The organism is Aeromonas sp. Y289-2 (assembly GCF_027705925.1).
GTDB classification, from domain to species: Bacteria; Pseudomonadota; Gammaproteobacteria; order Enterobacterales; family Aeromonadaceae; genus Aeromonas; species Aeromonas veronii.
Genome location: NZ_JAPDCH010000009.1, coordinates 1 through 112,640, shown reverse-complemented (window position 1 = coordinate 112,640; position 112,640 = coordinate 1). Strand labels below are relative to the sequence as shown.

Genomic DNA, 112,640 nt, shown 5'->3' with positions numbered 1-112,640 from the left:
TGCCGCATCAAGGATATCGAGTTCGCCGAGCTCGATACCGGCGTCAACACCCACAAGTGGGTGGTGCTGGCCGCCTACCTCATCTACGTGGTGCTCTGGATCCTGGTTAACCGCTATCTCGAACTCTTCCTGCGTCAGCGGAGCCGCAAATGATCGACCCCGGGCTCTGGGGGATCTTGTTGCCCGCCGCAGTGCTGGCCCTCGGGCTTGGCTGGCTGATCGGGCGGCGTACCGCCACGGCGCAGGCTCAGGAGCTGATGCTGGTGCAGGAGCGTTATCAGGCGCTGCAGGATCGCTTCGACGAGTTGCAGGATGAGCGGATGCAGGGCCAGCAGAAGCTGGATCAGCAGCAGACACTGCTGATCAAGCTCACCGCCCGCCTCAAGGATGCGGAAGCGACCCTGCGCAGCGAACGATTGGCCGCCGCCGAAAAACTGCAACTGCAGCAGGAGGCGGAGCAGCGCCTCAGTCAGCAGTTCGAGAACCTCGCCAACCGGATCTTCGAGCAAAACTCCGGCAACTTCCGCGAATTGAACCAGAACAGCCTCGATCTGCTGCTCACCCCGCTGAAAGAGCAGCTCGAGGGCTTTCGTCGTCAGGTAGGCGAGACTCATGCTCAGGAGACGGCCCAGCGCCACAGCCTCAAGTTCGAGCTGGAGCGTCTCGCCGAGCTCAACGCCCGCATGACCGAAGAGGCGGCGGCGCTGACTCGCGCCCTCAAGGGTGACAGCAAGCAGCAGGGTAACTGGGGCGAGGTGGTGCTGGCGCGGATCCTCAGCGAATGCGGCTTGCGCGAGGGTCACGAGTACCACACCCAGGTCAATATCGAGGTGGAGAAGGGCAAGCGCTACCAGCCCGACGTTATTGTCCACCTGCCGCAGGAGAAGGACATCATCATCGACGCCAAGGTGTCGCTGACCGCCTACGAACGCTGGTACAACGCCGATGACGAGCTGGAGAAGGCGGTGGCGCTCAAGGAGCACGTCGCCTCGGTGCGCAACCATATCCGCGAGCTGGGCCGCAAGGATTACCAGCAGCTGCCCGGGGTGCGTACCCTCGACTATGTGCTGATGTTCGTAGCGGTGGAGCCTGCCTTTTTCACCGCACTGGAAGCCGATCCTTCGCTGGTGCGCTACGGCCTCGACCACAACATCCTGCTGGTGAGTCCCACCAATCTGATGGTGGCGCTGCGCACCATCGAGAACCTGTGGCGCTACGAGCGGCAGAACCAGAATGCCCGCCAGATTGCCGAGCGGGCCGGTCGTCTCTACGAAAAGCTGCGGCTGTTTGTGGAGGAGATGCAACAGATGGGCGGCAGCCTGCACAAGGCGCAGGAGAGCTACGACAAGGCGATGGGACGGCTGGTCAACGGCCGTGGCAACCTGATTGCGCAGGTCGAGCGTTTCCGCGAGCTGGGGGTGGAGGTGACCAAGAGTCTGCCCGAGCCGCTGGTGGAGCGGGCGCTGGAGCGCGACAAGGAGCAGGAGTAGTTTTTACCTGCACCGTCATCAGCAAAGGCCCAAACCCTGTTTGGGCCTTTTACTATCTACCGTCTGCCTAGCGCTTACCCATCTTCAGAACTCCGTAAATAGAAACGGCCCACCGAAGTGGGCCGTTTCTATTTGCAGTGCCGGTGTGGATCAGCGGCTGGCGGCGCGGGCGCTCAGCTCGGCTTTCTCGCTATCGCTCAGGAAGGCCAGGGTCAGGCCGTTCTGCTGGGCGGTGCGGATCTCGCTGGCGGTCATACCAGCAGCCGGAGCGGCCACCTCATATTCGTGCGGCAGGTCGATCCCTTCCACCGCCGGGTCATCGGTGTTGAGGCAGGCCAGCACGCCGGCGGCCAGGAACTGGCGGATCGGGTGTTCGGTCAGGCTCGCTACCGTGGTGGTCTGGACGTTGGAGGTGAGGCAGGATTCGATGCCGATGCGGTGCTCGGCCAGATAGGCCATCAGGGCCGGATCCTGAATCGCTTTGACGCCGTGGCCGATACGCTCGGCGCCCAGCTCGCGAATGGCTTGCCACATGCTCTCGGGGCCAGCGGCTTCACCGGCGTGTACGGTGACGCGCATGCCTGCATCGCGCACCTTGCGGAAGTGGTCGACAAAGAGTTCGCCCGGGAACCCCAGCTCGTCACCAGCCAGATCGATGGCCACCAGCTTGTCGCGGTGGGCCAGACAGGCGGCCAGCTCCTGATTGCACTGCTCGGTGCCGAAGGTGCGGCTCATGATGCCGATCAGGTTGGTCTTGATACCGAAGTCACGGCTGCCTGCGGCCACGCCGTCGATGATAGCTTCTACTACACCCTGCGGGTGCAGCTTGTGGGTCATCGCCATATAGGCAGGGCTGAAGCGTAGCTCGGCATAGTCGATACCGGCGCGCAGCAGATCTTCCACGTTCTCGTAGGCGACCCGGCGGCAGGCATCATAGTCAGCCAGCACGGCCACACCCCAGTCCAGTTTCTTCAGGAAGGCAACCAGACTCGGCTCGTTTTCGACGATCTGTACGTGGGGGCGCAGCGCTTCCAGTTCGAAGGCGGGCAGCTGGATATTGTGTTGGCGACCCAGCTCGAGGATGGTTTGCGGGCGGATGTTGCCGTCCAGATGGCGGTGCAGGTCGGTCAGGGGGAGAGATCTGTCAATCATGGGGGCGCCCTCGTCGAGTCAGGTTTGAAAGCCTGCCATTCTAGGCGGGGCTTTCAAAAAAGATACCCCGTTTATGGTTAAACGGGGTTCTGGCGGGCGGTGATTTGTCAGGGCGTGATGGGAATCGTTTTTCCCAGGGACTCAGGAGAGATCGAGTTCCTTCAGCTTGCGAGTGAGTGTGTTGCGGCCCCAACCGAGCAGGCGCGCCGCCTCCTGCTTGTGGCCGTGGGTGTGCTCCAGCGCGGTTTCCAGCATGATCCGCTCGAACTGGGGCATGGCATCGGCCAGGATGTCTGTCTCTCCCAGCGCCAACTTGCTGGCCACCCACTCTTGCAACTGTTGCTGCCAGCAACCGGGCAACGCCGGTTGGCCCGGTTCGGCGTTGTGGGTGATGGGGGTGAGCAGCTCGGCAGGCAGGTCGCCGACCAGCACTTCTTGCCCCGAGGCCATCACGGTGAGCCAGCGGCAGACGTTCTCCAGCTGGCGCACGTTGCCCGGCCAGGGCAGGCGGCTGATATAGGCCTGGGTATCCGGGTGCAGGCTCTTGGCCTCGACGTTCAGCTCTTTGGCTGCGCGCAGCAGGAAGTGACGGGCCAGCTGGGGGATATCCTCACGGCGCTCCTTGAGGGCGGGGATGTGGATGCGGATGACGTTGAGACGGTGGAACAGGTCTTCCCGAAACTCGCCATCGGCGACCCGTTTCTCCAGATTCTGGTGGGTGGCTGCGATGATCCGTACATCCACCTGCACCGGCTGGTGGCCGCCGACCCGGTAGAACTGGCCATCGGCCAAGACCCGCAGCAGCCGGGTCTGCACATCCAGCGGCATGTCACCGATCTCGTCGAGAAACAGGGTGCCGCCGTCAGCCTGCTCGAAGCGGCCGTGGCGGATGTTGTTGGCGCCGGTGAAAGCCCCCTTCTCGTGACCGAACAGCTCCGATTCGATGAGATCTTTCGGAATGGCAGCCATGTTGAGGGCGATAAAGTTCTTGTGGGCGCGCGGGCTGTGCTTGTGCAGGGCGTGGGCGACCAGCTCCTTGCCGGTACCGCTTTGACCGTTGATCAGCACCGAGATGCTGGAGCGTGACAGGCGGCCGATGGCGCGGAACACCTCCTGCATCGCCGGTGCTTCACCGATGATCTCGGGAGTGGCGGTGGTCTCTTGCTGACGAGACTTGCGCTTGGTGCGCTGCTCCTTGAGGTGATTCTCGGCGCGGCGCACCAGGGTAACCGCTTCGTCGATGTCGAACGGTTTGGGCAGGTACTCGAAGGCGCCTCGCTGGTAGGCGTTGACCGCGCTGTCGAGATCCGAGTGGGCGGTCATGATGATGATGGGCAGATCGGCCTGACGGCGATGGATCTGCTCAAGCAGGCTCAGGCCGTCGATGCCGGGCATCCGGATATCGGAGAGGATCACATCGGGCGAGCGCAGCTCAAGGGCGTGCAGCAGGGCTTCGCCATCGGCAAAGCTCTCGCAGTTGAAGCCTTCGCTGCCGAGAGTGCGCTCCAGCACCCAGCGGATAGAACTGTCGTCATCGACGATCCACACTTTGGCGGTCATGGGGTTCCCTTACTTGCGAAGCGGTAGAAAAATGGTGAATTCGGTGTGACCTGGCCAGCTGATGCAGTCAATTCGCCCCTTGTGCTGGTCGATCAGGTTCTGGGCGATGGAGAGGCCGAGCCCGGTGCCCCCCTCCTTGCCGGTGATCATCGGGTAGAACAGGGTGTCACGAATGGCATCGGGAATGCCGGGGCCGTTGTCGATGATCTTGATCTCCGCCGCCAGCCGGTAACGCTGGCCGTGGATGGTGATCTGGAACGCGGTGCGGGTCTTGATACGGATAAGCCCGGTTTGATCGCCGAGCGCTTCGGCGGCATTGCGCACTATGTTGAGAAACGCCTGCTGCAGCTGATCCGGCTCCATCTCGAATTCGGGGATGCTGGGATCGTAATCCCGCTCGATGCGAACAGAGGGAGGGAGTTCTAGCTCCACCAGTCGGCGTACCTGCTCCAGCACCGAATGGACATTGTGCATCTGGTGACGGCCGGGGCGCTGGGGGCCGAGCAGCCGATCGACCAGTACCCGCAGCCGATCGGCCTGTTCGATGATGATGCCGGTATATTCGCGCAGCGCCGGATCCGGCAGCTCTTTTTGCAGCAGCTGGGCTGCGCCGCGCAGGCCGCCGAGGGGATTCTTGATTTCGTGGGCCAGCCCGCGCACCAGCTCCTTGGCCGCCAGCTGCTGGGCATGTTGTTGCTGCTCCTGGCTGATCTTCTTCTGCTGGTCGATCTTGCGCAGCTCCACCACCAGCAGACGCTGTTCGTGGTCGGCCATCGGGGTGGCGCTCAGCTCCACCAGTCGCGGTTCTCCCTCTACCACCAGAGTCACTTCGCTATCGGTAAAGCCCTGCCCTGACGCGAGGCACTGCTTGAGCCGCTGCAAATCGAGGGAGATATGTTCCAGCAGATGGGGCAGTTCGATGCCGATCAGCCTGCGTTCACTGAGGGAGAGCAGCTGTTCAGCCGCCGGGTTGACGAATTGGATGCAGAGCCGCTCATCCATCAGGATCACGGCGGTCAGCAAATTATCCAAGAGTGTTTTGGCGTTGTCCGAGCGGGTTGGCACAGGTTTCTCCCTAAAACGGTGCTACACACCTGTTATGCACCGATATGGTGCATAGAGTTTACCCGCATCGGTGCGCTATATCACCCCTAGTCGGCTTTGGGGGTGGGTTTGGGAGCCGGCGTCACGCTCGCTCTATGCAGGTAAAAGGTGACTGCACTGGATTTAGCAAGGATCGTACCGTCTTTAGCGAGCAGCTCGAGCTGAGCCTCGTGGGCGCCGCGATCGACGTTTTCGACCCGGACAGAGAGGCTGTTGCTGACGATGGGGGCGGCTTTGCCATCCAGGGTCAGGCGCACATCATACTGGGTCGGAGGTTTGGGGCTGATGGTGCCCTGAAAGACGATGTTGCCTGTGTTGTCGCGCAGGGTGCTGCCCTGTTCCGGGGAGAGCAGTTCGATGGTCAGCTTGGCTGCCTCTTTTTCTTTCTTGGCATCGGCGCCGGTCAGGCTGTTGAAGTTATCCACTTGCACCGATCTGGGCGCGCTGCTGCCCAGCAGCGGGGCGACCCGCAGATCGACCTCTTTGGCGTTTTTGCCGGGTGGTGGCGCATCCGAGTAGTGGGTGATGCCATTGCCATCGACCCAGGAGTAGACCTTGGCCGCGTCCGCAGCGAACGAGGTCAGCAACAGGAGGCTGAGCACCCCTATGCCATGCTTGTTGTTCATCCATCTCTCCTTGACGGTATTTTGCTTAATCCTATCAGAGAAAAAACCCGCCAGATGGCGGGTTTTGTCACGATTAAGCAAGCTGACCTGATTTAAACGGCCAGTCTGCTGAGACTTAGACGGAGTAGTACAGTTCGAACTCCAGCGGGTGCGGGGTCATGCGCACACGGTCAACATCCTGCTGTTTCAGTTCCAGATAGGAGTTGATGAAGTCATCGCTGAACACGCCGCCGCGGGTCAGGAACTCGCGGTCAGCATCCAGAGCGGCCAGGGCTTCGTCCAGAGAACCGGCAACGGTCGGCACTTCTGCGGCTTCTTCCGGCGGCAGGTCGTACAAGTTCTTGTCCATGGCATCGCCCGGATGGATCTTGTTGATGATACCGTCCAGACCGGCCATCAGCTGGGCTGCGAAGGCCAGGTACGGGTTGGCAGCCGGATCCGGGAAGCGCACTTCGATACGACGGGCTTTCGGGCTCGGTACCACCGGGATACGGATGGAGGCAGAGCGGTTGCGGGCAGAGTAGGCCAGCATGACCGGTGCTTCATAACCCGGAACCAGACGCTTGTAAGAGTTGGTGGTCGGGTTGGCGAAGGCGTTGATGGCCTTGGCGTGCTTGATGATACCGCCGATGTAGTGCAGAGCCATCTCGGACAGACCGCCGTACAGGTCACCAGCGAACAGGTTGACGCCGTTCTTGGCCAGAGACTGGTGGCAGTGCATGCCGGAGCCGTTGTCACCGAACATGGGTTTCGGCATGAAGGTCACGGTCTTGTTGTAGGCGTGGGCCACGTTGTGGATCACGTACTTCAGTACCTGCACTTCGTCAGCTTTCAGCGTAAGAGTGTTGAAGCGGGTAGCGATTTCGTTCTGACCGGCAGTAGCCACTTCGTGGTGGTGAGCTTCAACGACCTGGCCCATCTCTTCCAGCACCAGACACATGGCGGCGCGGATATCCTGGGAGGAGTCGACCGGTGCAACCGGGAAGTAACCGCCTTTCACGAACGGACGGTGACCCTTGTTGCCATGCTCATAGGCAGTGCCGGAGTTCCATGCGGCTTCTTCAGATTCGATTTTCACGAAGCTGTGGCCCATGGTGTTGGAGAAAGTAATGTTGTCGAACATGAAGAATTCCGGCTCCGGCCCGAACAGCACGGTGTCAGCAATGCCGCTGGACTTCAGGAAATCTTCTGCACGTTTGGCGATGGAGCGCGGATCGCGGTCATAGCCCTGCATGGTGGCAGGCTCCAGCACGTCACAAACGATGTTCAGGGTGGTCTCTTCGGTGAACGGGTCCAGCTTGGCGGAGGCTGCGTCCGGCATCAGTACCATGTCGGATTCGTTGATGCCCTTCCAGCCGCCGATGGAGGAACCATCGAACATCTTGCCGTCTTCGAAGAAATCTTCATCAACCTGGTGAGCAGGGATGGATACATGCTGCTCTTTACCCTTGGTGTCGGTAAAGCGCAGATCAACAAACTTGACTTCGTGTTCCTGGATCAGGGCCAAAACGTTCTGGGCTGACATGCTAAGTAACCTCCGGTGTTAAAACTCTCTGGGTGAATGCGTCGTCGTATTCACATAAGCCAGTATCGTGCCAAGTTTGTGACAGCTTGATTTCAGGGCAATCTCGCTGAAGAGGCTCCCCAAAATCAGGCGATCTCGACTCGCGTTGCATCAATTTAGTGCGATGGTGGATCGTTTTGGTGCACTGTAATGGTGCGCGAAATACGGTCACCGCCCATCTAAGCAGGGTTTGTCAGAGAGGTCTATGATCCAGATCTGTTGTTATGCGCGAATGTACTGCAATTCTGCTAGGCAGATCACAAAGGCAAGAGTACAATTAGCGCCCAATTTTACCCGGTGATTGAGGCGAGAATGTTAGAGAATTTACGCAATATTGCGATTATTGCGCACGTTGACCACGGCAAAACGACTCTGGTTGATAAGCTGCTGCAGCAGTCCGGCACCCTGGACCGCTCCACGGAAGGCCAGGAACGGATCATGGACTCCAATGATCTGGAACGGGAACGTGGCATCACCATTCTCGCCAAGAACACTGCGATCCGCTGGAATGACTACCGCATCAACATCGTTGATACCCCGGGTCACGCCGACTTCGGTGGTGAAGTAGAGCGCGTACTGTCCATGGTTGACTCCGTGCTGCTGCTGGTTGACGCCGTAGACGGCCCGATGCCGCAAACCCGTTTCGTGACCCAGAAAGCGTTCGCTCAGGGTCTGAAGCCGATCGTGGTCATCAACAAGGTTGACCGTCCGGGTGCTCGTCCTGACTGGGTAATGGATCAGGTATTCGACCTGTTCGACAACCTGGGCGCGACTGACGAACAGCTGGATTTCAAAGTTGTTTACGCCTCTGCACTGAACGGTTGGGCCACCATGGATCAGGACGTCGAGTCCGAAAACATGGAGCCGCTGTTCCAGGCTATCGTTGACAACGTTGAAGCGCCGAAGGCTGATGCCGAAGGTGGTTTCCAGATGCAGATCTCCCAGCTGGACTACAACTCCTACGTGGGTGTTATCGGTATCGGCCGTATCACCCGTGGTCGCGTCAAGACCAACCAGCAAGTCACCATCGTTGGTGCTGACGGCAAGACCCGTAACGGTAAAGTCGGTCAGGTGCTGGGTTACCTGGGTCTGTCCCGTACTGAAGTTACCGACGCGCAAGCGGGTGACATCATCGCTATCACCGGTCTGGGCGAGCTGAAAATCTCCGACACCATCTGTGACAACGGTGCCGTTGAAGCCCTGCCGCCGCTCTCCGTTGACGAGCCGACCGTGAACATGACCTTCCAGGTCAATACCTCACCGTTCGCCGGTAAAGAGGGCAAGTTCGTGACCTCCCGTAACATTCTGGAGCGTCTGAACCAGGAGCTGGTCCACAACGTGGCTCTGCGTGTGGAAGAGACTGATGATCCGGACAAGTTCCGTGTATCCGGTCGTGGTGAACTGCACCTCTCCATCCTGATCGAAAACATGCGTCGCGAAGGTTACGAACTGGCTGTGTCTCGTCCGGAAGTAATCCTGCGTACCGTTGATGGCGTTCTGCAAGAACCGTTCGAAACCGTAACTGTGGACGTTGAAGAAGCGCACCAGGGTTCCGTGATGGAGCAACTGGGTCTGCGTAAAGGCGAAATGACCAACATGACTCCGGATGGTAAGGGTCGTGTCCGTCTGGACTTCATGATCCCGAGCCGTGGCCTGATCGGTTTCCAGACCGAGTTCATGACCATGACCTCAGGTACCGGTCTGCTGTACCACACCTTCGACCACTACGGTCCGCACAAGGGTGGCAGCATCGGCGAGCGTCAGAACGGCGTGCTGATCTCCAACGCTACCGGTAAAGCACTGACTTACGCCCTGTTCGGTCTACAAGACCGCGGTCGTCTGTTCATCGGTCACGCGACCGAAGTGTACGAAGGCCAGGTGATCGGTATTCACTCCCGTTCCAACGACCTGACTGTTAACTGCCTGAAAGGCAAACAGCTGACCAACATGCGTGCCTCCGGTACCGACGAAGCTCAAGTGCTGACTCCGCCGATCCGCATGACTCTGGAACAGGCTCTCGAGTTCATCGATAACGACGAACTGGTAGAAGTGACTCCGAAGAACATCCGTATCCGCAAGAAATTGCTGACCGAGCTGGATCGCAAGCGCTCTGGCCGTGGTTAATGCCATGTGCTGAGTCTCGGCAGCCCTTGCGGCCGCTGACGGTTCACTGATAAACGGACCCAAACCTTTGGTTTGGGTCCGTTTTTTTATGCTTGTGCTCCGCTCTGGCCATCCTGATGAGCTCGTTCAGGCCATCCGGTAATGGGGCTGATGAGCGTTGAGCGAAGGTCGTGGGGGTGGGTGAGATAAAAAAGCCGCAGCGGATGAACGCTGCGGCTTTTTGCTGGCTTGCAGTAAGGGGTTACTGGCGCCAGAAGGAGGGGAAGAAGAGCACGGCGACCGTCAGGATCTCCAGTCGTCCCAGCAGCATGCCGAATGACAAAAGCCATTTGGCCGATTCCGGCAGGCTGGCAAAGTTGGTGCTGGGGCCGACCACCGGGCCCATGCCCGGGCCGACGTTGGCGACCGCCGTGATGGAGCTGGAGATAGCCGTCAGGGGGTCAAGCCCGATGGCGCCCAACAGTGCAGCTATCACCAGAATGATGGCGAAGTAGGCCAGTACGAAGGAGATCATCGAGCGGATGATGGCGTCATTGACCGTCCGGCCGTTGTACTTCTGCGGGAATACGGCAGAGGGGTGCATCAGCTGGCGCATCTGCTTTCTGAACAGGGCGAATGCCACCTGTACCCGGAAGATCTTGAGACCACCCGCAGTGGAGCCTGAACAGGCCCCAAGAGCCAGCAGCACGATGAAGACGATGCTGGCGAGCGGCCCCCAGGTGCCAAAGTCACCAAGGCCGTAGCCGGTGGTGGTGAGCACCGAGACGATGTTGAAGCAGCTGATGCGCAGGGCATCCCAGAAGCCGAACAGGTCTCTCTCCCACAGATAGAAGGTCATGATGACGGTGACCCAGACCACCAGCCAGAAGAAGCCTCGCACCTGGGCATCCTTGAACAGGCTGTTGTCCCTGTGGTTGAGGCTCTGCACATAGAGCAGGAAGGGCAGGCCACCGAGGAACATGAACAGGGTGCCAATCCAGTGTGCCGAGTTGGAGAAGTGGGACATGGATTGATCGGAGGTGGAGTAGCCGCCGGTACTGAGAGTGGTCATGGCGTGGTTGATCGCCTCGAACATGTTCATGCCGCTGGCCCAGTAGGCCATGAAACAGAGCATGGAGAGCACCAGATAGACCACGACGATGTTGTTGGCGACTGTCTTGGCACGCGGGGCGCTTTTGTCCGACCAGTCCGAGCTCTCGGTCTGGAACAGCTTCATGCCGCCGACGTTGAGGTAGGGCAGCACGGCTACCGCCATCACGATAAAGCCTACTCCACCCAACCACTGCAGGATGGAACGCCACAACAGGATGCTGTGGGCCATGTTGTCGAGGCCGGAGAGCACGGTGGAGCCCGTGGTGGTCACCCCCGACATGGTCTCGAAATAGGCATCGGTGAAGTTGATGTGGGTGATGAAGACAAAGGGCAGGGCGCCGAAGATGCAGGCCACCACCCAGACCGAGGTGGTGAGCAGGAACATCTCCCGCACCCCCAGATGAAACTCCGCCTTGCGACCGTAGTGGAGGCAGAGCAGGGCAGCGCCGTGGGTGATCAGCACGGACTTGAGAAACTCGACAAATCCCTCTGACCCGGTGAGCAGTGCCAGCAAGGTGGGCAGCCACATGAAGAGCGCCAGCTTGGAGAGCACAAGCCCGAGGGTGAAGATAATGGGACGCAGCTTGATCATGTTCGATAACCTGGTCGTTGATTAACAAAAGACCCGGACCATCCCCTTGGGGGAGCTGAGCCGGGTCTGGTTTGACAGCCTGTGCGCATGAAGACGTTACAGGAAGAAGGGGCTTGGCTGGAACAGCCGCTCCACTTCCGGGATGTACTTCTTGTCCACCAGGAACATGACCACGTGGTCATCCTGCTGGATCTTGGTGCGATCGTGGGCGATCAGCACCTCATCCCCGCGCACCACGGCACCGATGGTGGTGCCCGGCGGCAGCTTGAGCTCGCCCACCGTCTTGCCGACCACCTTGGAGGTGTTCTCATCGCCGTGGGCAATCGCCTCGATCGCCTCGGCCGCGCCGCGGCGCAGGCTGTAGACGTTGGCGATATCGGCTCGGCGCACATGGGTCAGCAGGGCCGAGATGGTGGCCTGTTGGGGCGAGATGGCGATATCGATGGAGCCACCCTGCACCAGATCCACGTAAGCGCCGCGCTGGATCAGCACCATGGTCTTCTTGGCACCCATCTTCTTGGCGAGCAGCGCCGACATGATGTTGGCCTCATCCTCGTTGGTCACGGCGATGAAGACGTCGATTTGATCGATATGCTCCTCGGCCAGCAGCTCCTGATCCGCCGCATCGCCGCAGAAGACGATGGTGTTCTCCAGCAGTTCGGAGAGCTGCTCCGCCCGCTTCTGGTTGCGCTCGATAAGCTTCACGCTGTAGCGCTTCTCCAGCTGGCGGGCGAGACCGGCGCCAATATTGCCACCACCGACGATCATGATGCGGCGGTAGGGGCTCTCGAGGCGCTGCAGCTCCGACATCACGGCACGGATATGGCCCGCGGCGGCGACGAAGAAGACCTCGTCATCCGCTTCGATGATGGTGGTACCTTGCGGACGGATCGGGCGGCCCTGACGGAAGATGGCCGCTACGCGAGTTTCGATGTTGGGCATGTGCTCACGCAGGGTGGAGAGGGCGTTGCCCACCAGCGGGCCACCGTAGTAGGCCTTGACCGCCACCAGACCAACGCGGCCACCTGCAAAATCAACCACTTGCAGGGCGCCCGGGTATTCGATCAGGCGACGCACATAGTCGGTCACCAGTTGCTCCGGCGCGATCAGGTGATCCACCGGCACCGATTCCGGCAGGAACAGGCGATCCCGCTCGGTCAGATAGGCCGGCGAGCGGATCCGCGCCACCTTGTTCGGGGTGTTGAACAGGGAGTAGGCCACCTGACAGGCGATCATGTTGGTCTCGTCACTGTTGGTGACGGCGACCAGCATGTCGGCATCCTGAGCACCCGCTTCGCGCAGCACCTTGGGGTGAGCGCCGTGCCCGTTGACCACCCGCAGGTCGAACTTGTCTTGTAACTCGCGCAGGCGCTCACTGTCGGTATCGACGATGGTGATGTCGTTGTTCTCTCCGGCTAGGTTCTCGGCCAGAGTACCGCCGACCTGGCCGGCTCCCAAAATGATGATTTTCATAGGGAACGTCTACTCACGTTGAGGCAGTAAAGGGGCATTTCGCCTGCATGGCGATTGCCCCGGAAGAAGCATGTCAGCGTCACAGCTTGACCAGCTTTGCGTAGTAGAAGCCATCCATCTCGGCTTCACCCGGCAGGAACTGGCGACCCGGGCAGTCCGGGGTGTCCTGTTCGTGCAATGGCACCAATTTGGCATCTTTGGTCGCGGCAAGGAAGGCGCGGATCTGTTCGCGGTTCTCTTCCGGCAATACGGAGCAGGTGGCGTAGAGCAGGGTACCGCCGCTTTTCAGCTTGCCCCAGAGGGCATTGAGAATGCGGCGCTGCAGCTCGGCCAGCTCGCGGATGTCCTGATCACGGCGCAACCACTTGATGTCTGGGTGGCGGCGGATGACACCGGTGGCGGAGCAGGGAGCATCCAGCAGGATGCGGTCGAACTGACCCTCCGGCCACCACTGTTCCGGTGCCGCGGCATCGCCATGGATCACCTTGGCGGTCAGGCCGATGCGGTCCAGGTTCTCCTGCACTCGCTTGAGGCGGTTCTCGTCGGCATCGACGGCAACCACGCCAGCCAGCTTGGGCTGACGCTCCAGCAGGTGGGCAGTCTTGCCACCGGGTGCCGCGCAGGCATCCAGTACCCACTCACCCGGTTGCGGGTCGAGCAGTGCCGCGGCCTGTTGTGCAGCGCCATCCTGTACCGAGCAGTCGCCGACCTCGAAGCCGGGCAACTTGGTCACATCGCAAGGACGCTCCAGCAGGATGCAATCCTCGCCCTCTTCACCGGCCACGGCATTGATGCCGACTTCAGCCATGCGAGCCAGCATCGCATCGCGGCTCTGGCGCTGGCTGTTGTTGCGGATCCACATGGGGGGGCGCTGGTTGTTCGCCTCCATGATGAATTCCCACTCATCGTGATAGGCCTGACGCAGGCGCTTGGTGAGCCACTCCGGATGACCGAGGCGAATGCTGGGAACGCGGTCGATACGCAGCAGAATGACTTCGGCGCTGCGCTGGAAGTTGCGCAGCACGCCGTTGATGAGGCCACGCAGGGAGGTGCCCTTGAGCAGTTTGACGGCGTTGACGGTCTCGGCCACCGCGGCGTGAGCCGGAATGCGGGTGTAGATGAGCTGATAGAGACCGACCAGGATGAGGTAGTGGAAAATGCGGCTCTTGTTTTTGAGCGGCTTGTCCATCATCTCGTTGACTGCCGCATCGAGGCGGGGTAGCCAGCGCAGGGTGCCGTAGCAGAGTTCTTGCAGGAGAGCGCGATCGCGAGGTGCAACCTTCTCCTGGGCAGCAGGCAGAACAGCGGAGAGGGATTGACCCTGATCCAGCACCTGTTGAATAACGAGAGCGGCCTGTGCACGTGTTTTCATAGAGTTACCTTAGATGCGCAAGTCGGGGCCTGGGCCCCGCTTGTGTCAATTCAATCCAGTTCAATTCAATTGCGTGCCGGGTTCAAACCAGTCGCGGCGAGAGTTGAGCAGATCCGAAACGGACATCGCCTTCTTGCCGGGCGGTTGCAGGGTCAGAAGGCGCAGTACCCCTTTGCCGGTCGCGATATCGATCCCCTGCTTGTCGGCCTTGAGCAGGGTGCCGGCGGGTTGGCCGTGGTCGCTGTCAATGACGGCGGCTTGCCATACCTTGACGGTCTGGTCAGCCACTTCAAACCAGCTGATGGGCCAGGGGTTGAACGAGCGGATGCAGCGTTCGATGGCAACAGCCTCCATCGACCAGTCGATGCGGGCCTCTTCCTTGGAGAGCTTTTCGGCGTAGTTGGCCAGCGCATCATCTTGCGCCTCGGCAGCGGTTTCACCGGCGGCCATGGCATTGATGGTGTCGACCAGTGCCTGCGGGCCCAGCTCGGCCAGCTTGTCATAGAGGCTGGCGGAGGTCTCGTCGGCGGCGATGGGGCAGGTCACTTTGCGGATCATGGCGCCGGTATCCAATCCCACATCCATCTGCATGATGGTGACGCCAGTTTCGGCATCGCCCGCCCAGATAGATCGCTGGATCGGTGCGGCACCGCGCCAGCGAGGCAGCAGGGAGCCATGGACGTTGATGCAGCCCAGACGCGGGGTATCGAGCACCACCTTGGGCAGGATCAGGCCATAGGCAACTACCACCATCAGGTCGGCGCCAAGGGCGGCCAGTTCGGCTTGCGCCTCTTCCTTGCGCAGAGAGGCAGGTTGGTAAACCGGCAGGTTGTGGACCAGCGCCAGCTCTTTGACCGGGCTGGCGGTGAGCTTCTGGCCACGGCCAGCGGGCTTGTCAGGCTGGGTATAAACGGCAACGACCTCGTGGTCGGAAGACAACAACGCCGCCAGGTGACGGGCGGCGAAGTCGGGAGTACCGGCAAAAATCAGTTTCAGCTTATTCAATGGGGCAGATCCTCAGAGGACTTTGCGATCTTCACGGGCCATCTTTTCCAGCTTCTGGCGAATGCGCTGGCGCTTGAGCGGGGACAAGTAATCCACAAACAGCTTGCCGACCAGATGATCCATCTCATGCTGGATGCAGATGGCGAGCAGATCGTCCGCTTCCAGCTCGAACGGCTTGCCGTTGCGATCCAGGGAGCGGATTTTGATCTGTTCAGCGCGAGGCACCAGAGCACGGCTGCCGGGCACGGAGAGGCAACCCTCTTCAATGCCGGTGCTGCCGCACTGCTCGATGACCTCCGGATTGATCAATACCAGAGGATCTTCACGGTTTTCAGAGACATCGATCACTATGATGCGCTGGTGAATGTCGACCTGAGTCGCGGCCAGGCCAATGCCTTCCTCCGCGTACATGGTTTCGAACATATCATCTACAATCTGTTGTAACTCGGGTGTAAAGGTCTCGACAGGGGCTGCAACGGTGCGCAGGCGCTCATCGGGAAAACGCAATACATCTAGAATGGCCATAGTTTTTTCTTTAGTTTCGTATAAATGCAGTCAATATTGGCGTAATTCTAGTCATTTACGCCGACAAAAAACAGCAACACTTTGCGTACAGAAGTAACAGGGAGTGTTATGTATCTGAAGCAAACCATCCTCGCCTCCCTGCTGGTGACCGTGAGTCAGGCAGCACTGGCCGATCAGCTGAGGCTGAAAGCGGGTTACCCCGAAAGCTATGTAGTGCAAAAAGGCGACACCCTGTGGGATATCTCCGGCAAGTATCTTTCCGAACCCTGGCTCTGGCCCCGCCTCTGGAACATCAATCCGCAGATTGCCAATCCTCACTGGATCTACCCCGGTGATGTACTGCATCTGAGCTGGGTCAATGGTGAACCCCGGCTCGGCAAGGCGATGCAGGGTGGCAAGCAAGTCATCCGTCTCGGCCCGAAAACCCGTTACGAGAACAAGGCCAACCCCATTCCGACCCTGCCTATCAGCGAGATCGGCCCCTTCCTGCAAACCGACCATATTCTGGCTGACAGCCAGCAGCAGAAAACCTTGCCCTATCTGCTGGGGTCGGATCAGAAACATATCGGCATGCTGGAGGGGGACACCCTCTATGTGCAGGGCTCCCTGACGCCGGGGCAGGTTTATGGCATTTATCACCCCGGAGTGGTCTACAAGGATCGCGAAACCGGTGAACTGCTGGGCCAGGAGGCGATCTTTGCCGGTGTGGTGCGGGCCGTGGCGCGTCTTGATGGCGATCGGACTGAGGTGACTCTGACTCATAACCAGCGCGAAGTGCTGCAGGGCGACAAGGTGATGCCGCTGCCGGCTCAGGAAAACATGCCCGCCGTCTTCACACCGAAAGCGGCCCCTGCCATCACGCCGGGCTATATCATCGATTTGCCGAACAAGACCCGGGGCGGTGGCAAGTTTGATGTGGTGCTGATCAATCGGGGTGGCCGTGATCAACTGGTCGCCGGGGATGTGTTGGATGTCAGACGGCCCGGTGCTGCTCTGGTCACCAAGAATGGCGATGTACAGTACAAGGAGCTCTCGTCGGTTTTTAACCGGGTGTTTTACAGCAGCAACAAGAAGGCACCACTGCCCTCTGAAGCGATTGCCCGTGTCATGTTGTTCAAGGTGTATGACAAGCTGAGTTACGGTCTCATCATGCAGAGTAACGACATGGTGAGTGCGGGCTATCAGGTCACTCACTTCTGACGTGAACTACCCCGACGCGCGTCTAGCGCTCTGGCTAACTCTCGATGCGGTCACCGGTATCGGTCCGGTGATCGCTGCACGTCTGTTGGAGCGGGCCGGGGGAAGTATTGAGGCCCTGTTCCAGAGCGACGAAGCGCAGCTGCATGGTATGGGGTTGTCGTCAGAGCAGATCAAACAACTGCGCTGGCCCTCGCCGGTGGTTGAGCAGAGCCTGGCTTGGACCGCTTTGCCTGACAATCTCCTTATTCCGCAAGATCACCCGATTTATCCACCCTTGTTGCGGGAAATCCCCGCAGCCCCCCTGTTGCTCTACTGTCGTGGCGATCTTGCTACGCTGTCGCTACCCCAGCTGGCAATGGTGGGGACACGCCATCCTACCTATGCAGGCAAAGATAATGCCTCCCGCCTTTGTAGCGAGCTGGTTGGATGCGGGTTAGCCATCACCTCGGGCCTTGCGCTCGGTATCGATGGTGTTTGCCATCAGCAAGCGCTGGCTTGTGGCGGTATCACCCTTGCCGTGTTGGGTTCCGGGCTGGATTGCCTCTACCCCAAACGCCATCAGGGGCTGGCAGGCCAGATTCTGGAGAGCGGTGGTTTGCTTATCTCCGAGCTGGCGCCGGATAAAGGGCCGCTGGCTGAACATTTTCCTCGTCGCAACCGTATTATCAGTGGTCTGTCGCTGGGAACTCTGGTGGTGGAGGCGACCGAGCAGAGCGGTTCGTTGATCACAGCACGCTATGCACTGGAGCATGGGCGTGAAGTGTTTGCGGTACCCGGTGCCCCGCAAAACGCCCAGGCGATAGGGTGCAACAGATTAATTCAGCAGGGGGCCAAACTTGTGCTGAGTGCTGCCGATATAGTGGAAGAGCTGCCAGAGTGGGTCGCACGGCCAGATCCGTCGGTTACATCATCTGAGCAACCGCATAATAGCGAATTGCCTTATGCCGATTTGTTGGATAACGTAGATTATGAGACCACGAGCGTGGATACCGTTGCCGAGCGGGCCCAGCTTCCTGTCGAAGTGGTATTGGGCAGGTTGGTAGAGCTGGAGCTGGCCGGTGCAGTGATGGCGGTAGCCGGTGGATACGTCAGAGCGAGGAGGGCGAATCATGTTTGATGTATTGATGTACCTTTTCGAGACCTACATCCACAGCGATGCAGATGTGATGGTCGAGCAGGATGAGCTCACCGACGAGTTGAGCCGGGCCGGTTTCGATAAAGAAGAGATCGACAAGGCGCTCGACTGGCTGGAGCGACTGGCCAATCTGCACGATAGCGAGCGGGAGGTCTATGTTACCGCCAGCGCGCAAGGCTCGATGCGTATCTATGCTCCGCAAGAGCTGGCGCGCCTCAGCACCGAGTGCCGCGGCTTCCTGCTCTTTCTGGAACAGGCTCAAGTGCTGAATGCCGAAACCCGCGAGATCTGTATCGAGCGTCTGCTCGAGCTGGACAAGCCGGATATCGAGCTGGATGACCTGAAGTGGGTCGTCATGATGGTGCTGTTCAACGTACCGGGCAGTGAAAATGCCTACCAGCAGATGGAAGAGCTGGTGTTTGATGAGTCAGACGGCGTCATTCACTGACAGTCCGGTGCCGCGCTGGTAGAATTCAGGCCATCTGGATTTCAAGGCGCGGCCCATGTCAAAAATCGATCATCACCTCTTTTCAGCCCACGAATATGCCTTCGAGCGCGAGCCGTGCCCGCAGTGCGGGGCCGAGCTGGTGATCCGCCAGGGCAAACATGGCCCCTTTCTTGGCTGTTCTGCTTATCCTGCCTGTGATTACATACGCTCCCTGACGCCATCCGGCCGCGACATCGAAAAGGTGCTCGAAGGTTCTGCCTGTCCCGATTGCGGAGAGCCGCTGGCGATCAAGAAGGGGCGTTACGGTCTGTTTGTCGGTTGTACCCAGTATCCGGCCTGCCAGCATATCGAATCCCTGCAGGAGAGCGACGATACCCAGATCCTCTGCCCCGAGTGCGGCAAGGCTCATCTGGTGAGCCGTACCTCCCGCTACGGCAAGCAGTTTTACTCCTGTGATGGCTATCCACACTGCAAATATGTGGTGAACGACAAGCCGATCCCCATGCCTTGTCCCGCGTGTGGTTGGGGCATCATGGTAGAGAAAAAAGTGAGGGGAACTCTGCGTTGGGTCTGTCCGCAAAAGAAATGCGGCCACCAAAGTGAGCAGGTATAATCCGGCCGCCGCAACCGGATTGAAACGTTTTCGGTGAACTTCAACCCCCCACTTGGAGTAAGGAAATTCCCACCATGAATAAACCCTTTGTTGCCGTATTGATGGGCTCTGATTCTGATTTCCCCGTGATGCAGACCACCCTCGAGGTGCTCAAGTCATTTGATATCGCAGTGGAAGTCAAAGTCACCTCCGCGCACCGCACGCCGGCTGCGACCCATCAGTATGTGACCGATGCCGAGGCCCGTGGCTGCAAGGTCTTTATCTGTGCTGCCGGTCTGGCGGCGCATCTGGCGGGTGCCGTAGCCGGCATCACGACTCGTCCCGTGATCGGGGTACCCATCGATGGTGGCCCGCTCAAGGGGCTGGATGCGCTGCTCTCCACCGTGCAGATGCCGGGTGGTGTACCGGTGGCGACCGTGGCGATCGGCAAAGCCGGTGCCAAGAACGCAGGTTATCTGGCAGCCCAGATGCTGGCAGTAGCCGATGATGAACTGGCGGCCAAGGTTCGGGCCGAACGCCAGAAGAATGCCGAAGAGGTGATGGCTAAGGATGCCGCCCTGCAGGCTCAACTCAAGTAAGTGAACGGATGGCGATCCGGATGTGTCGTATTTTTCCTGTGCAACAGCAACACGTCACTTTGCCATGGTCGCCGCCATACGGATTCAACTTGCTACTAAGTGACGAGGCGGCAGCCAGGCTGCCGCATTTTTCCTATGCCAAATGAATTTGAACAGGCGGTTGCCGCCCTCCAGCAGGAAGGGGTGATTGCTTATGCGACCGAGGCCGTGTTTGGTCTGGGGTGTGATCCCGACTCCGAAGTTGCGGTGCAGCGACTGCTGGCCATCAAACAGCGTCCGGTGGAGAAGGGGTTGATCCTGATTGCTGCCGATTTGGCGCAATTGCAGGACTACATCGATCTGAGCCAACTTAGCGGTGAGCAACTGGCTCGGGTTGAAGCCAGCTGGCCCGGTCCTTTTACCTGGATCATGCCTGCCCGTGCGACGACGCCGGCCTGGTTGACCGGGCAGTTCGAGACCCTGGCGGTGCGCGTGACGGCTCATCCTCAGGTGCAGGCGTTGTGTCGCGCCTTTGGCAAGCCGCTGGTCTCTACCAGCGCCAACCTGACCGGTGAGGAGCCTGCCCGTCGGGTGGCCGATATCGGTGAGCGGCTGGCAAGCAAGCTGGCTTATATCCTGCCCGGTGAAGTGGGTGGCCAAGCTAACCCCTCCGAGATCAAGGACGCCCGAACCGGCGCCATTATTCGCCCCTCCTGAGCTGGCGGATACGTCATGATTTGCTATCAATCCGCTGAGCGGTGAGCTCATCGGATTGATTTAACTATAAAAATGGACAGGGCGTTCACGATCCTGCCTGACTGGAGACAAGATGAGCAAACCGGATGTGGCCCAGGTCAAGGCCTTCCTGTTACAGTTGCAGGACGAGATCTGCCGTGGTCTGGAGCAGGCCGATGGCAGTGGACACTTTGTGGAAGATGCCTGGAGCCGTGAAGGCGGTGGTGGTGGTCGAACCCGCGTGCTGCGCCACGGCGCTGTGATCGAGCAGGGGGGCGTCAACTTCTCCCATGTCTATGGCGATGCCATGCCTGCCTCTGCTACAGCCCATCGGCCAGAGTTGGCCGGTCGCAAGTTCGAGGCGATGGGCGTGTCGCTGGTGATCCATCCGCACAACCCCTATGTGCCGACCAGCCACGCCAACGTCCGTTTCTTCATCGCCGAGAAAGAGGGTGAAGAGCCCATTTGGTGGTTTGGCGGTGGCTTCGATTTGACGCCCTTCTACCCGTTTGCCGAGGATGTCCAGCACTGGCATCAGGTCTCCCGTGATCTCTGCCAGCCATTTGGTGATGAGATCTACCCCGAGTTCAAATCTTGGTGCGATCGCTACTTCTTCCTCAAACACCGCAACGAGACGCGGGGGGTGGGCGGTCTCTTCTTCGACGATCTGAATCGCTGGCCCTTTGCCGACTGCTTTGCCTTTATGCGGGCGGTAGGTCGGGGTTATCTCGACGCCTACCTGCCGATCATCGAACGACGCAAGGCACTGCCCTATGGCGAGCGGGAGCGGGAGTTCCAGCTCTATCGTCGCGGCCGTTATGTGGAGTTCAATCTGGTGTATGACCGTGGCACCCTGTTCGGGCTGCAGACCGGCGGACGTACCGAGTCAATCCTGATGTCGATGCCACCGCTGGCACGTTGGGAGTATGACTGGCAGCCGGAGGCGGGCACTCCTGAAGCCTTGCTCTACACCGATTACCTCACGCCGCGAGAGTGGCTGTGACCCGAGGGACCATGATGGTCCCTTTTTACTGGCCGTTATTCGGCTTGTTCCCGAGAGTGAAAACCCGTTAAATCGGAATATTGCCCTCTGATGGAACTCTTTGATGGATCGTTATCTGGTTTTTGGCCACCCGGTGCGCCACAGCAAGTCCCCCTTCATTCACACCCTGTTTGCCAGACAAACCCAGCAAGAGCTGGAGTATGGGCTGGCTGAACCCGCCGTCGACGAGTTTGCCCAAGCCCTGTGCACCTTCTTTGACCAAGGGGGCAAGGGCTGCAACGTCACTGTGCCGTTCAAGGAGCAGGCATTCACTCTGGTCGATCGCTTGAGCCCGAGGGCCAAGCGGGCGGGCGCGGTCAATACCATCAAGCTGACCGATGATGGCGTGTTGCTGGGGGATAATACCGATGGCGCTGGATTGGTCGCCGATCTCAAGTCCCATGGTGTGACGCTGGCGGATAGCCGGATCCTGCTGCTGGGTGCCGGTGGCGCGGCTCGCGGTGCATTGGCGCCGCTGCTGACTGAGTTGCCGAGCGAGCTGGTGATCGCCAACCGTACCCACACAAAAGCGCAACAGTTGGCTGCCGAATTCCACGATCTGGGGCCTGTGACTGCTCAGACCTATGAGCAGTTGGCAGGGCCATTCGATCTCGTCATCAACTCTACCTCCGCCAGCCTGCAAGGAGAGCTGCCGCCGTTGGCCCCTGCCCTGATCCACACTGATATTGCCATCTACGACATGATGTATGGCGCCTCGGATACGGCGTTTATCAGTTGGGCCAAACAGCATGGGGCCCGTCAAACCATGGATGGACTCGGCATGCTGGTGGAACAGGCCGCCGAAGCGTTTACCGTGTGGCGCGGAATTCGTCCCGGGACTAAACAGGTATTGAGAGAGTTGAAGCGTAACTTGGGGGTGATATGAACCAGGGTATTCTGTTTCCCGACCTGATGGAGTGGCAGGCTGACGAACAGCGGGTGCGTTTTCCTGCCCAGCAGATGGGGGCGCAGATAGATTGTTACATCAGTCAGCGGCGGCTGGAGAGAATGACAGGTCTGGCGCTGACGAGGGAGGATGACATCGTCAGAGCCTTCGAAAGTGTACGTTTTGATATTGAAGACATGGCTAAAAAACTCATTGAAGAACAAGAGTTTGCTGAGGATGGCGCTATCTACCTCTGATTTTTCAAAGTTTTTTTGTTTTGTAGCGGAACTACTTTGAAATGGCGCTGACTAACTAGATAGTTGAGGAAGTGCTAGCTAGTCACCTTTATAACTCCCCGGTATTCGTACTGGGGATTTTTTTATCTGTATGAAAATAAAAGATTTTTTCTTAATCTGTAAGTTGTGAAACTAAATTACATAAATTACTTTCACTTTCTGCTGCTTTGCTGTACAGTTGTCTGCGTAGGGTACAGAGGTAAGATGTTCTATCTTTCAGACCTTTTATTTCACGTAATTGAATGTGGCTGAATAGCTGCCCCGATGAGGTTCTCGTCGGGGTGTTTTTTTATGCGTGCCATTTAGAGTAAATGCTTTAAATTGGCGATGCATTTGATAGAATGAGGCTGCTTCTTGAGGAATACCTGTCGTCTGGTACTCAAGATTCAGCTTCTTCCCAATTTTTTGAACTTATTATTTCAGGCTGGATGGCATCACTGTCGTCCGGCCTCATTTTTATCCCTTTCGGTTAGGTTTTGTAATTAAATTTCATTTTTGTCTCTTTTTGTAATTATTGTTCGTTTTGAAAGAACGAATTTGAAAACGCTATCAACGCCTGCTTAAGTTAATTATTTTTGTGAATTAACTGCCTATCTATATGAACTTTAAGCAGTATTGGATATAGCAGGGGAGGCGAATGCGGGGTATTTGTCGTGAGGCAGGTGAAAGCGGCAATCTGAAACCCTTTCAATCAGCGGAGGAGTGCTCCGCCAATTGCAAGGAGAGCGAGGAGTAGATTACTCCTCGGCAGGTTGCTGTTCGTCAGCGTTCAGCAGGTCGGTATCGTCACCACTGACGTACCATTCGGTCAGGGTTTGCGCCAGCTTCTCCACACCGATATTGGTGAGGGAGGAGAACGCTTCGACCTGGATCTGGGAGCCGAGGTTGGCAACGGCCTGGCGCACCTTGATCACCTGGTTGTTGCGCGGGCCTGGGCTCAATTTGTCAGCCTTGGTCAGCAGCAGCATGACGGGCAACTGACGGTGCGAGCTCCACTCCAGCATGTTCATGTCGGTATCTTTGAGCGGGTGGCGGATGTCCATCAGGATCACCAGACCTTTCAATGACTCACGGCGCTGCAGATACTCTGCCAGTGACTTTTGCCACTTGAGCTTCATTTCCAGCGGAACTTGCGCATAACCATAACCCGGCAAGTCGACCAGACGCTTGCCCGGTTCCAGCTCAAACAGGTTGATCAGCTGGGTACGACCGGGTGTCTTACTGGTGCGCGCCAGGTTCTTGTGTTTGGTTAAGGTGTTCAATGCAGATGACTTACCGGCGTTGGAACGGCCGGCAAACGCGATCTCGACACCCCCATCATTTGGCAGGTGACGGATGTCGGGTGCGCTGGTCACAAAATGCACCTTATTGAAATTCAGAGTTTGTGTATCCAACGTAAATTCCCCATGGAGATAGAGGGTTATAGAGTTACTTTTTTGTAAAATGGTGTAAAATAGCGTCGCTTAAACGCGTTTATTTTAACATGCCTTCAGCGGCATGGGATCTGGAAGCCTAATAACGAAAAGTTGGAACGCCATGAAGAACCTAGTCATTACTCTTGCTCTGATGGTTGGCGTAACGGGGATGGCACAAGCCAAGGGCGATGCCGCTGCGGGACAGACCAAGGCTGCCGTTTGTGCGGCTTGTCATGGACCGGACGGAAACAGCCTGGTTGATATGTACCCCAAAATTGCTGGTCAGCACGCATCATATATCAAAAAGCAGTTAGTTGAACTGAAGGCTGCCGCTTCTGGTCAAATTGGCCGGGTTGCGCCAGTGATGGGGCCGATGGCGTTACCTTTGTCGGAACAGGACATGGATGACCTGGCGGCTTATTTCTCCAGCCTGAAGGTTACCCCTATCGCTGTCCCTGACGACGTGGTCGAAGCGGGCAAGGCACTCTATATGGGTGGTGACATGAGCCGCGGTCTGGCAGCTTGTACGGCTTGCCATGGTCCCCGTGGCTCGGGTGTCGAACAGGCGAAGTATCCCAACCTGTCCGGCCAGCATCCTGCCTATATCAAGGCTCAGCTCACCGCATTCCGTGCCGGCACGCGTGACAACGATCCGAATGGCATGATGCGGGATGTTGCCAAGAAACTGACTGATCAGGATATCGAAGCCCTCTCCAAATATGTGGCGGGTCTGCACTGATATAGTCGATACGGTCGATTTGAGTTGAAACGGGGAGCTTGGGCTCCCCGTTGTTTTTATGGCTTTCAGATAATTCTCGGTTTAATCCCCCCGTTCTGTAAGAGATCTCCCATTCTCAAGGCAGGTCAAGGCTCATAAAATTGCATAAAATATTAAATAATCATTATTTATCAATGAATTATATGAGTATTGATATTTTTCGACATGTTGAGAATGTTTTGAGTGGATTGAGCCGCTTTATAGAGTTGGTACAGTAGGCTTAATGGATTCACCCACGGATTGGGTGGCGGTTTCACGACAGGGTGTTGTGAGCAGAGGATGGCTGGCGTGGCGGGATGCCATGGGCTCGGATGAGCTGGCAAAGGATTGAAGGATCAGGATGGTGACCATCTCCGGAGCGGGATGGGGTTGCGGGATGCAGACTCCCCGGCACGATGGCAGGATGCGGTCGAGACGGGTCAAACAGGCACACGCACATTCAGGAACGACCAATATAAGGTCAGGATGACCACACAACGATATGATGCGGCGACAAGTTGTCACGGAGAGGACGAAACAGATTGTTTTGCCATTCAGGATGGTGCACGCATGAACATATCAAGGCAGCTTCGGCTGCCTTTTTTCTTTTGGGTCATTAACCCGATTAGCCATTCTGTGTCAAAATACCAGCAACATGCCCAGAGGATACCGATCCTGCGGTGTTCAGTGGCCTGATTGGGCCTGATTGGTGCGGGATCCTGCTCTTGTTCCAGCCTTACTGTTCCTCGCATCGTATCCCACCGGGTGAGATCATCCCGGGTACGGGTCAAACCAGTTATTTTCGGAGTTAGCCATTCATGTCTGCCAAACAACCCACTCGCAAGCCTACTGGCAAGCGCAAAGAATCTGATGTCAGTGCTCAGGAAGGCCGTGAGCGTAAACGGGCTGCCAAGCGGAAGGGCCTGAAGGCTGGTTCTCGTCAGCAAGTTGAACAGCCGAAGAGCAAGTCTGGCAACAGCCAGTCCAAAGATCCGCGTATCGGTTCCCGCAAGCCGGTAGTACTGGTGGTTGATGACAAACAGAAGAAGCCGGCAGCACCCAAGGCGGTGAAAGAGAAGAAGCTGGTGATGACGCCCGAGCAGGAGCTGGCTTCCATCGAAAACGATGACCGCTTGAATGATCTGCTGGATCGTCTGGATGCCGGTGAAACTCTGGAAGCGGCTGAGCAGGCCTGGGTTGATCAGCGTGTCGACCGTTATCAGGAGCTGATGGATGAGCTGGGCATCATCGACAACGACGATGATGAAGATGATGAGCTGCCGTTTGATGATGGCGATGACGCCGAGTTCGACGAGCAAAAACCGGCCTCCGAAGAGGAGTTGTGGGACCGTTTCAACCAGGTCGATTTCAAGCCGGAACCCAAGCCTGAGCCGAAGAAAAAGTGATGAGTGGATGGATGCTGGCCGCCCTGTTGGGCGGCCTGATTTTGTCAGGGTTGGCCATCTATGCAGGCATGCTGCTGGCCAGGCTGAGACGACAACAAGCGATGCAGTGGCAGGCTATAACTGCTCGCAATGAGCGAATTCTGGATAGCGTACGGGTCATTGCTCATGCGGTGCTGGAGGGGCAGTGCGATTACTCCGAAGGCGCCATTCGGCTGACCAATCTGCTGGATGCGTTGCAGATCAAGGGGGGGCGAGCGTTCGTTGCCGAGTTCCCGGGTCTGTACGGGCTGTATGAGAAGGTGAAAGATATGCCGACTCATGAGGCCAGACGCGCCCTCAAGCGCAATGAAGTGATGAAGATGGATCTCGAACGCAGCGGCTACGAGGCCGAGCTGGAGGCTCAGATCCTCAAGGATGTGGCCCAGCTGAAGGATTTTCAGTTAGGTCGGTGAGCCAACAATAACAACAAGAGAGGAAGCGAGCGTGCAAGCAGAACAGATTGTGTGGGATCAGGCCCTGATCGAAAAATATAACTACAGTGGCCCGCGATACACCTCTTATCCCACTGCGCTGGAGTTCAACGAGAGCTTCGGCTATCCGGATTTTGTCCGCGCTGCCGGCCAGTATCCCGAGCGCAATCTGTCGCTCTACGTGCATATCCCTTTCTGTCACAAGCTCTGCTACTACTGCGGCTGCAACAAGGTCATTACCCGCCATCAGCACAAGGCTGACGAGTACCTCGACTACCTGGAGCAGGAGATCAAGGCGCAAGCCCCGCTCTTCAAGCATCGTCTGGTCACCCAGCTGCACTGGGGGGGCGGTACACCCACCTATCTGGATGAAGCGCAAACGCGCCGTCTGATGGCCATGCTGCGTGAGCACTTCCATTTCGCCGAAGAGGGGGAGTTCAGCATCGAGGTCGATCCGCGCGAGATTGCCATTACCATGCTGGATGTGCTGCGAGATGTCGGCTTCAACCGCATCAGCCTTGGGGTGCAGGACTTCAACAAGGATGTACAGGTCGCAGTCAACCGCGAGCAGGACAACGACTTTATTAAAGCCATGTTGGAACGGGCCCGTGAACTAGGCTTCCGCTCGACCAACCTCGACCTTATCTATGGCCTGCCGCATCAGGATCGTGCCAGTTTCCACCATACGCTGGAAGAAGTGCTCAAGACGGATCCGGCGCGCCTCTCCATCTTCAACTATGCCCATCTGCCGAGTCGCTTTGCTGCCCAGCGCAAGTTGAAAGAGGTGGATATGCCTGCGCCGCAGGAGAAACTGGCCATGTTGCAGGACACCATTGCCTTCCTCACTGGCCAGGGTTACCAGTTCATCGGCATGGACCATTTTGCCAAACCCGATGACGAGCTGGCAGTGGCGCAGCGCGAGGGCAAGCTGCACCGCAACTTCCAGGGTTATACCACTCAAGGTGATTGTGATCTGCTGGGGCTGGGGGTTTCCTCCATCAGCATGATCGGTGATGCCTACTCCCAGAACCAGAAAGAGCTCAAGACCTATTACGCACAGGTTGCAGAGCTGGGTCATGCCCAGTGGAAAGGCTGCTCGCTCAATCAGGATGACCTGATCCGCCGTGAGGTGATCAAGCGGCTTATCTGTGATTTCCGTCTGAACTTTGCCGCTGTCGAGCAGGCGCACGGGCTCAATTTCAGAGAGTATTTTGCCGACGATCTCAAGTTGCTGCAGACCTTCATTAACGATGGATTGGTGCGTATGACGGAGGATGGTCTGGAGGTCTCCTCCACGGGGCAGCTGCTGATCCGCAATATCTGCATGTGTTTCGACGTGTACTTGCGCAACAAGGCGCGCCAGCAGCAGTTTTCTCGCGTGATATAAGCTTGTTTGCCGATCAGAAAACAGAAAGGGGCGCCATCGTGGCGCCCCTTTCATATGTATTTTTGCTTAAGCAGCGGGTCGGGAAGGTTCTGGTAAGAAGTCTCTGCGCTGAGGCAAGCAATTGGGAATCAAGCAATGGTCGCGGTGAAACGCAGATAAAAAGATGGGGGCGACTTGCGTCGCCCCCGGTAGTCGTATCGCTCAGATCCTTGAACGAAGTTGCTCCCTGCAATCCCTGACTGTTTACCTCTTCCTTTAGGTTTCCCCTTCCCAATCCTTTGGGGTGTCCTTTAGCCATCTTGGCCTGACGAGTCATCCTGTCCCGTCGCACTTTCTCCGTCCTGGGAGGTGTCCTTTACCACATCCTGTGGTGAGTCCATTTGCCCAACCCTGGCAGCCAGTCTTCCTGACCGACTTCATTGCGTCCGTGCATGAGTAACTATAAGGATTTTCTAACCGGCTACAACGTCAGATTGGAAAACGTTTTTGTCATTAGCTATTTCGAAAGTGGTGAGTTTCGATTTATTCATTTATAAACAGCTAGTTAAGTTGCTCATCTTCATGTTTTAAGATCTTATCTTCCGATTATCTCGGGGATCTTTTCGGCTGTTGGCTTACATATGGAATGGCAGATCTCTTACACGGCGTTTTGGTTGCTTCAGAAACAGATTTTGCAGTCTGATGATGGTCATTCGGGGTGAGTTGGTGAGGCACACAAAGATCGGCTGAAAGGAGAAATTATGAGCGCTGGTTGAGCCGCTCATAGATGGTCTGGCGCTCTTCAGGAGTCAGCGAAGAGAAGTAGTGGGTAAAGAGGCGTAGCAACAGGGACTTGTTCATGCCATCTTGCTGGGTCAGATTACCCAGCTCGTCGATTGCCACCGTGCTCATGGAGAAAGTGGCTTTTTTGTAGCTGGGCTTCAGGTGCTCGCCACTCTCGATAAAGGCCAGCGCCGACAAGGCTTCGTCACGATGCTGGCCCAGTTCAAGGCTGACCACCTTGGGTTTGCCCTTGGCGTAGAACTCCGCATCTTCGATAAATTCGTCGACGGTGAACTTCTTCTGGTGATGCAACTGGTGCTTTTTCTTTAGATCGGCCAGACCCATCTCACACCCCCACTTGCAGGAACTCTTTGGCGATGGCCCGGATCTCTTCGGCGGATTTGCCATCCGGCTCGATCTCCATCACCGACAGTCCCTTCTCTTCGCTGTCGTCATAGATGTTGCGGCCATAGGTGATGGCGTTCAGGACGTCGACACCGAACGAGGAGCAAACCTCTTTCGCCTCCAGAATGCGTTTTACCTGATTGGGCAGGGCGGGGCACTGGGTCAGCACTACTGCTGCATTGAGGGTCGGGTTGACCATCTTGCAGGTGGTGATGAGATCTTCCATGTGGGGCAGGGTCTTGAGGTCGCGGCGTTTCGGGCGCAAGGGGATAAGGGCGTGGGTGGCGACAGCCATGGTGGAGCGCAGAGCCCGGTTGTCTTGCCCGCCACAATCGACTATGACGTAGTCGTAGCGGTTTTTCAGGCTGAGCAGGTCGTTGCGAATATTGCCATAGAGCTGCACGCAGTTGATTTGTGGCAGCTCCGGGTTGTCATTGCGCTCCTGAATCCAGTCAGAGGTGGTGCGCTGCGGGTCGCAGTCGACCAGCAATACCTCCCCCTGAAATTGGGATCTGAGGTAGACCGCCAGATTTTGTGCCAGGCAGCTCTTGCCACTTCCCCCCTTCTCTCCACCGACCAACAAGATCATGACGTTCCCCTATCCATGAGAAAACCGCTGATTTCAGTATAGGAGGGGCCAGTCTCATCACAAGGCGAGAGGAGTGATGCTCCTCTCGTTGTTTCGACTAGTAATGAACGCTGCCTCCCTGCCAGCGGCAGACATAGTCAGGCACCAGCATCTGGGGGGCCTTGTCGACATGGCATACCACCATGGGCATGGCAGGGGCTCCTTCAGCCTGACTGAGGGTGGGGAGCGCAGAGAGCAGCAAAGTCGCGAGCAACAGCATGTGTTTCATCTTCATAACAACTCCTTGGTAGTGCCATTCCTGTGTGATCTGGATCACTTTCTGAGTTAAGTCGAGGTTGGCGCCAGTGCAAGGTGAGACGAATAAATTCAATTAATGAAAAAAGTATCAAAAGGCGTTGTGATGACTGACGAGGATGGCTGCCCACCTTGATGCGGACTTTGTGCATATTAAGTTGAGCCACACATAGAGGTGGTGACTTATGAGGCCGAGCCTGATGGGGTTGGCATCAATGCCATGATCTGGAACAAGAAAAGATTTATGCAGTGAATGTGGTCGATGTGAGTATTTATTTCTCCCGCGTTTCCCTCGTCACGGCGATGTATTCAATACATAGGGGATAATATTCAAGTTCTATTTATCGCTTCATTTATTATGATGATTTTTAACGGTTTTTGTTATTTTCATTTAATCACCCCAGTGAACTGGCATGAATAAAAAATGAATCAATTTGAAATATAGCAGGGTGATTTTGCATGGTTATTCGGTGCGATTTGTGTGGAAAATGCGCAATTTGCTACCGGGGTCATAGATTGGATGGTGAATATATTCAGTTCTGAGTGAATGTGATCAATGTCTAAGTTTGTCGTGATTCGCAGGGCTAACCTCGGTCTCGAAAGGCAAGGGCAGGATAGAACATAAGCCGATTACCCTACATAAAGAATATCCCGCCTTAGCCACGAGCATGAATAGAAGGAATCTATTCAATCACTCGCAGGGACCACTGCTAGACGGAATATAATCATGAGCAAATTTTATGTAGGTTCTGAAGTTGGCCAATTGCGCCGTGTCATGTTGCACCGCCCCAACCTCAGTCTGAAGCGTCTGACTCCTTCCAACTGCCAGGATCTGCTGTTCGATGACGTCCTGTCTGTTGAACGCGCCGGTCAGGAGCACGACAAATTCGCTCAGGTACTGCGCGATCAGAATGTCGAAGTTTTCCTGCTGACCAATCTGCTGGCCGAAACCCTGGATGTGCCGGAAGCCAAAACCTGGCTGCTGCAACATCAGGTCTCCGACTATCGCCTCGGCTCTTCTTTTGCCAACGACGTGCGCTGCTTCCTGGCTGACATGCCGCATCGCGAATTGGCCCGCATTCTCTCCGGCGGCCTGACTTACTCCGAGATGCCCTACAGCGGTGTCAACATGGTAGTGGGCATGCACGCTCCGACCGATTTCATCATCGAGCCGCTGCCCAACCACCTCTTCACCCGTGACACCTCCTGCTGGGTTTATGGCGGCGTTTCCATCAACCCGATGGCCAAGCCGGCTCGTCGCCGCGAGACCAACCATGTGAAGGCCATCTACCGCTGGCACCCGATGTTTGCCGGTCAGGACTTCATCAAGTACTTCGGTGACGAGGAGCGTGACTACGACAACTCCACCATCGAGGGTGGCGACGTACTGGTGATCGGCCGCGGCGCTGTGCTGATCGGGATGTCCGAGCGCACCACCCCGCAAGGTGTCGAGCACCTGGCTCGCAGCCTGTTCAAACATGGTCAGGCCAAGCAGGTCATCGCCATGGAGCTGCCGAAGCACCGCAGCTGTATGCACCTGGATACCGTGATGACCCACATGGATATCGACACCTTCTCCGTTTATCCGGAAGTGATCCGCAAGGATGTGCAGTGCTGGAGCCTGACTCCGGGCGGCGCCACCGGCATGAACATCAAGGAAGAGGGTTACTTCGTCACCGCTATCGAGAAAGCACTGGGCGTGGATCAGTTGAAGATTATCACCACTGGTGGTGACAGTTTCGAAGCCGAACGCGAGCAGTGGAACGACGCCAACAACGTACTGACAGTACGTCCCGGCGTGGTGGTGGGCTACGAGCGCAATACCTACACCAACGAGAAATATGACAAAGCCGGTATCACAGTTCTCTCCATCCCGGGTGATGAACTGGGCCGTGGCCGCGGCGGCGCCCGCTGCATGAGCTGCCCGATGGAACGCGACAGCATCTGATGAGACGGCGTGGCGCCGGCAGAAGCTGGCGCCACACAGAACCAAACTCGAGATTAACCACTATGAAAAAACCAACTGTCGTCGTCGCTCTGGGTGGCAATGCACTGCTCCGTCGTGGTGAGCCACTGGAAGCGGATATCCAGCGCAAGAACATCGCAACGGCCGCCAAGACCATCGCCCTGATCGCTCAGGAGTACAACGTGGTGCTGGTGCATGGCAACGGCCCGCAAGTCGGCCTGCTGGCCCTGCAGAACAGCGCCTACACCAAGGTATCCCCCTATCCGCTGGATGTGCTGGGTGCCGAGTCTCAGGGCATGATCGGCTACATGCTGATCCAGGAGCTGAAAAACCTGATGCCGAGCCGCAACGTCACCGCGCTGCTGACTCAGGTGCAGGTTGATCCCAAGGATCCGGCATTTGCCAACCCGACCAAATTTATCGGCCCCGTCTACGAAGAGGCTGAAGCCCGCACCCTGGCAGAAGAGAAGCACTGGGTGGTCAAGGCTGACGGCAAGTTCTTCCGCCGCGTAGTGCCGTCCCCGCTGCCCCAGCGCATCGTTGAAGGCGACGCCATCGAAACCCTGATTGCCCAGGGCCACCTCATCATCTGTACCGGTGGTGGCGGCATCCCGGTGACCTGGGATGGCCAGAGCCTGACCGGTATCGAAGCCGTCATCGACAAGGACATGTCTGCCGCCTACCTGGCCAAGCAGATCAAGGCCGACGCCCTGCTGATCCTGACCGACGCCGATGCCGTCTATCTGGATTGGGGCAAACCGACCCAGCGCCCGCTGCGGGTCACCAGCCCGGACGAGCTGGACGGGGTCAAGTTCGATGCAGGTTCCATGGGGCCGAAAGTCGAAGCCTCTTGTGAATTTGTCAAAGCGACCGGCGGCATGGTCGGGATCGGCTCGCTGGAAGATGGCCTCGCCATCCTCAAGGGGGAAGCCGGCACCAATATCGTCGCCACCCGCACCGTACATGCGTAATTACCGATATCTGTACTGAGAATGCGTAGTCAACACTACTGCCCGAACTGGTCTGAAACGTATATAGAGAGAACTCATCATGGCTTTTAATCTGCGTAACCGTAACTTCCTGAAACTGCTGGACTTCACCCCGCGCGAAATCCAATACATGATCGACCTGGCCATCGACCTGAAGAAAGCCAAATACGGTGGCTACGAGCGCAAGCATCTGGTCGGTAAAAACATCGCCCTGATTTTCGAGAAGACCTCCACCCGTACTCGTTGTGCGTTTGAAGTGGCGGCCTTCGACCAGGGCGCGCAAGTCTCCTACCTTGGCCCAAGCGGTTCCCAAATCGGTCACAAGGAGTCCATGAAGGACACCGCCCGTGTACTGGGTCGCATGTATGACGGTATCGAATACCGCGGCTACGGTCAGGAGATCGTGGAAGAGCTGGGCGCCTACGCCGGTGTCCCGGTCTGGAACGGCCTGACCAACGAATTCCACCCGACCCAGATCCTGGCCGACTTCATGACCATGCTGGAGCACGGCAAGGGCAAGCGTCTGGATCAAATCAAGTTCGCCTACCTGGGTGATGCCCGCAACAACATGGGTAACTCCCTGATGGTCGGCGCCGCCAAAATGGGCATGGACATCCGTCTGGTCGCACCGAAAGCCTTCTGGCCGGAAGAGGAGCTGGTTGCCAAGTGCCGCCTGATTGCCGAAGAGACCGGCGCACGCATCACCCTGACCGAAGATGTGAAAGAGGGTGTGCTGGGTGCTGACTTCCTCTACACCGATGTCTGGGTATCCATGGGTGAAGCGAAAGAAGCCTGGGATCAGCGCGTCAAACTGATGACTCCGTATCAGGTCAACATGGATGTCATCAACGCCACCAAGAACCCGGATGTGAAGTTCATGCACTGCCTGCCGGCGTTCCACAACGACGAGACCACCATGGGCAAGGAAGTGGCTGACAAATATGGCATGAAAGGCCTGGAAGTGACCGAGGACGTGTTCGAATCCGAGCACAGCATCGTGTTCGACGAGGCCGAAAACCGGATGCACACCATCAAGGCAGTGATGGTTGCTACGCTGGGCGACTAAGGTCGCAGTAGTGGTGCCGGGGGGCGACCCCCGGCTTTTCGACCATGTGACAGCGGCATAATACCTCTAACCCTACAACCCGCAGCCTGCATGGATACCACACCCACAGAAGGAAGCTGGACCATGACCAAATTCAAGTTCCCGTCAGCCTACACGATACTGTTTGTGCTGATCGCCCTGGTGGCCGCCCTGAGCTGGATAGTGCCGGCCGGCAAATACGAGATGACCATGAACGAAGCCCTCGGCAAAGAAGTGCCGGTGGCGGGTACCTACAAACTGGTGGAGGGGAATCCCCAGGGGATCGTCGACGTGCTGCTGGCACCTATCGATGGCCTCTACAACCACGACACCTATGAGGCAGGCGCCATCGACGTCTCCCTCTTTATCCTGATCATCGGTGGTTTTCTTGGCATTGTGACCAAGACAGGTGCCATCGATGCCGGTATTGAACGTGTGACCGACCGTCTGCGTGGCCGTGAAGAGTGGATGATCCCGATCCTGATGGCGCTGTTCGCCGCAGGCGGCACCATCTACGGCATGGCCGAAGAGTCGCTGCCTTTCTACACCCTGCTGGTGCCGGTGATGATGGCCGCCCGCTTCGACCCAGTGGTGGCAGCGGCAACCGTATTGCTGGGCGCCGGTATCGGTACTCTCGGTTCCACCATCAACCCGTTTGCGACTGTTATTGCCGCCAACGCCGCCGGTATCTCCTTCACCGACGGTATCTGGCTGCGCGTTGCCATGCTGGTCGCCGGTTGGCTGCTCTGCGTTGCCTACGTCATGCGTTACGCCAAGATGGTGCGCAGCGATCCGAGCAAATCCCTGGTGGCTGACAAGTGGGAAGAGAACCGTGCCCACTTCCTTGGCAACAAGAGCGACCAGATGCTGGAGTTCACCCTGACCCGTAAAATCGTGCTGGGTATCTTCGTCGCCGCCTTTGCCGTGATGATCTACGGTGTGGCCGTGCTGGGCTGGTGGATGGCGCAGATCTCCGGCGTGTTCCTGGCTGCCGCCATCATCGTCGGTGTCATCTCCCGCATGAGCGAGGAGGAGCTGACCTCCAACTTTATCGATGGTGCCCGCGACCTGCTGGGTGTGGCGCTGATCATCGGTATCGCCCGCGGTATCGTGGTGGTAATGGATAACGGCATGATCACTCACACCATTTTGCACAGTGCAGAAGGGATCGTGACCGGCCTCTCCACCATCGTCTTTATCAACGTGATGTTCGTGCTGGAAGTGGTGCTCTCCTTCCTGGTGCCGTCCTCCTCCGGTCTGGCCGTACTGACCATGCCGATCATGGCGCCGCTGGCCGACTTCGCCAACGTGGGCCGCGATCTGGTGGTGACTGCTTACCAGTCTGCCTCCGGTCTGGTGAACCTGGTGACCCCGACCTCCGCCGTGGTCATGGGCGGTCTGGCCATCGCCAAGGTGCCTTATGTGCGCTGGCTGAAGTGGGTGGCTCCGCTGCTCGGTATCCTGACCGTGCTGATCGTGGTCTGCCTGAGCCTGGGCGCCGTGCTCTCCTGAGAGATAACAAGCAAGATAAAACGGGAGCCTGCGGGCTCCCGTTTTTTATGGGCGCAAGAAGTGATGGACACAAAATAGCAGGCAACAAAAAGGCGACCCGCAGGTCGCCCCAGTGTATTTGGGGGAAAGAGCTTAGCGGGAAAGAGCTTAGCGGGCCTGCGCCAGCGTGCGTACCACGGCGGCGTGGGCCTGACGGGTGCGGCTGATATGGCGCGGCGCGACCAGCACCACGTCATTGCCCGCGACGGCGCCCATGATCTCGGGATTGGCGTTGCGATCCAGCAGGCGAGCCACCACGGTGGCGGCTCCCGGAGTGGTGTGGATCAGCACCATCTGCTGGTTGTGTACCACTTCACGCACCATGTCGTGGATAGAGCGGGTGCTACCGGCGGGCTCCAGCTGCTCGTCGACCAGGGTGTAGACCTTCTTGCCGTTGGCATTTTGCGCCTTGGCGACGCCGAGACGGCGCAGCAGGCGGGAGATGGTGGACTGGCTGATGTCGGCAAAGCCGCGCTCCGACAGCTCGCGACGGATCTCTTCCTGGGTGCTGTAGCAGTGCTGACCGATGATCTGGCGACAGGCATCCAGCTGGGCCAGATCGGGCTCTTGGGCAACGGGACGACTGAGGGTTTTGACCACGGCGAATTCCTTTGATGATGACCGGAGGTAAACGCGCGATATCTGCCATAGCAGTCAGTTATCAGGCAAAAACACTGATAATCCATCTATATGCAGGGAATGAGCGGGCATTACCATCTTGCGATGGCAAATTATAGCTGACTGGAAATTTGGTGATGTGACAGGGTTCAAAAATGGGCCCCGCGGGGCCCAATCAGATATCAGTAACGCTCGCTGACGATGTCCTGAGTGAAGGACTTCTCGCAATATTTGCACTTCATCCGTACCACGCCTTTCACTTCGCGCACCCGGAAGTAGCTGTCAACCGGCTCGTTGTGGGAGATGCAGTTGGAGTTGGGACAGTGGAACACCCCGGCGATGAACTCCGGCAGCTCCAGCTGGTGCTTCTTCACCACATTGAAGTCTTCGATGATGTTGACGGTCGCTTTCGGGGCGAACAGCGCCAGCTGGTTGGCCTGTTGCTCGGTCAGGCGGGTGTTCTCAATCTTGATGAGGTCCTTCTTGCCCAGCGCACCGGATTTCAGGTTGAAGCCGACGGTGATCCGCTCCTGGGTTTCGACCAGCTGGAACAGCTTGAGGATCTTTATGCCCTGGCCAGCGGGGATGTGATCGATGACGGAGCCGTGACGGATGGCTTCGACTTGCAGTTGGTTCTTGTCAGACATGATATTCCCCTAAGCTCAGACAGTTTCGTTCAGTACCAGTGCCAGCAGCGCCTGGCGTGCATAGACCCCGTTCTCCGCCTGCTGGAAGTAGCAAGCGTGGGGGGTCTTGTCGACCGCTACATCGATCTCGTCGACGCGGGGCAGGGGATGCAGGATCTTCATGGTGGGCTTGGCCCCTTCCAGAGTCGCCAGCTCCAGAATGAACTTGGCAGCCATGTGCTTGTATTCAGTCTCGTCGAAGCGCTCTTTCTGGACGCGGGTCATGTAGAGAATGTCCAGCTCCGGCATCACCTCTTCCATGGTCTGGTGGACGCTGAACTGGATACCCTTCTCTTCCAGCTCTTCGCAGATGTAGTCCGGCATCGCCAGCGCTTCCGGGGAGATGAAGAAGAAGCGGCAGTTGAACAGGCTGAGGGCCTGGGCCAGCGAGTGCACGGTGCGGCCATATTTCAGGTCACCGACGAAGGCGACGTTGAGGTTGTCCAGACGACCCTGGGTCTCATGGATGGTGAACAGGTCGAGCAGGGTCTGGCTCGGATGCTGGTTGGAGCCGTCGCCGCCGTTGATGACCGGCACGCGGGAGAACTCGGAGGCCAGACGGGCCGCGCCCTCTTTCGGGTGGCGCATCACCACCGCATCCGAGTAGGAGCCGATGATCTTGATGGAGTCAGCCAGCGTCTCGCCTTTCTTGGCGCTGGTGTTGCCACCGTCGGCGAAGCCGATGATGTTGCCGCCAAGGCGCTGTACCGCGGTCTCGAACGAGAGGCGGGTGCGGGTGGAGGCTTCGAAGAAGCAGCTGGCAACCAGCTTGTCTTTCAACAGGCTGGTGTCAGGTTCAGCCTTCAACCGTTGTGCGGTTGAGACTACCAGTTCCATTTCTGACCGGGTCAGGTCCGAAATGGAGATGACATGTTTCTTATAGAGTGGATTGGTCATCGTCTGCATTCCCTTTGACATCATTGGAGGTTTTTCGGGCACAAAAAAAAGCCCCTGAAACAGGGGCTTTTTTTAAAAATAACTGGGGATCGTTGGGGTGGGAACCGGAAACAACGGGGCCGCTCTGGTGCGCACCACCCGTCTGCAAGGCTGTTTTCTGAATCAAAAACTGCATCGTTTCGTCCCGACCTTTTTCAAAACCGGACAGATTATAGGGCCGCATTTTTAATTGTCAAAATTTTATTTCCGATGCCAATTTCAGCATGAAAAACGTTTAAGTGGCGGAAACATGACGACAAATCCACACCTTGTGCGTTTCTTTCAGCGATTCCCCATCGCGGGCCATGGCGCGCAAATAACCGAGTCTGTGGTGTCCTTCCAGCAGGCAGTAGGGGCGGGGTAGGGGATGACCGTTCGGGTAGCTGGCTCCCTCTTCCGGCACCAGCACGATGACAGGTTCGGGCCAGGTGCCTTCGCTCAGCATCTTCTCGCCGAGCCAGGAGCGACGCACATAGCGGTTGCTGCGCAGCATCTCGCCCCAGCGCTCGATCACCTCCATATGGCGGGAGTCCACCTGATCCACCAGTTGGGCGGTGGGCCAGCTTTCACAGGTGAACTGATGGTTGGCGAGATCGATAAAGCTCCAGTTGGACTCAAAACCGCGCCAATGGCGGTAAATCCACTGGGAGAGCACATTTTCAGGAATAAAGGGCACCAGCGGCGCGACCCGTTCAAGATAGGCGGGCAGGGACTCTGTCTTGCGTTCATCCCTGAAGTTGAGGGGCGCCAGTTGTTGGAGCAATCGGTAATTGAGCATAAGTGGCCTCCCGGTACTTGATTTCACCCTACCCCCATTTATGTCCCATTCCTACCCCGGCAGGGCTGCAAATACAGCAAGTTATCCCGCTTTGCTGCACAAACAAGCGCGACTTGTTCGGGATTTGTGCAATCGCATTAAAAGTGTGAAAAAAGCCTTTACCTTTGAAACCCGCTTTGTATACTACGCCTCGTTTGTTGCAGGGGCGTAGTTCCAATTGGTAGAACAGCGGTCTCCAAAACCGATGGTTGCGGGTTCGAGTCCTGCCGCCCCTGCCATTTTCAGAAAGGCCAGCTCATTGAGCTGGCCTTTCGCATTTCCGGCGTTCGCCAATTTATCCCTCTCTCCTTTCTCTTCTCCTTCTTGCCGCTAGCCCTCGGTAACTGTGGTCACATTGATCTCGATGTCTGCCGTAAGAGCGTTCAATGTGCAGCAACCCGCTGTTTCAGGACGGTGACCAGCCGCTGGTGGCGGGCGGGGAGCGGCCACTCGGCGCGGTAGATCAGCCAGAGGGTGTCGATCACTTCAATGTTGCTCTGGATCACCCGGATCTTCTCCTGCTGGGCAAAGGCGGTGACGGCGAAGCGGGGCAGCACGGTAAAGCCGAGGCCGCGGGCGACCGGCTCCAGGATCAGGCCGATCTGGTTGGTAAAGCCGCGCAGGGGGATCTCGTCAACGCGCTGGCCGGGGTAGCGTCGTCCCAACAGGCGTTGTGCCATGCTGCGGCCATCCGGGTGGTCGATAAAGCCGAGCTTGCAGAGGTGCTGCCAGCTCTGCTCCTCGCCATCGTTGGGCACCACCAGACAGAGGGGTTCGCGGGCGAAGGGCTCGGCGGCGATGCTGGGGTGCTCCGGCGGTTGATCCACCAGTCCCAGATCGCTGCGCCCTGCCAGCACGGCCTGCACTATGTCGGGGGTGGGGGCGAAGCGGTGCTGGATGGTGAGTCCGGGGTGCTCCTGTTGCTGGTCGAGCAGCAGGGGATAGAGCAGCAGACCAATGCTGCCCGGGGTGGACAGGGTGATGGCGCCGTGGTGAGGGTCATCGTCCGAGAGGCGCGCTCGCAGCTGTTCGGCGGCCTGCGCCTGCTGGCGGGCGAAGTCGAGCAGCACCAGCCCGCGCGGAGTGAGCTCCAGCTGACGGGGCTTGCGCAGCAGCAGGGGGCCGAATTCGGCCTCAAGGCGCGAGATATGCTGACTGACGGCGGCCTGGGTGAGATCCAGCCGTTCGGCGGCACGGGTAAAACTGCCGGTTTCATGCACCACCACCAGGGTGTGGAGCCAGAGCGGATTAACCATAAATTTAATTTATGCATTCCATTAGTTTGACCTTATTTTTCATTATGTCGCCCCTTCCTATCATGTCACCTGTTTCCCACACACAATTTCAAGGTGACTTATGACTTACCCGCGCAACTTCTCCCACATCGGCATCACGGTGACTGACCTCGACAAAGCGGTCGAGTTCTATACCAAGGTGATGGGCTGGTATCTCATCATGCCGGCGACCACCATCACCGAGGATGACTCCGCCATCGGCGTGATGTGCAACGACGTGTTCGGCCCGGGCTGGGGTTCTTTTCGCATCGCTCACCTCTCCACCGGCGACAAGATTGGCATCGAGCTGTTCGAGTTCCCCAACAGCGAGCAGCGCGAAAACAACTTCGAATTCTGGAAGACCGGAGTGTTCCACTTCAGCGTGCAGGATCCGGATGTCGAGGGGCTGGCGGCGCGCATCGTCGCGGCGGGTGGCAAGCAGCGGATGCCGGTGCGCGAGTACTACCCGGGCGAGAAGCCCTACCGCATGGTCTACATGGAAGATCCCTTCGGCAACATCATCGAGATCTACAGCCACAGCTATGAGCTGACCTACTCCGCCGGTGCATATCAGGGGTAAGTGACAGGCCGCCTTCGGGCGGCCTGCTGCTTTGTTGTTACAAGAGTCAGTAGCATGGAATAGCGATCTGGTTCACACGAATAGCGCGTTCTGTTGTTGATAGATGGGAAAATATACAGATTCACTAAAGTCTGTTCATATTGCGGCCGATAGCCTTTGATACATCAGGGTTTTCCCTGCCTGACACAACAACAAGGATTCGTCGTCATGACCCTCTCTCTGCGCGGCAAGCTGCTGGCCACCAGTCTTGGTGTGGTGCTGCTGATGGCATCACTGCTCGGCATCGTTGCCTTTCACACCCTAAAATCCCGCACCATGAGCGCCATCCAGAGCGAGGCGGTCAACTATGGCCACGCCTACTCGGTCGCCATCGGCGAATGGATGACGGATCGCAAGAACACCGTCCATGCGCTGGTCAACCTGATCAGCGACAACCCCCAAGCCGAGCTGGTGCCCCACCTGAAGCAGGCCTACACCTCCGGTGGATTCGGGCTTACCTATTTTGGCTCCGCGCAGGGGGTGATGACCCGGCAGGATCCCTCCCTCAACACCGGCAACTATGACCCGCGCGAGCGCCCCTGGTATCAGGATGCGGTGAAGGCGGGGCAGCTGATCGTCACCGCCCCCTATGTCAGCGTCACCATGCAGAAGCTGGTGGTCACCCTCTCCGAGCCGGTGCGCCATCAGGGGGAGCTGGTCGGTGCCGTGGGGGCCAACTTGGCGCTCGACAAGCTGATCGACGAAGTGCTGGCGATGAAGGTGCAGGGTGAGGGCTACGCCATGCTGCTCGACAGCAGCGGCCTCATCGTCGGCCATCCGCAGAAGGATTTGGCGCTCAAGCCCATCGCCGAGCTGGCGCCGGGACTCTCTGCCGCCACCTTCCAGCAGTGGGGCCGTGAAAACAGCGAGCTGCACGCCGCCACCCTCGACGGGCGGGATGTGCTGCTGGCGGTACAACCGGTACCGGGCACCGACTGGCTGCTGGCCATGGTGATGTATCGCGATGTGCTGGAGGCTCCGCTCAGCAGTCTGCTGTGGGAGCTGGTGGGGCTGACTCTGGTGCTGATGCTGGTATTCAGCGCCCTGCTCACCGCCACCTTCAAATACCTGTTCGCCGATCTCGGTCGGGTCGCGCACGCCCTGCACGACATTGCCCACGGCGAGGGGGATCTCACCGTTCACATCAACACCCACAGCAAGGATGAGGTGGGCCAGCTGGCCCAGAACTTCAACCAGTTCGTGGCGCGGCTGCACGGTATCGTCAGCCGGTTGCGGGATGTGACCGTCGAGCTGGCGGCACAGTCTCGCGCTCAGGCGGCCGGGGCGCAGGCCCGTAGTCAGCGGGTGCGCCAGCAGCAGGACGAGATCGTGATGGTGGCGACCGCGGTGACCGAGATGGCTTCCGCTACCCAGGAGATCGCCGGTAACGCCGAGTTTGCCGCCACCACCGCCACCGGTGCGGTTGCACTGGCGGTCGCCGGTCAATCCCAGGTTGGCCAGAGTCAGCGCAGCATTACCGGTTTGGCGGACGAAGTGGCCGATGCCAGCCAGATCATCAATGAGCTGGACAGCCATGCCCAGAAGATCAGCGGCATTCTGGCGACCATCAGCGGCATCGCCGAGCAGACCAACCTGCTGGCGCTCAACGCCGCCATCGAGGCGGCCCGGGCCGGTGAGCAGGGCCGCGGCTTCGCGGTAGTGGCGGACGAGGTGCGGGTGCTGTCGCGCCGTACCCACGACTCCACCGACGAGATCCAGCAGATGATCGAGACCCTGCAGCAGACCACTCGTCGCGCCGTGGGTGGTATGGAGACCAGCCGTCAGCTGGCGGGTACCAGCGTGGAGGATGCGGAAGCCGCCAACCAGAGCCTTGCCCGGATCAACGAGGCGATCGGCTCCATCAGCGACATGGCGACCCAGATCGCGGCGGCGGCCGAAGAGCAGACCTCGGTGACCGGCGAGATCAGCCGCAATACCGAGAATATCCGCCACGTCTCGCAAGAGCTGGCCGAGCAGGCGGGCAGCGAGGCGGCGCAGGCGGCTGAACTCAAGTCGTTGACCGAGCGGCTGGAGCAGGAGATCGGCCGCTTCCAGCTCTGACATCCCGCCACGCCAGCAACAGAAAGGGCAGCCCGCGGGCTGCCCTTTGTTATTTCACGACTGGCTTAAGGAGTCTGTTTGACCCAAATCAGCTGGTCGGTGGCAAAGCCCAGCGACTTCGCTTTGGCGACCAGCGCATCCACCTTCGCCTTGGGCGGGTTGGGTGAGCGGGAGAGGATCCAGAGGTAATCGTGGTTGTAGCTGGTCACCAGCGAGAGCTGGTAATCGGGGTCGAGGTCGATGACGTTGTAGCCGCCGTAGAAGGGGCCGAAGAAGCTCACCTTGAGCCGCGCCTCGTCAGGAGTATCGACGAAGTAGGCCTTGCCCTCGGCTTCGCGCCAGCTGCCATCGCTCTGCTTGCCGCGGTTGAGCACCTTGACGCCGCCATCGTCCCGCAGGCTGTAGGTGGCGCTCACCTGCTCCAGCCCCCGCTCGAAGCTGTGGTCGAGGCGGGCAATCTCATACCAGGTGCCAAGATAACGATCGAGCTGGAAGCCGGTAACGGGGCGGATGCCATCGGCAATCCCGGTACAGGCCGTCAGCAGTAAAGCGGTGAACAGGCAAAGCAGTGAACGCATAAGTAATCCCTCTCTTGTTATCCCTCAATGATGCGCAACTGACCATCCCGGAAGCGGGAGGCCTGATCCGTCGGCGTGCTGCCGAAGAAGCGCTTGTACTCCCGACTGAACTGGGAGTTGCTCTCGTAACCGACTCTGGCCGCCGCGGTGCCCGCCTTGATGCCGTCGTGCAGCATCATCATTCGCGCCTTGTGCAGGCGAAACGACTTGATGTACTGCAGCGGCGAGGTAGCTGTGACCGCCTTGAAGTGGTGGTGAAAGGCGGAGACGCTCATGTTCACCTCCCGCGCCAGCTCCTCCATGGTGAGGTTGTCGGCATAACGGGACTCTATCATACGCAGCACCCGGGCGATCTGGCCCACATGGTTGTGGCGATTGGCGAGCGCTTGCAGCGCCGGGCCGCCCCCCTCGGTGAGGGCGTGGAACAGCATCTCCCGCACCGTCTGCGGTCCCAGCACCCTGGCGTGCAACGGGTTATCCATCAGCTCGATCAGTCGCTCGGCGGCGCAAAACATGGTTTCCGACAGGGGGACCGAGTGGACGCCGCTCTTTTGCGGCGCGGGGGCGGGCAGGGCATCGCCCAGCTCCAGCAGCAGCTCTTGCAGGGTGACCAGATCGATCTCGATGGTAAAACCGATAAGCGGCTGCTCGGGGGAGGCGAAGCACTCGCACTCGCAGGGGAGCGGCAGGGTCATCAGCAGATAGTGGTTGGGGTCGTAGCGAAACACCTGATCCGCCAGATAACCCACCTTGTGTCCCTGCAGGATAACGATCATCCGCGGTTGGTAGAGCACCGGGGTGCGGCCATGGTGCTCGGTGGTATAGATGAGGTTGACCTGTTTCACCGGTGATGGGGTGATGCCGGGGGCGGTGACGTGGCGGGTCAATCTGGTTGCGAGGTCGCTGTAACGGTTTTGCATGGGCGCTCTTTGATTCGACAGTTCCGGTTTTCGCTGCTTTGTAGAAATAGGCAAGAATCAAGCAGGATGTTGTCTTGATGGTAGGGTGGTTCTGGAGAAAAATGCAATCACGATTTCGCGGCCTGGCCGCCCTGACTATCAGAAGAAGGCAATGTCGATGAACAACTTTACTCTCCATACCCCGACCAAAATCCTGTTCGGCCAAGGGCAGATCGCCCAGCTGCGCGAGCAGCTTCCGAGCGACGCCCGCGTCATGATCACCTATGGTGGCGGCAGCGTGGTACGCAGCGGCCTGCTGGAACAGATCCGCAACGAGCTGGCTGGCATGACCCTGTTTGAATTTGGCGGCATCGAGCCGAACCCGGCCTACGAGACCCTGATGGGCGCCGTAGAGCTGGCCCGTGCCGAGCGGGTCGACTTCCTGCTCGCCGTTGGCGGTGGCTCCGTGCTCGATGGCACCAAGTTTATCGCTGCTGCCGCGCACTACGATCTGGCCAAGGATCCCTGGCACATTCTCGAGACCGTCGGCAGCGAAGTGCGTTCCGCCATCCCGCTTGGTTCCGTGCTGACCCTGCCGGCGACCGGTTCCGAAATGAACATGGGCGCCGTCATCACCCGTCGCAGCAGTGGCGACAAGGTGCACTTCTTCTCGCCGTTCGTGATGCCGCGCTTTGCCGTACTCGATCCGGTGCTCACCTACACCCTGCCCGAGCGTCAGGTGGCGAACGGGGTAGTGGATGCGTTTGTTCACATCGTGGAGCAGTACCTCACCTATCCGGTCAATGCCAAGGTGCAGGATCGCTTCGCTGAAGGCTTGCTGCTGACCCTGATCGAAGAGGGTCCCAAGGCGCTGGCCGAGCCGCACAACTACGAGGTACGCGCCAACATCATGTGGAGCGCCACCATGGCGTTGAACGGCCTGATCGGTGCCGGTGTGCCGCAGGACTGGGCCACCCATATGCTGGGTCACGAGCTGACTGCCCTGCACGGCCTCGACCACGCCCAGACTCTGGCGGTGGTGCTGCCCGCCCTGCTGCAGGCCAAGCGCAAACAGAAACATGCCAAGCTGCTGCAATACGCCGAGCGGGTGTGGGGTCTGCACAGCGGTAGCGAAGCGGAGCGCATCGACGATGCCATCGCCGCGACCCGCGACTTCTTCGAGCGGATGGGGGTCAAGACCCGACTGCGCGACTACGGTCTGAAAGATCTGGGTATCGACACCCTGATCGGCAAGCTGGGTGAGCACGGCATGACCCGTCTGGGCGAGCACAGCGATATCGATCTGGTGCAGAGCCAGCATATTTATGAAGCGGCCTGGTAAGGGCCGCCAATCGGTGCCAAACGGGCGAAACGATTGAATTGCCGGGGCCCTCTCCCGCTATCTGGCGGCTGAGCGGCCCCGCTTTTGTTGGGAAAATGTTACTTTTCGGCGTTTCGCTGCGAGAAGTGAGACGAAAGCGGATTTCGTAAGAACAAAAAACGCTAAGATAGAGGGCCGGTAAAACATTTTTTTTGACTGGTTGGATCACTTTTTTCAGCCGTTTTTACTGGTATAAGCCTCTAATTTGGTTTGTTTTTTTTAATCGTAGCCAGGGATGGGCTGAATTCTGTACGAGTGCCGTCGGGACTGCGGTTGTAATAAAACTCCAAAATTTGATACTAATCACCTTCGCGCCTGAAAAGCGGGGGCCTGACCATGACAGGAGGTTGAGGTAAAGCCTACTGATTTTCATAACAAAGAGCCCTGGACCTGCACTTTGGTCATGTCTTGTTTCGTCAGAAGTGAGACACTGGGCAGCGATTGTTTATTAACCATCAGGGAATAGTCATGCAGATTGGAATACCGAGAGAGAGTCTCGCCGGTGAGACCCGGGTCGCAGCGACCCCGGCTACCGTCGAGCAGCTGAAAAAGCTCGGCTTCGAGGTCGCCATCGAGACCGGCGCAGGCCTGTCGGCCAGCTTCGATGATGCCGCCTTCGAGGCTGCCGGTGCCAGCGTGGTGCCGAATGTCTGGCAAGCCGACCTTATCTTCAAGGTCAATGCGCCGACCGATGCCGAGATCGCACAAATTAAAGATGGCGCCACTCTGGTGAGCTTCATCTGGCCTGCCCAGAACCCTGAGCTGGTCAAGAAGCTGTCCGAGCGCAACATCAATGTGATGGCGATGGATATGGTGCCGCGGATCTCCCGTGCCCAGTCCCTCGATGCCCTCTCCTCCATGGCCAACATCGGTGGCTATCGCGCCGTGGTTGAAGCTGCGCACCAGTTCGGTCGCTTCTTCACCGGTCAAATCACCGCAGCCGGTAAAGTGCCGCCTGCCAAGGTACTGGTGATCGGTGCCGGTGTGGCCGGTCTGGCTGCCATCGGTACGGCCGGTTCCCTCGGTGCCATCGTGCGTGCGTTCGATACCCGTCTGGAAGTGGCCGAGCAGATCGAATCCATGGGTGGCGAGTTCCTCAAGCTCGACTTCGGCGGTGAGGATGGTTCCTCCTCCGATGGTTACGCCAAAGTGATGAGCGAAGAGTTCATCAAGGCCGAGATGGAGCTGTTTGCCCAGCAGGCCAAAGAGGTGGACATCATCATCACCACCGCCCTGATCCCGGGCAAGCCGGCTCCCAAGCTGATCACCAAAGAGATGGTCGACAGCATGAAGCCGGGCTCCGTCATTGTGGACATGGCCGCTCAGGCTGGCGGCAACTGTGAATACACAGTGCCGGGTGAGCTGCATGTCACCGACAACGGCGTCAAGGTGATTGGTTACACCGATCTGCCGGGTCGTCTGCCTGCCCAATCCTCCCAGCTCTACGGTACCAACTTGGTCAACCTGATGAAGCTGATGTGCAAGGAGAAGGACGGCAACGTTGCCATCGACTTCGAAGACGTGGTTCAGCGCAACATGACGGTGATCCAGGCCGGTGAAGTGACCTTCCCGCCGCCCGCCATCTCCGTCTCTGCTGCCCCGCAGAAACCGGCCGCCGCCAAACCGGCCGCCAAGAAGGAAGAGGCCAAGCCCTCCAACAAGAAGTTCGTGTTCGGTGCCCTCGGCATCGCCGCCTTCGGCTGGATCGCCTCCGTTGCCCCGGCAGCCTTCCTCTCCCACTTCACCGTATTCATCTTGGCCTGTGTGGTCGGTTACTACGTGGTGTGGAACGTATCGCACGCCCTGCACACGCCGCTGATGTCGGTCACCAATGCCATCTCCGGCATTATCGTGGTCGGTGCCCTGCTGCAGATCGGGCAAGGGTCGACTCTGGTTACCGCATTGGCCTTCATCGCCGTGCTGATTGCCAGTATCAACATCTTCGGCGGCTTCACCGTCACTCAGCGCATGCTGAAGATGTTCCGTAAGGATTAAGGGGGTTTAACGTGTCTCAAGGACTGGTAACAGCATCCTATATCGTTGCCGCCGTGCTCTTCATCCTCAGTCTCGCGGGACTGTCGAAGCAAGAAACGGCCAAGCATGGCAACTTGTTCGGTATTGCGGGTATGGCTATCGCCCTGCTCGCCACCGTATTCAACCCGGAGACCAGTGGCGTTCACTGGATCATTCTGGCCATGGTGATTGGCGGTGCCATCGGCGTGCGTCTGGCACTCAAGGTCGAAATGACCGAGATGCCCGAGCTGGTGGCCGTGCTGCACAGCTTCGTGGGTATGGCGGCAGTGCTGGTGGGCTTCAACAGCTTCATCGATCTGCACCCCTCTGCACCTGCTGAGGTCGTCGTCTCCGTCGGTTCCAATCTGGATGCCACCCTGGCAGCCGCCCGTGCGGCGTTCGAGCAGGCCAACAGCGTTGCTCAGGTCGAGCACCTGACCGGCGCCATGCTGAACATCCACCTGGTCGAGATCTTCCTGGGCGTCTTCATCGGTGCCGTAACCTTTACCGGTTCCGTGGTTGCCTTCGGCAAACTGCGTGGTCTCATCTCCTCCAAGCCGCTGATGCTGCCGCACCGCCACAAGCTGAACCTGCTGGCCGTGGTCGCCTCTCTGGCCCTGATGGTCTACTTCGTCAACGCGGGCGGCTCTACCTTCGCCCTGCTGGTGATGACCCTGATTGCCTTCGCCTTCGGCTGGCATCTGGTTGCCTCCATCGGTGGCGCAGACATGCCGGTGGTAGTCTCCATGCTGAACTCCTACTCCGGTTGGGCAGCGGCGGCGGCGGGCTTCATGCTCTCCAACGACCTGCTGATCGTCACCGGCGCTCTGGTGGGTTCCTCCGGTGCGATCCTCTCCTACATCATGTGTAAGGCGATGAACCGCTCCTTCATCTCCGTGATCGCCGGAGGCTTCGGCTCCGATGGTGTGGCCTCCACGGCTGATCAGGAGATGGGCGAATACCGCGAAACCAGCGCCGAGGAAGTGGCTGACCTGCTGAAGAACTCCAGCTCCGTCATCATCACCCCGGGCTACGGTATGGCGGTGGCGCAGGCCCAGTATCCGGTGGCTGAAATCACCCAGAAGCTGCGTGACCGCGGCGTCAAGGTGCGTTTCGGTATCCACCCGGTTGCCGGTCGTCTGCCTGGCCACATGAACGTGCTGCTGGCGGAAGCGAAAGTCCCGTATGACATCGTGCTGGAAATGGACGAGATCAACGACGACTTCGCCGATACCGATACCGTGCTGGTGATCGGTGCCAACGACACCGTCAACCCGGCCGCGATGGAAGATCCGGGCAGCCCGATCGCCGGTATGCCGGTGCTGGAAGTGTGGAAAGCGCAGAACGTCATCGGCTTCAAGCGTTCCATGAACACTGGCTACGCCGGTGTCCAGAACCCGCTGTTCTTCAAGGAAAATACCCAGATGCTGTTTGGCGATGCCAAGGCCAGTGTCGAGGCAATCCTGAAAGCACTGTAAGTGCCATTCAGAGAGTGAATATCAAGGAGGCTTCGGCCTCCTTTTTTATTGCTCATCCCTTGTATATCCTCAATCCATACGGACCATGAGGGATCTCCATGATGTGGTGTCAGGGTTGGCGAAGGATCGGGTTGTACGGCTGGCTGCTGGCCTTCCTGTTTGGTGCTGGTTCGGCCGTAGCAGCGGACGAGCCGCCGACTCTGACGCTGCTGACCGAGCTGTGGCCCCCTTATGTGATGCGTGGTGACAATGGCGAGCTGGCTGGCGCCGATCTCGATCTGGCCTGTACCGTGTTGCACGAGATGGGTTATCGCACTGAAATCAGGGTGCTGCCCTGGAAGCGGGTTCTGCAGCAGGCCCGTCTCAAGCAGGGGGATGCGGTAGTCGACGTCTTCTTTGAACCTTCCCGCCAGCACTGGCTTCACTACCCCGAAGAGCCGCTCTCTTACAGCGGCGAAGTGCTCTTCTATCCGACGGTTCGTCCGGTGGATTTCAGGCAGCTCTCCGACCTCAAGGGTCTGCGGATAGGTATTCAGGAAGATTATGCCTACAGTCCCGATTTTCTGACCGATCCCGGGGTGATCCGGATGCCGATGACGGGGGAGGGGAATGCCATCAAACAGCTGCATCTGATGATGGCCGGTCGGCTGGACGGGGTGGTGCTCAATGAGCTGGTCGGTCGCTATTTGTTGCACACTCAGGGGTTGCAGGATCAGGTGAACCACGGCTCGCGCCTGCTGACCGACGACAACCGCAACTTCCTCGCGTTTACCCACAAGCCCGGCCACGACCAGCTGGCTATCCGTTTCTCCTCTGCCCTCAAGGCGTTCAAACAGACTCCCGCCTACAAGCAGCTGCTGGCCCGCTATCACCTCTGAGTTGCCGCCCTGCTGTGCGCGGCTTCACAATTTGTCGCACTTTGTTAAAAGGTGGGCATAATGGCGAACAAAAAGGGGATGCCGCTCAACATTAGTTGATCTTGTTGATAGTAGAATCAACTGCGGTTTACTCAAAGTTACTAATATATGTCCACAGCAGCCACTACTGACCAGATCAATTCGTTAACGGATGAAGAACGTCATCTGATCGCCAGTTTCGAGCCCGCGGTCGAGGCGCTGGCCGCGCTGTTTGGCGCAGGGTGCGAGGTGGTGTTGCATGCGTTCGATACGCTGGATGCATCGGTCATCAAGATTGCCAACGGCCATGTCACCGGTCGTCGGGAGGGGGCGCCGGTCACCGACTTTGCCCTCAACCGCTTGCAGGGGGAGGCGGGCAGCCAGTGGAGCAGCTACTTCAGCCGTACCCGCGACGGGACGCTGATGAAGTCCTCCTCCATCACCATCAGCAACCGGCAGGGCAAGCCCATCGGCATGCTCTGCGTGAACTTCAGTCTGGATACCTCCCTTGGCTGCCTGCTCGATACTTTTGCGCTGCCAGCGGCACCGGCTCCGCTCAACAACGAGACCTTTGCCAGCTCGGTGGATGATCTGGTGACCCAGGTGATTGAGAAGGTGGATCGGGATGATTCGCTCTCCTGTACGGTGCGCAACAAGGAGATAGTGACCCGGCTCTTCGACATGGGGATCTTCGAGATCAAGGAGGCGGCCCAGCTGGTTGCCCGGATGCTCGGCATCTCCCGTCATACTGTTTATCTGCATATCCGTAATCACAAAGCGGATCTGAACAAGCAATAACTGCCTGCGGGCACCCTGAACATGAGAAACACTGCGATGAAAGCACAATGGACCGACTTTATTACCCTGCTCAAGCGTGAAGTGGTGCCGGCCCTGGGCTGTACCGAGCCGATGTCGGTGGCGCTGGCGGCGGCCAACTGCCGCAAGTTGCTGGGGGAGACCCCGACCCGCATCAGCGTCTGGGTCAGTGGCAATCTGTTCAAGAACGGCATGGGCGTCGGGGTGCCGGGCACCGGCATGATCGGTCTGCCGGTGGCTGCTGCGGTCGGCATCACAGGGGGCAACCCGGATGCCGGGCTGGAGGTGCTCAAGACCCTCACACCAGAGCAGGTGGAAGCGGCCAAGACGTTGTTGCCGGTGATCAAGGTGGATGTGAAGGATGTGCCGGACGTGCTCTATGCCGAGGTGCTGGCCGAAGTGGAGGGCCATAGCGCCCGGGTGGTGATCTGTACCGACCACACCCGCATCATCCTGATGGAGAAGGATGGCGAGGTGCTGATGGAGCAGGCCAGCGCCCCCGGCGTGCAGATCCAGCCGGCCAAATCCGCCAAACCGGCCATGACCCTGCGGGAGATCGTCGATTTTGCATTGGAAGTGCCGCTGGCGGAAATCGACTTTATCCGCGAGGCCGCCACCATGAATCAGGCGCTGGCGGACGAAGGGTTGCAGGGTTACGGCCTGAAGATCGGCAAGATCCTCACCGAGCAGGTGGAGCGCAAGCTGCTCTCCGATGACCTGATGACCCTGGCGATGCGCCTCTCCTCTGCTGCCTCCGATGCGCGGATGGATGGCGCCATGCTGCCCGCCATGTCCAACTCCGGTTCCGGCAATCAGGGCATTGCCGCCACCATGCCTGTGGTCGCGGCTGCCCGCTTCCTCAAGGCGAGCGACGAGCAGCTGACCCGGGCACTGGTGATGAGCCATCTGGTGGCCATCTACATCAAGACCTATCAGAACAAGCTGTCGGCCCTCTGCGCCGCCAGTACCGCCGCTATGGGTGCCGGTGCCGCCATTACCTGGCTGCTGGGCGGCCAGTATCAGCAGATCAGCCACTGCATCAACAACATGATTGGCGATGTCTCCGGCATCATCTGCGACGGCGCGGGCAGTGCCTGCTCCATGAAGGTCTCCACCTCCACCTCGGCGGCGGTTAAGTCTTCGCTGATGGCCATCAACAACCTGCATGTCCCCCAGAGCGAGGGGATCGTCTCCGATGATGTGGACCAGACCATCGCCAATCTGGGCCGCCTCTCCAAAGAGGGGATGCTGGATACCGACATCGAAATCATCAACATCATGCGAGCGAAACAGCAGAAGCAGTGAATCTGTGACAAGGGGGCGATAGACCCCCTTGTTCTTGTCACGACGGCGCAGACCGTCTGACACGGTTGCCAGGGCAAGCATGGCGCTTGCTCTTGTTTCTCGGGCGCAAGCCCGCTTTTTGGGGAGTCATACCATGACATTTAGCGTTATCGGCAATCTGGCCATCGCCGCCATCTTGCTGTTCTTTCTCTACCGGTTACAGGAAAAACATGTGAGCTTCACCCGCCGGGTATTTGCCGGTCTGGGGCTCGGTATTTTGTTCGGCGCCGCTTTGCAACTGCTTTACGGTGCTGGTTCGTCCGTCATTGTTCAGACTATCGACTATCGACTATCTGGATATCGTGGGTAGCGGCTATGTGAAACTGCTGCAAATGATCATCATCCCGCTGATCATGGTCTCCATCATCAGCGCTATCTTGAAGCTCAATGGTGGCACTGCGCTGGGCAAGATCAGCGCCATGACCATAGGCGTGTTGATCTTCACCACCGCCATCGCCGCCGGGGCGGGCATCCTGATGTCCAATCTGTTTGGCCTGACCGCTGAAGGGCTCACCTCCGGTGCCGCCGAGAGCGCTCGTGGCGCCGCGCTGCAGACCACCCTCGGCAGCGTCGAGAGCATGTCGTTTGCCAAGATGATGCTGGAGTTCATTCCCGCCAACCCCTTCCTCGACATGACCGGGGCGCGCAAGACCTCCACCATCGCCGTGGTGATCTTCTCCATCTTCATCGGCCTCTCCGCTACCGGCATCGCCCGCAAGAAGCCGGAGATCTTCGCCAGCTTCAGCCACTTCGTGGCCGTGGCTCATGCCATCGTAATGCGAATGGTGACTCTGGTGCTGCGCCTGACCCCGTTTGGCGTACTGGCGCTGATGACCAAGGTGGTCTCCGGCTCCAACTATGCTGACATCCTCAACCTGCTCAGCTTTGTGATGGCCTCTTACGGCGCCATCGCCATCATGTTTGTCGTGCACCTGCTGCTGGTGAGCATGGTCGGCATCAACCCGCTTCGCTTCCTCAAGAAGATCACGCCGGTGCTGGCGTTTGCCTTCACCTCGCGCACCAGTGCGGGCTCCATCCCGATGAACGTGCAGACCCAGACCAAGTCGCTGGGTATTCCTGAGGGGATCGCCAACTTCGCCGCCTCCTTTGGTTCCACCATCGGCCAGAACGGCTGTGCCGGTATCTATCCGGCCATGCTGGCCGTGATGATTGCCCCGACAGTCGGGGTCAACCCGATGGATCCCGGCTTTATCATGACCCTGATCGCCATCATCACCGTCAGCTCCTTCGGGGTGGCCGGGATTGGCGGTGGCGCCACCTTTGCCGCGCTGATCGTGCTCTCCGCGCTGGACTTCCCGGTGGCGCTGGCTGGTCTGCTCATCTCCATCGAGCCGCTGATCGACATGGGCCGTACCGCGCTCAACGTCTCCGGCTCCATCACCGCAGGGACGGTGACCAGCCGCCTGATGGGCGAGACCGACATGCATGTGTTCAACAGCGATCACGAAGTGAGTCTGGACGGCGAAGAGTCCACCTTCTGATTTGCTGTCGGTTGATCTGCCCGTGGAAAGGGGCGACTCTTTCCCGTCATAGACCGCAGGGAGGGCATGCCCTCCCTGCGCCATTGAGAGGAAAAACTATGAGAATTCTGATCATCGGTGGTGAAGCCGCCGGTATGAGCGCGGCTGCCAAGGCGCGCCGTCTGGCCAAAGATGCCGACATCGTGGTGTATGAGGCCTCCGAAGTGATCTCTTTCGGTGCCTGCGGCCTGCCTTACTTCGTCGGCGACGAGTTTCAGGAGCCCGGCTACATGGCCGAGTTCACCCCCGAGCAGTTCGCTGCCAAGGGGATCGAGGTCAAGATTGGCCATCGGGTATTGAGCGTTGACGCAACAGCCCAGACCCTACAGGTGGAGCACAACGGCGACACCTTCACCGATCGCTACGATCGGCTGATGATTGCCACCGGTGCCCGCGAAGTGATGCCCCCCATCCCCGGTCTGCAGCAGCAAGGGGTATTCGGTCTGCGCCGGATGGCCGACGGGCTGGTGCTTAAGGCGGCGGTGCAAGACAAGAATAATCGCCGCGCCGTGGTGATTGGCTCCGGCTTTATCGGGCTGGAAGTGGTCGAGGCGCTGGTCCATCAAGGCAAAGAGGTGCGTCTCATCGAGCTGGCGGATCGGGTCATCCCCGATGCGTTTGATGGCGAGATCACCCAGCACATCGAAACCGAACTGCGCGAGCAGGGGGTCTCTCTCCATCTGGGTGAGCGAGTTGAAGCGCTGCTGGGGGATGGCCGGGTGACCGGTGTACGAACCAGCCAGGGCGAGTACGAGGCAGATATCGTGGTGGTCTGCACCGGAGTCAAGCCCAACACCGAGTTTCTGGCCGATACCGGCATCGAACGGCTCGGCAACGGCGCCATCAAGGTGGATCGTCAGGGACGCAGCTCGCTGGCCAACGTCTGGTCAGCCGGTGACTGTGCCAGCGTCTGGCACAGCGTAAAGCAGCAGCAGGTCTATGTACCGCTCGCCACCATTGCCAACAAGCTGGGGCGCATGGTGGGTGAGAACCTGGCCGGGGCCGAGCTGGAGTTCCCGGGCACCCTCGGCTCTGCCGCGCTCAAGGTGCTGGGGCTGGAGGCGGGCCGTACCGGCCTCTCCGAGCAGGAAGCCAAGGCGATGGGCATCGACTATCGCACCGTGGTGATCAAGGACAAGTGCCACACCAACTACTGCCCGGGACAGTCCGACATCCACGTCAAGCTGGTCTATGAGGCGGGCAGCAAGCGGCTGCTGGGTGGTCAGATCCTCGGTCGCAAGGGGGCGGTACACCGCATCGACGCGCTGGCAGTGGCCATCACCATGGGGGTGACCACCGAGCAGCTCGGCATGCTGGACTTTGCCTATGCGCCGCCCTTCTCCCGCACCTGGGATGCCCTGAACGTGGCGGGTAATGTCGCGAAGTAAGAGTTGCGATGACGGACGGCGCTGGGAAGGCGCCGTTACGTTGCCCCAGCTCTGCAGAGCAATCTGCGGGTAACAGCTGAGGGTAAATTGCAGCGATAAAAAAACCGATGCCAAGGCATCGGTTTTTTACTATTACCGGTTTATTCGCTCTCAGCTGCGAGCGAGGCGGTTTTCCGGGTAGTTCTTGGCCAGCACTTCGCGAGCATGCTTGGCCAGCTGCGGCATCTTCAGGGCGTCGTAAGATTCGACCATGATCTCCAGTGCCTTCTCGGTTTCGGCTGTGTCGGGGTAGGTTTCGACAATCAGCTTGGCCCGGTTGGCGGCCGCGACCAGTGCATCACGCTTCACGTAATACTCGGCCACGCTCAGGTCATATCGGGCCAGACGATTCTTCAGGCCAATCATGCGAGCGCGGGCATCGGCGGCATAGACGCTGTTGGGGTAGTTCTGCAACAGGGTCTTGAAATCCTGGAATGCCTGACGGGCATAAGCCGGGTCTTTGTCGTCCCGATCGATACCAAACAGGCTCTGGAAGAAGTTGTAATCCGCCGCCATGTTGGTCAGACCGCGCATGTAGAAGACGTAATCTATATTTTTATGCGCCGGATTGAGGCGGATAAAACGGTCGATATTGGCGATCGCCTGAGCGGTATCATCCTGCTTGTAATAGGCATAGATGAGGTCAAGCTGCACCTGGTTGGAGTAGGCGCCGAACGGGTAGCGAGAGTCCAAAGCCTCCAGCAATTCAGTGGCTTGCACGTAATTGCCAACGTCCAGTTTGAGGCGTGCTTTCTGGTACAGGGTCTCCGGCGGTTCGTCGGGTACCTTGGGTTTGGTGCTGGAACAGCCTGTGATCAAGGTAGCGACCAAGGCGAGCGACATCAGCAGGTGAGACTTCTTTCCCATCAACAACATCCGGTCCATTTCCACGAAATTGGCAAAGTATCCGTTATGCTTGGCTAAAAGAAAAGCTAGAATACCCGGATTATTTCGAATTGATACCCCCCGCTCAAGAGACCATACATGAGCCAGCATATTGAACTGACAGGCGAATTCCAGGATCACCAATTCGGGCAGCGACTCGACCAGGCCCTGGCCGAATTGTTTCCAGACTACTCCCGCACCCGCATCAAGGAGTGGATTTTACAGGACAGAGTGACCCTGGACGGTCAGGTTGCCAACACCCCGCGCGAGAAGATTCTGGCCGGGCAGCAGGTGCATGTGAATGTCGAGCTGGAAGATGATACTCGCTGGGATGCCCAGGATATCGAGCTCAACATCGTTTATGAAGATGAACACATTCTGGTGATCGACAAACCGGCCGGTCTGGTGGTTCACCCGGGCGCAGGTACGCCGGATGGCACCATCCTCAACGCCCTGCTGCACCGCTACCCCGGTATTGCCGAGGTGCCCCGCGCCGGTATCGTGCACCGTCTGGATAAAGACACCACAGGTTTGATGGTGGTTGCCAAAACCGTACCCGCCCAGACCCATCTGGTTGAAGCGTTGCAGGCGCGCCAGATCACCCGTGAGTACGAAGCGATCGCCATCGGTCACATGACCGCAGGTGGCACCGTCGATGCGCCCATCGGCCGTCACCCGACCCAGCGTACCCACATGGCCGTGGTGCCCAATGGCCGCCCCTCTGTGACCCACTACCGGGTTCACGAGAAGTTCCGTGGCCACACCCGTCTGCGTCTGCGTCTGGAGACCGGCCGTACCCACCAGATCCGTGTCCACATGGCCCACATCAAACACCCGTTGGTGGGCGATCCCGCTTACGGTGGCCGTCTGCGTCCGCTGCGCAACGCGACCCCCGAGCTGACTCAGGCACTGCGTAACTTCAACCGTCAGGCGCTGCATGCCACCATGCTGCAACTGGCTCACCCCATCACGGGGGAAGTGATGCAGTGGCATTCAGCTACACCGCAAGACATGGTAGAGCTGATGGAAGTGCTGCGCGCGGATACTCTCGCCAATCCGGACGATTTAGTCTGGAATTGATGGGCTGAAAGAGGTGCTGCAGATCAAGGGCACCCTCGCCAAGCCGGACGATCTGGTCTGGAACTGATGTGATAGGGCCTGCTGCGTCGGTTTCTGGCGTCATCCGGCCCGAACAGATGCCAAACGGGGTTCCCTTGCAGGAGCCCCGTTTTTATATCGGTGAATTGAAGGAGTCACAGATGAAATGGATCGAACCCGACTGGCCAGCCCCGGCGTGTGTCAGGGCGTTGTCGACCACCCGGGATGGCGGCGTCAGTGAAGGGGTCTTTGCCGGTCTCAATCTGGGGGCCCACGTGGGTGACGAACCGGCGCGAGTCGAGGCCAATCGGGCGCGGCTGCAGCAGGCGGCCGCCATCCCGGGGCCCCTTAACTGGCTTAATCAGGTACACGGCACCGTGGTTCATCAGGTCAGCAGCCATTATGAGCGGGCGCCGGATGCCGATGCTGCCTGCGCCCATGAGGCGGATCAGGCCTGCATCGTGATGACTGCTGACTGTCTGCCGGTGCTGTTCTGCGATCGGGCCGGTACCGTGGTGGCCGCCGCCCACGCAGGCTGGCGTGGACTGAAAGAGGGCGTGCTGGAGGCGAGTATCGCCGCCATGGGGTGCGAGCCGAGCGAGATCCTGGCCTGGATGGGCCCGGCCATCGGCCCCACTGCATTTGAAGTGGGGGGAGAGGTGCGCGAGGCCTTTATGGCCGAGCAGGCTGAAGCAGAAGCGGCGTTCGTCCCTTCGTCCAACGACGGCAAATGGTTGGCGGATATCTACCAGCTGGCCCGGCTGCGCCTTGCCCGTGCCGGCGTTACCGCCGTCTATGGCGGCGAATACTGCACCTTCAGCGACAGCGAGCAGTTCTACTCCTATCGTCGCGACGGCCAGACCGGCCGGATGGCCTCCCTCATCTGGTTGGCCCGCTAAGCAATCACCCGCCAAGTAATAGCCCGTCTCTCTCAAGAACAGATCCGTATGAGAGAGGCGGGGATCCTGCTCTCGCCCCGTCTTGCAGAAAAAATAACCAGCATCGCCCCTTGAAATAGCCCGTACGGGCCTCATCTTTCATCTCAGAAAGTTATGTTGTTTGCCGCGCAAGCGGCGTCTGCCTGTTTGAAGGGGGAGTGCAATGCGCCTCGATCGCCTTACCAGCAAATTCCAGATTGCTATTTCCGATGCCCAGTCTCTTGCGCTGGGTCGTGACCACCAATTCATCGAACCCGTTCACCTGATGACCGCACTGGTCAATCAGGATGGCGGCTCTATCCGTCCGTTGCTCACCCTGACCGGGATGGATATCAACGCCCTGCGCTCCCGTCTCGGTGAGGAGCTGGATCGCCTGCCGCGCGTGAGCGGCGTAGAAGGGGACGTGCAGCTCTCCAACGGCCTCGGCCGCCTGCTCAACGTCTGCGACAAACTGGCCCAGCAGCGCAAGGATCAGTTCATCTCCTCCGAACTCTTCGTGCTGGCTGCCCTCGACGACAAGGGAACGCTGGGCGAGCTGCTGCGCGCGCAGGGGCTGACCAAGGAAAAACTGGAAGCGGCCATCGACAAGGTGCGGGGCGGCAAGAAGGTGGAGGATGCCAACGCCGAGGAGAGCCGTCAGGCACTGGAGAAGTACACCATCGATCTGACCGAGCGGGCCGAAATCGGTAAACTTGACCCGGTGATTGGCCGCGATGACGAGATCCGCCGTACCATTCAGGTGCTGCAACGCCGCACCAAGAACAACCCTGTGTTGATCGGTGCTCCCGGTGTCGGCAAGACCGCCATCGTCGAGGGGTTGGCCCAGCGCATCATCAACGGCGAAGTACCGGAAGGGCTCAAGAACAAGCGGGTGCTGTCGCTGGACATGGGGGCGCTGGTGGCCGGTGCCAAGTATCGCGGCGAGTTTGAAGAGCGGCTCAAGGCCGTACTGACCGATCTCGCCAAGGAGGAGGGCAACGTCATCCTCTTTATCGACGAGCTGCACACCATGGTCGGCGCCGGCAAGGGCGAAGGGGCCATGGACGCGGGCAACATGCTGAAACCTGCGCTGGCCCGTGGCGACCTGCACTGCGTCGGCGCCACCACCCTAGATGAGTACCGTCAGTACATCGAGAAAGATGCCGCGCTTGAGCGTCGCTTCCAGAAGGTGCTGGTAGAAGAGCCGAGCGTGGAGGACACCATCGCCATCCTGCGTGGCTTGAAAGAGCGTTACGAGCTGCACCACCATGTGCAGATCACCGACCCCGCCATCGTGGCGGCGGCCCAGCTGTCGCACCGCTATATCGCGGATCGCCAGTTGCCGGACAAGGCTATCGACCTTATCGACGAGGCGGCAGCCAGCATCCGGTTGCAGATCGACTCCAAGCCCGAGGCGCTAGATCGTCTCGAGCGGCGCATCATCCAGCTCAAGCTGGAGCAGCAGGCGCTGATGAAGGAGGACGATGACGCCAGCCGCAAACGGCTGGAGCTGATCAATCAGGAGATTGGCGAAAAAGATCGGGAATACAACGAGCTGGACGAGGTGTGGAAGGCCGAGAAAGCCGCCCTCGCCGGCACCCAGCATATCAAGGCTGCGCTGGAGCAGGCCCGTCAGGATCTCGATGTGGCGCGCCGGGCAGGCGACCTGGGCCGGATGTCAGAGCTGCAGTACGGCCGCATTCCAGAGCTGGAGAAACAGCTGGATCTCGCCACCCAGGCCGAGATGCAGGAGACCAGCCTGCTGCGCAACCGGGTCACCGACGTGGAGATCGCAGACGTCCTGGCCCGCTGGACCGGTATTCCGGTAGCCCGCATGCTGGAAGGGGAGCGCGACAAGCTGCTGCGGATGGAAGATCAGCTGCACAGCCGGGTGATTGGTCAGGAAGAGGCGGTTGATGCGGTCTCCAACGCCATTCGTCGCTCCCGTGCCGGTCTTTCCGACCCGAATCGCCCCATCGGCTCCTTCCTGTTCCTGGGGCCCACCGGGGTGGGCAAGACCGAGCTGTGCAAGGCGCTGGCAGAGTTCCTGTTCGATACCCAGGATGCCATGGTGCGGATCGATATGTCCGAGTTCATGGAGAAACACAGCGTGGCCCGTCTGGTGGGGGCGCCTCCCGGATACGTGGGTTATGAAGAGGGCGGTTATCTGACCGAGGCGGTACGCCGTCGTCCCTACTCGGTGATCCTGCTGGACGAGGTGGAGAAGGCGCATCCCGATGTCTTCAACATCCTGCTGCAGGTGCTGGACGATGGCCGCCTGACCGATGGTCAGGGCCGCACCGTCGATTTCCGCAACTCGGTGGTGATCATGACCTCCAACCTCGGTTCGGATCTCATTCAGGAGCACCACTCCGAGAAGGATTACGACGAGATGAAGGCCATGCTGATGGATGTGCTGACCCGCAGTTTCCGGCCGGAATTTATCAACCGGATCGATGAGACCGTGGTGTTCCATCCCCTCGGCGAGGATCACATCAAGTCCATTGCCCGCATCCAGCTCAAGAGCCTGATGGGGCGACTGGAGGCTCAGGGTTACGAGGTGGAGGTGAGCGAAGCGCTGCTCGAGAAGCTGGTTCACGCCGGGTTCGACCCCGTCTACGGGGCGCGTCCCCTTAAACGGGCGATCCAGCAGAAGGTGGAGAACCCGCTGGCGCAGGCGCTGCTCTCCGGCCGCATCGTGCCCGGCAAGAAACTGCTGCTGGGGGCCGACAGCAACGGCCTGACCATGACCCAGTAACCAGTCTCGCATCTATGTTTGCAACGCCAGCCTTCGGGCTGGCGTTGTCATATCTGGTGGCGGGGATTCGGGCGCAAAAAAAACGGCAATCCGAAGATTGCCGGGAGGAATGTAGTGACGCGACCTGACGTGGGTTGAGCGGGTCGCAGGGGCAAGCCCCGGTTTCGCCGTGGGCCATCAGGGATGACCACGCGACTTACAGCATGTCCGGACTGCGCTCGTTCAGTCCACACCGCCACACACCTTCAGGGCTGACCCGCGTGCCACTGCGCACAGGCCAGACCGATGAAATAAACGCGTTTACAGCATGCCCGGGATAGCGGCCTTCATTTCAGAGGGCCACACACCAACCTGTACCTGACCGATATGCTCTTTTTGCAGCAGCAACATGGCCAGACGGGATTGGCCGATGCCGCCGCCGATGGTCTGCGGCATCCGTGCGGCCAGCAGATCCTTATGCCAGTCATACTGCAGGCGATCCTCGTCGCCGGTGATGGCCAACTGACGGCGCAGCGCCTCGGCATCGACCCGGATCCCCATGGAGGAGATCTCGAAGCTGTCTTGCAGCACCGGGTTCCACACCAGAATGTCCCCGTTCAGACCCGCCAGACCCAGCTCGCTGTGGCTGCTCCAGTCGTCATAGTCCGGGGCGCGGACATCGTGACGCTCGCCGTGGGAGAGGGCGCCGCCGATGCCGATCAGGAACACTGCCCCCAGCTCTTTGGCGATGGCGCGCTCGCGCCCCTTGGCATCGAGATCCGGGTAGCGGGCCAGCAGCTCTTCGCTGTGCAGGAACTGGATCTCCGCCGGCAGGAAGGGGGTCAGTTCATGCTCGGCACAGACCGCGCGCTCGGTGGCCTTGATGGCGGCCCAGATACCGCGCACGGTTTCTTGCAGATAGGCAAGATCGCGGCGCTCGCTCGGCATCACCTTCTCCCAGTCCCACTGATCCACGTAGACAGAGTGGATGGGGGTGAGCTTGTCTTCATCCGGACGCAGCGCCTTCATGTGGGTGTAGATCCCTTCGCCCGGACCGAAGCCGAAGCGCCCCAGGGTCTGGCGCTTCCATTTGGCCAGTGAATGGACCACTTCGTAGCTGTGCTCCGGCAGGGTTTTCACTTTGACCTGCACTGCATTCTCATGGCCAGAGAGGTTGTCCTGAGTGCCATCACCGACCCGGCTCAGAATGGGGGCTTGCACCTCCATCAGACCCAGTTGCTGGGCGAGTTGGCGGGAGAACATCTCTTTGACGAAGCTGATCTGCTGTTGGCTGCGAATGTAGTGCTGTTTCATGCTGAATTCCTGTTGCAAACCCCGTTGGATGTGGTGATTCTTCAACGGATCGCCAACTAAATTCAATATTCGATAATAGAAATAGGCTTTATGTATTTTTTTCTTCAAAATAAGCCGTTATTTAATGAGGTATCGTCAACGGGAGTGCAAAAAAATGCCGGAAAATTACCGGATCGATAATCTCGATCAGGCCATCCTCACCGCTCTGATGGAGAATGCGCGGATCCCTTACGCCGAACTGGCGAAACAACTGGCGGTCAGCCCGGGCACCATTCATGTGCGGGTGGAGAAGATGAAACAGGCGGGGATCATCGAGGGGACACGGGTGCAGGTTAACCCCAAGAAGCTGGGTTACGATGTCTGCTGCTTTATCGGGATCAATCTGAAGAGTGCCAAGGATTACCCCTCGGCGCTGGCCAAGCTGCAGGCGCTGGACGAGGTGGTGGAGGCTTACTACACCACGGGCCACTACAGCATCTTCATGAAGGTGATGACCCGCTCCATCGACGAGCTGCAGATAGTGCTGATCAACAAGATCCAGACCATCGACGAGATCCAGTCCACTGAAACCCTGATTTCGCTGCAAAACCCGATCCTGCGGGATGTGAAACCCTGACCCCTGATCAGGGTTCGATATAGGGGATGGCGTACTTGTCGTAGAGGGCCTTGAGGCTGCCGTTGCGCTTCATGCGCAGCAGTTCGGCATCGTAGGCCGCCATCAGGGCGGGGGTCTGTGCATCCGCCCGTGCACGGGCCCAGGTGTTGAAGTAGGGGCTGCTCTTGAGCGGTTTGGGCAGGTAATCGACCTTGCCTGTCAGCCCCTCCTCCTTGATTTGGGTGAAGGCGGTGACCAGCGGCATGGGCACGGTATCGATCCGTCCGGCCAGCAGTTTGCGCAGTTGCAGCTGGTTCATGGTGATCTCCTGAAACTGATAGGCCGGGTCGGCCATGGCCGCTGCCAGTTCAGGGGTATAGGAGAAATCCTTGGTCACGCCGATGCGCCAGGGTTTGAGATCGGCCAGCGTTTCGTAGCGGATCTTCAGCAGGTCAGTCTTGCGCACGAAGAAGTGCCAGCTGTGGCGAAGATGGGCCTGTTGGGGATAGATGAGATAACTCTCCCGCTCTGCCTTGTAGGAGTGGGTCATCACCAGATCGCAGGCGCCTGTTTCGGCGTTGCGGGTGAGGCGGGCACCGGAGTCGGCCAGCTCGATCCGAAAGGGCGTCTCCAGCTTGTCGAAGATGGCGGTGACGATGTCTATATCGAGCCCGCGGGGTTTCTGATCGGCATCGAGATACTTGAGCGGGGGCTCCATGGTGCCGCAGATCACCAGCTCTTTGGCGGGCAATCCGAGTGGAAACAGCAACCAAAACAGGGGGATCACACGCAAACTACGTCTCCTGAGCCCGTTTGAAGATATTCCAAGACCTGATTCCAGTATATTGGATGGCACCTGATCCGTTAGAAGCGACTGTTTATGGCAAATCCTGAAATCGAGAGCCCGCTGGACGGGATCGACAAGTTGACCGTTTCGCTCTACCGCCTTGGCTTGAGTGCGGCAGCCCTGTTGCTGCTTTGCCGCGGTGCGGCGCTGCTGAGCGGGATGGCACTGCTCCCGTCGGCACAATGGTTGATGTTGCTGGCAGTGGCAAGCGCAATCTGCGGCTTCTCGCTGCATATCTACGACAAGCGGATTCGCATGATTCTGCAGGGATTTGGTTGGGGCGCGCTGGCCCTGGCGGCGGTAGGGGCACCGGATGCGCTGGTGCTGGGGGCAGCGTTGGCGACGCTCTCCGGGCTGGCGTTCAAGGAGCAGTTTTGCTTCGCAATTCCCGGCATCAAGCTGGTGCCCGTGTTGCTGCCGGCGCTATGGCTGCTGGAGTGGTTGCGGGTGGAGTGGGGCGCCGCACTGGTGGCGCTGGTCTGCGGCGCCCTGTTGACCTTGCTGGCGCTGGCCAAGTGGCGGATGCCCCTGCACTTCGATATCGGTGACAAGGGGCGTTACCAGATCTAGGTCTGCTGGCACACCTTCATCTGCTGGTTGAGGGCCTGCATCACCTGACGGCGGCTGATGATGCCGATCACCTTGCCCTGTTGCAGCACCGGGTAGATCTTGGGTTTGGCATCGGCCATCTGGCGAGCCAGATCCAGAATGCTCTCATCCGGCCCGACCGAGAGGGGCGAGCGGTTCATCAGATCCTCCACCCGGGTGCGGGTATCGCAGTGGTAGCTGCCGGTGAGCAGGCTGGGGATGCAATCTTGTTCGGAAAGAAAGCCGATCAGCCGTTTCTGCTCATCCAGTACCGGCAGGCCGCCAAGACCCGATTGATGCAGGCGATCCAGCGCTTCTGCCAGGCCGAGTCCGGCAGTGAGGGAGTGGGTCAGGCGACCCATGTGGTGGTGTACTTTCAGCATGGTGGTGACTCCGCAAGAGGGGATGCCGCCACTATGACGCGGGTGGGTGGCCCGCGACCAATGGCTTGTGCCGCAGGGATTGATAGGTACAAGCCATCGGCGGTGATCCGCTGGCAGGCGGGCTTCGTTCATGCAAGACCATGAAAGGGAAAGGAGATCGTATGCGTGCATTGGTTACGGGCTGCGGCCGTCGACTCGGATTTTATCTCTGTGAACAGCTGGTGGCGGCGGGTTGGCAGGTGACGGGCAGCTATCGCAGCGAGCGGCCGGAGCTGGCCACGTTGGCTGCATTGGGGGTCGAACTGGTGCAGGCGGATTTTGGTCGGGAAGAGGACGTTGGCAAGCTGATCGATGTGCTGGCTGCCCATCAGGATCTGGCGCTGGTGATCCACAATGCTTCGGCCTTCGAGCCGCAGGCCACTGATCCGCCGGCGCAACTGGCCCAGTTCGAGCAGTTCTACCGGGTACACATGGCGGCCCCCTTCCAGCTAAACCGGGCGCTGGCCCCCCGGCTGGCCAGCAATCCCAACGCCAGCATCATTCATATCACCGATATCTATATCCATGCCCCGGCCCCCCGTTTTGCCAGCTATGTGGCCACCAAGGCGGGAGCCCATTCGCTGGCCATGAGCTTTGCCCGCGAGCTGGCCCCGGCAATCCGGGTCAACACCATAGAGCCGGGGCCGATCCTGTTTCTCGATGAACATGACGAGGCATGGCGCCAGCAGGTGCTGGCGAAAACGCCGCTGGCGCGGGAGGGGGGGCTTGAGCCCATCTGGCAGGCGGTGCAGTTACTGATGGGGAACAGTTATATGACGGGGGCCAGCATCAAGGTAGATGGCGGGCGCGCGCTGGCCACTCTCTGAAGATTTGCCAAGCACCAGCGGCTCCAGCCCGACCTGCCGGGTCAGCAAGCCCTTGCCGGGTTTGAGCTTGCCCGACGGGGCGGGGAGCATCACTTGCAGCGCCACCTTGGGGTCATGCACCTCGCCATGGCCATAGAGCTCTGCCAGCAGCTCCGCCAGATAGGAATCGACCTCTGCCGAGGCAAAGTCACCGCTCCTGTTGCTGGCCAGAATATCGATGTCGAGCGGCCGATCGTGCACCTTGCAGAGCGGATCGCTGCGATCCCGGCCGTGAGCCACTTCAAGGGCGACAAAGTGCTGCTTGAGGCGGGTGGCATCGAGCGGGCTCTCCACCACCAGCAGGCAGTTGAGAAAGTCGTGGCTGGAGTGCATTCCCACCGGCTTGGTGCGGATCACCGAGCTCAGCCGCAGGGGGCCGACGTTCGCAAGCAGCTCGGCCAGCGCGCGGCTGACATGGATATGCGGGTCAATATTGGAACCAATGCTACACAGATAGAACATGCTCACCTTCCCGGGGTTGGGCTCATCTGAAATGTATACGCAGCTCACGGTTATCGGATTAACTATGGCTTAACATTGTCTTATCTATTGTGATCCGGCACTGATTGGCAGAAAGGAGGTTTGCATGAGTGTGGAGCTGAAATGGGCGCTGTTGACCGCCTCGGGCGCGCTGGCGATGATCATGATTATCTGTCTGGCCTCTGTCGCGTTGGCGTGAATCACCACAATCCAGATAATACAAACCGGCCTGTTGGCCGGTTTTGTTTTTTGGGGCGGTGCGGCTATGCTGGCGCACCGGTGAGAATGCAAGAGAAGAGATGATGACCAAGGTTCGCCCACGCTCCCTGCTGCAGGTGGTATTGATGGGATTTGTGCTGGTATTGATGCCGCTGGGCGGCATGATCTGGCACAACAGCACCTCCCTTGCCCACCTCAGTCAGCTCACCAGCGACGAGATGGAGCGGGCGGTCAAGGATACCCGCCGCGCCACCCTGCTGACGGCGCAAGCCATCGATATCGAACGCACTTTGCGCCGCTTCGCGGTGCTGGGGGATCGCCGCAGTCTCACCAGCTACCAGCAGCAACTCGACGGGTATCGGGTGTTGCTGGCGGAACACCGCAACTCCATCACCGACGGCCAGCTCTACAGCGGGCTCGATCAGGGGCTGGCCTGGCTCGACAGCCTGCAGGATGCCGTGTTGGCCCGGGCGGCGGCAGCGGGGGACAAGCTCGAGCAGTTCAACGATGCCAACAAGCAGCTCGAAATAGTCACCCGCAGCCGGGTTGACGAACACATGGATCGGGTGCAGCTCACCATCGCCGGACTGACCAGCGAGCTCTGGTGGGTGAGTGGAGCTGTGGCGGCGCTCAGCCTGCTGATGGTCTTTATCTTCACCTACCTCATCATCCACCCGGTACGACAGATTGAGTCGCGCATCTTGAGCCTGGGAGCCGGGGTCGAACCCGATCCCAAGCCGGTTGACGGCCCTGCCGAGCTGGTATTGTTGGGGGAGCGGATCGTCTGGCTGCACGACAAACTCAAGGAGCTGGAGCTGCAGAAATACCAGTTCCTGCGCCATGTTTCCCACGAGCTCAAGACCCCGCTGGCGGTGCTGAGGGAGGGGACGGATCTGCTCTGCGAGCAGCTGGTCGGGCCTTTGACGCCGGATCAGCTGGAGATCTGCCAGATGCTCGACGAGAACAGTCGGCGTTTGCAGACCCTGATCGAGCGTCTGCTCGACTTCAACCGGCTCAGTCAGCAGGAGGCCTTCGAACTGGAGCCCATCCCCCTGCTGCCGATGTTGTCGGAACTTTCTGCCGAGTACCGGCTGGCATTGGAGTCCAAGCAGATCCGTGTACACTTGCCGACCGTGCCGGTTACCCTGTGGGCGGAGCCCTACCGGCTACGACTGATCCTCGATAACCTCTTCTCCAACGCCGTCAGTTACGGCGCCAGCGGAGGCAATATCTGGATCAGGGCAGGGCAGGATGAACAGATAAGCTGGCTGGAAGTGGCCAACGAGGGGCCCAAGATCCCCGTGGCCGATCAGCAACGCATTTTTGAACCCTTCGAGCAAGGCAGCACATTGCGGCAAGGTCTCTTGAAAGGCTCGGGCATGGGCCTCTCCATCGCCCGCGAGTCTGCCAACAGCCTGGGGGGGGAACTGGTTCTGGTAGAGGATGAACAGGCGGATGTCTGTTTCAGGTTGACGTTGAAATGAGGACTATGAAGATACAACGCGTATTTCCAGCTCTGATGGCAGGGCTGCTCGCGGGTTGCTCCTTGCTGCCGCAACAGGCAGAGCGGGAGTCCTCCGATATCGCTTTTGCCAAGCGGATGGAGTTTGCCAACAAGGAGATGCAGGTGCGTCTGCAATACTCCGACTGGCTGCTGGCCAGTCACCCCCAGCAACGGGTGCAGGAGCGTCAGCGTCTGAAAGGGGCCGACGATCTGGAGAGCCGGGTCAGTCTGGCGATGGTGGACTCCCACCCCGCCGAATCTGTGGCCAATCGCACCGCCGGTCTGGCGCGCCTGAAGCAGATGTTGCCCGAACTGGGTCTCGATGCGCAGGCCTTTTTACGTAGCTGGATCGCCCTCGGCGAACAGCTGCTGGCTCGCGACAGCCGTCGCGATGACCAGAGTCAGGAGATCCAGCGGCTGCGCCGCCAGATCGAGCAGCTGACCGCTATCGACGACCAGCTCAACCAGCGCAAGCTGAACGAGAATCGTGAGGTAATACCATGAGCCGGATCCTGTTGGTGGATGACGACGTCAGCCTGCTCAAACTGATGAGCATGCGGCTGCGCAGTCAGGGTTATGAAGTGGATACCGCCGACAGTGCGGAAGGGGCCCTCGACCGGTTGCGTCAGCAACGGGCCGATCTGGTGCTGAGCGATCTGCGGATGGCCGGCATGGACGGGCTGGCGCTGTTCGAGCGGATCCAGGCCCAGTGGCTGGGGTTGCCGGTGATCATCATGACCGCCCACGGCACCATCCCGGACGCCATTCAGGCGACCCGCTCCGGGGTCTTCAGCTTTCTGACCAAACCCATCAACAAGGATGAGCTGTTCGCCACCATCGAACATGCTCTCAGCCTGACCCGGCCGAAACAGCAGCAGGAGTGGCAGTCGCTGATCCTGACACGCAATCCCCAGCTGGAGCAGCTGCTGATCCAGGCTCACAGCATTGCCACCATGGAGGTGCCGGTGCTGATCATGGGGCCGTCAGGCTCCGGCAAGGGGGCGATGGCGCAGGCGCTGCACCAGGCCAGCCAGCGGCGCGACAAGCCGCTTCATACCATCAACTGTGCCGCCATTCCGTGGGCGTCACTCGACTTGCAGCTGTTTGGTGAAGATGGCCAGTCCGGTCTGTTCGAGCAGGCCAAGGGGGCGACCCTATTTCTCGACGAGATTGGCAGCCTCTCCGAATCCCTGCAGGCCAAGCTGCTGCAGGTGATGGAGGAGTATGGTCAGGGCACGCCGGAGGTGCGGGTGCTCAGCTCCAGCCATCAGGATCTGGTCAGGGCGATGGAGGAGGGGCGCTTTCGGGAAGATCTCTTCTACCGTCTCAACGTTGCCAATATCACCTTGCCGTCTCTCAGTGCCCGCAGCGAGGATATCCCCCTGCTGGCCCGTCAGGCGCTCGACGATTACCGTAGCCGCCACAGCGACTGCGCCGCCATGGGTTTTTCGCCCGAGTCGCTGGCGATGCTGGCTGCCGCGGCCTGGCCCGGCAACGTGCGCCAGCTCTGCAACGTGGTGGAGCAGCTCGCCAGCCTCTGTTGCAGCCCGGTGATCGGGGTCTCCATGGTGGAGTCCGCCCTGAGCGGTGGTGGCGGCGGCATCCCCTCGTTCAACGAGGCGCGGGCCGAATTCGAGAAGGAGTATCTGATCCGTTTGCTGCGCACCACCGAGGGCAACGTGACCCTGGCGGCCAACATGGCGGGCAGAAACCGTACCGATTTCTACAAGTTATTGAATCGGCACGGTATTGAAGCAGCAAACTTCAAATCGAAGGGATAAATCAGGCGGGATCAACTACTGCCGGAGCGGCGTCAGTTTTCTGGGTTTTATGGGAGAGCCAGAGGCCGCTCGCCTTCATCAGGTAACCGAACAAGGCGCCAATGATGAGGGAGGGCAGGATCAGCCGCCACTCGCCAGCCGCCCCGAAGGTTGCACAGCAACCGGCAAAGGTGCCGGGAATGTAGCCGAGCCACTGCTGCTTGGCCTGTACGCACATCAGGGTGGCGACTACCCCCGTCATCACATAACCCGCCACACCCGCTCCCCACAGACTGTCGCCATGGATCAGCAGCAGTGCCCACAGCATGCCGCTGGTGTTGCAGAAGATGGTCTGCAGCAGCGCCTTGTAGCCACCGCTTGACGCGAAATAGCTGGTGCAGCCGAGAAAGCCGACCCAGGAGATAAGGCCGAACACGACGGCAATCCAGCCCCAGACGGCGGAGAGAATTCCAGTGGTGATGGCGATGGCGATCAGTGGGCTCATGGGGGCGACTCTTCAGTTGGCTTCGCAAAATGGGCAGCCTACCCCCGGCAATCGGGGCGGCAAGCGGGGGCCGAATTGTGTGTGATCTTCATCACCCTTTTCAACTCAGGAATACGCTTGCGCTCGCGAAAAAAATTCATTGGTGACCGGCCTGACAGTCGGCCATAGTTAGAGGCCCTGTCCTGCTCATGGAGTGAGTCTGATGGCGCCAAATGTGATCGTTCCCCTGCTGGTGTTCGTAGTCCTGTTTCTGGTCGGCACCATGGCCAAGGCACTGCCCCTGCACCACATGATGTAAATTTGTGTGAAATAAAAATCTGCCGGGGCGGGTCTTATCCATACTGCCTCACTCAGCCCCGGGAGTTTTTCATGTTGATCAAGCGTCGTACCGCCCACCCCCTCACCGAACAGGATGTCACCCCGGAAGCCGTTTATCAGGACCGCCGCCTTATTCTCAAAGGGCTGGGTCTGGGCGCGGCCACCCTGGCGTTTCCCACTCAGGCCGGTGTACTCGATCTGCTGCGCGGTAAAGAGGATGCTCCCCAGTTAGCCACCAAGCCGCTCAACAGCAAGCAGGCCACCCGGCCAGCCGATCTGGTGCTGACACCGGAAGAGAAGGCGACCAGTTACAACAACTTCTACGAGCTCGGTACCGACAAGACGGATCCGGCCCGCAACGCCCATTACCTCAAACCAGAACCCTGGACGTTGAAGGTGGAGGGGGAGGTCGCCAAACCCTTCACTCTGGATGTGTGGGATCTCATCAACAAAACCGAGCTGGAGGAGCGGATCTACCGGCTGCGCTGCGTCGAAGCCTGGTCGATGGTGCTGCCGTGGAACGGCATCTCGCTGGCGGAGCTTATTCGCCGTGCCGAACCGACCAGCCGCGCCAAGTTTGTCGCCTTCGAGACCCTGTTCGATCCGAAACAGCTGCCCGGTCAGGCCTCGGCCTCGCTGGGCGGCGGTATCGAGTATCCCTACGTCGAAGGGCTGCGTATCGACGAGGCGATGCACCCTCTCTCTTTCCTTGCGATGGGGCTCTATGGCAAGACCCTGCCCGCCCAGAATGGCGCGCCGATCCGGCTGGTAGTGCCGTGGAAGTACGGCTTCAAGAGCATCAAGAGTATCGTCTCGATCCGGCTGGTAGAGGAGATGCCGCCGACCACCTGGAATCTGCTGGCTCCCAACGAATATGGCTTCTACGCCAACGTCAACCCGCAGGTGGATCACCCGCGCTGGAGTCAGGCCAGCGAGCGTTTCATCGGCGAGGGCGGAGTGTTTGGCGCCAAGCGTCAGCCGACCCTGATGTTCAACGGCTATGGTGACGAAGTCGCCTCGCTCTATCAGGGGATGGATCTGCGCCAATGGTACTGAGATTGAAACCGGCCCATATCAGCGGCTTGCGGGCGCTGGTGCATCTGGGCTCCCTCGGCTTCCTGCTTTGGCTGGTTTTTGCCATTCCGGCAGGTCTGCTGGGGGGCGATCCGGTGCCCGAGCTTATCCACTACCTCGGCAAGGGGGCGCTCAACCTGCTGCTGCTCACCCTGCTGGTGTCGCCGCTGGCCAAGAGCTGGCGGCAGGGGCAGCTCATCAAGCTGCGCCGCCCCCTCGGGCTCTGGTGTTTTGCCTGGGCGCTGCTCCACTTCATGGCGTGGCTGGGGCTGGATCTGCAGTTTGACTGGGGCCTGATTGGCGGCGAGCTGGTCAAGCGCAGCTACATAGTAGTGGGGATGGTAGCGCTGTTGCTGCTGGCCGCCCTCAGCATCACCTCGCTGCCCGCATTGCAGCGACGCATGGGCGCCGCATGGCAGAAGCTGCACAACTGGGTCTATGCCATCGCCCTGCTGGTGCCGGTGCATTACTGGTGGTCGCTCAAGAGCGGTTGGGGGGAGCCTCTCATCTACCTGCTGCTGGCCTGCGCCCTGCTCTGGCCGAGGCGGGAGAAACTGCTGCGCACCATGCGGGGGCGCTGGAATGCAAAAGAGGCCTAATCGGCCTCTTGTTGTTTGATCTCGCCAGTGTAGGCATCGACGATGAGATGCACCTTCTGATCCTGGCGATTGAGGGTTTTGACCTCGAATTTGTCCCCTTCCAGCTCCACTTCCCGAATGTCGTGATACCCTTGCGCCAGCAGGAGTTTGACCAGCCCGGCCATGTCGAGACGGCTCTGGGCCGCCCAGCTTGTGGCACTCAACAGGCAAAGGATCAGCAGGAAACTGCGCGGGATCATATTCATTCCGGATTCATGGCTGGCAGACTATAAACGCCATTATGTTAGGTTTTTGGAGATGAATCATCCATGAATAGAGCGCTCCCTCTGCTTGGGTTATTGCTGCCGTTGCTGGCGCAGGCGGTCACGCCTGATGAAGCCATGCTGCAGCAAGCTGTCCATGAGGGACGGGTTCGGCCCTTCCATGAAATGATGGAGGTGGCGGCCAGATTGCCGGTGCGGGTGTTGCGGGTGGATCTGGGGGAAGAGGATGGTATCTGGCTCTATGAACTGCGAGTCATCGATCGGGAAAACAGCGTGATCAAGGTGGCCTATCGGGCCGACAACCTTGAGCTGGTGTGGGCCAAGGGCCACCATCTGGAGCGGTTGTTCGAACCGCCAAAGCCCCCGGTCGAGGATGATGAATAACCCCTGTGTGGAAGCCTGTTCATGCGAATTCTGATTGTTGAAGACGAAAAAATTCTGGCCGGCCAGCTGGCCGAACAGCTGCGCCTCTCCGGCTTTGTCACCGACCTCTGCCACGACGGCAACGAGGCCGGTTTCCTCGGTGAGACCGAACCCTACGATGCCATCATTCTTGACCTCGGCCTGCCGGGGCGCGATGGCCTGAGCGTGCTGAAAGAGTGGCGCAGCAAGGGGATCGATACCCCGGTGCTGGTGCTGACCGCCCGTGGTCAGCTGCACGAGAAGATCGAGGGGCTCAACGCCGGTGCCGATGACTACCTCACCAAGCCGTTCCAGGTGGCCGAGCTGGTGGCGCGGGTCCATGCGCTGGTGCGCCGGGCGGCAGGCAACGCCAGCTCCATTCTGGAGATTGGCGGAGTGCGGCTTGACATGGCGGCGTCGCAGGTGTGGTACGAAGGAACCCCCATCAAGCTGACCGCCCACGAGTTCCGGGTGCTCGGTTATCTGATGCAGCACCGGGGCAAGGTGGTGTCGCGCAGCGAGCTGATCGACCACATCTACGCTCAGGATTTCGACCGCGACTCCAATACCGTGGAGGTGTTCATCGGCCGGATCCGCAAGAAAACCAACCCCGATCTGATTGAGACAGTGCGCGGCCTCGGGTACCGGATCAACGAATGAGGCTGGTGAGAACCCTGCGGGGGCGACTGGTCGCCATCGCGCTGGTGTGGTGCGGGCTGTTTCTGTTCGCCACCGGTTTCAGCCTGCAGACCATGATGCGCAACTACTGGCAGGAGGCGGAGGCCGACGGTTTGCGCCTGCAGCTCTATGATCTGCTCTCCCGGCTGGAAGTGGCCAAAACCGGCCTGCCGGTGGTTACCGGCTCCCTCTCCGATCCCCGCTTCAATCAACCCTACTCCGGCTACTACTGGCAGCTGGAGTTGGGCCGCGATGTGGTGGGGCGCTCCCGCTCCCTGTGGGATACCAACCTGAAGAGCGATGGCCTCAAGTCGGCGTTTGGCGATCCCGACCTCTTTGTCGGCAAGGGGCCCAACAAGGAGCCGCTGCTGATCATGACCCGTACCGTGCTGCTGCCGGGCTCTGATCGGGTGTTCACTCTGGTGATGGCCAAGGACAGTAGCGCCCTGACCCAGACCCTCAACAAGACCCGCATCAGCCTGTTCCTCGGTCTCGGCTTTGCCGCCGCCGGTCTGGTGCTCGGCTTCATGTTCCAGATCGTCTACGGCTTGCGGCCGCTGCACCTGCTGCGCCGCGAATTGGGGCGGGTTCACGAGGGTCATCAGGAGGGGTTCCGGCTGCGCTATCCGCTGGAGATCCAGCCGCTGGTGGAGGATATCAACCGGCTGCTGCACCACTACGGCGAGCTGCTTCAGCGGGCGCGATCCCACACCGGCAATCTGGCCCACGCCCTCAAGACGCCGCTCAGCATCATGCGCAATCAGGTGGCCCAGTTGCCGCCAGAGGATCAGGCCGCCATCGGCGAGCAACTTGACCAGATCCAGCGTCATATCGACTATCACCTCGGCAAGGCGCGGGTGACCGGTGCCGCCAAGATCCTCGGGGTCTCGACCCCTGTGCGGGCGCGGGTGGAGTACATCTGCCGCGCTTTCTCCCGCCTCTATCCGGGCAAGACGGTGGACTTGCAGGTGCCCGCCAATCTGGCGGTCGGGGTGGAAGAGCAGGACTTCGACGAGATGGTAGGCAACCTGCTGGAGAACGCCTTCAAGTGGTCTGCCAGCGAGCTGCGCATCTCCAGCGCCGAGCTGGGGGGCTGGATCACCTTGCGTATCGAGGATGACGGCCCCGGCATGAGCGAGGATCAGATCGCCAAGGCGGTGCTGCGCGGGGTGCGGCTCGACGAGAAGGTACCGGGCTCGGGCCTGGGCCTCAATATCGTCTCCGATCTGGCGGAAGCCTATCGGGGCAGTTTCATCATGGGCCGCGCCGAACTGGGCGGTCTGGCCGCCTCCCTCTCGTTGCCCAAGGTGGCAAGAGTCGAGAGCTAGGCATAACATATGGCATTTGTTTTAGCCTGAGGAAGAGAAGCATGACCGACGATCCGTGGGCACTGTGTCACCTTGACGATTCGTTTGATGCCTCTGTGCTGGGGGTCAAGGGCGCCCAGATCCAGTGGTTTGAAGACAGGGATGGCCTGATCGCGTTCCTTCTGGAAGATTTTGTCGACTTGCTGGCCGATGTGGGCGAGCTGGACGAGGAGCAGACCGAGCAGGCGCGCGAGCGCTTCACCCTGCTGGTGGAGCAGAGCTTCGACGATCGCACCCTGATGGATGCCATCAACGATCTCGCCTCTGGCCTGCGTCGCATCGCCTGGTTGGGGCCGCTCTCGGAGCTGGCCGAGATCAGCGACGAGTTTGCCTCCGGACTGCGTCGCTATTTCTGGAGCCAGTACGACGGGGATGAAGATGACCCGGACGCCTGGGTGCCGGAAGAGCTGTGGCCGCAACTGGTGGAGTGCGCGCAGGAGTATATGGAGGAAGGGGTGTTCTAAACCCATCCCCATGCCTGCGCTTTGGCAGACAGATAAAGAAACGGCGCCTTGATGGCGCCGTTTTTATTGGGTGGCAATCGCCTTAGCCGTTGGCCGGTACCGCGTGGGCAGTGTTGGCCAGCACAGGGCCTGTGTACTTCTCGATCTGCAGCTGGGCCATGTGGCCGCAGTTGCCTTGCGCCAGACTGGACGAGCCTTCGTCGAAGGTGAGGCAGTTGACGTTGCCGTTCTTGCAGATGCTGCCCGCTTCGCCCGGCTTGGCCGGGTCGTACCAGGCCCCTTCACAGATCCGCACCACCCCTTGGCGCACATCCTCTGAGAGCAGGGCGCCCACCAGGATCTGGCCGCGCTCATTGAAGGCACGCACCAGATCCCCCTGGGCGATGCCACGAGCCTTGGCATCCAGCGGATGGATCATGATCGCCTCGCGGTCGGCGATGGCGAACTTGTCTCGCAGCGGAGTGTTGTCGAGCTGGGAGTGCAGCCGCTGGGTCGGGTGGGAGGTGTTGAGCGACAGAGGATAGCGCGCCGCCACCTCGCTCTTCACCCACTCCTTGGGCTCATACCACTTGGGATGGCCGGCGCAGTCGGCGTAACCCATCCCGGCTACCGTGTTGGAGAAGATCTCGATCTTGCCGGACGGGGTGCCGAGCGGGTTGAGCAGCGGGTTCTCGCGAAAATCGGCGTGACGGATCCACTGGCGGTTCGCTTCGGGGATCGGGAAGCGGATGTAGTTGTTGGATTCCCAGAACATGTTGAACGGCGGCAGCGCCACGCGGGCGCCGCGGGCCTGCGCTGCCATGCCGTCGTACATCTGCTTGAGCCACAGCATCTCGTCTTTGCCTTCGGTGTACTGCTCCTGCACGCCCAGCTTGGCGGCGATGGCGCTGAAGATGTCGAAGTCGTTGCGGGCTTCAAACTGCGGCGGCACGCACTGGTGCATCGGGAACACATAGCGCTGGGAGTAGTCGCCCCCCATCTCCAGATCATTGCGCTCGTAGCTGGTGGTGACCGGCAGCACGATATCGGCGTGCTTGGCGGTGGCGGTCCAGTAGGGCTCGTGAACGATCACGGTCTGCGGTTTGCGCCACGCCTGCAGCAGGTTGTTGGTGTCCTGATGGTGGTGGAAGGGGTTGCCGCCCGCCACGTAGACCAGCTTGATGTCCGGATAGGTCACCTTGCGGCCGTTGAAGTCGATGGTTTTGCCCGGGTTGGCGAGACAGTCGGCGATGCGGGCCACCGGGATCGGGGCCGGGCTGTTCTTCGGTGCGTTACCGGCGGAGATACCCGCCAGAATGCCGCCCTTGGCGGTGGGGCTGCCACCGGAGGAGTAGTGGTAGCTGAAGCCGTAGCCGCCGCCCGGCAGGCCGATCTGGCCCAGCATGGAGGCCAGCGTCACCAGCATCCAGTTCGGCTGTTCGCCGTGCTGCTGACGCTGCATCCCCCAACCGGCCATGATCATGGTGCGCTTGGTGGCCATGTCGAGAGCCAGCTGGCGGATCACCTTGGCATCGACGCCGCAGACGCTGCTCGCCCATTCGGCGCTCTTCGGTTGGCCGTCATCCTTGCCGAGCAGGTAGTTCAGGAACTTGTCGAAGCCGACGGTGTAGCGATCGAGGAAGGCTTGATCGTGCTTCTTCTCGCTGTAGAGGGTGTGAGCTACACCCAGCATCATGGCCACGTCGGTGTAGGCATTCGGGGCAATCCACTCGGCGCCGACCAGCTTGGCGGTCTCGTTGTAGATGGGGTCGATGCTGATGACGCGGGTGCCCTTCTCTTTCAGCGCCATGAAACCGGCCTGACCTTCGTGGTCCGGTATGTTCCAGCTGTTCTTCAGGGTGACCTGAGCGTTGACCCCCCACAGCACCACCAGTTCGGCGTTCTCCACCACGTTGGGCCAGGCGGTCTGCTGCTCGTACACCTCGATGGAGCCCATCACATGGGACATGATCACCTGAGCCGCACCGGTGGAGTAGTCACCGGCATAACCGGTGAAACCGCCGGAGAGGTTCATCAGGCGGTGCAGCAGGGTACGGCTGTTGTGGAACATGCCGACACTCTTCCAGCCATAGGAACCGGCGTGGATCGCCTGCGGGCCGAAGTCACTCTGCACGCGCTGGATTTCACCGGCCACCAGTTCGATCGCCTTGTCCCAGCTCACTCGCACCCACTCGTCGGCACCGCGCAGCTCGGGTTTGGCGCCCGGGCCGTGCTCCAGCCAACTCTTGCGTACCATGGGGTATTTGATGCGGTTCTTGGCGTGGACCTGGAACGGCGCCATGTCGATGAGATCGTTTGGCGCCGGATCATCGGCCACCGGCTGGACGCGCACCATGCGGCCATCTTCGACGATCGCCTCGAAAGCACCCCAGTGGGCGCCGGTTAAAATGCCCTTCTGGGCGGGCACCAGGGTCGGGAACTGACTCAATGCGGTGCAGATGGCTTGCGCCAGCGCACTCTTGGGAAAAATGCCGCCGAGCAGGGGCAGGGCTGCGCAGGCGCCGAGCCCCTTGAGCAGGTTGCGGCGGGACAGATTGGTCTTCTTGTCATTGAAAAAAGTCATAACGGTTTTCCTCTGTGCCAGCCTTAGTGGGCCGCGCTCATGTCACTGGCGTGTTTCTGGACATACTGGGTCAACATGCGAGCCTGTTCCGGGGTCAGGGAGGTACGAGATTCCATCCCCTTGATGACGCCGATCCACTGGTTGGCATTAAAGTGATCCAGCGCGGTGAGGCCGTGGCAGCCGGTACAGTTGTTGGACATCAGGGTGGAGGCGTATTGCCACAGCTTGCCCTGATCGCCGATAAGCTGGCTCTGGTCTACCCAGGCGGTCAGCTTGACCTGATGCCAGGTGAGGTTGGTGGCGCTGTCGGTTTCGCTCTGGCCGGTGACCAGCGCTTTCTTGGCGGCATCGCCGACCAGTACGCTAAGGATCCGTTTGCCCGGTGCGGCGTAGAATACTTCGCTCACACCATCCTGTTGCCAGCCTTCGATCTGCACCTTGGCGCGGCCGTTTTCGTTGGCCAGCACTTCCACCTTGGTGGAGGGCATCAGGGTGCCTTCGTCGGTCTTGGCGGCGGCATCGAGGAACAGCGGGGTGGTGGCGATGGCGTAGCGGGTGGTGACGTTGGCCGGAGTCTGGGCCGCAGCCTGCGCCAGCTCGCTGGCACCGGCGGCAGCCAGGCCGCTCATGTCAGGCATGATGTGGGCGACACCGCGGTGGCAGTCGATACAGGTCTGACCCTCCTTGATGGCGACCGGGTGCTCGGCGCGGGCATTGGGGCGCTGGGCCAGAATGTCCATCGCCTCGTAGCTGTGGCAGCTGCGGCAGGTGGCGGAGTCGTTGGCTTTCAGCTCGTCCCAGACGGATTGGGCCATCCGCAGCTTGTGGGCTTCATACTTTTCCGGGGTATCCAGCGTGCCGATCGCCTCGTGATAGATATCCTTCACGGCGCGGATCTTGGTCCACAGGTAGGAGGTGGGGTCGCCCGGGATGTGGCAGTCGGCGCACTCGGCGCGGATCCCCTTGGTGTTCTGGAAGTGGACACTGCCCTGATACTCGGCGAGTGGAGTCTGCATGGAGTGGCAGGAGACGCAGAATTCGGTGGAGCTGGTCTTGTGCAGCACGGTCACGGTGACACCCAGTGCCGCGACACCCAGCAGGGCCCCGAGCAGCAGGAGCCAGAACCAGGTTTTTCTTATCAGTTTTCCAATCATGGCGGCGTTTTCCTACGGTCAATAATTACCTACATAGTACTAGTCCAATAGTAGTAGTAATGACAGGGATAAGGCGTTGACCTCCATCATGGTTTATATTTTTGATTGTTGTCACATTTTGTCTTTTGTTTTGTTATTGATTTAATTGTCGAATTAAATTCAGTTGTTTTCTGTTTTATCTATTTGTGCACTTTCCGCGACAGCTGTTAGCCCCCTCGCAAAACCCCACAAGATTCGCTGATATAGTGAGCAGTGAGCCTCAACGGAGTGTCGCTGATGAGCCCTTTCTCGCTGCTGTGTGTCGCCGCCAACGTGCAACTGCTGGCCGAATTCGAACAGGAGTTGGCTCCGCTGCTCGGCCATTTCGCGCTGGTGGTGGTGGTCGGTCAGGGGTCGGCGGAGCTGGCCTTGGACGAGCTGGATCGCAAGGGGCAGCCACCCGCCGTGGTGGTGTGTGACAGCGAGCTGGGGGATGGGCGAGGGGCTGATTTTCTGATCCGCCTCGGCAGCCGTCACGAGGCGTGCCGCAAGATCCTGCTCGGCAGCCAGCCGGAGATGAAATCGATCATCGAGGCGGTCAACCTCGGTCGTCTCGACTACTACCTGCAACGCCCCTGGCGCGATGGCAGCCTGCGCCGGGCGGTGATCGAGCAGGCGAGCCACTTTGTATTGCAGCGTCCCGAGGCTGACCTGCTGAGCTATGCTGCCGTGCTCGACAACCAGAAGCTGCTGCGAGCCCATGTCGATCGCCAGTTGGCAGCCTATCGGCAGGGCTTTATGGATTACACCCACTGCAGCGATGAAGAGCTGTCGCGGGTGGTGATCGACGGCCTCTACCAGTTTTTCGAGGGCAATGACGAGGAGCGGGTCTGCCGCCACTACAGCCCGGGCCATGTGTTGACCCGCGAGGGGGAGCCCAACAGCTTCCTCTGGTTTATCGCCAAGGGGGAGGTGGTGCTGCGCAAGCGGGACGAGCAGGGGATCGATCAGGAGGTGGTGCACTACCGCACCGGCTCGCTGGTGGGGGGCATGTCCTTTGTGACCGGCGAACCCGCCTTCACCACCGGTGTGACCCTGACCGGTGCCGAGGTGATCAAGCTCGACAAGCTGCAATTCTCCCGGGTGATGCAGGCGCGCAGCGAACTGCTCCCCTCCTTTACCAACCTGCTGCTGCGCCACTTCAACCGTCGCCTGCAAAACAGCATCCGCACCGAGATGCGGCTGCAACAGACCCTCAACTCCCTCGATGCCGCTCACGCCCAACTGGTGGAGAGCGAAAAAATGGCGATGCTGGGTCAGCTGGTGGCCGGTGTCGCCCACGAGCTGAACAACCCGGTGGCGGCCATTATCCGTGGCAGCGAGACCCTGCGGGCCGCCATCCCCGATCTGGTCAATCTCGAACTGCCTGCCCCCATCAAGGGGCTGGGCAACCAGACCCTCTGTCAGGCGCTCTCCTCCCAGCCGGTCTCGACCAGCGAAATCCGTGACAAGACCCGGCAGGCTGAGGGGCGCTTTGGCGATCGCCAGCAGGCGCGGCTGGCGGTGCAGATGAATCTGGATGACGAGCTGAACTGGCAGCGCTGGTTTGCCGGCCGCACTGCCGACGAGCGGGAGGCCCTGCTCTCCCGGCTGGAGCTGTTCCAGCAGACCGGCAGCTTCCTGCGCAATATCGAAGTGTGTGCCCGTCGCATTGGCGATCTGGTCAAGAGCCTCAAGCAGTATGCCCGGCAGGATCGGGCCGAGCCCTCGCTGGTGGACCTGCACGAGGGGCTGGAAGATACCCTGATGATTTTCGAAAACCGCCTCAAGCATCATGAGCTCTGCAAGGAGTACCAGCCGTTGCCGCTGGTGCGCTGTCACCCCATCGCCCTGCAACAGGTATGGACCAACCTGATCGCCAACAGTCTGGATGCCATGAGCGGCCCGGGGCGACTCACCATTCGCACCGGGTTGCTGGATCCCGAGTGGGTCATGGTAGAGATCGAGGATAGCGGTTGCGGCATCGAGCCCGAGCTGTGGCAGCGGATCTTCGATCTCAACTTCACCACCAAGCGGGAGGGCCATTTCGGCCTCGGGATTGGTCTGAGCGTTTCGCTGCAGATAGTGCAACAGCACCACGGCCGGATTGAGGTGGCCTCCGAACCGGGCCGTTACACCCGGATGCGGGTCTGTCTGCCGATGGACGGCATGGGGCAGGCCGGTTACGGGGGCGAACCTCATCACAACAAGGAGCATGCGGCCTGAGCCGTCGCCAGCATCAATCGCGCGGCGTGCCAAACCATGTCGCCAAGGAGGAGCAATGAACAAACACTATCTGATCCTGTGTGTGGACGATGAGCGGGAGGTGCTGGATGCGGTGATCCACGATCTCGCCCCGTTCCGTTCCCACTTCGAACTGGAAGCCGCCGAGAGCGTCGATGAGGCGCGAGCGGTGGTGGAGGAGTGGGAGCGCGACGGCAACAAGCTGGCGCTGATCCTCTGTGACCACATCATGCCGGGAACCCTGGGGGTCGATTTTCTGGTGGAGCTGAACCGGCGTGCCACCACCCGGGCCAGCCGCAAATTGCTGCTGACCGGACAAGCGGGGCTGGAGGCCACCGTCGAAGCGGTCAATCGCGGCGGGTTGCACTACTACCTCGCCAAGCCGTGGAAGCTGGAGACCTTGCAAGAGGCGGTGCGCGAACAGCTGACCGACTACCTGCTGGCGGAAGATGGCGAAAATGCCTTCCACTATGCGCCGCTGCTCAATCAGGCGCGGTTGTTTGCCGCCATCCACGATCACCCGTTCGACGAGTAGGGGTAGTTGGGCTTTCGCGGTGGCAGTTGTATACTGTCTGCATATACAGTATTGCAGGTAGCCACCGATGCGACTCTTTATCGCCGAGAAGCCCACGCTAGGCCGCGCCATTGCCGATGCCCTGCCCAAGCCCCACAAGAAGGGCGACGGTTTTATCGAAACAGCCCAGGGGGATGTGGTCACCTGGTGCATCGGCCATCTGCTAGAGCAGGCCGAGCCCGATGCCTATGACGCCGCCTTCAAGCAGTGGCGGATGGAGCATCTCCCCATCATCCCCGCTCAGTGGCAACTGGTGGCCAAGCCCAAGACCAAAACCCAGCTCACCGTCATCAAGCGGCTGATCAAACAGGCCGACTGCGTGGTCAACGCCGGTGACCCGGACCGGGAAGGGCAACTGCTGGTCGACGAGGTGATCGACTTTCTCGGCTACCCGAAAACCAAGCCGGTGCAGCGCTGCCTCATCAGCGATCTCAACCCGCCCGCAGTGCGCCGTGCCCTAGACAAACTGAGGGATAACAAGGAGTTCGTGCCGCTGGCGGTTTCCGCACTGGCCCGCAGTCGGGCCGACTGGCTCTACGGCATCAACATGACCCGCGCCTACACCCTGCTCGGCCGCAAGGCCGGTTGTAGCGAGCTGCTCTCGGTTGGCCGGGTGCAGACCCCGCTGCTGGGGCTGGTGGTGCGGCGGGATCTCGAGATCGAGGCCTTCGTGCCCAAACCCTTCTACGAGGTGCTGGCCCATCTGCTGACCGACGGCAACGAGCGCTTCACCGCCAAGTGGCTGCCGTCTGAAGCCTGCCAGCCGTGGCAGGACGAGGAGGGGCGGGTGCTCAACCGGGCGTTGGCCGACAAGGTGGTGAGTCGGATTAACGGCCAACCGGCACAGGTCGAATCGGTGGAGGAGCAGGCCCGCAAGCAGGCGGCGCCGCTGCCCTACAACCTCTCCAGCCTGCAGATCGATGCCGCCAAACGGTTCGGTATGGATGCCAAGCGGGTGCTCGATATCTGCCAGAGCCTCTACGAGCGTCACAAGCTCATCACCTATCCGCGCTCCGATAGCCGCTATCTGCCGACCGACCACTTCAAGCGTGCCGAACAGGTGTGCGGCGCCATCGCCGCTACAGCGCCTGCACTGGCCAAGGCGGTTGCCGAGGCGGACGGCAAGATCCGCAGCAAGGCGTGGAACGACAGCAAGGTGGATGCCCACCACGCCATCATCCCCACCGAGAAGCAGGGCAACCCCGCCACGCTGGGGGCCGACGAAGCTAAGCTCTATGGCCTGATTGCCCGCCAGTATCTGCTGCAGTTCTATCCCCCGTTCGAATACAACGACAGCAAGGTGCTGCTGCGCATCGCCGGTGGTCTGTTTCAAGCCAAGGCGCGGCGCATCCTTAAGGCAGGCTGGAAGGCACTGCTCGGGGTGGAAGAGGATGACGACGAAGAGAAAGCGGGCACATTGCCGGCTCTCAAAGAGGGGGAGCAACTGCTCTGCGAGCGGGGCGAACTGCTGGAAAAGATGACCCAGCCGCCCAAATCGTTCACCGATGCCACCCTGCTGGCGGCCATGACCGGCATCGCCCGCTATGTGCAGGATCCCGAGATCCGGAAGACCCTGCGCGACACCGATGGTCTCGGCACAGAAGCGACCCGTGCCGGTATCATCGACCTACTGTTCAAGCGCCGCTTTCTGGTGCGTCAGGGCAAGAGCATCAAGGCGACCCCGACCGGGCGGGCGCTGGTGCAGGCGCTGCCTGCGACGGCCACCACGCCGGATATGACGGCGCTGTGGGAGCAGAGCCTAGGCCAGATCGCCGAGCGTCACGGCAGCTACCAGCAGTTTATGGGGCCGCTCACCGAGCAGCTCAACGGCCTGATTGAAGGGGCGCGGCAGGACTCCGGCGCCAGCTTCAGCGCCCTGCCCAAGGAGGCGCCGGGTGCCGGCAAGCGGCGTTTTACCAAGCGCAAGAGTCCGGCGGCCAGCACGACTGGCGGGCCCCGACCGCGCAAGACGGCCAGCAAGCGCCAGCCCAGGGCGGCATAACGAAAAAAGGCGCCCATCCCGGGCGCCAAAGGCATTGTTGTCAGGCTGCCTGAGTGGACAAGCTGGCACGGATCCTGTGCTGGTAGTGCAGAACCACACCGAGAAACACCAGATCCTTGAACAGGAAGAACTCGGTGACTGGCACACCATCAACCACTTTCCAGACACCTGTCAGGGTCAGCAGGAAGCTCAGCGTCGCCAGGAAGGTGACGATAGCCCCCATGCTGCACCAGTAACCGATGCGAGGTTGCCATAGACCCACGACCAGTCCGATGGCGATCACTATCTCGACCACCCCGATCAGGTTCGATACGCTCTGTTCCGACAGGGGGCCATAGAGCCAGCTCATCAAGGGGTGGCTGGCTACCAGTGGTTTGATGGCGGCTGCTTCGGTCGGGGTAAACTTGAAGACGCCGATCCAGAGCAGGGTCATTACCACGCCCGCCAGGGCGACCAGAAAGCCTTTGTCATGTTGTTGCATGGGGAGGCTCCTTGTTTAAGGGGTCAGAGTGACGGGCGGGAAGTCGATCTTGGTCGCTGCCAGGTGGTTGCCATAGTTGGTCAGGGTATTGACGACCACCTGGCCGAGCACCTCCAGCAGCAGCTCGTCATCTACGCCTGCGGCACGGGCGCTAGCAAGCTGCTCGTCACTGATCACCCCGCGCTGGTTGACCAGTGCCGTTGCCAGTTGCAGCAGGGCGTGATCAAGGGGAGCCGAGGCTTGGCCGAGCCGGGCAGCCCGGATCTCCTGGGCTGAGAATCCGGCCTTGCTCGCCAGTAGTGTGTGGGCAGACAAACAGTATTGGCAGGCGTTGGCTTGACCTATGGCCAGTGCCAGCAACTCCCGTTGTGAGGCAGTGAGGCGCCCCTTGCCAAGCGCCTCGGCAAAGGCCAGGAAGCCATTGAGCAGGGCTGGGGAGTGGCCCAGGGTAGCGTAGAGGTTGGGCACCATACCCAGATTGCGTTGCAGGGTGGCCAGGGTCTGGGCGGCTGCGGGTTGCGGTTGGGATACGGGTTGGATACGGCTCATGATCTTCTCCTGTAGTAGTGAAGGTACGGGAGACAGTGTGCCGCCATTCGTGATACGGTTTATCACTCATCGTCTGCAAATAAATACTATTCGTCTCAAATATGGATCCACTCTCTGCCCTGTTGGTTCATGCCTCCCCCGAAGCCAAGATCTTCTTCGCCGGCAACCTGTGTCAGAACTCCTCCAGTGATGATTACCCGAGTGGCGGACATCTTCATCTGCTGCGCAGCGGCGCCGTCATGCTGCGTGAAGAAGGGGGCGCCAGCTTGCTGCTCGAGGAGCCGACCCTGATCCTGTTTCCTCGGGGACGTCCTCACAAGCTTGAACCCAGAACGCTGGGGGGTTGTGATTTGGTGTGCGCCAATGTCGCCTTCGGCAAGGGGGGATCATCGCCGTTGCAACTGGCATTACCGGACTCGCTGGTGCTGCCGCTACGTGAGTTGCCTGCCCTGACGCCGGTGCTGAACCAGTTGTTTGACGAGGCGTTTCACCCCCGCTACGGGCAGGATCCGCTGATCTCCCGCTTGCTGGAGGTACTGTTGATCCTGCTGCTGCGTCATCTGGTCGAGCAAGGGGTGTGTCAGCAGGGGATGCTGGCAGGCATTTCCGATCCCCAGTTGGCCAAGGCGATCTCGGTGATGCATCAGCGTGGGGATGAACCCTGGACGGTGGCCACGCTGGCGCGGGAGGCCGGCATGTCGCGGGCCCGCTTTGCCGCGAGGTTTCAGGAGCGGGTTGGTCAAGCGCCGCTGGGTTATCTGACCCACTGGCGCATGGCGCTAGCGTGCCAGCAACTGCTGGCGGGGGAGCCCATGGTGCAGGTGGCGTTGGGGGCGGGGTACAGCAGCAGTATTGCCTTTGGTCGGGCATTCGAGCGGGAGCTGGGGGTGAGCCCGGGGCGCTGGCTCAAGGCGCAGCAACAAGCCGAATAAAAAACGGGGCAGCCAGTGGCTGCCCCGTGTTCATGGCTGGTCAGCCGGTATAGACGTTCTCTTCCGGATAACGGATGCGGGTCTCGACCGGGCGGGCCAGCATAAAGGCCAGGGTGAGGGGACCGAGACGGCCGCAGATCATCACCAGCACCAGGATCAGCTTGCCCGGCTCGCTCAGGGAGGCGGTGATGCCGGTAGAGAGGCCGACGGTGGCAAATGCCGAGATGGTCTCGAACATGATTTTGTCGAACGGCAGATCCTCGGTCACCATCAGCAGGAACATCGCCAGCATCAGCACCATGGTGCTGACGATGATGATGGCCAGCGAGCGTGTCACGATCTGGGGCGACAGGGTGCGGCCAAAAGCGGTGACATGGGGCCGTTTGGTCAAAAACGCCTTGGTCGCCAGCAGCACAACCGCGAAGGTGGTGACTTTGATACCACCACCGGTCGAGGTGGCACCGGCACCGATAAACATCAGCATCATCAGGAACAGCAATGCCGCCGGGGTCATCAGCCCGATATCTATGGTATTGAAACCGGCGGTACGGGCACTGGCAGATTGGAAAAAGGCCGCCAGCAGCTGGCCACCGATACCGGCCTTGCCGAGGGTGCCGGGGTTGTTGTGTTCCAGCAGCCAGAACATCAGGGTACCGGCCAGCAGCAGCGCCGGGGTCATCAGCAGCATCAACTTGCTGTGCAGCTTCAGCTTGCGCCAGCGGCGGTTGCGCACCAGATCGACGATGACGGTAAAGCCGATCCCCCCCAGGATCAGCAGACCGGCGATGGTCAGGCTGATGATGGGGTCGTCCCTATAGTCCATCAGGTTGTTGGCAAAGAGCGAAAACCCGGCGTTGTTGAAGGCCGAGACCGCGTGGAAGAAGCTGACATAGAGGCCGTGCACCCACCCCATCTCGGGCACCCAGCGGATCGCCATGATGCCGGTACCGATCAGTTGGGCGATAAAGGCAAACAGCACGATGCGTTTGACCAGCTGAATGATGTTGACCGAGCCCTCCTGTCCCAGCGCCTCCTTGGCCAGAACCTGCTGGCGCAGACCGACCCGCTTGCTGAAGATGGCGATGAGCAGCAGGGTCATGGTCATCTGGCCCAGACCGCCGATCTCCATCAGCATCAGCAGGAAAATCTGTCCCTGCAGGGTGAAGGCGGTGCCGGTATCCACCACGCCAAGACCTGTCACGCTGATGGCCGAGGTGGCGGTAAACAGGGCGTTGACGAAGGTGACCTCGCCATTGTGGCTGGAGGGTTGCACCAGAAAGATGGTGCCAATCAGCAGAATGATCAGAAAGCTGCCGAGGATCAGCCGGGCCTCGCTCCAGCGAGAGTCCTGTTCCCGATGGAGGGCGAAGGCGTAGCTGCTGCGCCAGTTGATCATAGGGTTTCGAGCCAGTGGTCGATGGCGTGCTTGTTGCCCGCCAGGATCAGGATGTCGCCCAGTTGCAGCTCCATCTTGCCGGTCAGCACGTTGTGCAGCACATCACCACGCTTGATGGCGAGCAGCTGGAAATCGCTCTGTTGCAGCAGGTGGAAGTCACCTAGTTCCCGGCCGTTCTGTTGCAGGCCGATCACGAACTCGGTCAGCACCATGTCGTGGCCCAGCTCCAGATAGTCGAACAGCCGGTTGTCCAGCATGCTCTGGGCGACCCGGCGGCCCATGTCCCACTCCGGGTTGATCACCTTGTCGGCGCCCACTTTCTGCAGGATCTTGGCGTGGAACTTGTCGCGCGCCTTGACCCACACCTTTTTCACGCCCGCCTCTTTCAAGACGAGGGTGGTGAGGATGCTGGTCTCCAGGTTGTCACCGATGGCAACGAAGACGATATCGAAATTGGCCAGTCCCAGCTCGGCCACGGTGGCCTCATCGGTGGCGTCGGCCACGATAACGTGATTGCAGAGGGCGGCGATTTGCCGGGTCTTGCTCTCGTCGATATCGATGGCCAGTACTTCGGCATCTTGCCGTTGCAGCTCTTCGCACAGCGCGCTGCCAAACAGGCCCAGGCCGATGACGGCAAACTGGTTGTTCATGAGTTATTCCTCAGCAGTTGAAGTCGCCTACTCTAAACCACTGCTATTCCCCCGAAAAGGGCTCGGGTTTTTCGTCATGGGGCAACTTGAGGTAGACTGCGCCCTTGCACCAAGCCGGGATAGACCGATGAAACTGAATGCCAACGCCTCCTTGTTGAAGCTCAACACCCTTGCCCTCGATGCGTACTGCCTCTGGCTGGCCGAGGTGGAGCTGGTTGCCGATCTGGCGACCCTGCGTGCCGATCCACAGCTCAACCAGTTGCCACGCCTCAATCTGGGCGGCGGCAGTAACATGCTCTTCACCACCGATTTTCTCGGTCTGGTGGTGCTCAACCGGCTCAAGGGGATTACCGCTGAAGATGGCGGCGATCACTGGTTGCTCCATGTGGCGGCGGGTGAAGATTGGCATCAGCTGGTGCGTCATACCTTGCAACAGGGCTGGTTCGGGCTGGAGAATCTGGCGCTCATTCCCGGTACGGTCGGTGCCGCGCCGGTGCAGAACATCGGTGCCTATGGCGTTGAGCTGGCCGACTTCTGTTCCTATGTCGAGGCGTTTAACTGGCAGAGTGGCGAGATTGAACGGATCGCGGCGGCAGAGTGCCGCTTCGGTTATCGCGACAGCATCTTCAAACACGAGTATCAGGATTCCCACCTGATCACCGCCGTCGGGCTCAAACTGCCCAAGGCGTGGCAACCGGTGCAGGGCTATGGCCCACTGGCGGCGCTCGGTGACGCGCCTTCGGCGCAGGCCATCTTCGATACCGTCTGTGCCACCCGCATGGTCAAACTGCCGGATCCTGCGGTGCTCGGCAATGCCGGCAGCTTCTTCAAGAATCCGGTGGTGCCTGCCGCGCTGGCGGAGAATCTCAAGGCGCGCTATCCGCAGATGCCCTGCTATCCGGCCGGAGAAGGGCAGGCCAAGCTGGCGGCGGGCTGGCTCATCGATCAGTGTGGTCTGAAAGGTTTCGCCATCGGTCGCGCCGCTGTTCATCAGGAGCAGGCGCTGGTGCTGGTCAATCTGGGGGGCGCCAGTGCCATGGAGCTGATCGCGCTGGCGGCTCATGTCCGCGACAGCGTGGAGCAGACGTTTGGCGTGGTGCTGGAGCACGAGGTGCGTTTTATGGGTGCGCACGGTGAAACCTGGCTCGACGAGGTGCTCTCATGACCCTTACTCCCATCAGACAGACCCTGATCACTCTGCTCAGCGACGGCCAGTTTCACTCCGGCGAACAGCTGGGCGAGCAGCTCGGCATCAGCCGGGCGGCGGTAAGCAAACACATGGCGGCGCTCAAGGAGCTGGGGTTGGATCTCTTTAGCCTGACCGGCAAGGGCTACCGGCTGGCGGTGCCGATGGCGCTCTATGATCAGGCTACCTTGCAGGCACTGGCCCCGATGGCGCCGGTGCACTGTTTTCCGGTCATTGGCTCGACCAACCAACACCTGCTGGATCGGGTCAATGAGCTGCGCTCTGGCGAGAGCTGTCTGGCCGAGTGTCAGACAGCCGGGCGCGGTCGTCGTGGCAAACCCTGGATTTCGCCCTTCGGTTGCCAGCTGATCCTCAGCATGTACTGGCGACTCGAGCAAGGCATGGCGGCGGCCATGGGGCTGAGTCTGGCGGTCGGCGTGGCAGTGGTTGAAGCGCTGGAGTCCCTTGGTTATCAGGGGGTCGAGCTCAAGTGGCCGAACGACCTCTACTATCAGGGCTGCAAGCTGGCGGGCATTCTGGTAGAGATGAGCGGTAGCGCCGGGGCCAGCTGTCATCTGGTGATCGGCATCGGTCTCAATCTGGCGATGCCTGCCCGCGAAGGGGAGAAGATCGATCAGGCCTGGGCCGAGTTGCGTCACATCAATCCGGAACTGGTGGATCGCAATCAACTGGCGGCCCGGATGATCGTCCATCTGCAGCGGGCGCTGCACACCTTTGAGCAGCAGGGGCTGGCAAGCTTTGTCGATGACTGGAACCGGCTCGATCACTTTGCCGGTCGCCCGGTGCGCCTGCTGATGGGTGATCAGGAGATCCGCGGCATCGCCCGTGGCATCGACGATCGCGGCGCCCTGCGGCTGGAGACGGAGGAGGGCACCAAGTTCTATCTGGGTGGCGAGCTCTCCCTGCGCCGGGGTGATTGAGGGTCAGTAAGGGCGCTCATGATGCCAAACAGAAGAGGGGGCCTGCGGGCCCCCTCTTCGTTATCCGGCAATGGCTGTCATCATTTGCGCAGTTTGATCTGCTCGATGGCGTGCTCATGGCCCTTGGTCATGATCAGGTTGGCTCGCTCACGCGTTGGCAGGATATTTTCTTGCAAATTCAGATAGTTGATATCTTGCCAGATGTTGCTGGCGATCTGGGTCGCCTCACTCTCCGCCAGCTTGGCGTAGTTATGGAAGTAGGAGTCGGGATCCGAGAAGGCGCCGCTGCGGAATTTCAGGAAGCGTTCGATATACCAGGTGCGCAGCAGTTCTGCATCGGCATCCACATAGATGGAGAAGTCGACGAAGTCCGACACGAAGACCCGATGGGGCTCCTGAGGGTAGTCCATGCCGCTTTGCAGCACATTGAGCCCTTCCAGGATCAGAATGTCCGGCTGCTCCACCACCTTCTTCTCATCGGGAATGATGTCGTAGATAAGGTGGGAGTAAACCGGCGCTTCGACCTTCTCGTGACCGGCGCGGATATTGGCGACAAATTCCACCAGATGGCGGATATCGTAGGATTCCGGGAACCCCTTGCGGCGCATCAGGCCGCGCTCTTCCAGTACCTTGTTGGGATAGAGGAAGCCGTCGGTGGTGACCAGCTCCACCCGCGGGTGTTCCGGCCAGCGCTCCAGCAGGGCCTGCAGAATACGGGCCGTGGTACTTTTGCCCCCCGCCACGCTGCCGGCAATGCTGATGATATAGGTGCCCTTGCCGCGGGACTGGCCGAGGAACTGCTCCAGCACCCGGCTGCGACGCTGTTTGGCTTTGACATAGAGATTGAGCAGGCGGGAGAGAGGCAGATATATCTCTTCCACTTCCCGCAATGACACCTTCTCGTTGATCCCGCGCAGGGTCTGCAGATCGTGTTCGGTCAGGGTCAGGGGGACCGAATCGCGCAATAACGCCCATTGTTCGCGGGTGAATTGCAGATAGGGGTTATGCTCTGTCGTCATGGTGTCATCACTGTTTCTTGGGCACGGCGACCATACACCAAGGGTGGGGGAGCGACAAGGGACGCAGCAGGATTGGCTTGTTTGCCCCCGCTTTTTTGCAAACTTCCCAGCAATAAAGCATATTTTGCCGGGTTCAATGGTTGCATCCCCCAAAACCTTACAATAAAATGCGCGACGCTTGACTGTCTGTCGTCTATTTGCCGTGCAAAAGCGATAAACACAACGGGTGCAAGCAGAATTACCGTTGTGACAATCTGGCGTCTGGAGGGGTTCCCGAGCGGCCAAAGGGATCAGACTGTAAATCTGACGGCTCTGCCTTCGAAGGTTCGAATCCTTCTCCCTCCACCATATTTCTCTGCGGTTTGAGTTCTTTGGGTTAGAGAAATGCGGGCATCGTATAATGGCTATTACCTCAGCCTTCCAAGCTGATGATGCGGGTTCGATTCCCGCTGCCCGCTCCAAGATGCTGATATGGCTCAGGCGTTAGCAGAGCCGCACCCTAGGGTGAGTTCGGCAAGCGAACCAGCCATCAGTACCTCTCTCTTTCCCACCAGATTCAAATCCATCATATAAACTGTTCTGTGGTTAGCTTGCCACCGCGTACTCAGCGTTAGTTTAGAGGGACGATCATGTCTAAAGAAAAATTTGAGCGTAATAAACCGCACGTTAACGTGGGTACCATCGGCCACGTTGACCACGGTAAAACCACCCTGACTGCAGCTATCACCAACGTGCTGGCCAAGCACTTCGGTGGTAAAGCTTTCGCCTTCGACCAGATCGACAAGGCACCGGAAGAGCGTGAGCGTGGTATCACCATCAACACCTCCCACGTAGAATACGACACCGCTACCCGTCACTACGCCCACGTAGACTGCCCGGGTCACGCCGACTACGTTAAAAACATGATCACCGGTGCTGCCCAGATGGACGGCGCGATCCTGGTAGTAGCAGCGACTGACGGCCCGATGCCGCAGACTCGTGAGCACATCCTGCTGGGTCGTCAGGTAGGCGTTCCGTACATCATCGTGTTCATGAACAAGTGTGACATGGTAGATGACGAAGAGCTGCTGGAACTGGTCGAGATGGAAGTTCGTGAACTGCTGTCCGAGTACGACTTCCCGGGTGATGACCTGCCGGTAGTTCGTGGTTCTGCACTGAAAGCGCTGGAAGGCGAAGCTCAGTGGGAAGAGAAGATCCTGGAACTGGCTGGCCACCTGGACAGCTACATTCCGGAGCCGGAGCGTGCGATTGACCAGCCGTTCCTGATGCCGATCGAAGACGTATTCTCTATCGCTGGCCGTGGTACTGTAGTTACCGGTCGTGTAGAGCGCGGTATCGTTAAAGTAGGTGAGACCGTAGAAATCGTTGGTATCAAAGATACCGTTTCTACCACCTGTACTGGTGTTGAAATGTTCCGCAAGCTGCTGGACGAAGGTCGTGCAGGCGAGAACATCGGCGCCCTGCTGCGTGGCGTGAAGCGTGAAGAAGTTGAGCGTGGTCAGGTACTGGCCAAGCCGGGCACCATCAAGCCGCACACCAAGTTTGAATCTGAAGTGTACGTGCTGTCCAAAGAAGAAGGTGGTCGTCATACCCCGTTCTTCAAAGGCTACCGTCCGCAGTTCTACTTCCGTACTACCGACGTGACCGGTACCATCGAACTGCCGGAAGGCGTAGAGATGGTAATGCCGGGCGACAACATCAAGATGGTTGTTACCCTGATTGCGCCGATCGCGATGGACGACGGCCTGCGTTTCGCTATCCGTGAAGGTGGCCGTACCGTAGGTGCTGGTGTTGTAGCTAAAGTTATCGCTTAATCTTTGGCTTACATAAATAAAGCAAAGCCCCTATAATAGGGGCTTTCTTGTGTAGGGGCGTAGTTCGAATTGGTAGAACAGCGGTCTCCAAAACCGATGGTTGCGGGTTCGAGTCCTGCCGCCCCTGCCATATACCTCGTCTCGTACGGGGCTTTTGTGTCTTTGGTTACGTCAGATACAGGTGGGTTGTATGAGTGTTAGTTCTGAGAGCCAGGGCGGAAGCAAGGATACCCTGCTTTGGGGCCTGGTTTTCATTATCCTGGCGGCCGCTGTAGTGGGTAATTACCTGCTCAACGATGTTGTCGCTGCCGTCCGCGCCTTGGGTGTGGTCGTTGTCATTGCTGCTGCTGGTGCAGTAGCCCTGCAAACCACCAAGGGAAAGGCAACACTGGCATTCGCCCGTGAGTCTCGCCTGGAAGTCCGCAAGGTCGTATGGCCGACCCGTCAGGAAGCCATTCAGACAACCCTGATTGTGCTGGCGGTGACCGCCGTGATGGGGTTGCTGCTGTTCGTTCTGGACGGTGCCTTGGTCTGGTTGGTCAACCTGATTACCGGTGTGTAAGGATAAGCCATGACTGAACAACGTGAACAACGTATGAGATGGTATGTCGTGCAGGCTTTTTCCGGCTATGAAGGCCGTGTAGCCAAGTCCCTGCGTGAACATATCAAGATGCATGGCATGGAAGACATGTTCGGTGAAGTACTGGTCCCGACCGAAGAAGTGGTCGAGATGCGTGCTGGCCAGAAGCGCAAGAGTGAGCGCAAGTTTTTCCCGGGTTATGTCCTGGTCCAGATGATCATGGATGAAACCACATGGCACCTGGTACGTAACGTACCGCGTGTCATGGGCTTCATCGGCGGTACTTCCGACCGTCCGGCACCGATCTCCGACAAAGAGGCCGATGCCATCCTGAACCGTCTGCAGGATGCCCACGACAAGCCGCGTCCGAAAACCCTGTTTGAACCGGGTGAAATGGTGCGGGTTGCCGATGGTCCGTTTGCCGACTTCAACGGTACCGTTGAAGAGGTCGATTATGAGAAGAGCCGCGTGAAGGTCTCTGTACTGATCTTCGGTCGTTCTACTCCTGTTGAACTGGATTTTGGTCAGGTCGAAAAAGGCTGATTGAATTCTGTACGTTTAACGGTTGTCAGGGGCAGCGAATATCTCTATAATTCGCTGCCCCTTTATTAGTTGGGGAGCCGTTTGCAGGAGCAAGTCTCCGAGGCGCTAGAACCCATTTTTGAGGTATTTTCCTAATGGCTAAGAAAGTCACAGCTTATATCAAGCTGCAGGTTGCTGCTGGTGCAGCCAACCCGTCTCCTCCCGTTGGTCCTGCACTGGGTCAACACGGTGTTAACATCATGGAATTCTGTAAGGCGTTCAACGCTCGTACAGAGAAGCTGGAAAAAGGTTCACCGACTCCGGTCGTGATCACCGTTTACAGCGACCGTTCCTTCACCTTCGAAACCAAGACTCCGCCTGCGTCCTTCCTGCTGAAGAAAGCTGCTGGCATCAAGTCTGGTTCTTCCAAGCCGAACAAAGACAAGGTTGGTAAGGTGACCGTTGCCCAGCTGCAAGAAATCGCCAAGACCAAAGAGCCGGATATGACTGGTGCCGATCTGGATGCAAAAGTACGTTGCATCGCAGGCTCCGCTCGTTCCATGGGTCTGGTAGTGGAGGATTAAGACAATGGCTAAACTTTCCAAGCGTATGCGCGTTATTCGCGAAAAAGTTGACGGTACCAAAGAGTACTCCATCAACGAAGCCATTGCCCTGCTGAAAGAACTGGCTACCGCCAAGTTCGTTGAAAGCGTTGACGTTGCTGTCAACCTGGGTATCGACGCTCGTAAATCTGACCAGAACGTACGTGGTGCTACTGTACTGCCGCACGGTACCGGTCGTGATGTACGCGTTGCCGTATTTACCCAAGGTGCCAACGCCGAAGCTGCTAAAGCTGCCGGTGCTGACCTGGTAGGTATGGATGACCTGGCCGATCTGGTTAAGAAAGGCGAGATGAACTTCGACGTAGTTATCGCATCCCCGGATGCCATGCGCGTTGTTGGTCAACTGGGTCAAATCCTGGGTCCGCGCGGCCTGATGCCGAACCCGAAAGTTGGTACTGTAACTCCTAACGTTGCCGAAGCTGTCAAGAACGCCAAGGCTGGTCAGGTTCGTTACCGTAACGACAAGAATGGTATCATCCATACCACTCTGGGTAAGGTTTCTTTCAACGAAGTTCAGCTGAAAGAAAACTTGGAAGCTCTGCTGGTTGCCCTGAAAAAAGGCAAGCCCTCTTCCGCCAAAGGTCAATTCATCAAGAAAGTCAGCATCTCCACCACCATGGGTGCCGGTGTTGCCGTAGACCAAGCTTCTCTGGAAGCTCAGGCCTAATTGATGGGTTTTACAAGGCGCAAAATTTAATCTATAATTTTGCGCCTTGATTGGTTGGGGGTTTCGACCTCCGTCCAAGACCGCAGGAGGCTGCAAAGCCTTAATGTTTCCTGCGTAGACGGTGCCGGAAACCCAGCGAGAAAGATTCTTTCTCTTCTGGAATCCTGCTACCGCATCGTTCCCCTCTGTTGTAAAGGTAGGGGGGATGTGTCAGTACTGGGTCAATAGACCCGGATTCAATCCAGGAGTTAAGCCAATGGCATTGGGACTCGAAGACAAAAAGGCAATTGTTGCTGAAGTCAACGAAGCTGCCAAAGGCGCTCTTTCTGCAGTTGTTGCCGATTCTCGCGGTGTAACTGTAGACAAGATGACCGTCCTGCGTAAAACCGCTCGTGAAGCCGGTGTGTACATGCGCGTTGTGCGTAACACCCTGCTGCGTCGCGCGGTAGAAGGTACCGAATACGAGTGCCTGAACGACGCATTTACCGGTCCTACCTTGATTGCTTTCTCTAACGAACACCCGGGCGCTGCTGCTCGTCTGTTCAAAGAGTTTGCCAAAGCGAACCAAAAGTTCGAAATCAAGGCTGGCGCTTTTAACGGTGAGTTTATCGCCGCAGCACAAATTGATCGTCTGGCCACGCTGCCGACTTACGAAGAAGCGATTGCGAAGTTGATGGCGACTATGAAAGAAGCCTCTGCTGGCAAGCTGGTTCGTACTATCGCTGCTGTTCGCGACCAGAAACAAGCTGCTGCTTGATTCTCGCCTATTTAGGCTGTTTGAGTTTATTCAACATCAGGAATTTTTGTCATGTCTATCACTAAAGACCAAATCATCGAAGCCGTTGCTTCCATGTCCGTAATGGAAGTTGTTGAGCTGATCGAAGCTATGGAAGAGAAGTTCGGTGTTTCTGCCGCTGCTGCCGTAATGGCTGGCCCGGCTGCTGCTGAAGCAGTAGAAGAGAAGACCGAGTTCGACGTAGTTCTGACTGCTGCTGGCGCCAACAAAGTTGCCGTTATCAAAGCCGTTCGTGGCGCTACCGGTCTGGGCCTGAAAGAAGCCAAAGATCTGGTAGAAGCTGCTCCGGCTAACCTGAAGGAAGGCGTGTCCAAGGACGAAGCTGAAGCTCTGAAGAAAGAGCTGGAAGCTGCCGGTGCTTCTGTTGAGATCAAATAATCTGCATTTATGTAGATTAGCCTGATAAAACAGGCTAGGGCTGGTGAATTTTTGTTCACCAGCCTTTTTGCGCTGTAGACTGAGAGCATTTCACACCGTTTACGACTCTCGGTGCACCAGCAATCCGGACTGTCTTCTTTCGTCCGGGCCAACACAAAACGGTGTTGAGACAGAGCTGTCCCGCGGGACAGAGTGGGTCACTTATCAGCGAGCTGAGGAACCCTATGGTTTACTCTTATACCGAAAAAAAACGCATTCGTAAGGACTTCGGTAAGCGAGACCAGGTACTGGACACGCCTTATCTGTTGTCCATTCAGCTGGACTCCTTCAAGCAGTTCATCGAGGCTGACCCGGAAGGTGAATATGGCCTAGAGGCCGCTTTCCGTAGCGTTTTCCCGATCACCAGTTACTCCGGTAGTGCTGAGCTTCAGTATGTCAGCTATCGCCTGGGTGAGCCGGTATTTGACGTAAAAGAATGCCAGATCCGTGGAGTGACCTACTCCGCGCCGCTGCGTGTCAAGCTTCGTATGGTTCTGTACGACCGTGAAGCAGCTGCCGGCACCGTCAAAGACATCAAGGAACAAGAAGTATACATGGGCGAAATTCCGCTCATGACCGAGAACGGCACCTTTGTTATCAATGGTACCGAGCGGGTTATCGTCTCCCAGCTGCACCGCAGCCCGGGCGTCTTCTTCGACCACGATAAAGGCAAAACTCATTCATCCGGTAAGGTACTGTATAACGCTCGCGTTATCCCCTACCGTGGCTCCTGGCTGGACTTCGAGTTCGATGCGAAAGACAACCTGTTTGTCCGTATCGACCGTCGTCGCAAACTGCCAGCATCCATTATTCTGCGCGCCCTGGACTTCACTTCCGAACAAATCCTGGCCACCTTCTTCGAGACCATTGGTTTTGAAGTAAAAGATGGCAAGTTGATGATGGATCTGGTGCCGGAGCGTCTGCGTGGTGAAACTGCGACCTTTGACATCGTGGCCAATGGCGCCGTGGTGGTTGAGACCGGTCGTCGTGTGACTGCGCGTCACATCCGTCAGTTGGAAAAAGACGCCGTTACCCAGATTGAGGTACCGGTTGAGTATGTTGTTGGCAAAGTTGCTGCCAAGGACTACGCACATCCGCAAACTGGCGAGATGGTCGTGACCGCCAACCAGGCGCTGAGCCTGGAAGCGATCGCCAACCTGTCCCAAGCCGGCTTCAAGCATTTCGAGGTTCTGTTCACCAACGAACTGGATCACGGTGCTTACATGTCCGAGACCCTGCGTGTCGACTCCAGCTCCAACCGTTTGGAAGCGCTGGTCGAGATCTATCGCATGATGCGTCCGGGCGAGCCGCCTACTCGCGAAGCTGCAGAACAGCTGTTCGAAAACCTGTTCTTCTCCGCCGAGCGTTACGACCTGTCTACCGTAGGTCGGATGAAGTTCAACCGCCGTCTGGGTCGTGAAGACGAGACTGGCGCTGGTGTACTGACCAAAGACGACATCGTCGATGTGATGAAGCGCCTGATCGACATCCGTAACGGTAACGACGAAGTGGACGATATCGACCACTTGGGTAACCGTCGTATCCGCTCTGTCGGTGAAATGGCTGAAAACCAGTTCCGCGTCGGTCTGGTGCGTGTCGAGCGTGCGGTCAAGGAGCGTCTCTCCTTGGGCGACCTGGACACCCTGATGCCGCAGGATCTGATCAACGCCAAGCCGATCTCCGCCGCAGTCAAAGAGTTCTTTGGTTCCAGCCAGCTGTCCCAGTTTATGGACCAGAACAACCCGCTCTCCGAAGTGACCCACAAGCGTCGTATCTCCGCGCTGGGCCCGGGCGGTTTGACTCGTGAGCGTGCCGGCTTTGAAGTCCGAGACGTACACCCGACTCACTACGGTCGTCTGTGCCCTATCGAGACTCCTGAAGGTCCGAACATCGGTCTGATCAACTCTCTGTCCGTGTACTCTCGTACCAACGAGTACGGTTTCCTCGAGACCCCGTACCGTAAGGTCATTGACGGTGTGATCACCGACGAAGTGGACTACCTGTCTGCTATTGAAGAAGGCAAGTACGTGATCGCACAGGCTAACGCCGCGACCACCGAAGATGGCCGTCTGAAAGATGAATTGATCCCGTGCCGTCACAAAGGTGAATCCACCTTTATGAACGCCGACCAGATCCAGTATATGGACGTGAGCCCGCAGCAGATCGTATCTGTGGCAGCGGCTCTGATCCCGTTCCTGGAACACGATGACGCGAACCGCGCATTGATGGGTTCAAACATGCAACGTCAGGCTGTACCGACTCTGCGTGCTGACAAGCCGCTGGTAGGTACCGGTATGGAACGCGCTGTGGCCGTTGACTCCGGTGTAACCGTAGTAGCCAAGCGTGGCGGCGTAATCGACTATGTCGATGCCTCCCGTATCGTCCTGAAGGTCAATGAAGATGAGCTGATGCCAGGCGAAGCCGGTATCGACATCTACAACCTGACCAAGTACACCCGTTCCAACCAGAACACCTGTATCAACCAGCGTCCTTGCGTGATGTTGGGTGAGCCGGTCATGGCTGGCGACGTACTGGCTGACGGCCCGTCCACCGATCTGGGTGAACTGGCACTGGGTCAGAACATGCGCGTCGCGTTCATGCCGTGGAACGGTTACAACTTCGAAGACTCGATCCTGGTGAACGAGCGTGTTGTTCAGGAAGATCGCCTGACCACCATCCATATCCAGGAACTGGCCTGTATCTCCCGTGACACCAAGCTGGGTCCGGAAGAGATCACTGCTGACATCCCGAACGTGGGTGAAGCCGCTCTGTCAAAGCTGGACGAGTCCGGTATCGTCTACGTGGGTGCCGAAGTGAAGGGCGGCGACATTCTGGTCGGTAAGGTAACCCCGAAAGGTGAAACCCAGCTGACGCCGGAAGAGAAGCTGCTGCGCGCCATCTTCGGTGAGAAGGCGTCCGATGTGAAGGACTCCTCCCTGCGTGTACCGAACGGTGTGTACGGTACCGTGGTTGACGTGCAAGTCTTTACCCGCGATGGCGTGGAAAAAGACAAGCGCGCCAAAGAAATCGAAGAGATGCAACTGAAGGAAGCGAAGAAGGACTTGACCGAAGAGTTCAAGATCCTGGAAGACGGCATTTTCGGCCGCTCCCGCAACCTGCTGCTGGCCGCCGGTTACAGCGAAGATCGTCTGAACAAGCTCGATCGCTCCAAGTGGTTTGAACTGGCCATCGAAGACGAAGCCAAGCAGACCGAACTGGAACAGATCGCTGAACAGCACGTTGAGCTGAAAGCCGAGTTCGACAAGAAATTCGAGAACAAGCGTCGCAAGATTATCCAGGGTGATGATCTGGCGCCGGGCGTACTGAAAATCGTCAAGGTTTATCTGGCAGTCAAGCGTCGCATCCAGCCGGGTGACAAGATGGCGGGCCGTCACGGTAACAAGGGTGTTATCTCCAAGATCTGTCCGGTCGAGGATATGCCTCATGACGAGTTCGGCCGTCCGGTCGACATCGTACTGAACCCGTTGGGCGTACCATCCCGTATGAACATCGGTCAGATCCTCGAAGTGCACCTGGGCCTTGCGGCCAAGGGGATCGGCGAGAAGATCGATCGCATGGTCAAAGAGCAGCGCGAGCTGCACGAGATGCGCAACTTCCTGCAACAGGTCTATGACCTGGGCGAGAAGGACACCCAGCAAGTGAACATCGCCGAACTGTCTGACGACGACGTACGTACCCTGGTGGGTAACCTGCGTAAGGGTCTGCCGGTTGCTACTCCAGTGTTTGATGGTGCCAAAGAGCGCGAAATCAAAGCCCTGCTGAAGCTGGCCGATCTGCCGGAATCCGGTCAGATTGATCTGTTCGATGGCCGTACCGGTAACCGCTTCGAGCGTAAAGTAACCGTTGGTTACATGTACATGCTCAAGCTGAACCACTTGGTCGACGACAAGATGCACGCGCGTTCTACCGGTTCTTACAGCCTGGTTACCCAGCAGCCGCTGGGTGGTAAGGCTCAGTTCGGTGGTCAGCGTTTCGGTGAGATGGAAGTGTGGGCCCTGGAGGCTTACGGTGCGGCATATACCCTGCAGGAAATGCTGACCGTCAAGTCTGACGATGTGAATGGCCGTACCAAGATGTATAAGAACATCGTGGATGGCGACCACCGTATGGAGCCGGGCATGCCCGAATCCTTCAACGTATTGCTGAAGGAAATCCGCTCTCTGGGTATCAACATCGAGCTGGACGAAGAGTAAGAGCTCGCTCTTATTGTTCGAGAATTGACGTGGGCGCCCCGCTGTTTTGGCAGCCGGGGCGCCGAGGTTAGACTCCTGACAGGGGAAACACGTGAAAGACTTACTCAAGTTTTTGAAGGCTCAGACCAAGACCGAAGAGTTTGACAGTATCAAGATCGGTCTGGCCTCTCCTGACATGATCCGCTCCTGGTCATTCGGTGAGGTCAAAAAGCCTGAGACCATCAACTACCGGACTTTCAAGCCGGAGCGTGATGGTCTGTTCTGCGCCCGTATCTTCGGACCGGTGAAGGACTACGAGTGTCTGTGCGGCAAGTACAAGCGCCTGAAACACCGTGGTGTGATCTGTGAGAAGTGCGGCGTTGAAGTGACCCAGACCAAGGTCCGTCGTGAGCGTATGGGCCACATCGAGCTGGCCAGCCCGACTGCCCACATCTGGTTCCTGAAGTCCCTGCCGTCCCGTATCGGTCTGCTGCTGGACATGACCCTGCGCGACATCGAGCGTGTGCTCTACTTCGAATCTTTCGTAGTTATCGAGCCGGGCATGACCAACCTCGAACGCAGCCAGATGCTCTCTGAAGAGCAGTACCTGGATGCGCTGGAAGAGTGGGGCGACGAATTTGACGCCAAGATGGGTGCCGAAGCAATCCTGGCATTGCTGCGCGCCATCGATCTGGAAGGTGAAGTCAAAGCGATGCGTGAGGAGCTGGATCAGACCAACTCCGAGACCAAACGCAAGAAGACCACCAAGCGTCTGAAGCTGATGGAAGCTTTCCTGCAGTCCGGCAACAAGCCGGAGTGGATGATCATGACAGTGCTGCCTGTGCTGCCGCCGGACCTGCGTCCGCTGGTACCGCTGGACGGCGGCCGTTTCGCGACTTCCGATCTGAACGATCTGTACCGTCGCGTGATCAACCGTAACAACCGCTTGAAGCGTCTGCTGGATCTGGCTGCTCCGGACATCATCGTGCGCAACGAAAAGCGTATGCTGCAAGAGTCCGTCGATGCGCTGCTGGATAACGGCCGTCGCGGTCGTGCCATCACCGGTTCCAACAAGCGCCCGCTGAAATCCCTGGCCGATATGATCAAGGGTAAGCAGGGTCGTTTCCGTCAGAACCTGCTCGGTAAGCGTGTCGACTACTCCGGTCGTTCCGTTATCACCGTAGGCCCGACTCTGCGTCTGCATCAGTGCGGTCTGCCGAAGAAGATGGCGCTGGAACTGTTCAAGCCGTTCATCTATGGCAAGCTGGAAACCCGCGGTCTGGCGACCACTATCAAGGCCGCCAAGAAGATGGTGGAGCGCGAAGAAGCTGTCGTTTGGGATATCCTGGACGAAGTGATCCGCGAACATCCGGTTCTGCTGAACCGTGCACCGACTCTGCACCGTCTGGGTATCCAGGCATTCGAACCGACTCTGGTCGAAGGCAAGGCAATCCAGCTGCACCCGCTCGTTTGTGCTGCGTATAACGCGGACTTCGATGGTGACCAGATGGCGGTTCACGTACCGCTGACCCTGGAAGCCCAGCTGGAAGCGCGTGCGCTGATGATGTCTACCAACAACATCCTGTCGCCTGCCTCCGGTGAGCCGATCATCGTTCCTTCTCAGGACGTGGTCTTGGGTCTGTACTACATGACCCGTGCCCGTATCAACGCCAAAGGCGAAGGTATGGTGCTGGCCGGCCCGAAAGAAGCCGAGAAAGTATATCGCGCCGGTCTGGCCGATCTGCATGCTCGTGTGAAAGTACGCATTACCGAATACCTGCGTCAGGAAGACGGTTCTCTGCGTGAACACACCGAGATGAAGAACACCACCGTTGGTCGTGCGATCCTGAGCCTGATCCTGCCGAAAGGTATGGAATACGCCCTGATCGACGAGCCGAAGGTGCTGACTGCTGCAGAACAGGCTGATCTGGATGCCAATCCGCAGAACTGGATCAAGTGCGTATCCAACAAGGCGCTGGGCAAAAAGCTCATCTCCCGTCTGCTGAACACCTGCTATCGCAAGCAGGGCCTGAAGGACACCGTTATCTTCGCTGACCAGCTGATGTATACCGGTTTCCACTACGCGGCCCTGTCCGGTGCTTCCGTTGGTATCGATGACATGGTCATCCCGGATGCCAAGAAAGACATCATCGCAGCAGCCGAAGCCGAAGTTGCCGAGATCCAGGACCAGTTCCTGTCAGGTCTGGTAACTGCGGGCGAGCGTTACAACAAGGTTATCGATATCTGGGCCAGCGCCAACGAGCGCGTCTCCAAGGCCATGATGGAGAACTTGTCCAAAGAGCGTAACGTCAACTCGCTGGGTGAAGAAGAAGAGCAGGCCTCGTTCAACAGCATCTTTATGATGGCCGACTCTGGTGCGCGTGGCTCCGCCGCCCAGATCCGTCAGCTGGCCGGTATGCGTGGCCTGATGGCCAAGCCGGATGGCTCCATCATCGAGACCCCGATCATCGCGAACTTCCGCGAAGGTCTGAACGTACTGCAGTACTTTATCTCTACCCACGGTGCTCGTAAGGGTCTGGCGGATACTGCACTGAAGACTGCGAACTCCGGTTACCTGACTCGTCGTCTGGTAGACGTGGCGCAAGACATGGTGATCACCGAGGACGATTGCGGCACTACCGACGGTCTGTGGATGACTCCGCTGATCGAGGGTGGCGACGTGGTCGAGCCGCTGCGTGAGCGCGTGCTGGGTCGTGTGGTGGCAGAAGATGTCATCAAGCCGGGTACCGAGGACGAGATCCTGGTAGCTCGCAACACCCTGCTCGACGAGCAGCTGTGTGACCTGCTGGAGCGTAACTCCGTTGACCGTGTGAAGGTACGTTCTGCCATCACCTGTGAAACTGACTTCGGTAACTGTGCTCACTGCTACGGCCGTGATCTGGCCCGTGGTCACCTGGTTAACAAGGGTGAGGCAGTCGGTGTTATCGCCGCCCAGTCCATCGGTGAACCGGGTACCCAGCTGACGATGCGTACTTTCCACATCGGTGGTGCTGCATCTCGTGCCGCTGCTGAAAGCAGCATCCAGGTCAAGAACACCGGTACCATCAAGCTGCAGAACGCCAAGTTCGTTCACAACAGCGATGACAAACTGGTTATCACCTCACGTTCTACCGAACTGACCATCATGGACGACATGGGCCGTACCAAGGAAAGCCACAAGCTGCCTTACGGTTCCGTGCTGGAAGTGAAGGACGGCCAGGCCGTGAGTGCTGGCGAGACCGTTGCTAACTGGGATCCGCACACCCACCCGATCATCACCGAAGTGGCAGGTCGCCTGCAGTTCGAACACATGATCGATGGCGTGACCATCACTCGTCAGACCGACGAGCTGACCGGTCTCTCTTCTATCGTTGTTCTGGACGTCAACGAGCGTCCGAGCGCCGGTAAAGAGATGCGTCCGACCGTTAAACTGGTCGACCTGAACGGCAAAGACGTGATGATCCCGGGTACCGATGTAGCCGCCCAGTACTTCCTGCCGGGCAAGGCGATCGTGAACCTGGAAGATGGTGCCAACGTGGGCGTGGGTGACGCGGTAGCGCGTATCCCGCAAGAGTCCGGCGGTACCAAGGACATCACCGGTGGTCTGCCGCGCGTTGCGGATCTGTTCGAAGCACGTCAACCGAAGGAACCGGCAATTCTGGCCGAGATCTCCGGTACCATCTCCTTCGGGAAAGAGACCAAGGGCAAACGCCGTCTGGTCATCACCCCGACCGATGGTGGCAACGTCTACGAAGAGATGATTCCGAAGTGGCGTAACCTGAACGTGTTCGAAGGTGAAAAAGTTGAGAAGGGTGAAGTGCTGGCGGACGGTCCTGAGTCTGCTCACGACATCCTGCGTCTGCGCGGTATCAGCCCGGTCGCCAACTACATCGCCAACGAAGTGCAGGACGTTTACCGTCTGCAAGGCGTTAAGATCAACGACAAGCACATCGAAGTCATCGTTCGTCAGATGCTTCGCAAGTGCGAGATCCTGAGCGCTGGCGATACCGATCTGATCGAAGGCGAACAGGTTGAAGTGGCTCGTGTGAAGATTGCCAACCGTAAGCTGGTTGCCGAGGGCAAGACCCCTGCGACCTACCGTCATGTACTGATGGGTATTACCAAGGCATCTCTGAGCACCGAGTCCTTCATCTCCGCGGCTTCCTTCCAGGAAACCACTCGCGTTCTGACCGAAGCCGCCGTAGGTGGCAAGCGTGATGAACTGCGTGGTCTGAAAGAGAACGTCATCGTGGGTCGTCTGATCCCGGCTGGTACCGGCTTTGCCTACCACCACAGCCGGATCAACCAGCGTGCTGCCGCAGCTCGTGCTGTTGGCACCCCGCAGGTGACCGCTGATGAAGCGGAGCAGAACCTGGCGGATCTGCTGAACGCAGCCGGTAGCTTCGACGAAGAGTAACTCGTCATCCGTGATTAAAAAGGGCTCCTTCAAGGAGCCCTTTTTGTTGGCCAATTCCTCGGCAAAGGTAGACGCAGCGCGGGTTTCAGGATGATCCAGAGCAAAGTTGTAGAGTAAAAAATCAAAAAAAGTTGACTTTACTCCCCTGCAATTTAAAACTCGGGAAAGTTGAATGGTTATTACAGGGGTAGAACATGACTGTCGGTATCGAGGAAGCCATGCTTCCCGAAGAACAGCTGATCAGCCGCACTTTTACAGATGAAGACAGGGAATTGTTGCGCTCATACGATGGGCTCATCGATGGCTTGGCCGAGCTGTTCGGCAAGCATTGTGAAGTGGTTCTCCACTCCCTGGAAAATCTGCACGAGTCGGTGATCAAGATCGCTAACGGCTTCAATACCGGACGCACCCTCGGGGCGCCCATCACCGATCTCGCCCTGCGCATGCTCAAGGACATCGAGAGCACCGGCCAGGATTACACCCAGAGCTATTTCGCTCGCAGCCGTACCGGCGCGCTGATGAAGTCGAGCACCATCGCCATTCGCAACAGCGAGCGGCAAGTTGTGGGGCTTATCTGCATCAACCTGCACATCAATGCGCCTTTCCACGAGTTCGTGGCCGAATTTTTCCCGACGCCCCAGCAGGCGGCGCGTCAGTCACCAGAGACCTTCGCCAACAGCGTGGAAGAGCTGGTTGCCCAGACGGTGGATAACACCATCGACGAGATCAATCGCGATCCCACCGTGGCCAACAATGCCAAGAATCGCTTCATCGTGACCCAGCTGTTCGAGAAGGGCATTTTCGACATCAAGGATTCGATCAATCTGGTGGCGGACAAACTCAATATTTCAAAACATACCGTTTATCTTTACATCCGACAGCGCAAGCAGGGTGAAGACGAGAACGAGTAACTCATTCCAGAAGGGGATAGATGAATGGCTAAAGAAGTGATTGCAACCGACAAGGCGCCTGCCGCGATTGGTCCGTATGTTCAGGCTACCAAGGTTGGCGAGATGATCTTCACCTCCGGGCAGATCCCGCTCGACCCTGCCACCATGGAGATCGTTGCTGGCGGCATCGAAGAGCAGGCAGAACGGGTGATGAAGAATCTGGTTGCCGTGTTGCACGCTGCCGGTGCCGATGCCAGCAAAGTGGTCAAAACCACCTGCTTCCTGAGCGACATGAACAACTTCGTTGCCTTCAATCAGGTCTATGCCCGCTACTTTGGCGACGCGGCGCCAGCCCGCTCCTGCGTGGAGGTGGCCCGTCTGCCGAAAGATGTGCTGGTCGAGGTCGAGGCGATTGCCCATCTCTGATCAACAGATCGAATCAAGCCCCTCCTGGCAGGGGCTTTTTTGTTTTTGGCGTAAAATGGACCGGGTCAGCACAGGAGTCCTGCTATGAGTCTGAGTTTTGCCATCCTGGTCACGGGGCCTGCCTATGGCACCCAATCGGCCAGCACAGCCTATCGTTTTGCCCGTACCCTGTTGGCACAGGGGCATACCTTGTCCCACCTGTTCTTCTATCAGGATGGGGTCTGCAACGGCAACGGTCTGCATCTGCCAGCATCCGATGAGACTGACCTGGTGCGTCTGTGGCGAGAGCTGGCAGAAGAGCAGGGGATCCGTATCGACGTCTGTGTCGCCGCCGCCATGCGGCGCGGTGTGCTCGATGAGCAGGAGGCCAAGGGGGCAGGGCAGGTGCACTTCAATCTGCAACCGCCATTTTGCCTGAGCGGTCTGGGCCAGTTGGCCGAGGCTGCGCTCACTGCCGATCGACTGATTCAGTTCTAGGGGGAGTCATGAGCAAGAAAATCGCCTTTATATGCAGTCGTGGTCCCCATGGCCATGCCGCCGGCCGGGAAGGGTTGGATGCCCTGCTGGCCACCTCGGCCATGACCGATGAGCTGGCCCTCTTCCTGATTGGGGACGGTGTGCTGCAACTGCTCAAGGATCAGCAACCTGCTGCCATTTTGCAGCGCCACTACGCGCCCACCTTCAAAATGCTGGAACTCTACGACATCGAAGAGGTCTATGTTTGTGCTGACTCGCTGGCAGAGCGTGGCGTGACCGTGGATGATCTGCTGATCCCGGTCGAGAGTCTGCCGCGCCAGGAACTGGCTCGGCGCTGGGCACAGTGTTCGACTCACATCAGCTTTTGAGGTCTCCATGTTGCATCTGATATTGAACTCCCCCTTTCAGAGTCAGGCTCTGGCAGAGGCGCTCTCATACCTTCAGCCCGAGGATGAGCTGGTACTGATGCAGGATGCCGTGATTGCGGCATCGGCTCCCCAGTGGAGCGAGCGGCTGGCGGGTATCCCGCTGTATGTGATGCAGGAAGATCTGCAAGCCCGCGGTTTGCAGCATCGGGTGGGCAATGTGCTCGATATGGCGGGTCTGGTGGCACTGATTGCGCAAAAAGGTTCCCCGCGCACCTGGGGTGGCTGATAAGCACATTTCCAAGAACATTCAAGGAGATGTCGTGAAATCAAACGGATCCGAATTGCCCTTTTGTGACGCAAATTGTATAAATCTTGACTCCCCAGACAACAGGGCATAAAATTTCGCGTCCCCGTATCTGCGGGGAGGATTTTCCACACGTTTATGAAGTCATTATCAGGAGCCTTTTGATGGCAACTATTAACCAGTTGGTTCGCAAGCCACGCATCAAGCTCGTTGTGAAAAGCAACGTGCCGGCGCTGGAAGCGTGCCCTCAGAAGCGTGGCGTATGCACTCGTGTATATACCACCACCCCGAAGAAGCCTAACTCTGCACTGCGTAAAGTGTGCCGTGTACGTCTGACCAACGGCTTCGAAGTCACCTCCTACATCGGCGGTGAAGGTCACAACCTGCAAGAGCACTCTGTTGTTCTGATCCGTGGCGGTCGTGTAAAAGACTTGCCAGGTGTTCGTTATCACACCGTTCGTGGTGCGTTGGACTGTGCCGGTGTTAAAGACCGTAAGCAGGCTCGCTCCAAGTATGGCGTGAAGCGTCCTAAAGCTTAATGGTTCTCCGTTAAGTAAGGCCAAACGTTAATTCGTTTCTAGTTAGATAGCTTTCTAGTTTTGGGTAATCCCTGAAGTTACGGAGAATTTGAAATGCCAAGACGTCGTGTTGTTGGTCAGCGTAAAATCCTGCCAGATCCCAAGTTCGGATCAGAGCTGCTGGCTAAATTTGTCAACGTAGTAATGGTTGACGGTAAGAAATCTGTTGCAGAAGCCATTGTTTATGGCGCCCTGGACATCATTGCCACCAAATCTGGCAAAGAGCACCTGGCCGTATTCGAAGAAGCTCTGGATAACATTCGTCCGGCGGTCGAGGTTAAATCTCGTCGCGTCGGTGGTGCAACCTATCAGGTGCCGGTAGAAGTTCGTCCGGTACGTCGCAATGCCCTGGCAATGCGCTGGTTGGTTGATGCCGCTCGTAAACGTGGTGAAAAATCAATGGCTCAGCGTCTGGCTGGCGAGCTGCTGGATGCCGCTGACAATAAGGGTTCGTCTGTCAAGAAACGTGAAGACGTTCACCGTATGGCTGAAGCGAACAAAGCCTTCGCTCACTTCCGCTGGTAATCCGCTTGCGCAGGGTCTTTTGACTCTGCGCACCTTTAATTATCTAGGGACAAGCGCCTTAGTAAGAGGATGACAATGGCTCGTACAACCCCCATTGAGCGTTATCGTAACATCGGTATCTCCGCTCACATTGACGCCGGTAAGACTACTACTACCGAGCGCGTACTGTTTTACACCGGTGTAAGTCACAAGATCGGTGAAGTTCACGATGGCGCTGCCACCATGGACTGGATGGAACAGGAACAAGAGCGTGGTATCACTATCACCTCCGCCGCGACCACCGCTTTCTGGTCCGGTATGGGTAAACAGTTCCAACCGCACCGTATCAACATCATCGATACCCCGGGCCACGTTGACTTTACTATCGAAGTAGAGCGTTCAATGCGTGTTCTGGACGGTGCCGTGATGGTGTACTGTGCCGTAGGTGGCGTACAGCCACAGTCTGAAACCGTATGGCGTCAGGCTAACAAGTACAAGGTTCCCCGTATCGCGTTCGTCAACAAGATGGACCGTACCGGCGCCAACTTCCTGCGCTGCGTTGAGCACATCAAGACCCGTCTGAAAGGTACTCCGGTTCCCCTTCAGCTGAACATCGGCTCTGAAGAGAACTTCAAGGGCGTTGTTGACCTGGTCAAGATGAAAGCCATCAACTGGAATGAAGCTGATCAGGGCGTATCCTTCGATTACGAAGACGTCCCGGCCGAGTTGCTGGAACAGGCGCAAGAAATGCGCATGAATCTGGTTGAAGCCGCTGCTGAAGCGTCTGAAGACCTGATGGAAAAATACCTGGGCGGCGAAGAGCTGACCGAGGAAGAGATCAAAGGTGCTCTGCGTCAGCGCGTGCTGAACAACGAAATCATCCTGGTAACCTGTGGCTCCGCGTTCAAGAACAAGGGTGTACAGGCAATGCTGGATGCCGTGATCGAGTACCTGCCGGCTCCGACCGACGTTGCTGCTATCGACGGCCTGAAAATGGACGGCGAGACCAAAGACGAGCGTCACGCTTCTGATGACGAGCCGTTCTCTGCTCTGGCGTTCAAGATCGCTACCGACCCGTTCGTTGGTAACCTGACCTTCTTCCGTGTCTACTCTGGCGTGATCAACTCCGGTGACACCGTGCTGAACTCCGTCAAGGACAAGCGCGAGCGTTTTGGCCGTATCGTTCAGATGCATGCCAACAAGCGTGAAGAGATCAAAGAAGTACGCGCTGGTGACATTGCTGCTGCTATCGGTCTGAAAGACGTGACCACTGGTGACACCCTGTGTGACCCGAACGCACCGATCATCCTCGAGCGTATGGAATTCCCAGAGCCGGTAATTTCTATCGCTGTTGAGCCGAAAACCAAGGCTGACCAAGAGAAGATGGGTCTGGCACTGGGCCGCCTGGCTCAGGAAGATCCGTCCTTCCGCGTATGGACTGACGAAGAGTCAGGTCAAACCATCATCGCTGGTATGGGTGAGCTGCACCTGGACATCATCGTTGACCGTATGCGTCGCGAGTTCAAGGTTGAAGCCAACGTAGGTAAGCCGCAGGTTGCCTACCGTGAAACCATCCGTACCACCGTTAAAGACATCGAAGGCAAGCATGCCAAGCAGTCTGGTGGTCGCGGTCAGTACGGTCATGTTGTTATCGACATGTACCCGCTGGAAGAAGGCAAAGCCTACGAATTCGTCAACGACATCAAAGGTGGTGTCATTCCTGGTGAATTCATCCCGGGTGTTGATAAAGGTATCCGTGAGCAGCTCAAATCTGGTCCGCTGGCTGGTTACCCGGTTATGGATCTGGGTGTGCGTCTGCACTTCGGTTCTTACCACGATGTCGACTCTTCCGAACTGGCGTTCAAAATCGCTGCTTCCATGGCCTTTAAGGCTGGCTTCATGAAAGCCAACCCGGTTCTGCTCGAGCCGATCATGAAAGTAGAAGTTGAAACTCCGGAAGATTACATGGGCGACGTTATCGGTGACCTGAACCGTCGTCGTGGCCTGATCGAAGGTATGGAAGATGGCCCGTCCGGCAAGATCGTACGTGCTCTGGTGCCGCTGGCCGAAATGTTCGGTTATGCAACTGCACTGCGTTCCGCTACCCAGGGTCGTGCTTCCTACGCCATGGAATTCGCCAAGTATCACGATGCACCGACCAACGTTGCACAAGCCGTGATCGAAGAGCGCAAATCCAAGTAATTTAAGATTCCCCGCCTACGACGGTAGGCGGGTTTAACCTAGAAGGACTACGTCGTGTCTAAAGAAAAATTTGAGCGTAATAAACCGCACGTAAACGTCGGCACCATCGGCCACGTTGACCACGGTAAAACCACCCTGACTGCAGCTATCACCAACGTGCTGGCCAAGCACTTCGGTGGTAAAGCTTTCGCCTTCGACCAGATCGACAAGGCACCGGAAGAGCGTGAGCGTGGTATCACCATCAACACCTCCCACGTAGAATACGACACCGCTACCCGTCACTACGCCCACGTAGACTGCCCGGGTCACGCCGACTACGTTAAAAACATGATCACCGGTGCTGCCCAGATGGACGGCGCGATCCTGGTAGTAGCAGCGACTGACGGCCCGATGCCGCAGACTCGTGAGCACATCCTGCTGGGTCGTCAGGTTGGTATTCCGTACATGATCGTGTTCATGAACAAGTGTGACATGGTTGATGACGAAGAGCTGCTCGAACTGGTTGAGATGGAAGTTCGTGAACTGCTGACCGAGTACGACTTCCCGGGTGATGACCTGCCGGTAGTTCGTGGTTCCGCACTGAAAGCGCTGGAAGGCGACGCTCAGTGGGAAGAGAAGATCATCGAGCTGGCTGGCCACCTGGATACCTACATCCCGGAGCCGGAGCGCGCGATTGACCAGCCGTTCCTGATGCCTATCGAAGACGTATTCTCTATCGCTGGCCGTGGTACCGTAGTTACCGGTCGTGTAGAGCGCGGTATCGTTAAAGTAGGTGAGACTGTAGAAATCGTTGGTATCAAAGATACCGTTTCTACCACCTGTACCGGTGTTGAAATGTTCCGCAAGCTGCTGGACGAAGGTCGTGCAGGCGAGAACATCGGCGCGCTGCTGCGTGGTGTTAAGCGTGAAGACGTAGAGCGTGGTCAGGTACTGGCCAAGCCGGGTTCTATCAAGCCGCACACCAAGTTCGAATCTGAAGTGTACGTACTGTCCAAAGAAGAAGGTGGTCGTCATACCCCGTTCTTCAAAGGCTACCGTCCGCAGTTCTACTTCCGTACTACCGACGTGACCGGTACCATCGAACTGCCGGAAGGCGTAGAGATGGTAATGCCGGGCGACAACATCAAAATGGTTGTTACCCTGATTGCTCCGATCGCAATGGACGACGGTCTGCGTTTCGCTATCCGTGAAGGTGGCCGTACCGTAGGTGCTGGTGTTGTAGCTAGCGTAATCGCCTAATCGATTCGTTATATACAGACATGAAAAGGGGTGGCTTCGGCCACCCCTTTTATTTTTGGGGCTATTTATGGCCTGTGAGATACTGGACAAAACCATTGATAGAGGTAGTTTCCGTGAGCAACCCCGCCATTTTTCTGGATCGTGACGGTGTCATCAATGAAGACACTGGCTATGTCAGTCAGGTCGATGATTTCCATTTTCTGCCCGGAGTCATAGACGCCCTGCAGCTCCTCAAAAAGAAAGGCTATCTGCTGGTCGTCGTCACCAACCAGTCCGGAATCGCCCGCGGCTACTTCAGTGAAGATGACTTCATGAATCTGACTGAATGGATGGATTGGTCACTGGCTGATCGGGATGTGGATCTCGATGGCATCTACTTCTGCCCCCATCATCCGGATCACGGCGTCCCCTGTGATTGTCGCAAGCCGGAGCCAGGTATGCTGCTGTTGGCGCAACAGGAACTGGGGATCGACATGAGTCGTTCCTATATGGTGGGTGACAAGCCTTCCGATCTGAAAGCTGCCGTCAATGCTGGTGTCGGTCACAAGATCATGGTCAGAACCGGTAAGCCGGTGACCGAAACGGGTAGTGCGCTTGCCGATGCTCTCTATGACAATCTGCACGATTTTGCCGTTGCGGTACCTGCGGTGAGCTGATTTCGCCGGTTTAATATGCCAATTGGTGGCTTTGTGAGCGAACGAACAGCGAAAGCCATCTTTTTGCAATTATCTGCTTGCCAGAAAGAATCTGTTCCCTATAATGCGCCTCCATCGACAGGGCAAGCGGCAACGCAGAAAGCCAAGTCGATAACCTCGAAAAGCCCTTGAAAATAAGGCTTGACTCGAGAAGGCGGTTGAGTAGAATTCCACTCCCGCAGCAACACACTGTTGCGTCGCTCTTTAACAATTTGAATCAAGCAATCTGTGTGGGCACTCACAGCATCGAACATCAAAAACAATTTT

107 protein-coding genes, 4 tRNA genes and 1 pseudogene (1 of these 112 running past the window's edge) are annotated in these 112,640 nt (G+C 58.7%); 75 read left to right on the top strand and 37 right to left on the bottom strand.

The window, feature by feature from the left end:
• On the top strand, positions 1-153 hold the 3' portion of the coding sequence (locus OKC43_RS14465; RefSeq protein ID WP_005339659.1) for a hypothetical protein. 63 nt of this gene lie to the left of the window's left edge; 153 of the gene's 216 nt are visible here — the last part of the coding sequence; its start codon lies beyond the left edge, outside the window; it ends in the stop codon at positions 151-153.
• Positions 150-1,490 carry a DNA recombination protein RmuC gene (gene rmuC / locus OKC43_RS14460; RefSeq protein ID WP_236272003.1) on the top strand — a complete coding sequence of 447 codons (1,341 nt, stop codon included), beginning with the start codon at positions 150-152 and terminating at the stop codon, positions 1,488-1,490. Before OKC43_RS14465 ends, rmuC begins: the two co-directional genes overlap by 4 nt.
• A 150-nt stretch (positions 1,491-1,640) precedes the next feature.
• Here rmuC and add read toward each other — a convergent pair whose 3' ends face one another.
• The 5 genes from add to glnA form a co-directional block, all read right to left on the bottom strand.
• A complete protein-coding gene (gene add / locus OKC43_RS14455; RefSeq protein WP_021231491.1) occupies positions 1,641-2,642 on the bottom strand; it encodes an adenosine deaminase in 1,002 nt (333 codons plus the stop codon).
• Between the two features lie 141 nt (positions 2,643-2,783).
• Positions 2,784-4,202, bottom strand: coding sequence for a nitrogen regulation protein NR(I) (glnG, locus tag OKC43_RS14450; protein ID WP_021231490.1), 1,419 nt, complete (start codon positions 4,200-4,202; stop codon positions 2,784-2,786).
• Positions 4,203-4,211: 9 nt separating this feature from the next.
• On the bottom strand, positions 4,212-5,267 hold the full coding sequence (gene glnL / locus OKC43_RS14445) for a nitrogen regulation protein NR(II) (RefSeq protein WP_139444367.1): 1,056 nt from the start codon (positions 5,265-5,267) through the stop codon (positions 4,212-4,214).
• A gap of 86 nt (positions 5,268-5,353) precedes the next feature.
• Complete coding sequence (locus OKC43_RS14440; RefSeq protein WP_021231489.1) at positions 5,354-5,932, bottom strand: DUF4124 domain-containing protein; 579 nt, start codon at positions 5,930-5,932, stop codon at positions 5,354-5,356.
• A gap of 115 nt (positions 5,933-6,047) precedes the next feature.
• Positions 6,048-7,457, bottom strand: coding sequence for a glutamate--ammonia ligase (gene glnA, locus OKC43_RS14435; protein ID WP_005339672.1), 1,410 nt, complete (start codon positions 7,455-7,457; stop codon positions 6,048-6,050).
• A 351-nt stretch (positions 7,458-7,808) separates the two neighbouring features.
• On the opposite strand from glnA, the gene typA reads away from it, so the two are divergent.
• On the top strand, positions 7,809-9,620 hold the full coding sequence (typA, locus tag OKC43_RS14430; protein WP_005339679.1) for a translational GTPase TypA: 1,812 nt from the start codon (positions 7,809-7,811) through the stop codon (positions 9,618-9,620).
• 241 nt (positions 9,621-9,861) lie between these two features.
• On the opposite strand, the gene OKC43_RS14425 is transcribed toward typA, so the two are convergent.
• The 5 genes from OKC43_RS14425 to def form a co-directional block, all read right to left on the bottom strand.
• A complete protein-coding gene (locus OKC43_RS14425; RefSeq protein ID WP_069527008.1) occupies positions 9,862-11,304 on the bottom strand; it encodes a TrkH family potassium uptake protein in 1,443 nt (480 codons plus the stop codon).
• Between the two features lie 96 nt (positions 11,305-11,400).
• Positions 11,401-12,777 (bottom strand): Trk system potassium transporter TrkA, encoded by a 1,377-nt coding sequence (gene trkA, locus OKC43_RS14420; protein WP_005339689.1) that lies wholly within the window; start codon positions 12,775-12,777, stop codon positions 11,401-11,403.
• A gap of 79 nt (positions 12,778-12,856) precedes the next feature.
• Positions 12,857-14,149 carry a 16S rRNA (cytosine(967)-C(5))-methyltransferase RsmB gene (gene rsmB, locus OKC43_RS14415; protein WP_069555587.1) on the bottom strand — a complete coding sequence of 431 codons (1,293 nt, stop codon included), beginning with the start codon at positions 14,147-14,149 and terminating at the stop codon, positions 12,857-12,859.
• A gap of 60 nt (positions 14,150-14,209) precedes the next feature.
• A complete protein-coding gene (fmt, locus tag OKC43_RS14410; RefSeq protein ID WP_236272004.1) occupies positions 14,210-15,154 on the bottom strand; it encodes a methionyl-tRNA formyltransferase in 945 nt (314 codons plus the stop codon).
• A 12-nt stretch (positions 15,155-15,166) separates the two neighbouring features.
• On the bottom strand, positions 15,167-15,679 hold the full coding sequence (gene def, locus OKC43_RS14405; RefSeq protein WP_236272005.1) for a peptide deformylase: 513 nt from the start codon (positions 15,677-15,679) through the stop codon (positions 15,167-15,169).
• A 108-nt stretch (positions 15,680-15,787) separates the two neighbouring features.
• Here def and OKC43_RS14400 point away from each other — a divergent pair, with 108 nt between their 5' ends.
• The 9 genes from OKC43_RS14400 (at position 15,788) to OKC43_RS14360 (ending at position 22,552) form a co-directional block, all read left to right on the top strand.
• Complete coding sequence (locus OKC43_RS14400; protein ID WP_236272006.1) at positions 15,788-16,879, top strand: LysM peptidoglycan-binding domain-containing protein; 1,092 nt, start codon at positions 15,788-15,790, stop codon at positions 16,877-16,879.
• A 1-nt stretch (position 16,880) separates the two neighbouring features.
• Complete coding sequence (dprA, locus tag OKC43_RS14395; protein WP_236272007.1) at positions 16,881-17,996, top strand: DNA-processing protein DprA; 1,116 nt, start codon at positions 16,881-16,883, stop codon at positions 17,994-17,996.
• Entirely contained in the window at positions 17,989-18,462 is a 474-nt protein-coding gene (locus OKC43_RS14390) for a DUF494 family protein (protein WP_005339699.1), read from the top strand. The genes dprA and OKC43_RS14390 overlap by 8 nt, the downstream gene beginning before the upstream one ends.
• A 55-nt stretch (positions 18,463-18,517) precedes the next feature.
• Positions 18,518-19,075, top strand: a complete 558-nt coding sequence (locus OKC43_RS14385; RefSeq protein WP_236272008.1) for a DNA topoisomerase family protein — start codon at positions 18,518-18,520, stop codon at positions 19,073-19,075.
• 74 nt (positions 19,076-19,149) lie between these two features.
• Positions 19,150-19,653 (top strand): 5-(carboxyamino)imidazole ribonucleotide mutase, encoded by a 504-nt coding sequence (purE, locus tag OKC43_RS14380; RefSeq protein ID WP_005339704.1) that lies wholly within the window; start codon positions 19,150-19,152, stop codon positions 19,651-19,653.
• Positions 19,654-19,788: 135 nt separating this feature from the next.
• Positions 19,789-20,349 (top strand): Sua5/YciO/YrdC/YwlC family protein, encoded by a 561-nt coding sequence (locus tag OKC43_RS14375; RefSeq protein ID WP_019445779.1) that lies wholly within the window; start codon positions 19,789-19,791, stop codon positions 20,347-20,349.
• A gap of 112 nt (positions 20,350-20,461) precedes the next feature.
• A complete protein-coding gene (gene hemF / locus OKC43_RS14370) occupies positions 20,462-21,370 on the top strand; it encodes an oxygen-dependent coproporphyrinogen oxidase (RefSeq protein WP_236272009.1) in 909 nt (302 codons plus the stop codon).
• Positions 21,371-21,473: 103 nt separating this feature from the next.
• A complete protein-coding gene (gene aroE / locus OKC43_RS14365; RefSeq protein ID WP_236272010.1) occupies positions 21,474-22,295 on the top strand; it encodes a shikimate dehydrogenase in 822 nt (273 codons plus the stop codon).
• Positions 22,292-22,552, top strand: coding sequence for a DUF1488 domain-containing protein (locus OKC43_RS14360; RefSeq protein WP_236272011.1), 261 nt, complete (start codon positions 22,292-22,294; stop codon positions 22,550-22,552). Before aroE ends, OKC43_RS14360 begins: the two co-directional genes overlap by 4 nt.
• Positions 22,553-23,328: 776 nt before the next feature.
• On the opposite strand, the gene yihA is transcribed toward OKC43_RS14360, so the two are convergent.
• Entirely contained in the window at positions 23,329-23,985 is a 657-nt protein-coding gene (gene yihA, locus OKC43_RS14355) for a ribosome biogenesis GTP-binding protein YihA/YsxC (RefSeq protein ID WP_005339709.1), read from the bottom strand.
• A gap of 142 nt (positions 23,986-24,127) precedes the next feature.
• On the opposite strand from yihA, the gene OKC43_RS14350 reads away from it, so the two are divergent.
• From OKC43_RS14350 to hemN, 4 genes are all read left to right on the top strand, one after another.
• Complete coding sequence (locus OKC43_RS14350) at positions 24,128-24,745, top strand: c-type cytochrome (RefSeq protein WP_005339710.1); 618 nt, start codon at positions 24,128-24,130, stop codon at positions 24,743-24,745.
• A gap of 836 nt (positions 24,746-25,581) precedes the next feature.
• A complete protein-coding gene (gene yihI / locus OKC43_RS14345; RefSeq protein ID WP_047438995.1) occupies positions 25,582-26,169 on the top strand; it encodes a Der GTPase-activating protein YihI in 588 nt (195 codons plus the stop codon).
• A gap of 11 nt (positions 26,170-26,180) precedes the next feature.
• Positions 26,181-26,621, top strand: a complete 441-nt coding sequence (locus tag OKC43_RS14340; RefSeq protein WP_103250702.1) for a DUF2489 domain-containing protein — start codon at positions 26,181-26,183, stop codon at positions 26,619-26,621.
• A gap of 31 nt (positions 26,622-26,652) precedes the next feature.
• On the top strand, positions 26,653-28,026 hold the full coding sequence (gene hemN / locus OKC43_RS14335) for an oxygen-independent coproporphyrinogen III oxidase (protein WP_064338956.1): 1,374 nt from the start codon (positions 26,653-26,655) through the stop codon (positions 28,024-28,026).
• A 738-nt stretch (positions 28,027-28,764) separates the two neighbouring features.
• On the opposite strand, the gene OKC43_RS14330 is transcribed toward hemN, so the two are convergent.
• From OKC43_RS14330 to OKC43_RS14320, 3 genes are all read right to left on the bottom strand, one after another.
• Entirely contained in the window at positions 28,765-29,133 is a 369-nt protein-coding gene (locus OKC43_RS14330; RefSeq protein ID WP_216947734.1) for a CopG family transcriptional regulator, read from the bottom strand.
• 1 nt (position 29,134) lies between these two features.
• On the bottom strand, positions 29,135-29,782 hold the full coding sequence (locus tag OKC43_RS14325; RefSeq protein WP_216947735.1) for an AAA family ATPase: 648 nt from the start codon (positions 29,780-29,782) through the stop codon (positions 29,135-29,137).
• Positions 29,783-29,879: 97 nt separating this feature from the next.
• Complete coding sequence (locus OKC43_RS14320) at positions 29,880-30,056, bottom strand: hypothetical protein (protein ID WP_236272012.1); 177 nt, start codon at positions 30,054-30,056, stop codon at positions 29,880-29,882.
• 747 nt (positions 30,057-30,803) lie between these two features.
• Here OKC43_RS14320 and arcA point away from each other — a divergent pair.
• The 4 genes from arcA to OKC43_RS14300 all read left to right on the top strand — a co-directional run bounded on the left by arcA (position 30,804) and on the right by OKC43_RS14300 (position 35,627).
• Positions 30,804-32,024, top strand: a complete 1,221-nt coding sequence (gene arcA, locus OKC43_RS14315; RefSeq protein ID WP_005339718.1) for an arginine deiminase — start codon at positions 30,804-30,806, stop codon at positions 32,022-32,024.
• Positions 32,025-32,086: 62 nt separating this feature from the next.
• Positions 32,087-33,013: a carbamate kinase gene (arcC, locus tag OKC43_RS14310; protein ID WP_107683217.1), complete on the top strand. Its 927-nt coding sequence runs from the start codon at positions 32,087-32,089 to the stop codon at positions 33,011-33,013.
• Positions 33,014-33,092: 79 nt separating this feature from the next.
• Positions 33,093-34,097, top strand: a complete 1,005-nt coding sequence (argF, locus tag OKC43_RS14305) for an ornithine carbamoyltransferase (protein ID WP_005339721.1) — start codon at positions 33,093-33,095, stop codon at positions 34,095-34,097.
• 123 nt (positions 34,098-34,220) lie between these two features.
• Positions 34,221-35,627 carry a YfcC family protein gene (locus OKC43_RS14300; protein ID WP_040070076.1) on the top strand — a complete coding sequence of 469 codons (1,407 nt, stop codon included), beginning with the start codon at positions 34,221-34,223 and terminating at the stop codon, positions 35,625-35,627.
• A gap of 147 nt (positions 35,628-35,774) precedes the next feature.
• Here OKC43_RS14300 and OKC43_RS14295 read toward each other — a convergent pair whose 3' ends face one another.
• The 5 genes from OKC43_RS14295 to OKC43_RS14275 all read right to left on the bottom strand — a co-directional run bounded on the left by OKC43_RS14295 (position 35,775) and on the right by OKC43_RS14275 (position 38,684).
• Entirely contained in the window at positions 35,775-36,266 is a 492-nt protein-coding gene (locus OKC43_RS14295) for an arginine repressor (protein ID WP_005339728.1), read from the bottom strand.
• 200 nt (positions 36,267-36,466) lie between these two features.
• The gene (gene pyrI, locus OKC43_RS14290) at positions 36,467-36,931 is read right to left on the bottom strand and encodes an aspartate carbamoyltransferase regulatory subunit (protein WP_005339730.1); all 465 of its coding nucleotides are present in this window, start codon (positions 36,929-36,931) and stop codon (positions 36,467-36,469) included.
• Between the two features lie 15 nt (positions 36,932-36,946).
• A complete protein-coding gene (gene pyrB / locus OKC43_RS14285) occupies positions 36,947-37,867 on the bottom strand; it encodes an aspartate carbamoyltransferase (protein ID WP_005339735.1) in 921 nt (306 codons plus the stop codon).
• Positions 37,848-38,042 carry a hypothetical protein gene (locus OKC43_RS14280; protein WP_013724188.1) on the bottom strand — a complete coding sequence of 65 codons (195 nt, stop codon included), beginning with the start codon at positions 38,040-38,042 and terminating at the stop codon, positions 37,848-37,850. The genes pyrB and OKC43_RS14280 overlap by 20 nt, the downstream gene beginning before the upstream one ends.
• A 99-nt stretch (positions 38,043-38,141) precedes the next feature.
• Positions 38,142-38,684 (bottom strand): hypothetical protein, encoded by a 543-nt coding sequence (locus OKC43_RS14275; RefSeq protein WP_236272013.1) that lies wholly within the window; start codon positions 38,682-38,684, stop codon positions 38,142-38,144.
• A 201-nt stretch (positions 38,685-38,885) separates the two neighbouring features.
• Between OKC43_RS14275 and OKC43_RS14270 the strand changes: the two genes are divergently transcribed.
• Positions 38,886-38,962, top strand: a tRNA-Trp gene (locus OKC43_RS14270).
• 144 nt (positions 38,963-39,106) lie between these two features.
• On the opposite strand, the gene OKC43_RS14265 is transcribed toward OKC43_RS14270, so the two are convergent.
• Positions 39,107-39,979: a LysR family transcriptional regulator gene (locus OKC43_RS14265; RefSeq protein ID WP_236272014.1), complete on the bottom strand. Its 873-nt coding sequence runs from the start codon at positions 39,977-39,979 to the stop codon at positions 39,107-39,109.
• Positions 39,980-40,079: 100 nt separating this feature from the next.
• On the opposite strand from OKC43_RS14265, the gene OKC43_RS14260 reads away from it, so the two are divergent.
• Entirely contained in the window at positions 40,080-40,577 is a 498-nt protein-coding gene (locus OKC43_RS14260) for a lactoylglutathione lyase family protein (RefSeq protein WP_041209527.1), read from the top strand.
• Positions 40,578-40,784: 207 nt separating this feature from the next.
• On the top strand, positions 40,785-42,677 hold the full coding sequence (locus OKC43_RS14255) for a methyl-accepting chemotaxis protein (RefSeq protein ID WP_270659554.1): 1,893 nt from the start codon (positions 40,785-40,787) through the stop codon (positions 42,675-42,677).
• Positions 42,678-42,742: 65 nt separating this feature from the next.
• On the opposite strand, the gene OKC43_RS14250 is transcribed toward OKC43_RS14255, so the two are convergent.
• Both OKC43_RS14250 and OKC43_RS14245 read right to left on the bottom strand, forming a co-directional pair.
• Positions 42,743-43,255: a lipocalin family protein gene (locus OKC43_RS14250; protein ID WP_193860845.1), complete on the bottom strand. Its 513-nt coding sequence runs from the start codon at positions 43,253-43,255 to the stop codon at positions 42,743-42,745.
• A gap of 17 nt (positions 43,256-43,272) precedes the next feature.
• Entirely contained in the window at positions 43,273-44,175 is a 903-nt protein-coding gene (locus tag OKC43_RS14245) for an AraC family transcriptional regulator (protein ID WP_005339751.1), read from the bottom strand.
• 157 nt (positions 44,176-44,332) lie between these two features.
• Between OKC43_RS14245 and yqhD the strand changes: the two genes are divergently transcribed.
• From yqhD to OKC43_RS14205, 8 genes and pseudogenes are all read left to right on the top strand, one after another.
• On the top strand, positions 44,333-45,496 hold the full coding sequence (gene yqhD, locus OKC43_RS14240) for an alcohol dehydrogenase (RefSeq protein ID WP_139405384.1): 1,164 nt from the start codon (positions 44,333-44,335) through the stop codon (positions 45,494-45,496).
• Between the two features lie 507 nt (positions 45,497-46,003).
• Complete coding sequence (gene pntA / locus OKC43_RS14235) at positions 46,004-47,530, top strand: Re/Si-specific NAD(P)(+) transhydrogenase subunit alpha (RefSeq protein ID WP_201953971.1); 1,527 nt, start codon at positions 46,004-46,006, stop codon at positions 47,528-47,530.
• 11 nt (positions 47,531-47,541) lie between these two features.
• Positions 47,542-49,026, top strand: a complete 1,485-nt coding sequence (gene pntB, locus OKC43_RS14230) for a Re/Si-specific NAD(P)(+) transhydrogenase subunit beta (protein WP_005339759.1) — start codon at positions 47,542-47,544, stop codon at positions 49,024-49,026.
• Between the two features lie 98 nt (positions 49,027-49,124).
• Positions 49,125-49,904 (top strand): substrate-binding periplasmic protein, encoded by a 780-nt coding sequence (locus OKC43_RS14225; protein ID WP_236356495.1) that lies wholly within the window; start codon positions 49,125-49,127, stop codon positions 49,902-49,904.
• A 147-nt stretch (positions 49,905-50,051) separates the two neighbouring features.
• Positions 50,052-50,720 (top strand): helix-turn-helix transcriptional regulator, encoded by a 669-nt coding sequence (locus OKC43_RS14220; RefSeq protein WP_042082913.1) that lies wholly within the window; start codon positions 50,052-50,054, stop codon positions 50,718-50,720.
• A 21-nt stretch (positions 50,721-50,741) separates the two neighbouring features.
• A complete protein-coding gene (locus OKC43_RS14215) occupies positions 50,742-52,043 on the top strand; it encodes an L-cysteine desulfidase family protein (protein ID WP_042054833.1) in 1,302 nt (433 codons plus the stop codon).
• A gap of 133 nt (positions 52,044-52,176) precedes the next feature.
• Positions 52,177-53,584: pseudogene (locus tag OKC43_RS14210) on the top strand (L-cystine transporter).
• A 98-nt stretch (positions 53,585-53,682) separates the two neighbouring features.
• Positions 53,683-55,011: a CoA-disulfide reductase gene (locus tag OKC43_RS14205; protein WP_236272018.1), complete on the top strand. Its 1,329-nt coding sequence runs from the start codon at positions 53,683-53,685 to the stop codon at positions 55,009-55,011.
• Positions 55,012-55,161: 150 nt separating this feature from the next.
• On the opposite strand, the gene OKC43_RS14200 is transcribed toward OKC43_RS14205, so the two are convergent.
• Positions 55,162-55,917 (bottom strand): outer membrane protein assembly factor BamD, encoded by a 756-nt coding sequence (locus OKC43_RS14200; protein WP_157161593.1) that lies wholly within the window; start codon positions 55,915-55,917, stop codon positions 55,162-55,164.
• A 117-nt stretch (positions 55,918-56,034) separates the two neighbouring features.
• Between OKC43_RS14200 and rluD the strand changes: the two genes are divergently transcribed.
• The 3 genes from rluD (at position 56,035) to clpB (ending at position 60,708) form a co-directional block, all read left to right on the top strand.
• On the top strand, positions 56,035-57,015 hold the full coding sequence (rluD, locus tag OKC43_RS14195) for a 23S rRNA pseudouridine(1911/1915/1917) synthase RluD (protein ID WP_005339771.1): 981 nt from the start codon (positions 56,035-56,037) through the stop codon (positions 57,013-57,015).
• 179 nt (positions 57,016-57,194) lie between these two features.
• The gene (gene pgeF, locus OKC43_RS14190) at positions 57,195-57,932 is read left to right on the top strand and encodes a peptidoglycan editing factor PgeF (RefSeq protein ID WP_270659547.1); all 738 of its coding nucleotides are present in this window, start codon (positions 57,195-57,197) and stop codon (positions 57,930-57,932) included.
• Positions 57,933-58,134: 202 nt separating this feature from the next.
• A complete protein-coding gene (gene clpB / locus OKC43_RS14185; protein WP_270659546.1) occupies positions 58,135-60,708 on the top strand; it encodes an ATP-dependent chaperone ClpB in 2,574 nt (857 codons plus the stop codon).
• A 300-nt stretch (positions 60,709-61,008) separates the two neighbouring features.
• Here clpB and asnA read toward each other — a convergent pair whose 3' ends face one another.
• Entirely contained in the window at positions 61,009-62,001 is a 993-nt protein-coding gene (asnA, locus tag OKC43_RS14180; protein WP_270659545.1) for an aspartate--ammonia ligase, read from the bottom strand.
• Between the two features lie 154 nt (positions 62,002-62,155).
• Here asnA and asnC point away from each other — a divergent pair, with 154 nt between their 5' ends.
• Entirely contained in the window at positions 62,156-62,617 is a 462-nt protein-coding gene (asnC, locus tag OKC43_RS14175; RefSeq protein WP_005339783.1) for a transcriptional regulator AsnC, read from the top strand.
• A 7-nt stretch (positions 62,618-62,624) separates the two neighbouring features.
• On the opposite strand, the gene OKC43_RS14170 is transcribed toward asnC, so the two are convergent.
• A complete protein-coding gene (locus tag OKC43_RS14170; RefSeq protein ID WP_270659539.1) occupies positions 62,625-63,389 on the bottom strand; it encodes a substrate-binding periplasmic protein in 765 nt (254 codons plus the stop codon).
• 87 nt (positions 63,390-63,476) lie between these two features.
• Between OKC43_RS14170 and OKC43_RS14165 the strand changes: the two genes are divergently transcribed.
• Positions 63,477-64,013 (top strand): DUF2301 domain-containing membrane protein, encoded by a 537-nt coding sequence (locus tag OKC43_RS14165; RefSeq protein ID WP_270659537.1) that lies wholly within the window; start codon positions 63,477-63,479, stop codon positions 64,011-64,013.
• On the opposite strand, the gene OKC43_RS14160 is transcribed toward OKC43_RS14165, so the two are convergent.
• Positions 64,010-64,414, bottom strand: coding sequence for a CBS domain-containing protein (locus OKC43_RS14160; RefSeq protein ID WP_005356342.1), 405 nt, complete (start codon positions 64,412-64,414; stop codon positions 64,010-64,012). The genes OKC43_RS14165 and OKC43_RS14160 overlap by 4 nt on opposite strands.
• A gap of 161 nt (positions 64,415-64,575) precedes the next feature.
• Here OKC43_RS14160 and OKC43_RS14155 point away from each other — a divergent pair, with 161 nt between their 5' ends.
• Positions 64,576-65,280, top strand: a complete 705-nt coding sequence (locus OKC43_RS14155) for an SDR family oxidoreductase (protein ID WP_236272022.1) — start codon at positions 64,576-64,578, stop codon at positions 65,278-65,280.
• On the opposite strand, the gene OKC43_RS14150 is transcribed toward OKC43_RS14155, so the two are convergent.
• Positions 65,206-65,781, bottom strand: a complete 576-nt coding sequence (locus tag OKC43_RS14150; RefSeq protein ID WP_236272023.1) for a 2-amino-4-hydroxy-6-hydroxymethyldihydropteridine diphosphokinase — start codon at positions 65,779-65,781, stop codon at positions 65,206-65,208. The two genes, OKC43_RS14155 and OKC43_RS14150, sit on opposite strands and share 75 nt — an antisense overlap.
• Positions 65,782-65,905: 124 nt before the next feature.
• On the opposite strand from OKC43_RS14150, the gene cydH reads away from it, so the two are divergent.
• The 4 genes from cydH (at position 65,906) to OKC43_RS14130 (ending at position 69,303) form a co-directional block, all read left to right on the top strand.
• The gene (gene cydH, locus OKC43_RS14145; protein WP_005339800.1) at positions 65,906-65,998 is read left to right on the top strand and encodes a cytochrome bd-I oxidase subunit CydH; all 93 of its coding nucleotides are present in this window, start codon (positions 65,906-65,908) and stop codon (positions 65,996-65,998) included.
• 103 nt (positions 65,999-66,101) lie between these two features.
• On the top strand, positions 66,102-67,502 hold the full coding sequence (locus tag OKC43_RS14140) for a sensor histidine kinase (protein ID WP_236272038.1): 1,401 nt from the start codon (positions 66,102-66,104) through the stop codon (positions 67,500-67,502).
• On the top strand, positions 67,499-68,026 hold the full coding sequence (locus OKC43_RS14135) for a hypothetical protein (protein WP_005356347.1): 528 nt from the start codon (positions 67,499-67,501) through the stop codon (positions 68,024-68,026). The genes OKC43_RS14140 and OKC43_RS14135 overlap by 4 nt, the downstream gene beginning before the upstream one ends.
• Complete coding sequence (locus tag OKC43_RS14130) at positions 68,023-69,303, top strand: sigma 54-interacting transcriptional regulator (protein WP_129504896.1); 1,281 nt, start codon at positions 68,023-68,025, stop codon at positions 69,301-69,303. Before OKC43_RS14135 ends, OKC43_RS14130 begins: the two co-directional genes overlap by 4 nt.
• Before the next feature lies 1 nt (position 69,304).
• Here OKC43_RS14130 and OKC43_RS14125 read toward each other — a convergent pair whose 3' ends face one another.
• Positions 69,305-69,787: a DUF1097 domain-containing protein gene (locus OKC43_RS14125; RefSeq protein ID WP_236272024.1), complete on the bottom strand. Its 483-nt coding sequence runs from the start codon at positions 69,785-69,787 to the stop codon at positions 69,305-69,307.
• A gap of 369 nt (positions 69,788-70,156) precedes the next feature.
• On the opposite strand from OKC43_RS14125, the gene msrP reads away from it, so the two are divergent.
• A complete protein-coding gene (gene msrP / locus OKC43_RS14120) occupies positions 70,157-71,161 on the top strand; it encodes a protein-methionine-sulfoxide reductase catalytic subunit MsrP (RefSeq protein ID WP_236272025.1) in 1,005 nt (334 codons plus the stop codon).
• Positions 71,152-71,778, top strand: coding sequence for a protein-methionine-sulfoxide reductase heme-binding subunit MsrQ (msrQ, locus tag OKC43_RS14115; protein ID WP_236272026.1), 627 nt, complete (start codon positions 71,152-71,154; stop codon positions 71,776-71,778). The genes msrP and msrQ overlap by 10 nt, the downstream gene beginning before the upstream one ends.
• Here msrQ and OKC43_RS14110 read toward each other — a convergent pair.
• On the bottom strand, positions 71,775-72,023 hold the full coding sequence (locus tag OKC43_RS14110; protein ID WP_013724184.1) for a PepSY domain-containing protein: 249 nt from the start codon (positions 72,021-72,023) through the stop codon (positions 71,775-71,777). The genes msrQ and OKC43_RS14110 overlap by 4 nt on opposite strands.
• 63 nt (positions 72,024-72,086) lie before the next feature.
• On the opposite strand from OKC43_RS14110, the gene OKC43_RS14105 reads away from it, so the two are divergent.
• From OKC43_RS14105 to OKC43_RS14090, 4 genes are read left to right on the top strand one after another with little or no spacing between them, the layout of a single operon-like run.
• Complete coding sequence (locus OKC43_RS14105) at positions 72,087-72,425, top strand: PepSY domain-containing protein (protein WP_005339825.1); 339 nt, start codon at positions 72,087-72,089, stop codon at positions 72,423-72,425.
• Between the two features lie 21 nt (positions 72,426-72,446).
• Positions 72,447-73,103 carry a response regulator transcription factor gene (locus OKC43_RS14100; protein WP_005339826.1) on the top strand — a complete coding sequence of 219 codons (657 nt, stop codon included), beginning with the start codon at positions 72,447-72,449 and terminating at the stop codon, positions 73,101-73,103.
• Positions 73,100-74,449, top strand: coding sequence for a sensor histidine kinase (locus OKC43_RS14095; RefSeq protein ID WP_005339828.1), 1,350 nt, complete (start codon positions 73,100-73,102; stop codon positions 74,447-74,449). The genes OKC43_RS14100 and OKC43_RS14095 overlap by 4 nt, the downstream gene beginning before the upstream one ends.
• Before the next feature lie 41 nt (positions 74,450-74,490).
• Positions 74,491-74,952, top strand: a complete 462-nt coding sequence (locus tag OKC43_RS14090; RefSeq protein ID WP_236272027.1) for a hypothetical protein — start codon at positions 74,491-74,493, stop codon at positions 74,950-74,952.
• A gap of 82 nt (positions 74,953-75,034) precedes the next feature.
• On the opposite strand, the gene torA is transcribed toward OKC43_RS14090, so the two are convergent.
• A complete protein-coding gene (gene torA, locus OKC43_RS14085) occupies positions 75,035-77,515 on the bottom strand; it encodes a trimethylamine-N-oxide reductase TorA (RefSeq protein ID WP_236272028.1) in 2,481 nt (826 codons plus the stop codon).
• 23 nt (positions 77,516-77,538) lie between these two features.
• A complete protein-coding gene (locus tag OKC43_RS14080; RefSeq protein ID WP_005339847.1) occupies positions 77,539-78,669 on the bottom strand; it encodes a NapC/NirT family cytochrome c in 1,131 nt (376 codons plus the stop codon).
• A 276-nt stretch (positions 78,670-78,945) separates the two neighbouring features.
• Here OKC43_RS14080 and OKC43_RS14075 point away from each other — a divergent pair, with 276 nt between their 5' ends.
• From OKC43_RS14075 to OKC43_RS14065, 3 genes are all read left to right on the top strand, one after another.
• Positions 78,946-80,913: an ATP-binding protein gene (locus OKC43_RS14075; protein WP_236272029.1), complete on the top strand. Its 1,968-nt coding sequence runs from the start codon at positions 78,946-78,948 to the stop codon at positions 80,911-80,913.
• A gap of 55 nt (positions 80,914-80,968) precedes the next feature.
• The gene (locus OKC43_RS14070) at positions 80,969-81,466 is read left to right on the top strand and encodes a response regulator (protein WP_042054822.1); all 498 of its coding nucleotides are present in this window, start codon (positions 80,969-80,971) and stop codon (positions 81,464-81,466) included.
• Between the two features lie 67 nt (positions 81,467-81,533).
• Positions 81,534-83,507 (top strand): DNA topoisomerase III, encoded by a 1,974-nt coding sequence (locus OKC43_RS14065; protein WP_236272030.1) that lies wholly within the window; start codon positions 81,534-81,536, stop codon positions 83,505-83,507.
• Positions 83,508-83,547: 40 nt separating this feature from the next.
• On the opposite strand, the gene OKC43_RS14060 is transcribed toward OKC43_RS14065, so the two are convergent.
• Positions 83,548-83,988, bottom strand: coding sequence for a DUF417 family protein (locus OKC43_RS14060; RefSeq protein WP_139461831.1), 441 nt, complete (start codon positions 83,986-83,988; stop codon positions 83,548-83,550).
• Positions 83,989-84,003: 15 nt separating this feature from the next.
• Positions 84,004-84,537 carry a carboxymuconolactone decarboxylase family protein gene (locus OKC43_RS14055; protein WP_236272031.1) on the bottom strand — a complete coding sequence of 178 codons (534 nt, stop codon included), beginning with the start codon at positions 84,535-84,537 and terminating at the stop codon, positions 84,004-84,006.
• Positions 84,538-84,638: 101 nt separating this feature from the next.
• Here OKC43_RS14055 and OKC43_RS14050 point away from each other — a divergent pair, with 101 nt between their 5' ends.
• The gene (locus OKC43_RS14050) at positions 84,639-85,469 is read left to right on the top strand and encodes an AraC family transcriptional regulator (RefSeq protein WP_236272032.1); all 831 of its coding nucleotides are present in this window, start codon (positions 84,639-84,641) and stop codon (positions 85,467-85,469) included.
• 40 nt (positions 85,470-85,509) lie between these two features.
• Here the strand turns inward: OKC43_RS14050 and OKC43_RS14045 are convergent, their stop codons facing one another.
• Both OKC43_RS14045 and OKC43_RS14040 read right to left on the bottom strand, forming a co-directional pair.
• Positions 85,510-86,865 (bottom strand): TrkH family potassium uptake protein, encoded by a 1,356-nt coding sequence (locus OKC43_RS14045; RefSeq protein ID WP_005356363.1) that lies wholly within the window; start codon positions 86,863-86,865, stop codon positions 85,510-85,512.
• Entirely contained in the window at positions 86,862-87,515 is a 654-nt protein-coding gene (locus OKC43_RS14040; RefSeq protein ID WP_005339863.1) for a potassium channel family protein, read from the bottom strand. Before OKC43_RS14040 ends, OKC43_RS14045 begins: the two co-directional genes overlap by 4 nt.
• 127 nt (positions 87,516-87,642) lie before the next feature.
• On the opposite strand from OKC43_RS14040, the gene murB reads away from it, so the two are divergent.
• Together murB and birA are read left to right on the top strand one after the other, a co-directional pair.
• Positions 87,643-88,680, top strand: a complete 1,038-nt coding sequence (murB, locus tag OKC43_RS14035; RefSeq protein ID WP_236272033.1) for a UDP-N-acetylmuramate dehydrogenase — start codon at positions 87,643-87,645, stop codon at positions 88,678-88,680.
• On the top strand, positions 88,677-89,642 hold the full coding sequence (gene birA / locus OKC43_RS14030) for a bifunctional biotin--[acetyl-CoA-carboxylase] ligase/biotin operon repressor BirA (protein WP_236272034.1): 966 nt from the start codon (positions 88,677-88,679) through the stop codon (positions 89,640-89,642). The genes murB and birA overlap by 4 nt, the downstream gene beginning before the upstream one ends.
• Before the next feature lie 80 nt (positions 89,643-89,722).
• Here the strand turns inward: birA and coaA are convergent, their stop codons facing one another.
• Positions 89,723-90,661 carry a type I pantothenate kinase gene (gene coaA, locus OKC43_RS14025; protein ID WP_005339877.1) on the bottom strand — a complete coding sequence of 313 codons (939 nt, stop codon included), beginning with the start codon at positions 90,659-90,661 and terminating at the stop codon, positions 89,723-89,725.
• A 263-nt stretch (positions 90,662-90,924) separates the two neighbouring features.
• On the opposite strand from coaA, the gene OKC43_RS14020 reads away from it, so the two are divergent.
• The 22 genes from OKC43_RS14020 to gmhB all read left to right on the top strand — a co-directional run bounded on the left by OKC43_RS14020 (position 90,925) and on the right by gmhB (position 112,334).
• Positions 90,925-91,009 (top strand) — tRNA-Tyr (locus tag OKC43_RS14020).
• A 38-nt stretch (positions 91,010-91,047) separates the two neighbouring features.
• Positions 91,048-91,122, top strand: a tRNA-Gly gene (locus OKC43_RS14015).
• A 168-nt stretch (positions 91,123-91,290) separates the two neighbouring features.
• Entirely contained in the window at positions 91,291-92,475 is a 1,185-nt protein-coding gene (gene tuf, locus OKC43_RS14010) for an elongation factor Tu (RefSeq protein WP_005341825.1), read from the top strand.
• 53 nt (positions 92,476-92,528) lie between these two features.
• Positions 92,529-92,605 (top strand) — tRNA-Trp (locus OKC43_RS14005).
• Positions 92,606-92,665: 60 nt separating this feature from the next.
• Positions 92,666-93,037: a preprotein translocase subunit SecE gene (gene secE / locus OKC43_RS14000; RefSeq protein WP_005306322.1), complete on the top strand. Its 372-nt coding sequence runs from the start codon at positions 92,666-92,668 to the stop codon at positions 93,035-93,037.
• A 9-nt stretch (positions 93,038-93,046) separates the two neighbouring features.
• Positions 93,047-93,598, top strand: coding sequence for a transcription termination/antitermination protein NusG (gene nusG / locus OKC43_RS13995; protein WP_005306318.1), 552 nt, complete (start codon positions 93,047-93,049; stop codon positions 93,596-93,598).
• A 134-nt stretch (positions 93,599-93,732) separates the two neighbouring features.
• Positions 93,733-94,161 (top strand): 50S ribosomal protein L11, encoded by a 429-nt coding sequence (gene rplK / locus OKC43_RS13990; protein ID WP_005339887.1) that lies wholly within the window; start codon positions 93,733-93,735, stop codon positions 94,159-94,161.
• 4 nt (positions 94,162-94,165) lie between these two features.
• Entirely contained in the window at positions 94,166-94,867 is a 702-nt protein-coding gene (gene rplA / locus OKC43_RS13985; RefSeq protein ID WP_005339888.1) for a 50S ribosomal protein L1, read from the top strand.
• Positions 94,868-95,123: 256 nt separating this feature from the next.
• A complete protein-coding gene (gene rplJ, locus OKC43_RS13980) occupies positions 95,124-95,624 on the top strand; it encodes a 50S ribosomal protein L10 (RefSeq protein WP_005339895.1) in 501 nt (166 codons plus the stop codon).
• A gap of 51 nt (positions 95,625-95,675) precedes the next feature.
• The gene (rplL, locus tag OKC43_RS13975) at positions 95,676-96,041 is read left to right on the top strand and encodes a 50S ribosomal protein L7/L12 (protein ID WP_005306304.1); all 366 of its coding nucleotides are present in this window, start codon (positions 95,676-95,678) and stop codon (positions 96,039-96,041) included.
• Positions 96,042-96,265: 224 nt separating this feature from the next.
• The gene (gene rpoB, locus OKC43_RS13970; RefSeq protein ID WP_128816133.1) at positions 96,266-100,294 is read left to right on the top strand and encodes a DNA-directed RNA polymerase subunit beta; all 4,029 of its coding nucleotides are present in this window, start codon (positions 96,266-96,268) and stop codon (positions 100,292-100,294) included.
• A 91-nt stretch (positions 100,295-100,385) separates the two neighbouring features.
• Positions 100,386-104,690, top strand: coding sequence for a DNA-directed RNA polymerase subunit beta' (gene rpoC, locus OKC43_RS13965; protein WP_236272036.1), 4,305 nt, complete (start codon positions 100,386-100,388; stop codon positions 104,688-104,690).
• A gap of 194 nt (positions 104,691-104,884) precedes the next feature.
• Positions 104,885-105,601 carry a helix-turn-helix transcriptional regulator gene (locus OKC43_RS13960; RefSeq protein WP_005339902.1) on the top strand — a complete coding sequence of 239 codons (717 nt, stop codon included), beginning with the start codon at positions 104,885-104,887 and terminating at the stop codon, positions 105,599-105,601.
• Positions 105,602-105,625: 24 nt separating this feature from the next.
• Positions 105,626-106,006 (top strand): RidA family protein, encoded by a 381-nt coding sequence (locus OKC43_RS13955; protein WP_005339904.1) that lies wholly within the window; start codon positions 105,626-105,628, stop codon positions 106,004-106,006.
• Between the two features lie 84 nt (positions 106,007-106,090).
• On the top strand, positions 106,091-106,483 hold the full coding sequence (gene tusD, locus OKC43_RS13950; protein WP_123173953.1) for a sulfurtransferase complex subunit TusD: 393 nt from the start codon (positions 106,091-106,093) through the stop codon (positions 106,481-106,483).
• A gap of 8 nt (positions 106,484-106,491) precedes the next feature.
• Complete coding sequence (gene tusC / locus OKC43_RS13945) at positions 106,492-106,851, top strand: sulfurtransferase complex subunit TusC (protein ID WP_076495844.1); 360 nt, start codon at positions 106,492-106,494, stop codon at positions 106,849-106,851.
• A 7-nt stretch (positions 106,852-106,858) separates the two neighbouring features.
• Positions 106,859-107,137 (top strand): sulfurtransferase complex subunit TusB, encoded by a 279-nt coding sequence (gene tusB / locus OKC43_RS13940; protein WP_040067657.1) that lies wholly within the window; start codon positions 106,859-106,861, stop codon positions 107,135-107,137.
• A 182-nt stretch (positions 107,138-107,319) separates the two neighbouring features.
• Positions 107,320-107,694, top strand: coding sequence for a 30S ribosomal protein S12 (gene rpsL / locus OKC43_RS13935; RefSeq protein ID WP_005306278.1), 375 nt, complete (start codon positions 107,320-107,322; stop codon positions 107,692-107,694).
• 93 nt (positions 107,695-107,787) lie between these two features.
• Positions 107,788-108,258 carry a 30S ribosomal protein S7 gene (rpsG, locus tag OKC43_RS13930; protein ID WP_005339911.1) on the top strand — a complete coding sequence of 157 codons (471 nt, stop codon included), beginning with the start codon at positions 107,788-107,790 and terminating at the stop codon, positions 108,256-108,258.
• A gap of 75 nt (positions 108,259-108,333) precedes the next feature.
• Positions 108,334-110,439 carry an elongation factor G gene (fusA, locus tag OKC43_RS13925; RefSeq protein ID WP_021229318.1) on the top strand — a complete coding sequence of 702 codons (2,106 nt, stop codon included), beginning with the start codon at positions 108,334-108,336 and terminating at the stop codon, positions 110,437-110,439.
• 54 nt (positions 110,440-110,493) lie between these two features.
• Entirely contained in the window at positions 110,494-111,678 is a 1,185-nt protein-coding gene (gene tuf, locus OKC43_RS13920) for an elongation factor Tu (protein ID WP_005339879.1), read from the top strand.
• Between the two features lie 113 nt (positions 111,679-111,791).
• Complete coding sequence (gmhB, locus tag OKC43_RS13915) at positions 111,792-112,334, top strand: D-glycero-beta-D-manno-heptose 1,7-bisphosphate 7-phosphatase (protein ID WP_166740705.1); 543 nt, start codon at positions 111,792-111,794, stop codon at positions 112,332-112,334.
• Between the two features lie 98 nt (positions 112,335-112,432).
• Here the strand turns inward: gmhB and OKC43_RS13910 are convergent.
• On the bottom strand, positions 112,433-112,640 hold a 208-nt coding region (locus OKC43_RS13910), incomplete at its 5' end, for a hypothetical protein (RefSeq protein WP_270659523.1).

What these genes read in the sequence shown, in the direction of transcription:
- OKC43_RS14375 (WP_019445779.1), top strand. Translation starts at nt 19,789, where the DNA reads ATGCCAAATGAATTTGAACAGGCGGTTGCCGCCCTCCAGCAGGAAGGG.
- OKC43_RS14300 (WP_040070076.1), top strand. Translation starts at nt 34,221, where the DNA reads ATGACCAAATTCAAGTTCCCGTCAGCCTACACGATACTGTTTGTGCTG.
- glnA (WP_005339672.1), bottom strand. Translation starts at nt 7,457, where the DNA reads ATGTCAGCCCAGAACGTTTTGGCCCTGATCCAGGAACACGAAGTCAAG.
- rpsG (WP_005339911.1), top strand. Translation starts at nt 107,788, where the DNA reads ATGCCAAGACGTCGTGTTGTTGGTCAGCGTAAAATCCTGCCAGATCCC.
- OKC43_RS14280 (WP_013724188.1), bottom strand. Translation starts at nt 38,042, where the DNA reads ATGCAGTTTTTGATTCAGAAAACAGCCTTGCAGACGGGTGGTGCGCAC.
- OKC43_RS14340 (WP_103250702.1), top strand. Translation starts at nt 26,181, where the DNA reads ATGCTGGCCGCCCTGTTGGGCGGCCTGATTTTGTCAGGGTTGGCCATC.
- OKC43_RS14125 (WP_236272024.1), bottom strand. Translation starts at nt 69,787, where the DNA reads ATGAGCCCACTGATCGCCATCGCCATCACCACTGGAATTCTCTCCGCC.
- tusB (WP_040067657.1), top strand. Translation starts at nt 106,859, where the DNA reads ATGTTGCATCTGATATTGAACTCCCCCTTTCAGAGTCAGGCTCTGGCA.
- arcC (WP_107683217.1), top strand. Translation starts at nt 32,087, where the DNA reads ATGAAAAAACCAACTGTCGTCGTCGCTCTGGGTGGCAATGCACTGCTC.
- OKC43_RS14150 (WP_236272023.1), bottom strand. Translation starts at nt 65,781, where the DNA reads ATGTTCTATCTGTGTAGCATTGGTTCCAATATTGACCCGCATATCCAT.
- rmuC (WP_236272003.1), top strand. Translation starts at nt 150, where the DNA reads ATGATCGACCCCGGGCTCTGGGGGATCTTGTTGCCCGCCGCAGTGCTG.
- OKC43_RS13960 (WP_005339902.1), top strand. Translation starts at nt 104,885, where the DNA reads ATGACTGTCGGTATCGAGGAAGCCATGCTTCCCGAAGAACAGCTGATC.
- purE (WP_005339704.1), top strand. Translation starts at nt 19,150, where the DNA reads ATGAATAAACCCTTTGTTGCCGTATTGATGGGCTCTGATTCTGATTTC.
- add (WP_021231491.1), bottom strand. Translation starts at nt 2,642, where the DNA reads ATGATTGACAGATCTCTCCCCCTGACCGACCTGCACCGCCATCTGGAC.
- OKC43_RS14100 (WP_005339826.1), top strand. Translation starts at nt 72,447, where the DNA reads ATGCGAATTCTGATTGTTGAAGACGAAAAAATTCTGGCCGGCCAGCTG.
- argF (WP_005339721.1), top strand. Translation starts at nt 33,093, where the DNA reads ATGGCTTTTAATCTGCGTAACCGTAACTTCCTGAAACTGCTGGACTTC.
- pyrI (WP_005339730.1), bottom strand. Translation starts at nt 36,931, where the DNA reads ATGTCTGACAAGAACCAACTGCAAGTCGAAGCCATCCGTCACGGCTCC.
- asnA (WP_270659545.1), bottom strand. Translation starts at nt 62,001, where the DNA reads ATGAAACAGCACTACATTCGCAGCCAACAGCAGATCAGCTTCGTCAAA.
- OKC43_RS14105 (WP_005339825.1), top strand. Translation starts at nt 72,087, where the DNA reads ATGAATAGAGCGCTCCCTCTGCTTGGGTTATTGCTGCCGTTGCTGGCG.
- hemF (WP_236272009.1), top strand. Translation starts at nt 20,462, where the DNA reads ATGAGCAAACCGGATGTGGCCCAGGTCAAGGCCTTCCTGTTACAGTTG.
- OKC43_RS14390 (WP_005339699.1), top strand. Translation starts at nt 17,989, where the DNA reads ATGTTTGATGTATTGATGTACCTTTTCGAGACCTACATCCACAGCGAT.
- OKC43_RS14070 (WP_042054822.1), top strand. Translation starts at nt 80,969, where the DNA reads ATGAACAAACACTATCTGATCCTGTGTGTGGACGATGAGCGGGAGGTG.
- tuf (WP_005341825.1), top strand. Translation starts at nt 91,291, where the DNA reads ATGTCTAAAGAAAAATTTGAGCGTAATAAACCGCACGTTAACGTGGGT.
- OKC43_RS14095 (WP_005339828.1), top strand. Translation starts at nt 73,100, where the DNA reads ATGAGGCTGGTGAGAACCCTGCGGGGGCGACTGGTCGCCATCGCGCTG.
- OKC43_RS14275 (WP_236272013.1), bottom strand. Translation starts at nt 38,684, where the DNA reads ATGCTCAATTACCGATTGCTCCAACAACTGGCGCCCCTCAACTTCAGG.
- OKC43_RS14330 (WP_216947734.1), bottom strand. Translation starts at nt 29,133, where the DNA reads ATGGGTCTGGCCGATCTAAAGAAAAAGCACCAGTTGCATCACCAGAAG.
- rplA (WP_005339888.1), top strand. Translation starts at nt 94,166, where the DNA reads ATGGCTAAACTTTCCAAGCGTATGCGCGTTATTCGCGAAAAAGTTGAC.
- rplL (WP_005306304.1), top strand. Translation starts at nt 95,676, where the DNA reads ATGTCTATCACTAAAGACCAAATCATCGAAGCCGTTGCTTCCATGTCC.
- arcA (WP_005339718.1), top strand. Translation starts at nt 30,804, where the DNA reads ATGAGCAAATTTTATGTAGGTTCTGAAGTTGGCCAATTGCGCCGTGTC.
- OKC43_RS14165 (WP_270659537.1), top strand. Translation starts at nt 63,477, where the DNA reads ATGGCAAATCCTGAAATCGAGAGCCCGCTGGACGGGATCGACAAGTTG.
- pntA (WP_201953971.1), top strand. Translation starts at nt 46,004, where the DNA reads ATGCAGATTGGAATACCGAGAGAGAGTCTCGCCGGTGAGACCCGGGTC.
- OKC43_RS14090 (WP_236272027.1), top strand. Translation starts at nt 74,491, where the DNA reads ATGACCGACGATCCGTGGGCACTGTGTCACCTTGACGATTCGTTTGAT.
- clpB (WP_270659546.1), top strand. Translation starts at nt 58,135, where the DNA reads ATGCGCCTCGATCGCCTTACCAGCAAATTCCAGATTGCTATTTCCGAT.
- birA (WP_236272034.1), top strand. Translation starts at nt 88,677, where the DNA reads ATGACCCTTACTCCCATCAGACAGACCCTGATCACTCTGCTCAGCGAC.
- OKC43_RS14155 (WP_236272022.1), top strand. Translation starts at nt 64,576, where the DNA reads ATGCGTGCATTGGTTACGGGCTGCGGCCGTCGACTCGGATTTTATCTC.
- OKC43_RS14060 (WP_139461831.1), bottom strand. Translation starts at nt 83,988, where the DNA reads ATGCAACAACATGACAAAGGCTTTCTGGTCGCCCTGGCGGGCGTGGTA.
- OKC43_RS14265 (WP_236272014.1), bottom strand. Translation starts at nt 39,979, where the DNA reads ATGGTTAATCCGCTCTGGCTCCACACCCTGGTGGTGGTGCATGAAACC.
- OKC43_RS14055 (WP_236272031.1), bottom strand. Translation starts at nt 84,537, where the DNA reads ATGAGCCGTATCCAACCCGTATCCCAACCGCAACCCGCAGCCGCCCAG.
- torA (WP_236272028.1), bottom strand. Translation starts at nt 77,515, where the DNA reads ATGACTTTTTTCAATGACAAGAAGACCAATCTGTCCCGCCGCAACCTG.
- def (WP_236272005.1), bottom strand. Translation starts at nt 15,679, where the DNA reads ATGGCCATTCTAGATGTATTGCGTTTTCCCGATGAGCGCCTGCGCACC.
- asnC (WP_005339783.1), top strand. Translation starts at nt 62,156, where the DNA reads ATGCCGGAAAATTACCGGATCGATAATCTCGATCAGGCCATCCTCACC.
- OKC43_RS14220 (WP_042082913.1), top strand. Translation starts at nt 50,052, where the DNA reads ATGTCCACAGCAGCCACTACTGACCAGATCAATTCGTTAACGGATGAA.
- OKC43_RS14440 (WP_021231489.1), bottom strand. Translation starts at nt 5,932, where the DNA reads ATGAACAACAAGCATGGCATAGGGGTGCTCAGCCTCCTGTTGCTGACC.
- OKC43_RS14110 (WP_013724184.1), bottom strand. Translation starts at nt 72,023, where the DNA reads ATGAATATGATCCCGCGCAGTTTCCTGCTGATCCTTTGCCTGTTGAGT.
- rluD (WP_005339771.1), top strand. Translation starts at nt 56,035, where the DNA reads ATGAGCCAGCATATTGAACTGACAGGCGAATTCCAGGATCACCAATTC.
- OKC43_RS14425 (WP_069527008.1), bottom strand. Translation starts at nt 11,304, where the DNA reads ATGATCAAGCTGCGTCCCATTATCTTCACCCTCGGGCTTGTGCTCTCC.
- rplK (WP_005339887.1), top strand. Translation starts at nt 93,733, where the DNA reads ATGGCTAAGAAAGTCACAGCTTATATCAAGCTGCAGGTTGCTGCTGGT.
- aroE (WP_236272010.1), top strand. Translation starts at nt 21,474, where the DNA reads ATGGATCGTTATCTGGTTTTTGGCCACCCGGTGCGCCACAGCAAGTCC.
- OKC43_RS14325 (WP_216947735.1), bottom strand. Translation starts at nt 29,782, where the DNA reads ATGATCTTGTTGGTCGGTGGAGAGAAGGGGGGAAGTGGCAAGAGCTGC.
- msrP (WP_236272025.1), top strand. Translation starts at nt 70,157, where the DNA reads ATGTTGATCAAGCGTCGTACCGCCCACCCCCTCACCGAACAGGATGTC.
- OKC43_RS14320 (WP_236272012.1), bottom strand. Translation starts at nt 30,056, where the DNA reads ATGAAGATGAAACACATGCTGTTGCTCGCGACTTTGCTGCTCTCTGCG.
- OKC43_RS14255 (WP_270659554.1), top strand. Translation starts at nt 40,785, where the DNA reads ATGACCCTCTCTCTGCGCGGCAAGCTGCTGGCCACCAGTCTTGGTGTG.
- OKC43_RS14205 (WP_236272018.1), top strand. Translation starts at nt 53,683, where the DNA reads ATGAGAATTCTGATCATCGGTGGTGAAGCCGCCGGTATGAGCGCGGCT.
- tusD (WP_123173953.1), top strand. Translation starts at nt 106,091, where the DNA reads ATGAGTCTGAGTTTTGCCATCCTGGTCACGGGGCCTGCCTATGGCACC.
- OKC43_RS13955 (WP_005339904.1), top strand. Translation starts at nt 105,626, where the DNA reads ATGGCTAAAGAAGTGATTGCAACCGACAAGGCGCCTGCCGCGATTGGT.
- msrQ (WP_236272026.1), top strand. Translation starts at nt 71,152, where the DNA reads ATGGTACTGAGATTGAAACCGGCCCATATCAGCGGCTTGCGGGCGCTG.
- yqhD (WP_139405384.1), top strand. Translation starts at nt 44,333, where the DNA reads ATGAACAACTTTACTCTCCATACCCCGACCAAAATCCTGTTCGGCCAA.
- OKC43_RS14250 (WP_193860845.1), bottom strand. Translation starts at nt 43,255, where the DNA reads ATGCGTTCACTGCTTTGCCTGTTCACCGCTTTACTGCTGACGGCCTGT.
- yihI (WP_047438995.1), top strand. Translation starts at nt 25,582, where the DNA reads ATGTCTGCCAAACAACCCACTCGCAAGCCTACTGGCAAGCGCAAAGAA.
- OKC43_RS14215 (WP_042054833.1), top strand. Translation starts at nt 50,742, where the DNA reads ATGAGAAACACTGCGATGAAAGCACAATGGACCGACTTTATTACCCTG.
- OKC43_RS14225 (WP_236356495.1), top strand. Translation starts at nt 49,125, where the DNA reads ATGATGTGGTGTCAGGGTTGGCGAAGGATCGGGTTGTACGGCTGGCTG.
- fusA (WP_021229318.1), top strand. Translation starts at nt 108,334, where the DNA reads ATGGCTCGTACAACCCCCATTGAGCGTTATCGTAACATCGGTATCTCC.
- OKC43_RS14135 (WP_005356347.1), top strand. Translation starts at nt 67,499, where the DNA reads ATGAGGACTATGAAGATACAACGCGTATTTCCAGCTCTGATGGCAGGG.
- OKC43_RS14140 (WP_236272038.1), top strand. Translation starts at nt 66,102, where the DNA reads ATGACCAAGGTTCGCCCACGCTCCCTGCTGCAGGTGGTATTGATGGGA.
- OKC43_RS14160 (WP_005356342.1), bottom strand. Translation starts at nt 64,414, where the DNA reads ATGCTGAAAGTACACCACCACATGGGTCGCCTGACCCACTCCCTCACT.
- rpsL (WP_005306278.1), top strand. Translation starts at nt 107,320, where the DNA reads ATGGCAACTATTAACCAGTTGGTTCGCAAGCCACGCATCAAGCTCGTT.
- OKC43_RS14245 (WP_005339751.1), bottom strand. Translation starts at nt 44,175, where the DNA reads ATGCAAAACCGTTACAGCGACCTCGCAACCAGATTGACCCGCCACGTC.
- tusC (WP_076495844.1), top strand. Translation starts at nt 106,492, where the DNA reads ATGAGCAAGAAAATCGCCTTTATATGCAGTCGTGGTCCCCATGGCCAT.
- OKC43_RS14400 (WP_236272006.1), top strand. Translation starts at nt 15,788, where the DNA reads ATGTATCTGAAGCAAACCATCCTCGCCTCCCTGCTGGTGACCGTGAGT.
- rsmB (WP_069555587.1), bottom strand. Translation starts at nt 14,149, where the DNA reads ATGAAAACACGTGCACAGGCCGCTCTCGTTATTCAACAGGTGCTGGAT.
- OKC43_RS14385 (WP_236272008.1), top strand. Translation starts at nt 18,518, where the DNA reads ATGTCAAAAATCGATCATCACCTCTTTTCAGCCCACGAATATGCCTTC.
- secE (WP_005306322.1), top strand. Translation starts at nt 92,666, where the DNA reads ATGAGTGTTAGTTCTGAGAGCCAGGGCGGAAGCAAGGATACCCTGCTT.
- OKC43_RS14080 (WP_005339847.1), bottom strand. Translation starts at nt 78,669, where the DNA reads ATGATTGGAAAACTGATAAGAAAAACCTGGTTCTGGCTCCTGCTGCTC.
- glnG (WP_021231490.1), bottom strand. Translation starts at nt 4,202, where the DNA reads ATGACCGCCAAAGTGTGGATCGTCGATGACGACAGTTCTATCCGCTGG.
- pgeF (WP_270659547.1), top strand. Translation starts at nt 57,195, where the DNA reads ATGAAATGGATCGAACCCGACTGGCCAGCCCCGGCGTGTGTCAGGGCG.
- OKC43_RS14360 (WP_236272011.1), top strand. Translation starts at nt 22,292, where the DNA reads ATGAACCAGGGTATTCTGTTTCCCGACCTGATGGAGTGGCAGGCTGAC.
- OKC43_RS14045 (WP_005356363.1), bottom strand. Translation starts at nt 86,865, where the DNA reads ATGATCAACTGGCGCAGCAGCTACGCCTTCGCCCTCCATCGGGAACAG.
- OKC43_RS14200 (WP_157161593.1), bottom strand. Translation starts at nt 55,917, where the DNA reads ATGGGAAAGAAGTCTCACCTGCTGATGTCGCTCGCCTTGGTCGCTACC.
- OKC43_RS14130 (WP_129504896.1), top strand. Translation starts at nt 68,023, where the DNA reads ATGAGCCGGATCCTGTTGGTGGATGACGACGTCAGCCTGCTCAAACTG.
- cydH (WP_005339800.1), top strand. Translation starts at nt 65,906, where the DNA reads ATGAGTGTGGAGCTGAAATGGGCGCTGTTGACCGCCTCGGGCGCGCTG.
- trkA (WP_005339689.1), bottom strand. Translation starts at nt 12,777, where the DNA reads ATGAAAATCATCATTTTGGGAGCCGGCCAGGTCGGCGGTACTCTGGCC.
- OKC43_RS14040 (WP_005339863.1), bottom strand. Translation starts at nt 87,515, where the DNA reads ATGAACAACCAGTTTGCCGTCATCGGCCTGGGCCTGTTTGGCAGCGCG.
- pyrB (WP_005339735.1), bottom strand. Translation starts at nt 37,867, where the DNA reads ATGACCAATCCACTCTATAAGAAACATGTCATCTCCATTTCGGACCTG.
- OKC43_RS14260 (WP_041209527.1), top strand. Translation starts at nt 40,080, where the DNA reads ATGACTTACCCGCGCAACTTCTCCCACATCGGCATCACGGTGACTGAC.
- nusG (WP_005306318.1), top strand. Translation starts at nt 93,047, where the DNA reads ATGACTGAACAACGTGAACAACGTATGAGATGGTATGTCGTGCAGGCT.
- rpoB (WP_128816133.1), top strand. Translation starts at nt 96,266, where the DNA reads ATGGTTTACTCTTATACCGAAAAAAAACGCATTCGTAAGGACTTCGGT.
- coaA (WP_005339877.1), bottom strand. Translation starts at nt 90,661, where the DNA reads ATGACGACAGAGCATAACCCCTATCTGCAATTCACCCGCGAACAATGG.
- OKC43_RS14075 (WP_236272029.1), top strand. Translation starts at nt 78,946, where the DNA reads ATGAGCCCTTTCTCGCTGCTGTGTGTCGCCGCCAACGTGCAACTGCTG.
- OKC43_RS14050 (WP_236272032.1), top strand. Translation starts at nt 84,639, where the DNA reads ATGGATCCACTCTCTGCCCTGTTGGTTCATGCCTCCCCCGAAGCCAAG.
- OKC43_RS14350 (WP_005339710.1), top strand. Translation starts at nt 24,128, where the DNA reads ATGAAGAACCTAGTCATTACTCTTGCTCTGATGGTTGGCGTAACGGGG.
- OKC43_RS14065 (WP_236272030.1), top strand. Translation starts at nt 81,534, where the DNA reads ATGCGACTCTTTATCGCCGAGAAGCCCACGCTAGGCCGCGCCATTGCC.
- rplJ (WP_005339895.1), top strand. Translation starts at nt 95,124, where the DNA reads ATGGCATTGGGACTCGAAGACAAAAAGGCAATTGTTGCTGAAGTCAAC.
- typA (WP_005339679.1), top strand. Translation starts at nt 7,809, where the DNA reads ATGTTAGAGAATTTACGCAATATTGCGATTATTGCGCACGTTGACCAC.
- murB (WP_236272033.1), top strand. Translation starts at nt 87,643, where the DNA reads ATGAAACTGAATGCCAACGCCTCCTTGTTGAAGCTCAACACCCTTGCC.